Here is a 115,343-nt window from a genome sequence, read left to right on the forward strand (position 1 = left end):
ATATTTCTTTTTTAAGTTCAATAGCCCTTTTTTTATTGGGGTCGTTTAAAGGTAAACGGATTTCCTGATCTTTAGGGCTAAAATCCAAACGGTCATTTCGGTGACGCTGAATGTATGTAATCACATTTGTAATCGGTAAAGAAAATGTTTTTTCCTGACCCTCAGACTGAAATAAATAATAGGTATACAGATCTGCAAAATCACTTTTAGAACTGAATCCAAAAGGGAAATCATTTTCAAATTTCAGGGTTTTATCAAATATCCCGTTTAAAACATTTTTAACCCGCTCATCTTCAAAAAACAGCCTGATTGAAGAATCAATGTCTTTGTTATAATGGGGCTCAACTATTTTACCAACCACCTTCATGTGTTCTATAAACCCATCATTAATATCCAGTTCAATTTCGGTTGCTTTAAGCTTCCAGAGTGGGAATTGTTGAATCAATGTTTTATTATCAGCAATAAGGTTTTTTAGATGGGTTTCAATGCTATCAATGGATTTACTATAGCTTGCTATGCTGTCTTTTTCTTTTTTTAGAATAGCGTTGTTATTTGCAATCCGGGCTTTTAACTTTTTAATTTCTGCGTCATTTGAGTGGTCTTCAATGAATTGTCTTTGTTTATCATCCTTTAACTCTTTCATTGCTTTTAAAGCTTTGTCTTCATTATAATAATCTGTTAACAAGCTTCTTACGTCTTCGGATTTGACATTGGTATGATCTTTAATTTTGTCCTGCCATTCATTATAACGCGCTTTAACTATAAGGTCTAAAGAATCTATTTCCCGCTTTATTTTGGTTAAATTAACAATGCTGTCTTGCTTGCTCTTTTTTTGTAATAAATCTAGTGAGGGTTTTAATGTTTTTAGAGAATCTTGAACAGTTTTAACTAGTAACTTTGATGTTTTTAATTTAGTTTCACGGTCTCCTCGTTTTCCCTGGGACTCGTTATAATCAGCTATTACGATTTTATTTATCTTTATTAGTTCGTAGTTGTTGTACTGTTCTTTTAGCTTTTGAATAGCATGTCGTTTAAATTTAGATCTTGCTCTGGACTTACGTCCTCTGATTGAGTTTTGATTAAACTCATAATATTCTTTAATAATTCTTCCATTTCCAAAAGTTCTTAAATGTGTTAAAAATGAATCGGTTTCTTTGTCCCTGTAATCGGTTAGATCCATATAGTTCTTTTCATCAACTTTTATTAAGTTATACTTCGTTTTAAAGTCACTAAGACACTTGGCCAGTGCTTCCTTTTCTGCTACATTTTGACATTTGAATTCTTTGTCTGTTTTCCATTCATCCAAAGATTTTATTTCAGATTTAGTAATGTAACGTCTTATAAATTTGGCTTTATTTTTAAAATACAGATCGGTGTTCAACCCCTGGATGGTTTTTTTATTTATTATAATTGTATCAAATTTATAATGTAATACACCTGCTACAGGTTCGGTATCATATTGAAAAGCTGTAATTACCAAAGCATTAAAGAACTGGTAGATGTTTCGTATAATATATACCGCTTCTTTCCGGCTTTTTAATTTGTTATTTTCATCCCTTAACTTTTTAAGTTCTTTTTCCTGAGCTATTTTTTCCTGGTCTTGAGACTCTGTGTCGCCTTTATCAACTGCGGGGTCCTTTTTTGATTCTTCTTTGGTTTTAGTACTGTCTTTAGGTGTTACCAATGGCTCAATATTTGACTTTAAAATACTGTACTCTAAATTGGTAGAATCAGGCTCGTTAATTTTAGAGATATTATCTGTTAAATGATTCCTGAATGAGACTTCGGTAAAGGGAAATACTTTAAACTCAATATCTTTACCATCTTCATCTTTTAAAATTTCGTTTTTAGCATTTTTTAAAGTAAATGTGATACTGTTTACGGCTTCTGCAGTAGCATGGATAACAATCATATTTGTTTTTCCATCTTCAGTTACAGAAAAATTATAGGGCTGTATTTGTTTTTGAGCATTAATAATAAATGCATTTATAAGTATAATTACTATAGTGATTTTTAATTTCATGGCTTTAGTGTTGTCGGGTTAGTTTACAATCAAGCAGGCGCTCTTCATTGTTTTCAGTAAACATGAACTGGCCGGTTAATGCTTTGTCAGACAATTGGGTTTGTATGGAAGACACATTTTTTAACTGGGAGAATACAGAATCATCACTTTTTTTAATGTTTCCGGATATTAAGTTGTCTGAGTTAAAATTGCCATTAATACGACTGATATCAATTTCTTCACGGTCTTGTATAAAAAAATTGAATTTTCCCTGATAATCAATAAACCCTGTACAACTTAAGCTTCTTATAAATTCAGGGTCACTATCAGCAACAGGTTTTAAGATGTTTAATTCGCCTGTATAAATACCATTAAGCCCATGATTATTGTCTTTGTTGTTTAGGGCCAGAATAGAAACCAGCAAATTAGTATCTGAAAAAACAATGTTGTTGGCTTGTAAGGTGATGCTGGTAATACTGTCATTTGCTTTCAGGTCAGTAACACTTTCCTGTTTAACAAAACCAAGGTTGGCATAAATTTTATTGTCGTTATCAAATGAAAATATAGCATATTCAAATGAGAGGGTATTGTCATCTAAATTGAATAGTGACAGGGTGTTAGTATACGGGCGGATTGCGTTACTATTACCAGATTGTTGGCTGAATCTAAATTTGATCTTACCCGGAATATTATAAGAGAATTCCCGGACTGTTGCATTGGGCTCTGTGAAACTATCTTTTTGACAGGAGTTATTAAAAGATAAGACAACAAGAACAATAGCAACTTTAAAAAAGTTACTTGTTTTCATGATTTTGGTTGGTTACTATTATTATTCTTTTAAATAAAAATTGAACGCTATCAAACAGAAAACCTGTAAATTGTTCTTTTAGAGAAATTTAAAGTTATGAAAAAAATATTATAGTAGGATATTTTTTTCAAAAAAAGTAAGAATTAAACTATTTTTAAAGCGCTTTCTATAACCTGATAGACCTTATCGAGTTGTTTTTTAGTAATAATATAGGGCGCCTGAATATAAATGGTATTTCCCAGCGGGCGTAAAAACACCCCGTTATCCATAAAAAAGCTAAAGAGCTTGTCTCGCAGATTTCCGTACCGTTGCATGTCAAGGTTTAGATCAAGTGCAAAAATAACTCCGGTTTGCCGTATGGATTTAACCTTTGGGTGATTTTTAATGGTATTCCCAAAATCTTTATGATAGGCTATAATGGATTTGATGTTATTTTGAATGGCTTCTGTTTGCAGCAATTCTATACTGGCTAGAGCAGCTGTACAGGCCAGGGGGTTTGCAGAGTACGTATGCCCGTGAAACAGGCCTTTACTCATATCTTTACTGTAAAACGCATCATAAATAGCTTGACTACAGGTGGTTAGTGCCATGGGGAGCAAACCGCCGGTTAAAGCCTTGCTTAAACACATGATATCCGGTTTGGTTTCCATATGTAGGGATGCAAAATACTTTCCGGTTTTTCCAAAACCTGTCATAACTTCATCGGCAACGGTTATGATGTGATGCGCTTTACAAAGTTTTAAAATAGAATCCAGGCCTTTTGCATCATGCATGCGCATTGAAGCAGCGCCCTGCACTAAAGGTTCATAAACAAAGCCTGCAACTTGATTGTGTTTTATAATATCTTGAAGCTGAGATAAAATATCCTGGAGGTTTTTACCATTAGGAACGGGAATGCGTTTTACATCCAGAAAGAAATCCTCAAAAGGCCCGTTATATACAGAAAGTCCTGAAACACTCATGGCTCCAAAGGTATCCCCATGAAATCCGTCTTCAAAAGCTATAAGCACGTTGCGTTTTTCTCCGCGATTAAAATGGTATTGCAAGGCCATTTTAATACCTATTTCAACGGCTGTTGAACCATTATCACTAAAAAATAGTTTATTCTGGTTTTCCGGAAGTATTTTTATAAGGGCTTCAGATAGTTTTATGGCCGGTTCATGTGTAAACCCGCTAAAAACCACCTGGTCCAGTTCCTGCATCTGTTTCGATACCTGACTTGTAATATACTCATGACAATGCCCGTACATACAGGTGTACCAGGATGCTATGGCGTCAATATAGGTGTTGCCGTCCTCATCAGTGAGTACACAGCCTTTTGCTTTGGTAATGGCTAAGGCATCCGGGTGCGTTTTATGCTGCGTAAGCGGGTGCCAGAGGTGTTTTTTATCACGGTCTTTAAGTGTCATAATCTGTCTTTAAACAATTCGGCATATTCCCGGATTACATTCTGATCAAAATAAGGTTCTTCGTTAATTCTTCCAATCACAGGAACCCTAGTCATTTCATTAATGATGGTTTCGGTAGATTCATGCGCCTCTCCGCTAAAAATAATGCTAACATCAAACCCGGCATGTTTAAGGGTATTAACCGTTAAAAGGGTATGGTTAATACTCCCCAGGTAGTGCCTGGATACTACAATAACCTTATAGTCCGGTTTGATCAGGTCAAAAACGGTGTCTTTGTTATTTAAAGGCACTAGCAGGCCTCCGGCACCTTCAATAACCAAATGGTTGTTTGTTTGAGGTGCTTTAATAGCAGCCATATCTATGGTAATACCGTCAATAGCTGCGGCACCGTGAGGGCTCATAGGTGTTTTTAGAGCATAAGCGTTTGGATGAAATTCAGATCTGGAATTAGAGACCAGGCGCTTTACTTTTTTGGTATCACAGTTATCTAATTCTCCGGCCTGTACAGGTTTCCAATAATCGGCTTCCAGGGCTTCAGTTACAATAGCAGCGGCTACTGTTTTACCCACATCAGTAGAGATTCCCGTTATAAAATAGGTGCTCATTTAAAAATGGTTTGGCAATGGTTACACTGGTGCTTTGACTTTTCAAAAAAAGGAAACAACATATATAAAATATTTTTCTGATCTGGCGGAGCCATTAATATTTGAGTAGAACGGCATTTAGGACAATGAATGTCATTCCCGTTTTTATCTTTTCTGTAGCGTCTTACCGCATTGTATATATCAACGGCCCTTTCTAGGTCATGCTTGTGTACCAATAACTTTACACCGCCAATAGCCTGACTAATTAAGGGATCGGTATCAATGGTTTTTTCATCGGCCAGCATGGTTTTAATGTGTTCTGAATCTAACTTTGATTTTATAATTTGAGCTTCGGTAGAATATTCAAAAACAGCTAAAACAGCAAAATGATCATTCATCTGTTTAAATTTATCAAACAAAGGTAGTCAACAACTGCAAAACTTCCATAATTTCTTTTTCAGTATTGTAAGCATGCAGGCAAAAACGTAAACGCTCCTGCCCTTTAGGTACGGTGGGAGATAATATGGGTTTGACATCAAAACCTGACTCCTGTAAGTGTTTGGCAATAGATTTGACTCTGCTGTTACCCGGTATGATACAGCAGTGAATGGCTGAAAAACTTTCAATAAATATAGGTTTAAGCTTAGTTGAGGAGACCCTGGTTTTAAACAGCTGGATATTGTCCTGAAGTGTTTTTCTGTTTACCGTGTGTATTAAGGCATTGTATGAAGCTTGTATGGTGGCTAAACTATGAGGGGGTAAAGCTGTTGTATAAATAAAACTGCGCGAAAAATTAATAAGGTATTGTTTTAAAGCTTCGCTGCACAATATAGCAGCCCCATGGCAGCCCAAAGCTTTTCCGTAGGTTACAATACGGGCAAAAACAGAGGGTTCTAATCCTAAACTTTGAATAAGGCCCTCACCGCGCTCCCCAAAAACACCTATAGCATGGGCTTCATCAACAACAAGAAAAGCATTATAGGTTTTGCACAGGCTGGAGAGCGCTGCCAAATCCGGGGAATCGCCGTCCATAGAAAATACAGATTCTGTAACTATATATATATGGTCATAAGATGCTGTATCTGATTTAGAATAACGTCTCATTAAACGTTCTAATGCACTTAGGTCATTATGCTTAAACTTATAGGCTTTTGCATGGCACATAGATATCCCATCCCGTATAGAGGCATGACTGTATTCATCATATAAAATAAGATCGCCACGCTGTGGCACACTTGAAAAGAAACCAATATTGGCATCATACCCGGAATTGAATAGTAGTGCAGCATCACTGTTATGAAAACCGGAAAGCATGGCCTCAATAATAGTAAAAAGGTTATGGTTCCCGGAAAGCAATCTGGACCCGGTAGCGCCGTTAAGGAATATATCATGCCCGGTTAAAAACCGGTGACTCTCATTAAAAATGCTTTTGCTTTTAGAAAACCCTAAGTAATCATTGGACGAAAAATCTACCGGTACCTTTTTGGTATGAAGCTCCCGCAAGGCATTATTGGCTTTGCGATGATCTATTTTTTGCTGAAGCTTTGCGGGGAGTTTTTTCATCTAAAAACACATATAGAACTGTTGGTATAGTACCAGGTTAGGAGAAAAAGCAATGCCTTTTTCCAAAAAATCTACTGCAAGGTACAGTTTAGGGTTAAATTACAAAAGTATATTTTAAGTTTTAAACAACTATTAAAAGCCAATCTTATATAGGCTACCCGGGGTATAAATAGGCTAAGTTATTTGGAGCTTAATCATTTTTAAAGCTATTTATAATCCGGAAGAAGTGTTTATTCTTTATAAAAGCCTGTCTTTTACCCCCTCCCTTTTTTTAGACTACAGATAAAACTTACAATCTTAATATAAAACGCTAAAGAATTGGACGAAAATTAAAGATGAAGGTTCATTTTATCGAGTTTTTTGACATTTCGACATTAGTTACCATATGGTAAATATAAAGGGTGTGCTTAGCTATAATTTTGAACGGTAAACTAATGCTGTGTTTAAAGACAGTGTGTTTATAGTTTAAAGAATACGGATTTGCAGTAATTATTATGATAAAAAAGAATATAAAAATTCAGGTTATGGAAGTCACACTATTAAAACGGTTTGTTAACAAGATGTATGAATGTCTGGTTTTTAATGACAAAAAACAAAAGCCTCTTGTAAGGTTTATAATAACGCTTTTAATGTTTGCAGGGAGTTATAATGCCATGTCACAAGATACAAGGCATTATATACCTGCTATGAAAGACCATAGTTCAGCTTTGTCTATAGTTGTATATATGGCAAATTCTGCTGATGTTCCGGCTACGGTAAACTTTTATGATTCTACGGGCGCTGTGGCATTTGGCCCTATAACAGTTCCAGCAGAAGGAGGAGCTAGTGTAAACGTTACAAGTGGCTTACGAGTAACTGCAAGCCATATTGGTAAGACTTCTAAAGGATTAATTGCAGAGTCTGATATTCCAATTAGCTTAAGTACAAGGACGTCTGTGCCTAATCAGCTGGGGCATATCGTATCAAAAGGATCGACAGCTCTGGGAACTACCTTTAGAGGAGCAGGTATGCCGATGTTTCAGCAGACTCCAAATACTAATATAGAGCCTATGATGTCAATGATAGCTTCTGAAGATAATACTGTAATAACGATTACTTATCCTAACGGAATCGTAGAAACATCTCCCAGCCTAAATAGGGGGGAATCTTATTATGTTGGGCTAAATGCAAGTTCAGCAATTAATATATCGCGTATGCATCTTATAATGGGAGCTCTTGTAGAATCAGATAAGCCTATTGCAGTAACAGTAGGAGCAGTATTGGCATCTATTATCGGGGCGCCTAGTGCTCATAGGGATGTATATATAGGAACTGTTAGAGTAGGGTCTTACAATAGCCATGATAGTGGGATTGATTGTGGTTTTGACCAAATAGTACCGGTAGAAAATTTAGGGAAGGAATATGTGTTTAATAGGATAAATGGATCTAACTATTCGGAAGTTCCTATGATTGTTGCGCATTATAATAACACCTCAGTATATATAAACGGAAATGAAACACCGATTATAACACTTGCTGCCGGAGAATGGGTTATGCTTGACGGCGATTATACCAATGATTATTATGCAGGTGGTGCCGGAGCCGGATTGGATGGTCTGATTCCGGATGCTACGGGTTTCTATCCGCCAACCGGGATAGCTCCGCCTAGTGGAGGGTTAGTCGGGGGGCAACGTACCGAATATACCGATAATTTCAATATGTATGTACGTACCTCAACGCCCTGTTATGCCTACCAGTCAATGGCAGGATCTAGAGCTGGTTCAACCCAAGGGTTTTTTTATGTGCCCCCGCTTATTTGTTCGGCACCACGTGTTGCTTATGTGCCTGCTCCAGACATTGGGCCAGGTATATCAATGGATCCTGGAGTTAGTATTCTCACAAGAGCAAGTGCCTCTATAACTATTGGGGGGCAATCTTTAGAAAGTTTGCTGGCTGCAGGGACGGTTTTAAATTATGATACTAATAATCCTAATGGTAATTATATTTTAGGCTTTCCTCAGGATTTTGTAACATATAAATTAACATTTGTGGATATTGCTTCGGCTCAAGCTCTGTATACAGGTGGAGCTAATGGCTATTTAGAGGTTACCAGTACTTCAGACTTATATATGTCAGCTTATGGGTACTCAGGTGGAGCAGGACATGGCGGGTATTACTCTGGTTTTGCACCTACTTTTGAAATTACCAAAAGCTCTGATTGCTTCCCTTCTACCCTGGAAGGGCCCGAAAGTTATGACTATTACCAATGGTATAAAAATGGAATAGCTATTAGCGGTGCCAGAAGCAGAACATATGTGGCTCAAGAAGAGAGTGGTGTTTTTGAATATTATTTAGAAGCCGGGTATACAGGGTGTGATCCTATCAGGTCTGTTGGTGTGTTTAATTTTACAGCTACTAGCGGACCTCTCTTTTTAGAAACAAATATGGTTTACTGTAGTTTAGATTTTAGTGGAGGTAGTCCTCCAACAATACAGGACCTGGAAGATGATATTGGTGTGGAATTACCACTAAGCGTAAACCCCGGAGAGAATCTGCTCAATAACATTAAGTGGTATGCCATCAATCCTGCTGTAACACCTCCGGGGGTAGGTAACCCGGAATTGGCAAAAACGGATGTCTTAACTTCGACAACCACCAGTTATTTTGTAGTGTACTCGCCAGATCCTTTGATAGATCCTTGTTTTAGTGCTGTACCTGTTGAGATTGTTGCAGAAGTAAGTTCACCTACACCAGTACCAACTTATGCAGATACTAATATAAGGAGTGTGACATTTTGTGCAGGAGATGAACCCACTGTAAACGATTTAACAGAGCTAAATTTGGTTAACTATACGGGGCCACCAAATGGGAATATTGTATGGTATGCCAATGATTATGTGTCGGGAAATATAGGAGAGTTACCCATATCCAGCACGTCTTTACTGACCAACAATAGCTTTTATTACGCTGTAAGTAATGATAACAGTGGGGCCTGTGAATATACCAACCGTTTACCTATAAAGGTGTTTGTAGAGGGTGATCTTAGTTTTTCAACAGGCTTGGGAGAAACTGCGGTTTGTGATAATGTAGATGCCACACTTACAGCAGTAGTAAGAAACAATGGAGACGCTTCCTCTATAGTCTTAAATGGAGCCGGAGACCCGAATCATGCGCTTAGCACGGCCTTTGGCCCGGTTGAGTTTGTATGGGAAACAAATACAGGTAGTGGCTGGACGGTTATTCCTGTCTCAACAGGAACTGATGGTGGTACGGTGACTTCTACCAATACAGATATGGCTCTGGCTACCTCTGTGATAGTCTTGGATGGGGAGTATGTGCTGGCCCAAAATACGGCGGCCGGCGCAAGTGCTCCGGCACAGTACCGTGTAAGGGCTAAACTGTCAGGCTGTACCAACGAGATAATATCCACAACCGTAATTAATATTGCAGGCCCTATAACCATAACCACGCAACCAACAGATGACCAGGTGGCCTGTGGAGGAGATATACTGCAGTTGGAAGCTGAAGCAACAGCATCTTTTGGAACACTTAGTTATATTTGGCAACAAAGAGATGATGATACCGTAAATCCGGGCCAGGGAACAGATGATAATTGGATTGTAATAGGCTCCGGAGACCGCCTGTTGGTAACAGCAACTACAGCATTAAACACAAAAGAGTATCGCGCTTTAATCTCTACAGAATACTGTAATGGTACCATACTGGATGCCGATGGTGATAATTATGCCAGAAGTAATGTGGTAAATATAAAAGTAGACGGTCCCATACAAATAGATGAGCAGGCAGGCATTGTGACTACCTGTAGTGGTGTAGACGCTTCTTTTTCTATAACAGCCAGTAAGGGGGCCGCTGTACCGGAAACCGAGTTGGTATATAACTGGGAAGTTGATAAAGGCAGTGGTTTTGAAGCCATTGCTGCCGGTGATGTTTCCGGAGGAGGAATAGACCAGGATAACATAACCATTACCAATATAACCACGGCTAGTCACGGTTTCAAATACCGGGTTAGTGTTACTACAAGAAATATTTCGGGAGGCTCACCTGTATGTGTGGGTGCAGCTACCTCTACAGGAACATTAAACGTAGAAGGCCCCATAACAGTGAACACACAACCATTAGACCAAGTGGTATGTGACGGCGGATTGGCTACTTTTGCTGTCAACGCTTCTGCTACAGTAGGTTCGGTGTCTTATATCTGGGAAGAAACCAGTGACGGCGGTACAACATGGACTGAAATAGGCTCCGGGGCTACCTTACTTTTAAGCAACGTGTCTTCAAGTAAGCATGGTAATATGTTCAGAGCCCTGATAACAACAGGTAGTTGTACAGATACTGCAGTGACTAACGGAGCTATTTATTCTGCTTCGGCAACACTAACAGTAGATGGCCCAATATTTATAAACACACCGCTTGAAAGTATATCGGTTTGTGATGGTGGTCAGGCATCTTTTACAGTAGATGCAGATTCTGGAGTTTCCGGATCTACTTTAAGATATAAATGGTTTGTAAGAAAGAGTGGAGATCCGGGGTTTACAGAAATAACCAATGGCGCAGATACCACAGATGGTAATTTAGATCAGGCTACCATAAACTTAACATCAGCAGTGGTAACAGCTAATGGGAGTGCTGCACAATATCAGGTACAGATCACTACAGATACGTGTACATCGCCGGTAACTTCAACAGCGTTAATTACTATTGAAGGCCCTATAACGACCAATGCCCCAACAGACATAGATACCTGTGCAGGCTCAACAATACAATTTACTGCTGATGCCACTACCCCTGTAGGATCATTATCATATACCTGGTTCCGTTCAACAGACGGAGGAACCACTTTTCCGGACATAGTTGGAACAGGAAGAGTTTTAGTATTAAGTAATGTTATAGACTCGCAAAATGGATCGCAATACCGTTATGTTGCAGAAACAGCAGAATGTAGTGTAACCTCCGGTGCGGCCACCTTAAATATTGAAGGGCCTATTGAAATAGATACCGACCTTGTAGACCAAACCGTATGCTATAATGGTACGGCCGCGGCTTCAGCTTCTTTTACTGTTGCAGCATCAATACCATCAGGAACCTTACAATACAATTGGTACAACTTAACAGATGACCCCACAAAAACAACGTCATTGTCTACAACCAATAGTTTAAGCCTTACGGGTATTACAGATGCAGATGATGGAGATATTTATATTGTAGAAATAACCACAACCGAATGTACCGAGGCTGTAATATCTACAGGACAAATCTTTGTACAGGGGCCTGTTACCGTGACATCACAACCCACAGCTGCACCATCAACCTGTGAGGGTGGTTCGGTTAACTTAACTGCCGGATTCAGTAATGGAGGATCGGGCGGAATAAATATTCAATGGTTTGTAGATAAAGGAAGTGGCTATCAGGTTATAGGAGGGGAAACCTCATCAACAATAACGCTTTCCGGAATTGAAACCTCTGATTCCGGAAACAAGTACAAAGCGGTAGCCACAACACCTGTTTGTGATGGCGTACACGCCGTTGAAACCAATGAGTCTACGCTGTCTGTAGGAGGCGGGGTTGCCATTGACGATTCTTTAACCAATCAAACGGTTTGTGTAGGCATCGGTGCCAGGTTTGCAGTAGACGCTTCTATTGCTGCGGGTAGTGCAACCTATATATGGGAGAAAGAAAGTAGCCCGGGTTCTGATGCTTTTATACCGGTTACCATATCAGAAACATTAGGAGGAGACAATAACGGATTAGGTACTTTAGATACCAATGAACTTAATTTATTGCCTGTAGCCAAAGCAGATATCTCTACGTTTAATGCCTTAGGCTACAGAGTGCGTATTTCTGCAGGAGCTTCCTGTTCCGGTAGTGAAGTTGTTACCAATGGGGTACTCTTTGTTGAAGGCCCTATAGAAGTTGCTGCAGGAAATGAACCTCAAGACATTGCAGTATGTGCAGGGGGCATCGCCATATTTTCTGTACAGGCAGAGGTATTAACAGGTTCAGGAGATCTATCTTATGAATGGGAGGTTGATTTGGCTTCAGACGGTGCTAATGATGGAACATGGATCTCTGTTGCTGTTGGACATACCTATGTGTTGTCCGGACTTACCGATAATCAAAATGGAAATTTATACCGTGTAAAGATTAGTTCAGGAGACGGGTGTGAACCCATTTATTTCCCTGGAAACTATACAGACGGAACTCAAGGAAACGTAGCAGGAAATCATGCTACCCTTACCGTAGAAGGCCCAATAAATATTATAGAAGATATAGAGGACCTGACAGTTTGTGATGATAATTCCGGTAGTGTAACAGCGTCATTTACAGTAAATGCCAATACCGGTTCGGCAACTCCGGCTTACCAGTGGCAGCGTTTTGACCTGACAACCAATATGTGGACAGATGTAATTGCAGGAGAGACCACCGATGGTATGGTAGACCAGGCTACTGTAAATCTGGCTAATATTACTTCGGCCAACAATAATACACAATATCGTGTGCTGATTACAACAGGAGAATGTTTAGAGCCGGCAATCTCAGAGGCAAGATTAAATGTAGAAGGCTTCCTGCAGATCACAGACCCGCTTACAGACCAAAGTGCTTGTTCCGGAGACACGGCCATATTCTCTACTACTGCAACTACAGGGGCAGGAAACCTGTCCTATTTGTGGGAAGAAGAAACAGCTGTCGGTTCCAATAGTTTTATAGCTGTTAGTAATACCCCCTCTTATATAAAATCAAATGTGTTATCATCTGATCATAATAAGCGTATACGTGTAACGATTAGCACAGGAACCGAATGTGCGCCAAACGTACAAACAGCTCTGCTAACGGTAGATGGTCCGATAATCATTACAGACCCTATAGATAGTGCGTCATTATGTGATGACGGTTCCGGTACAGTTACCCATACGTTTACTGTAACCGCAACTACAGGAGCAAGCACAGCAGCGTATGCATGGTATAAAAACGGAACTTTACTTACCGATACAGATACGGCATCGGGAGCAGTGGGCTCTGCAAGTTCCAATACAATTGAAGTGCCGGTAACCTCAGCTGATAACGGTGTAGCATATAAAGTAGAAGTGACCACTAATGCCGGCCTGTGTAGTGCTAAAGAGTCTGTCGCTATCTTAACCGTAGAGGGCCCCATAGCAATAACCAGGCAACCTGTAGATATTGCAGTATGTGCAGGAGGATCGGCAACGCTTGATGTAGAAGCTACTACAGCATCCGGTAACTTGAATTACAGATGGGAGAACAGTACAGATAATGGTGCCAGCTGGAGTATTATTGGGAACAGTAGTATCCTTTTATTAAATGGTATTAATAGTGCCCAAAATGGGGATAAATATCGTGTAGTTATTAGTGAAGGTAGTATTTGCTCTGCAGTAATATCCAATGAAATTACTTTAACGGTTGAAGGGCCTATAGCAATAATTGAAAATCTTAGAAGAGTAGTTGCCTGCGATGGCGAACCGGCAATCTTTGAAATAAATGCCATTACCGGAGGAGCAGGAATTCTGGCTTATCAATGGCAGCAAAGTACAGACGGAATTACATTTACAGATATAGCGGGAGAAACCGGCACTACATATACCAGAGCTGCAGTAACTGCAGATAATGGTTTGATTGTTAGAGTAAAACTAAGTACAGCCCAATGTGAACTTATATCATCACAGGCTTTACTTAATGTAGACGGCCCGATGGCTTTTGTTGCGGAGCCCGATTCTGTAGATACCTGTGAAGGTTTACCGGCTGTATTCTCTGCAGAAGGGATAGCAGACAACGGATTGATAACTTATAGATGGGAAGAAAGTACTGATGGAGGTGCTACATGGAGATTTGTAGCATTTGGGTCCACTTATGCAAAACCCGGAACAACTATAAGTGATAATGGTAATAAGTATCGTGTTTCTATATCTACCGAAGGTTGTAATACACTTGTGTCCAGAGAAGCAGAGCTGACCGTTCAGCCTGTACCGTTTATAGATGGTGATCCGGAAGACACAACAGCAGAAGTAGGAACCAATGTAACTATTAATGCTATTGTGTCAAGTGCAGCACTTTCAGGGTATCAATGGCAGGTTAATGACGGTTCCGGTACAGGTTGGGCAGACCTGAGTAATGACGGGACTTATGTTAATACAAATACGGTAAGCTTAAATATTGTGGCAGCGCCATATGCGTTTAATGGTAATAAATACCGATTAAAAATGGCTATACCGGAATGTAATATAACCCGAATATCAGATGAAGCTACATTGACATTAGATTATGACTGTGATGGTGACGGGATATTAAATATGACAGATCAGGATGACGATAATGACGGTATTGTTGATGTTATTGAAAATTATAACCAGGATCTCTTTGGAGATATAGATAATGACAATATCAGAAACTTTGAAGATGCCGGGTATTGTAACCTGAACACATCAGGGGTTTGTGCTGATGCCGATACTGATAATGACGGATTGATCAACCAATGTGATATTGACTCAGACAATAATGGGGTGCTGGATATTATTGAAGGAGCACCTGTGATTAATCCAAGAGATACAGATAGAGACGGTATCTATGATTTTATAGATACGGATAACGATAATAACGGCATATTAGATGTAGATGAAATAGGAAGTGACCCTAATAATCCGAGAGATACGGATGGAGATGGAACACCGGACTATAATGATGATGATAATGACGGTGATGGCATACCGGATAATTATGAAATATATGGAGATTCTAATAATCCAATGGATACCGATAATGATGGAACTCCGGACTATTTGGATACAGATAGTGATAATGACGGGATTCCTGATGCCTATGAAGTTGGAAGAGAAGATGTACCAGTCAATACAGATGAAGAATTAGAAATAAAATTAGCACAAGATGTTTTAGAAGACTATAGAGACTCTGACAGTGATAATAACGGTATAACTGATACTGCCGAAGCACAGGGGCTAATTGATACGGATGTTTTATCACCAATAGATGTAAATACTATAGTGGATACAGACCGGGACGGTATACCAGATCATTTGGATTTTGATAATGATGGCGATAGCTTATTTGATGCCTGCGAAATTGTTCGTGTTGAAGCAGGGGAAACCTCTTGTGATGGTGTATTTATAGTTGATGCAGTAAGTGCCTCAACAGCATTGAATACAGACGCCACATTTGACGGTGGCGATGACCTGTACGATTATATGGATGATGATGATGATGGCGATGGGTTCTTAACATTAAATGAAGATACCAATGGTAATAATAATTTATTGGATGATGACTGTGATTTAGATCAAATACCAGAATATAGAGATATAGATGACTGTGATGAAAATAAAGAAAAGGTCATCTCAAATGCCTTTTCTCCAAATGGAGATGGTATGCATGATACCCTAGAGATACCATATCTAATTGATTATCCTGATTTTGAAATGGAGATTTTTGATAGGAGAGGTAACCTGATGTATTCTTATAAAGATGATGGTGATGGCAGCACTAAACCAGATTGGTGGAATGGAAGAATAGGCAATGAAAAAGGTAAAAAGGTGGTACCGTCGGCTAATTACTTCTACATTATAAAGTTCAATAAGGATCAAAAAGAACCTAAGACAGGATGGATCTATTTATTGAAATAATAAAGTTATAGAAAACCATAATTATAAGATAGATTATCAATCAATAAAACCCATAAAAGAAATAAGTTGATGAAAAAAAATATAAGCTTAAGATTAGCATTATTTTGTTGGATGTGTTTAGGAATGCATGTTTTAACAGCACAGCAAAACCCTTTATATACACAATATATGTATGCGCCAACAATTATTAATGCAGCAAATGTGGCAGCTGTTGAAAACCCTGAAGCAACATTAATAGCAAGAACACAATGGGTAGGTATAGAAGGGGCTCCCACAACGCTGTCATTTGATTTTAGTACACCGCTTACACAAAGATTAGGAGGAGGTATTACGGTAGTCTATGATGAACTTGGCGCTGTAAAAGAAAGCACCCTAAATGTTAATTTAGGCTATAAGTTTAATATCTCTGATAAAGGCAAATTAGCTTTTGGAATTAAAGGAGGGATTTCTCAGTTAGATGTTAATTCATTGATTTTTTCAGATGATAATCAAGACCCGCTCTTTGGTGATGTAATTTCTAAAGTTTCACCAAACTTTGGACTGGGATTATTTTATTATACTGATAATTTTTATCTTGGATTGGCTGCCCCTAATATATTGAACACAGAGCATTTGGATACCAGTGATGGTATTGCCTCTACTACGGCAGCAGATGTTATTCATTATTACGGTACGGCAGGATTGGTTTTAAGAGTGTCTAGAGAAATGAAACTGAAACCGTCTGTGCAATATCAATTTGGAGAAGAATCAAATTCTTCAATAGATATTTCTTTAAACATGTTGGTTAATAATCAATTTGAATTTGGGTTGTCACACAGACGAGACAATTTTGAAAACCCGGAATCAATTAGTTTTATTGCGGCATTCAATTTAGCTAAAATTTTTAGAGTTGGATTTGCATATGAATATTCATTAAACGGTTATAGAAACTTTAGTTCAGGAACTTATGAGGCTATACTTAAAGCTGGATTTAATTCCACAAGCAGCCCAAGTCCAAGATTTTTTTAACCTGAAAAACTTATAATTTAGCATGAGGAAAACACTGGTTCTATTATATTTATTAGTAATGACCTCGCTTTTTGGTCAGACTAATGACAAAACACTTACTAATACTGTTCACAATATAAACAGTATTAGTAATCAAAGTGCAGTAAACATTAAACATTTACAGAGTAATAGTAAGTATTCAGAATTTGGAGGTTTTGTAAACAGCAATGATAACTCTGTCACTTTTTCTTCTTCCCGAAAGATAAAATCAGAAAGAAGGGGAAACTGGAATAAAAATAATGAGCCCTTATTAAGAGTTTTTAAAGGAACCATAGGGGAGGGAAAAGACATTTCAGAGATATCTGTAATTTCTAAAGATATAAAGGCAAAGTACCATGAATCTAATGCCTGCTATACAAAGGATGGAAAAACGGTGTATTTTACAAGAAATAATTATGATGGAGAATGGTTAAAGCCTAATGCAGAAGGGAAGTCCTTATTACAATTGTACAGGGCCACTGTTACTGAAAGCGGCGATTGGACAGATGTGGTTTCTATGAGTTTTAACAATGATGATTATCAGGTTGGCCATCCTGCTTTGAATGAGACAGAAGATAAGCTGTATTTCATTAGCAATATGCCCGGCTCCATAGGGCAAACAGATATATACTATGTAGACATCATAAATAAAGGAGCAAGTTATGGGATACCCAAAAATCTTGGGCCTCATGTAAATACCCGTGATAAGGAAATGTTTCCTTTAATACATCATAATATTTTAGTATTTGCATCAGATGGCTATACCAATGGCCTGGGAAAACTGGATTTATATTATGTCCAGATTGAAGATGGAAAACCACAGCCGGCAACTCATTTTGAAAATGCTATTAATAGTAAACAAGATGATTTTGCTATGTTTTTTGTTGGAGATGATGCTAGTCAGGGCTATTTTTCGTCATCCAGAGAAGGCGGTAAAGGGAGTGATGATATGTATTTCTTTGAGGATTTGGAGATCAAAGAGTTTAAAAAGGATCCAGATAATAACAAAGAAGAAGGCGCATTGGCATTAAATCAAAATAAAGCGCCTAAAGAAGATATCGGTAAATTGCCAACAACACAAAGCAATCCTGTAGAACCTGTAAAAACAGCTCCTAAATTAGATAAGAAGGATAAAGAAAGAAGAGACCATATTGATATTGAAACGATTCATTTTAGAACTAATGAATATCATGCGGTAAATAACGAAATTGTTAAACTCAATGGTTTGGTGGACTATTTAAAAGCAAATCCGGATATAAAAGTAATCTGTCATGGTTATGCCGATAGCCGTGGTACGGATGATTATAATATAAATTTATCAAAGAAAAGGGCAGAAACAATAAAGCTTTTCCTGTTGAGTAAAGGCATAAATATATCAAGGATAAGAACAGTTGGCCATGGAGAAAATAACATTTTAAACCATTGTGTTAACGGCGTGGATTGTATAGATGAAGAACATGCTATAAACAGGCATGTTGATTTTGAGTTGATTGAGGAATTCAAAACAAACTCTTTTGAAAACAAGACCAATTTTGGTATTAAAAACTAAGAGCTTAGCAGGAAAGTAGAACTGTTTTATAGGCTTATCTACTGAGTGCAATATAACTAACTAAGTATGTAAACCATTAAATATCGGGGATTTCCCCGATATTTTTTTTGGTTAATTTTAAGCCTTATGTATGATAAAAAAGGCTTTCCCTTAAAAATTGTATTTTTAAAGTTCCTAATGCTATGTTATTTGTTATGAAAATATATATGTTGCTCTTAGTATTTTTGATCTCCTGTGCCGGTTTAGCTCAAAATAATTACCTCCTAAAGACAGAAGATGGAAGGCGGGTGTTATTAAAATCTGATTATACCTGGGAGTACGTAGATATGAAACCCCTGATAGACAGTACTGAAGTAGACTTTACTAAACAACCAAAAAATAGTGTTTGTGATCTTCCGCAAAATTTTGTTGAGCCTAAGTTGGATAAAAAGATTCAGTCACAGCTTAAAAAAGGGCGGGCAACCATTGCGCATATTAAAAAGAAAGTGGCTAAAGACCATAACTGTGATGCGGCAGACGTTTTGTTGCTGTCTGCTTCAGAAAAAAAGACAAATGGCGTGTATCATTTTTGTGTTAATGGTACAAAAGTAACGTATAAGCGTAACGGCCATGCTATTGTTAAAAAAGGGAAGTTATTTTAATTTAAATAAACCAATGCTCCGGTTTCTTTAGATGCTTTTTTATCTACCCATCTGTAATTATTAGGTTCAGTAGCATCAAGAATATCAATTTGTAAAAGATCTGAAATTTCAAACCCCATTAAAAACGCTTCTTTATAGTCGTATTTTTCGTAGAGTTCCCAATGTTTATTTCTGTCATACCATAAATTAACTTCAAATATTTTTTCACCATCGCTTAAGGGTTGATGAAAAATGGATACATATTCATAGTTAGATATTGTTTTCCATTGCCCTAACTTGATAGGACCAATTTCAATAGTTGATCTGAATTTTGAATTTTTCAGATCAATATAAACACTTTGATGAAAGGAAAATGCTATACCAAAAGCAATTAAGTAAATTACAGATTTGATGTTATGCCCTATATGGATTGAATTCTCATCATTCCAATTAGCATTATATAATATATAGATTAAAAAGGCTATTGCAGCTGTAAAAAACATTGAAGCAATTAAACGTTGCCACAACGGCCGTTGTTTTTCAGAAACTATTACATGTGCTTTCATACAATAAATATAAATAAAACTGTAATTTTATACCATGTATGCTTTAGTAGATTGTAATAATTTTTATGCCTCTTGCGAACGTGTTTTTAATCCAAATTTACACAATAAACCTGTTGCTATATTAAGTAATAATGACGGATGTATTATATCACGAAGTGATGAGGTTAAGGCTATGGGTTTACCCATGGCAGCTCCTATATTTAAATGGGAAGGGTTTTGTAAAGCCAATAACATTGAAGTATTGTCTTCAAATTACCCGCTATATGGAGATATGAGCCAGCGTGTTATGACCATTTTAGAACAGTTTACGCCAGATGTTGAAGTGTATAGTATAGACGAAGCATTTTTGGAGTTTAGAGGCTTTGAGGATAAAGATTTTACAGATTACGGTAATCAAATACGGCAACGTATTTTAAAATGGACAGGAATTCCAACCTGTGTAGGTATAGCACCAACAAAGGCCTTAAGTAAAGTAGCCAATAAAATAGCCCGTAAATTTCCGGAAGAACTAAAAGGAGTATATGTAATCGATTCAGAAGAAAAGCGCATTAAAGCTTTAAAATGGATAGCTATTGAAGATGTTTGGGGTATTGGCCGGGGTTTGCAAAAACGGTTAAAAGCAAAAGGCTGTAAAAAAGCGTATGATTTTACACAACTTTCTGATGATTGGGTACGTAAAAACTTTTCAATTACAGGATGGAAACTTAAAAAAGATTTAGAAGGGGTCTCTAAAATAAAACTTGACGAAGTAGAAACAAAGCAGGCTATTGCCACTACAAGAAGCTTTGAATATACCTATTCAGATATTGAAAATATAAAAGAACGCATTTCAACTTTTGCTACAAGTTGCGCAGAAAAACTTAGAAAACAAGGCTCAAGTTGTCATATGATTTATGTGATGCTGAGCAGTGACAGGCACAAAAAGGACTTAGAACAGCATAAAGCAAGGCGGGTAGTTAATTTGCATTATCCTACAGATTCTACATTGGTTATTAGCCGGGAAGCCGTTCGTGCCGTTATGGACATTTTTAAACCGGGTATAAAATATAAACGTGCGGGCGTTATTGTTATGGGGTTGGTGCCTACAAATAATTACCAATTGCAAATGTTTGAAAATGAAAACCCCAAACACAAGCCTTTAATGCACACCATTGATCATTTAAATACAAAGTATGCTGATTATAAAGTAAAACTGGGGAATCAAGACTTAAAACGCACCTGGAAAATGCGTCAGGAGCGCCTTTCCCCACGGTATACAACAAATATTAATGATATTATTGTTGTAAAATGATGCTGTTATTCAGTACATAATGAAGAATCTTTAGTAACTTTATACCGAAGCGACTCTTCATTTCACTTAAGAATGACAAAAAATGCTATTACATAAATCTCAAAATCTAACATTTTTCACACCACAGGAAACTACCAATAGTTTTGGGGCTCCCTTTTTTGACACAGGTATTTCTGCAGGGTTTCCTTCACCTGCTGAAGATTTTAAAGAGCAACGTTTGTCTCTGGATAGAGAACTTATTAAAAACAAAGAAGCTACTTTTTTTGCACGTGTTAACGGACAATCTATGATTGGTGCCGGTTTAGATGATAATGACTTATTGGTTATAGATAGAAGTTTAGAACCTGCCAATAATAAAATTGCCGTATGTTTTTTAGACGGTGAATTTACTGTAAAACGCTTAAGGGTAGATGATGAAGGCGTTTGGTTAAAGCCTGAAAATCCTAATTACCCTATAATAAAAGTTACTGATGACAATGATTTTATAATTTGGGGTATTGTGACCAATGTGATAAAAAAAGTATAAGACATAAAAGCACAAAAAAAACGCAAAGTCCAAAGGCTTTGCGTTTTTTTTGATTTCTATAAAGTGAATAAAATACTAATCGGCTAAAACAATAACCTTATTATCTTTCATTTCCAGAGTTCCGGAATTTATCTTTAATAAAGTTTCACCACTGTCTCCTTTAGTGAATTTATCCTGAACATCTTCATCCAATTCAATGTTTCCAGCAATTTTCACAACACCTTCTTTTAATATAGATACAACAGGTGCGTGATTATTTAACATTTGAAATTCACCATTTACTCCGGGAACAGCAACGCTGGTCACTTCTCCACTAAATAAAGTTGCTTCTGGTGATACAATTTCTAAGTACATAAATTTTATTGCTTTAGGCTTTAAGCTTTAGGCTTTAAGCAGTTATTAGGCTTCAGCTAACATTTTTTCTCCAGCTTCAATAGCTTCTTCAATAGTACCTTTAAGGTTGAATGCTGCTTCTGGTAAGTGATCTAATTCACCATCCATAATCATATTAAACCCTTTGATAGTTTCTTTAATATCAACTAATACACCTGGAATACCTGTAAACTGTTCTGCTACATGGAATGGTTGTGATAAGAAACGTTGTACACGTCTTGCTCTACCTACAGCCATCTTATCTTCTTCTGATAATTCTTCCATACCAAGAATAGCGATAATATCCTGTAACTCTTTATAACGTTGTAATAACTCTTTTACGCGTTGTGCACAATTATAGTGATCATCACCTAAAATATCAGCAGTTAAAATTCTTGAAGTAGAATCTAATGGATCTACTGCAGGATAAATACCTAACTCAGCAATTTTACGAGACAATACTGTTGTCGCATCTAAGTGAGCAAAGGTAGTAGCAGGCGCAGGATCTGTTAAATCATCTGCAGGTACGTAAACGGCCTGTACAGATGTAATAGAACCTTTTTTAGTTGAGGTAATACGCTCTTGCATAGCTCCCATCTCTGTGGCTAATGTTGGTTGGTAACCTACGGCAGAAGGCATACGTCCAAGTAATGCAGATACCTCAGAACCAGCTTGTGTAAAACGGAAGATATTATCTACGAAGAAAAGAACGTCTTTCCCTTGTCCGTCACCAGCACCATCACGGAAATACTCAGCAATAGTTAAACCAGATAAGGCTACACGAGCACGTGCTCCAGGAGGCTCATTCATTTGTCCGAATACGAAAGTTGCTTTAGATTCTTTCATTTTTGATTTATCTACTTTTGATAAATCCCATCCTCCTTCTTCCATAGAATGCATGAAATCATCTCCATAACGGATAATTCCTGATTCTAACATCTCTCTTAAAAGGTCATTTCCTTCGCGGGTTCTTTCACCTACACCGGCAAAAACTGATAAACCACCGTGACCTTTTGCAATATTGTTGATCAACTCCTGAATTAATACTGTTTTACCTACACCGGCACCACCAAATAAACCAATTTTACCACCTTTAGCATAAGGCTCAATAAGATCAATGACTTTAATACCTGTAAATAAAACTTCAGTTGAAGTTGATAAATCTTCAAATTTAGGAGCTTGACGGTGAATTGGTAACCCGGCCTCTCCGGCTTTAGGCAAATCTCCAAGACCATCAATAGCGTCTCCAATTACATTAAATAAACGTCCGTAAACATCATCTCCAATTGGCATTTGAATAGGAGCACCTGTAGCAATAACTTCAGTTCCTCTACTTAACCCATCAGAAGAATCCATTGCAATAGTACGTACGGTGTCTTCTCCAATATGAGACTGTACTTCTAGTACTAAAATAGAACCGTCAGGTCTTTTAATTTCTAATGAATCGTAAATTTTTGGAAGTTCTGAACCCGCAGCGAATTCTACATCGATAACCGGTCCTACTATTTGTGCAACTTTTCCTGTAACTTTAGACATTACTTATGTGTTTAATATTATGCGACTTAATTGAGTGAAAACACTTTTTGTTTTCGCGCTGCAAAGATATAGTTTTTATATTAAAATAAAAGCTGTTTTTTCTAGGTTTTTTAGAATAAAAAAACACCCTTAAATTAAGAGTGTTTTTTATTCTATTTTTTCTAGAAATTATTCAGGTGATGGTAACAATGGTAAATAATTAGTTGGGTATTCTCCAATATCTACCAAATTACCTGAAGCTTCAAAGTTTGAACCATAAGCAGCATCAATAGCTTTCATAAATTCGTTTGCAATTAAGGCATACCCTCTGGATGTTAAATGAATACCGTCAAGTGAAAAGGCCCCACCGGTTACTAAGTTTGAAGTCAGGATAAAATTATTTGACGGGAGACCGGTACTCGTCAATTGCGTCAATAAATCATTTGCATCTACAAAGGCTAATCCTGCTTGAGTGGCCGCAGCTTCTATGGTGATATTAAAATCATCAATAGCTTTTTTAATATCGTCTTGCTCTCTTGGTATCAAAACCCATTTGTCTTCCAAAGGAATTGCAGTTCCATAACCGTCAGGGATTAAAGAGGATAGTGGTAACACAAATAAATCATCTTCAGTTGATTGTCTGTAATTAGGAAGCCCTAACCCTGATAAATCAGTTAAATCTTCATCAATTAGAACCATAGTGTTTGTTTCAGAAGCTTCAAACCTAATGGTTCGTGATTCAGCTTCCAGAGCATCGATGAAGCCGTTTGCTAGTGCTAATTGTAAGCCACCATTATACTGAGCATATGCTGTATTAAGCGCTGCCGCCGTAGCTGCATTTAAAGGAACAGGATTATAAGGTACGGTGGTAAAATGGGCAATATCAGTTACGTAAGGGATATTTGCCATAACGCCTTTGGCACCACCTGATGTTAATGTACTAACAAGTGTAGATATTGCAAAATCAAAAGTTGGCTGATCTGTAATAGGATTGGTTCCGTCTCCCCCTGACGTTGCATAACCTAACACATCATTATTTCCAATCCACAATGAAAAGAAGGATGGAGATTGTGCCATAGCTAATTCTATGACGCTGGCGTCAGGAGTTGCTCCGGTCATTCTAATAAAATACGGATTGGCAGCAGTTGGGAAATTGGCAATATTGCCATAACCGGGAGCTAGTAAATGAAAACTTTTAGCTAAAGGGATTCCCATATTATTGAATGGCCCTGTAGGGCTCGGCTTGGCTAAATCTGTTGAATCTTTAACTGTGCCTATGACTGATTCTAAAGGTAAAGGAGGCCCTCCTAGGGTAACCAATCTAGGTGGGGCTATTCTAGTGTTTCCAATAACTAATAGCCCTGAGTCACCATCCATTAAAGGCTGTATAAAATTACCTTCTTCTAAAATAGATAATTTCTGAGATAATATGCTAGGAAATGAATTTTCTTGAGATGCTTTAAATAAAGCTCCATCAGAAAACCCCGCTGTTAAAGAACTCCCTATTGATACATATTTAGAAAAGTCTGCTTCTCCGGCTATTAAATCTGGTAGCTGAGGTGTTTCAACCGGAGGTACAATATCTTCAGGGTCATTACATGCGGTAAAACCTATAAAGATTAATAGTAAGAATATATATTTTGTATTCATGATGTTCTTTTTCATATTATAAGTTATTAATCGTCAAGGATAGATAGTACATAGATCCTATATGCCCGGTGCCAAATGCTGTGAAATATTCATCACCTAATAGATTGGTAGCACCAGCTTTAAATGTTGATTTAATACTAGGAATCCTTAAATTTATTTGCGCATCAACAACATGGAATTCCGGTACTAAACCATTACCAAATGTTGCTTCCCAGAAGTAGTCATCACTAAACCTATAGGCAATATTAAAACCAAAATTTTTAAATAAATCGGTATTGCCAAATGATGCTTTAAATTTATGTTCTGGCGTATTGAAGTTAGTTTGAAAACCTGGATATGTGGCCTGATCAAAGTCAAGTTTTGCATAGGTATAGCTTCCGCTAAGGTCAAAATTGCCAAAGACTTTGGTTGAAAGCCCTATGGAAGCCCCGTAAGATTTAACATCTGCCGGAGAGTTAGTGTATGCACTCCAAACTTGAAAGTCATTATTAGCAAGAGCATTTAAAGCTAACGGGTCAGTATCATCAAGGTCACCGTTATTATTTGGGTCTACAATTCCATAAAATGGAGATGCAACTACTTGTTGAGAAATAAAATCTTTGTATTTGTTGTAATAGGCACTAAAATCTATAGTAACACGGCTAAACTTACCTCTATAGCCAATTTCTCCTGAAGTTACCTGTTCTGGTTTTACTAAATTAGGATTTCCTACACCCGTAACATTCCCGTCATTATCTACTGCAAAAGAATTTTCATAAGCTACACGGCCTGTTTGTGTTACTGTTGGGGGCTGCCCTATGGCTTGTCCATCATTACTAATGTCAAAAGTCCTAACATATCTGTCTAAGTTATCAGGTGCAGCTCCTACCAAAATGGCTCTGCCGGCATCTAAACCAATAAATAGGTCTTGAGTAGTCGGGTTTCTAAAACCTGTTTGTACAGAAGCTCTGAAATTATGGTTTTTGTTTACGGTTAACCCTGCCGATAATCTTGGAGAATAAAAACCATCAAAAAACTCTGATTTATCATACCTGATAGAGCCTGTTAGCTTTAATTCTAAAGCATCATTTAACTCGATATTTTTTTGAATTTGAGTGTATACCCCAAACTCTGAATATTCAATGGGGCTGTCAAAATCTGTATAAATCGTTCCAAAGGAGTTTAATCTGTATTTTCTATAAGATCCGCCCACTTGAATTTCTGCAAAATCAATAAGATGACTAAAATTGTAATTGGCATCAGCATGGTAATATTTAGAGGCGTCCTGAAATTTAGATCCTGAGCTTAAATCCGGATCATTAATACTTTTATTGAATGCGGCCTGATATTCCGGAGTGCCTGGTAAATAACGCCCGGATTCGGCCTGGTCCCTGGCCGCTGCATGGGCTTCGGCTTCCGTAGCGCCTCCTAAAGTAGCTTCCGCATAGGTTTGGATATATTCTCCAAACCATTGCTTATCACCTTTCCAGGCCCTGTTAATATTTATACCGGTAAAAACCATATCATATGAATCTCCGGCTTTATCGGCTACCACATAACCTCTTAGAAAAAAGTTATCGTTTCTTAGTTCTAATTTATGTTGTTCTTGAAAGAAATTAGCAATGTTATAGCGGTTTGTTCCTTGATAAATAGTTGATCCCGTACCAATTTTACCCACATAAGAGATTTCAAAATCATTTTCCCACGGACGGAAATATAAGCCCCAATCTGATTTTACACTTTCAGCATTATAATTGGTTAAATCTCTTTCGTTATACCCTGTTCTACTCACCTCAACATCCGGAATAATTCCTTTTATACTGGCTGGAGCTTCTGTTCTTAGATTTGCTGAAACTTCATCACCATAAACATTAATACCGTCATAATCAAGATCATCTCTTGTTCTGTTAGGGTCAATTTTATCTATTTCACTGGTAGCTGCCCAATCGGTCCCTTTTAAATAACCAAAATTGATTTTAGCAGCAAACTTGTTACTGAACTTATAGGCAGCTCTTATACTTAAGTCTGTGTACCCATTCTTTCCGGCAGATTCTTGCGAGGTAATTCCTTTTTTGATAGAGGTGCTAATTCCTTGATAATCAAATGGATTTTTACTGCGCATAAATAAAATTCCGTTAAAAGCATTTGCCCCATAAAGCGCAGAAGATGCTCCTGGTAATAGCTCAACACTTAAAACATCTGTTTCAGTCATACCAACTAAATTACCAATGGGGAAGTTTAGTGCTGGTGTTGAGTTGTCCATGCCATCAACAAGCTGCATAAAACGATTATTTGCAAAGGTTGCAAAACCTCTGGTGTTAACAGATTTAAAGGTTAAGCTATTAGTATTAACATCAACACCTTTTAAATTTTCTAAGCCATCATAAAAATCTGCTGAAGCTGTGTTTTTGATTTCTTTGAGGCCCAGGCGTTCTACAGTTACGGGCGATTCAAATATACGTTCCGGAGTTCTGGACGCTGAAATCACAACTTCATCTAAAGCTGTTCCTTCTTTAAGAATAAAGCTTATAGTTTGATTGTTTGACGTTACTTGTTCGGTAGCGGTTTCAAACCCCACACTACTGGCTTGAACAGAAAATGGAGGATTTTGGCTATAGGTTAATGTGAAATTACCATCAAAATCTGAGACTGTACCTGTTGAAGTCCCTAGTACAATGATGTTAGCCCCGGGGATTGGTTGACTGTTATCATCAACTACGGTTCCTGAAATTGTTGTTTGTGAATGGCAAAATCCACAAAAAAACAACAACAAAAGTGAGAAAATTGTTTTCATTTAAATAAGTATAGTTTTAGTTTACATAACAAGGTAACACAAAAATTATGAGATACCGTTGATTGATAAAAATATAAAAAATTATGCACGCATAGTATTATTTTAATAAAAAAAATGCGTATTTGTTGTTATATGTATAAAAGTAGGTCTCTAAAATAAAAAGTTCCATATTTAATTAAACATGGAACTTTTCAATATAATTTTGTATAAATGTATACTATTCTACTGTTACAGATTTTGCAAGATTTCTTGGTTGATCCACATTTTTATCCAACATTACAGCAATATGGTATGAAAGTAGTTGTAGTGGTATGGTTGTTAAAAGTGGTGACAAAGATTCTAAAGTCTCAGGAACTTCAATCACATGATCGGCTAATTCCTTAACCTGAGTATCCCCTTCTGTAACTATACCAATAATTTTTCCTTTTCTGGATTTAATCTCTTGAATATTACTAACCACTTTTTCATAATGTCCTTTTCTGGTAGCTATAACCACAATAGGCATGTTTTCATCAATCAATGCGATAGGCCCGTGTTTCATTTCAGCAGCCGGGTAACCTTCTGCATGGATATATGAAATTTCTTTTAATTTAAGGGCGCCTTCAAGTGCTACAGGGAAATTATATCCTCTTCCCAGGTATAGGAAATTACTAACATCTTTATAAACGTCAGAAATGATTTGTATAAGGCTATCAGATTCTAAGGCCTTTTCTACTTTGTTAGGAATCATTTCTAATTCTAAGAGATGCGTTCTATAATCAGAACTACTAATAGTGCCTTTAGCTCTGGCCAACCTAAGGGCAATTAAGGTTAAAACGGTTATTTGAGTGGTGAACGCTTTTGTTGAAGCTACTCCTATTTCTGGTCCGGCATGTGTATAGGCACCTGCATCAGACTCTCTGGCAATTGATGACCCTACCACATTACAAACTCCAAAAACAAAGGCGCCTTTTGATTTGGCAAGCTTTATTGCAGCCAAAGTATCTGCTGTTTCACCGGATTGAGAAATAGCAATGAGCACGTCATCTTCTTTAATTACTGGATTTCGGTATCTAAACTCTGAGGCATATTCCACTTCTACCGGAATTCTTGTTAAGTCCTCAAAAATATACTCAGCAACCAATCCGGCATGCCATGATGTTCCGCAGGCAACAATAATAATACGATTGGCATTGAGGAATTTTTTCATGTTGTCTTCAACACCGGCCATTTTGATGATAGCTTCATTTCTCAGCAACCTACCTCTATATGTATCTGTAATGGCTTTTGGCTGCTCATGAATTTCTTTAAGCATGAAATGATCATAGCCTCCTTTTTCAATTTGCTCTAAATTAATTTGAAGTTTCTGAACATAAGTATCTACTAAAGAATCATCTTTTATTTTTCTAATTTTTATCCCCTTATGAAATCTGATAATAGCCATTTCTTCATCTTCTAAGTAAACGGCATCTCTTGTATATTCTAAAAAGGGAGAAGCGTCACTGGCTATGAAAAATTCATCTTCATTTTCACCAATCCCAATGGCTAATGGACTTCCCAGGCGGGCAACCACAACTTCTTCTGGTTTGTTTTTATCAAAAACGGCAATAGCATAAGCTCCAATAACTTGGTTTAGAGCAATTTGAACAGCTTTTCCAAGTTTAACATTCTCTTGCTTTTTAACGTCTTCAATCAAATTAACCAATACTTCAGTATCAGTGTCTGATTTAAAGGTATATCCTCTGGAGATTAATTCTTGTTTTAAGGATTCATAGTTTTCAATAATACCGTTATGGATAATTACCAGCTCTCCTGAGTTTGAAACGTGCGGATGTGAGTTAATATCATTCGGAACACCATGCGTGGCCCAACGTGTGTGGCCAATACCAACATTACCGTTTTTTGATATTTCTTGTTCAGATAAAGCTTCTAAATCAGTTACTTTGCCTTTTGTTTTAGATACTTTGAGATCAGTACCATCAAATAAGGCTATACCGGCACTATCATAACCCCTGTATTCTAATCTTTTAAGTCCTTCTATAATAATTGGGTAAGCTTCTCTTGGGCCTAAATATCCTACTATTCCACACATAGTTTTTAATTGGGTTAATGGGGTTTGAAATTCAGAACAAATATGTAAAATAAATGTTAATGAATATCAATTATTATGTGAATTTATTGTTTTATACGATGAAATTCATATTCCAACGAAATAAAAACTATTATTATTATCTATAGTGTTTAAATTCAAATAGTTAATATGTTTTTACTTAGGCTCGGTAAAAAATATTTTTAATTTTAGTCTTTTGTCTGCTGGAGCAGCTTCATTACTTCCGTATAATATAGTCCCTCTGGGAGATAAAACTGCTGCTGCAGGTACTGCAGTAACCTCATCACCGCTTTCTAAAATTTCAGCATGATCTGTATAATTTACGTTGGTGGATAATGCTAAACCTATTTTAGTATTAGTAGAATCACTTTGTAAAATATTATTCAAATGTTCTGTTAGGCGTATTTTATATTTTCCTTGGTCATTTCTTTGACCTAGACTAATAACTTTTGAATTAATAAGCGATGTAGTACTTCCGGTTGGATCTATAATATAATCAATTGTAGAAGCATTATTTTTAATATCATAGGCGTAAATACGATCATATTTATGATAATCTGGATCTCCACCGGTTTCAATATCCTCATCTTCGTAGATGGCTAAATGGGCTTCGTTGATTAAGCGTTTCAAGAGAAACCTTTGAGTAATTGGATCTTTAATAGGATCTCCGTTTTCATCAAGTTGCCTGTAGGTGTTTTTAAAACAATCAAGGGCACTAGTATCCACGTTGCCGTCACCATCACAATCTACCATACCGCTAAACAAATCTACTACAGCCATAGAGCCTTGCGTGCCTTTTAAGTACAATGTGGCGTCACCCAGATCTTTATCACCGTCTTCTAATGTGACATCGTAATTATTAATAAAGGTATTTAATCTGTTACCGGCAAAATTAAATGTATAAGTTGACTGTGTTCTTGAATCGGTTGGCCCTTTAGTGTAAGTGATAGTGATGTTAGCATTTGTTGCAGCCAAATTCAATAAAATCATGGTACCATCAGTTGTAATGCTTTCAGCCTTAAAATAAAGTCCTCTGAAATAATTTCTAAAATTATTGGCATTGCTTAAAACGGGGTCTCCTTCTTTATCCAATATGGCGGTCTTCCAAAAGTCATTGTCCAGAGCTTCTCTAAAGGCTGGTTCAGATCTGGTAGTAACAGCATCATCACCTTCTCCGGTAGTTATGACTATAGGGTCATTACTTGGAATGAAATCAATGTCTTCATAAATTGGTGTGATTTCATCTACTATGTGCTCATCAAAACGTATTACGCTAGTACCGTTAAGTGCTGTATTTTCATTACTATTGGCATTAGAATAGTAGTTTTGCACAGTATTTCCACCTCCATTGGGATCAAAATCTCTTAGAAAATAATTGCTTTGATAGATAGTTAATTTAATAGGTAATTCAGGATTTCCGTATAAAGAATCTAATTTATAGGTAGGATTACCGTCATCGTCAATTCCGTTTATTGTACTAAAATAAGGAATGTTTATTATAACCTCATCAATTACCGGGTCTTCTCCAAAATCAGGATTAAATGCTGTAGGTGTTATTTGGGTTATAATACTGGATTTGGTTTGCCCATATGCCGGATCGTTATAAACCCCTAACAAACTTGTGTTTAAAGTGTTTACTTGTAGGGAGTCTAGCTTTTTATTATAAGCAGCGATCGGGAAAATGGTGTCTTTAGTAATAAAGTTAGCATTATCTCCTCCCAATACATCACTTTCTATGACGTTGAATTCTTTATCACAAGCAATACATAATGAAATGATTAGAAGAAAAGCAACGGGAAATTTAAGGGCTTTAATTGTCTTTTTCATATATCTGAAACGAATAATAGTTTAGCTTAAAACGGTATTGTTGAAAAATGTTGTGTAAGCTTCACCAAATTCATCTTTACTTTTATATTCTAAAATAGGTTTTTCTGATGATTTTAAATAAGCGTCTAAATCTTCAGGAATAGTTTCAGAACCAACTATTAATGCATCAGAGTAATCAATAGCAACCTTCATTAAGTTTGAGTATGAGGGCTCTTCTAAAGATTTAATAGCGCCTTCATCAATATTGTCAAACTTGATTTTATTAACCATGTCTTTATTCAACGTGTTATTAAAGCTTTGGTTGTATACGGATGTTACAATTTTACTTTCATTAAATAAAGGTTCGTCTTTGTAATATTCTTTAAGATATAAAGGCAATAAAGAAGCCAGCCATCCGTGAACATGGATAATATCAGGAGCCCAATTTAACTTTTTAACAGTTTCAATAACACCTTTGGCAAAGAAAATAGCACGCTCGTCATTATCATCAAATAATTTCCCGGCCTCATCAGTTAAGGTTGCTTTTCTTTTGAAATATTCATCATTATCAATAAAATAAACCTGAATACGTTCTTTAGGAATTGAAGCAACTTTAATGATAAGGGGCATATCCAAGTCATTTATAACTAAGTTTATACCGGATAATCTTATAACTTCGTGTAACTGATGCCTTCTTTCATTAATATTGCCATACCTTGGCATAAAGATTCTTATTTGCCCGCCTTGTTGATTCACCATTCTTGGAGCTTCAAAAGACATGGAAGAAATTTCGGTTTCAGGTAAATAGGGCACTACTTCAGATGATACATATAATATCCTCTTATCTTTCATATAATAGTTTTTGTTGACTTAAAAATACCTTATTATAAAGGTTCTGCTTTTGATTGTTGAAAATAAAAAACACGCAAAAATACAAAAATTTATGCAAATTGCCTGTAAAATCTTAAGTTTGCACGCGTTAATTTTATATTAAATTGTGGAAGTTTATTCAGAAAAACATCAAATTGCAGTAGCAATTAATGGATTTAAAGCAAAAAAACAAACCATTGGGCTGGTTCCTACTATGGGGGCATTGCATGAAGGTCATTTACAATTGGTTAAAAAAGCACTATCTCAAAATGATAAAGCAGTTGTAAGTATTTTTGTGAATCCTACACAGTTTGATAATAAAAATGATTTAAAAAAGTATCCCAGAACTTTAAATCAGGATGTTACGTTGTTAAAAACCATAAGTCAAGATCGTATTTTGGTTTATGCGCCTACCGTTGAAGATATGTATGGAGGAAAAACCGTTTCAGAAAAGTTTGATTTTGATGGCTTAGAGTTTGAAATGGAAGGTAGATTTAGAGTAGGACATTTTGACGGTGTTGGTACCATAGTCAAACGGTTTTTTGACATTATAAAACCGCATAAAGCTTATTTTGGTGAGAAAGATTTTCAACAATTAGCGATCATTAAAAAACTTGTTGAAAAATACAAAATCCCAGTAAATATAGTAGGTTGCAAAATACATCGTGAAGTAAATGGTTTGGCAATGAGTTCACGAAATACAAGACTGAAGCCAGAATACAAAAAAGCAGCTCCTTTTATTTATGAAATACTAAAATCTGCCAAAGACCAATTTGGCACAAAAAGTGCTGGTAAAGTAATGGAATGGGTTGAAAAAGAGTTTTCTAGACATGATTTGTTGGAGTTGGAATACTTTCTTGTTGCAGATGTTGAAACCTTAAAACCAGTAAAGCGAAAATCAAATAAAAAAATATATAGGGCATTTATTGCTGTATATGCTGGAGATATTAGACTGATTGATAATATCGCATTAAATTAATTATCTTTGCCGCATGCAAATTCAAGTTGTAAAATCTAAGATTCATAGAGTTAAATGCACGGGTGCAGAACTCAATTATATAGGCAGTATTACTATTGACGAAGACTTAATGGACGCTGCTAACATTATACAGGGTGAAAAAGTTCAAATTGTAAATAATGACAATGGCGAACGATTAGAGACCTATTGTATTCCAGGGCCACGTCATAGTGGAGAAATAACCTTAAATGGAGCTGCTGCCAGAAAAGTTTCGGTGGGAGATACATTAATACTAATTACTTATGCTTTTATGGGTGTTGAAGAAGCAAAGGTGTTTAAACCTTCATTGGTCTTTCCTGATGAAGCTACAAACTTATTAAAGTAGGCTTTTGGATAAAAAGTTAAAAAATATAATCAAAATTACACTCCCATTATTACTGGGAGTTTTTTTAGTTTGGTATTCATTATCTAAGGTATCCATTAGCGAGTTGCTGGTATATGCAAAACATGCAGATTATAAGTGGATTGTATTAGGGATGTTTTTAGGTTTTTTAAGTCATTTGTCTCGAGCTTACCGTTGGCGATTTCAATTAGAGCCTATGGGTTATAAAGTGAAATTTGCTAATAGTATGATGGCTGTTTTTGCAACCTATTTAATTAATTACACCATTCCAAGAGCAGGAGAAGTGGCCAGAGCATCAATTCTTACAAATTACGAAGATGTTCCTTTTGAGAAAGGTTTTGGAACCATAGTTGCCGAACGTATAGCAGATATGCTTGTTATGCTGGGAATTATTGCGATTACACTTTTTTTGCAATTTGACTTTATCTATGGTTTTTTAATGGAAAGATTTAACCCAACCAAAATAATAATTGCCATTATTGGTATGGGGCTAATACTATTCCTTTTTACTAGGTTTATAAAAAAAAGCCAATCTAAATTCGCATTAAAACTTAAGTCTTTTATAAATGGTTTAATAGAGGGAGCACTTAGTATCTTTAAAATGAAAAAAAAGTGGGCCTTTATTTTTCATACCCTATTTATTTGGGGTATGTACGTACTGATGTTTTATGTCACCTCGTTTTCTATAAATGAGCTTGAAGGCATTTCTGCAGGAGCCATTTTAATAGGTTTTATCTCTGCAAGTTTTAGCATTGCAGCTACAAATGGAGGAATTGGATCTTATCCTCTGGCTATTTATGCCGCATTTTCAATTTTTGGAATCCCGGAAGAGCCCAGTATTGCTTTTGGCTGGATTATGTGGGCATCACAAACACTAATGATTATTATTTTTGGCGGACTGTCATTAATTTATTTGCCAATTTATAATAGGAAAAAAAAGGCGTAAATTATTTTGTAGCCAAGGTGTTTGTAGCTTGCTAAAACTTTGCTTTTTATCTCTCCGTTTATTTATTACCTTGCCATTATCAAATCATAAAACACTTGTCTGATATGAAGTCTTTATTTTCTGTTTTATTTCTGGTAATAGCCATACATTTTAGTACAGCTCAGATTACATATAAAAGCATTCAATCTGCAAAATTAGGTGAAGAGCGCCAAATTAAAATACAATTACCAAGAGGTTATGAAAAAAATGAAGATAAAACGTATCCCTTATTTATTGTTCTGGATGGCGATTATATGTTTGAAGCTGTTGCTGGTAATGTAGATTACTATTCTTATTGGGAGGACATGCCGGAAGCCATTGTTGTAGGAGTGAATCAATTGGATAAAAGGTATGATGACTGTATGTATTCAGAGCAAAATTCTCTACCAATAGAAGCCGGCGCTAATTTCTTTGAGTTTATAGGCATGGAGTTGGTTCCGTATATAGAGAAGACTTATAGAGCGGGAAGTTTCCGGGTTGCAGTGGGACATGGCGAAACAGCCAATTTTATTAATTATTATTTATTAAAGCCAAACCCATTATTTCAAAGTTATATAGTTATTAGCCCTGAATTAGCGCCCGGTATGATTGATTATGTTCCGGAAGTGCTTGGTAAAGCCCAATCTAAAATATTTTATTATTTAGCAAATACAACCAGTGACAACAAATCATTAATAGGAATGACAAAAGCCCTGAATACTGATATTTCTGCTATTGAAAACGAAAATCTGGTTTATGATTTTGATAGTTTTGATGGGCCTTCTCATTATTCGGTGCCTGCACATGCTATCCCGAGTGCCATTGAAGGGATATTTCAAGTTTTTCAACCTATTTCAAAGAAAGAATACAAGGAAACTATTTTAGAATTAGAGATATCACCGGTAGTATACCTTCAGGAAAAATATCAGGCTATAAGCGATTTGTTTGGAATTGAAAAACAGATTTTAATTAATGATTTTAAAGCTATTTCTGCTGCTATAGAAAAAAGCGAAACCTATGAGTATTATGAAGCGCTAGGTAAAATGGCTAGAAAAGCCTATCCGGATACGTTGTTAGGGGGCTATTATTTAGGACGCTTTTATGAAGAAACCGGAGAACCTAAAAGAGCTATGCGTACCTACCAAACAGCTTATACTTTAAATGAAATTGCAGGTATTACAAAAGATGAAGTTCTTGACCGTGCCGATTTAATTAAACAAGATTTTGGGTATTAATGGCAAAGCTAAAGACAACGTTTTTTTGTCAGAACTGCGGAAATCAATATGCTAAGTGGCAAGGACAATGTAATGCTTGTAAAGCCTGGAATACTATTGTTGAAGAGCTTGTTCAAAAACCTGAAAAGAGTGATTGGAAAACGCCATCATCAACTGTAAAAAGAGCAGCAACACCACTATTAGTTAATGAGATTGACACCTCTAAAGAACCACGTTTAGATACGCATGATTCTGAATTAAATAGAGTTTTAGGGGGAGGTATTGTACCTGGATCCTTAACGCTTTTAGGGGGTGAGCCCGGAATTGGAAAGAGCACATTATTACTTCAAATTTCATTGAAGCTTCCGTATAGAACGCTGTATGTTTCAGGCGAAGAAAGTCAGAAGCAAATAAAAATGCGCGCTGAACGGATTAGTTCAAAAAAGAGCAATTGTTATATTTTAACCGAAACAAAAACTCAAAATATATTTAAACAAATAGAGGTTTTAGAGCCAGATGTTGTTATTATTGACTCCATTCAAACCCTGCATAGTGATTATATTGAATCTTCTTCCGGAAGCATTTCGCAAATAAAAGAATGTACTACAGAGCTTATTAAGTTTGCTAAAGAAACGGCAACCCCGGTATTGTTGATAGGGCATATTACAAAAGACGGACATATTGCAGGACCTAAAATTTTAGAGCATATGGTTGATACGGTCTTGCAGTTTGAAGGCGACCGTAATCATGTATTTAGAATATTAAGAGCGCATAAAAACCGTTTTGGATCTACCAATGAGTTGGGAATTTATGAAATGCAGGGCTCCGGTTTACGTGAAGTTTCCAATCCTTCAGAAATCCTGATCTCTAAAAAAGATGAAGAATTGTCAGGAAATGCCATCGCTGCAACTTTAGAAGGGATGCGTCCGTTAATGATTGAAGTCCAGGCCTTAGTTAGCACTGCAGTTTATGGAACACCACAACGAAGTGCTACAGGGTTTAATGCCAAACGCTTGAATATGCTCCTTGCTGTTTTAGAAAAAAGGGCAGGCTTTAGATTAGGAGCAAAAGATGTTTTTTTAAATATAACAGGGGGGATTACTGTAGATGATCCGGCAATAGACCTGGCAGTTGTAGCCTCCATTTTATCATCAAATGAAGATGTGTCTTTACAAAAAGATTTTTGTTTTGCTGCAGAGGTAGGGCTTTCGGGTGAAATCCGACCTATTCAACGTGTCGAGCAACGTATTATTGAAGCCGAAAAATTGGGATTTTCAACCATTTTTGTGTCTAAATACAATAAAATTTCACTTAAAAATACATCAATTAAGATCCAGTTGATCTCAAAAATTGAAGATCTGGTTGGTTTTATTGTTTAAGAGAGCGTACAAAAAAACTTTCTTAGATTATTTTTGTCAGAAAATTTGAGTAAAAAAATCAATCAAATAGGCTTTTTATCGAATTTTTTTGCTTTTAATCGGAAAAAAACAGCTTTTTTTCTAGGAACTTTCATTTTGATGTGCTAATATTGCCTTGTTAATTAATTGAGAATCACAAAAATTGATTTCTTTTTGTAGCAAACTTCCCTCAAGTTTTTACAGTCCATTGTATTAGAGTGTATTATTCATAGTATAAAAATAGACCCCTTAGCTATTAAAATTTATCTTATGAAAAAATCACTTTTATTTAAAACCCTGTTTTTAGCTGTGTTTTTATTGTCAAATATGACATACGCTCAAGATTCTGATGGAGATGGTGTGCCGGATTCTACTGATATAGATGATGATAATGATGGTATTATTGACTCTTACGAATGTTCTGCAGCCATTAATTTTAATAATGCATCATTGCTGACTGCTACAGATTTAAGTGATGTAGGGGAAGGTGAAAAAGTAATATATTCAAATGCTCTGCTATATCAAAATGAGTATTATGACATTGTTTTAACCATTATTAGCATAAACGGTTCGTATACCGTAGATTGTAATAATGAATTACGCGTAAGTACTTTTAATTCCAGTAATGATGATTATGTTACCTATTCATTTGATTTGGTTGAAGCCGGTAGTGCAACACCTGCAAATCCGGTCGGAACGCCTGCAATTTTATATGATATCATACTGGAATCCAGGGATATAGATACTTCTAATTATAGAGACTTTACAGAAATTTCGGGATTTAATTCCTCAACAGTAACATCAACGATAACTCCCTATTTAAGTGCTACCACTAACCTGGAGCAGGCAGGTTTTGTTAATGGTCCGGATCCAGTAGGCTATACCCTATACAGATTGGACCCTAAAACCGTAGCTCCTAATGATGATTGGGTTTATGAGCCGGATGACGGTGGGACACATGGTGATGACCCGGACTTTTATTTATATATGGAGTTTGATCAGTTTTCACATGTTGATTTGTTATATGGTGCTACAGGAACAACTACTAATACCTGGATAAGGTTAACAAATTTTGGAGTAAGTTCTAAATGTGATTTGGATGACGATTCAATAGCAGATACACTTGATATTGATAGTGATAATGACGGTATCCCTGATAATGTTGAAGCGCAACCCACTATTGGATATATCCCTCCAAGCAATGCAACAGGAGGAAGCATAACAGACGCTAACAACAATGGCCTAGATGACGTTTATGAGTCTGCTATGGGAGGAACAGATTTGAATAATGTTGAAGATACCGATGGTGATGGCTTAAAAGATTATCTGGATGAGGATTCAGATAATGATGGCTATGCTGATATACAGGAAAATGGTATGGCAGATACGTATACCGCAGCTGATGTAGATGGGGATGGATTAAATAATGCGTTTGAAACCAATGGGGTTATGGATGCTTTTTTAGATGTTAATGAAGATATTGAAGATCCAACAGATTTATCAATTCTACCGGACGGTGATAGTGATTTGTTCTCAGGAGGCGACTTGGATTATCGCGATTTATTTAATGTAAACCCACCGCCAATAGCGTCCATAGATTTTGATGGTGTAGATGATTATTTATCAGGAACTTCATTTATAGACGGGTTGGGCAATGTAACCATTATGGCCTGGATAAAAACGGATTCAGGTAATTCAACAGATATGACCATTGCAGGTGAGGATACAGGTTGCAGGCTATGGTTACAAAATGGAAATAAACCTATGTTTACAGTAAAAACGGCAGGAAACTCTGAAGCTAGTTTAGGATGTACCTGTACAGCCATAAATTATGATGAGTGGCATCATATTACTGGTGTGTACTCTAGTGTAACCGGAGATATGTCTCTATATGTTGATGGCGAATTTATCAGTTCTACCAGTGTAGGTGCTTCTGGTGCTGTAATAGAAAACACAGAAGATTCCAATGGTAATTTTGAAGTTGGAAGATTGTCAAGTGACGTATCCAATAAAGAATATTTTAAAGGTGATATAGATGAGGTTCGTGTATTTGATGTGGCTTTAACAGAAGATCAAATACAACAAATGGTCTATCAGGAGATAGAAGATAATTCCGGAAATACCATAGGAGCTATTGTGCCTAAGGATATTAAAGATATAACAACAAGTGCTAATGTGTCTTGGGCTAACTTAATAGCTTACTACCCTATGACCAATATTGTAACAGGTAAAACTTCAGATTATTCAAGTTATGATAATGAACTAAACATTAACTATATAACAACTATTCAGGATCAAACGGCTCCAATGCCTTATGTGGCATCAAATGGAGGCAACTGGACATCAGCGTCTACATGGCAACATGGTGATGTTTGGGATATAGAGGATATTGCAAATAATAAAGATTGGTGTGTAATAAAAATATCAAGTGATGTTACGGTATCTGATACAGTGACAGCGTCAGGTCTAGTTATAGATTCAGGACAAACCCTAACCGTTCAGGGAGATAATTTAGTTGAGAACAGTTGGTATTTAGGGCTCAATGGAACTTTGGATCTTGAGGATGACTCTCAATTAATTCAAACTACAACCAGTGATTTAGTAACCTCTGCAAACGGCAAAATATTAAGAAGACAGGAAGGCCAGTCAAATGCCTTTAGATATAATTATTGGGCATCACCGGTAGGAGTTACAGGAGTAACAAGTCTAATCGATAATAATGCGGCTACCAACAATGCTAATAATACCGCTTTTAATGTGGGTATGATTAAAGATGAATCGGGACTTACCTGTCAATTTACCTCAGGTTATACAGGTAGTGGTAGTATAAGTACATTTTGGTTATTTAAGTTCTTTAATGCATTGACCTATTGGGATTGGAAAAGAATACCAACTTCTTCAGCATTAGCTCCCGGAATAGCTTATACGCAAAAAGGAACCGGGGTTGCCAGTTCAGAACAACAATATATTTTTGAAGGAAAACCTAATAACGGAACTATTTTAATTGATGTAAAAGATGTAGGAGGCCCGGGGTCAGTAGAAAGTGTATCTAAAACAAAATGTCTTTTAGGGAACCCGTATCCTTCGGCTCTTGATATTCATAAATTTATTGATGATAATTCAGGGGTGATAGAAGGTACATTAAACCTTTGGCAACAGTGGGCTGGAAACTCACACAATCTTAGTGAATACAATGGTGGTTATGCCCAGGTAAATAAAACAGGGTCTTGTAGAGCCTATCAGTTTGTTGGATTTTATGGTGGCCATAATGGTTCTCAAGATGGTACAAAAACCCCGACAAAGTACTTGCCTGTAGGGCAAGGCTTTATTACTGAAATAGTGGCTGACGGGCAAGTAGAGTTTAATAATAGTCAGCGTGTGTTCATAAAAGAAGCCGATGCTGATGGCACCTATAATAATGGCTCAGCATTTTTTAAAGCAGGTAATACCAAGTCAAAGAAAAATACAGCAAAGACTACTACCTCAAAAGAAAGTAATTCAAAAGCTACTATGCGAAGGATCAGATTAGAATTTAATGCTGTGTCCGGGCCGGAAACAAGAAGAGAGCTGTTATTAGGGTTTAGTGATTATACGTCTGATGATTTTGATTATGGTTATGATGCCGAGTGTACAGAGTCCAATAATAATGATTTGAACCTAAATTTTGAAGGTAAGAACATGAATATTCAAGCCTATAGTCCAATTACAGAGGACAAAGTAATTCCACTAAACTTTAAGTCATCAGGAGATAATTCGTTTGAAATAAAGATCACGGAATTAGACGGAATTGATGCAGATCAAAAAATCTATATCAAAGATAATTTAACAGGTGACTATTTTGATTTAACCGAAGAAGATGCAGCCTATAGTTTTTCCTCAGAACAAGGAAAATTCAATACAAGGTTAGAACTGGTGTTCCAAAATGAACAACAGTCCTTAAGTACTGAAGAGGCCTTAGTTGACAAAAATTACTTGTACTATCAAAATAAAACAAACACCTTATATGTGAAGAAATTGACCAGTCAGGTAACTAAGCTGTCTTTAGTAAACATGAGAGGACAAATAGCTTTAGAAATGCCCAACGTTCCAATAGATGCTTTAGAAAATGGGATGCAATTCCATAATCTATCAACTGGAGCGTATGTTGTACAGTTAAGAACTGAAGCCAATGAAGTATTGACTAAAAAGATAATAGTGAATTAGGTTAAAAAAACAAAAATCAACTTATGGGTTTTCTGGATAAAGATAAAGCGCATTTTTATTTGTTAAAATTGCTTTTATAAAAACCATAGTCGTTGAAAGAGAAGTAAGTGTTTTGTTTTAACCAATGAGCTGGCTTAACTGTTTGATTATAATTTGCCAAAGCTGTTAACTATGAAAACAAAACTATTATTAAAACTACTAATTCCGGTATTTTTATGCGGTTTTTTTAGAGACTTAAGCGCGCAAACCTGTGGTACGTATACATGGAACCCTCCAAGCTTACCATCAACATGCACCTATACTTATAACGCAACCGGTTGGGTTGATAGTTTAGGAAATCCAATAGCACCGCCAACTACTGTTAACGGCTCCGATTCCGTATGTATACTGGCAGATAACTCAGATTTGATTGCATCATCAGGGTTTAAAGGGACGCTCTATATCGCTTCAGGTGTTACATATTCAGGAGCATTGGCAAGTATTAACGGAGCTACATTATTTATAGAAGGGAATCTCGATTTCCCTGTAAATCCAAGCTTTCAGAATGCTTCTGTCTACATTTATGAAACAGGTTCCATCTCTGTTCCTGGAACTTTTAACCCTTCAGGGTCATCAATAGTTTATAATAAAGGTATGTTTAATATTGGTGATGAATTAAACGTAGGAGGTTCGGCAACATATGTTTCATTCTATGATAGTAGAACAACTGTCCAGGGTGATGCCGGTATTTCCAGTGATTATTCAAACTGTGGTGTTTTAGAAGTTTTTGGTTCCTTGTCTTCGGGTGGGTCAAGTGCATTAATCAATGACTGTTCATTATTAATTCATACTGATATGTCATTGAATGCCGATTATACTAATAATGGCCTTTTTGTTTTAAAAGGAGATTTGTCTTTTGGTACTGCTAAATTTTACAATAATGGTACCATGCTACTGGAAAATATTAGTTTGAGTAATGATGATCTCATTGGAGATGATGAGAACTCCTTACTTATTGTTAGAAGCAATGCTTCACTTACAAGTGGAGCTTCAATAACGGGACATATGTATTATGATGAAGATGATGGCGGTGGTTTTGACACCAGTTGTGCTTCATGTACAGAGGATATTGATGTGCTTCTTGATGTTACAATCCCACCAACTGAAGAGCTTATTTTGGCCGATTGTGGAGCTAATATTATAATAAACCCTGTTTTATTTTCATCGAAGCTTGATTTTGATGGTGTTGATGATTATGTTTCAACACCTGAATTTATTAATGGTTCCAGTAATGTTACATTCATGGCTTGGGTAAAGTCAGATTCGGGAAACAATACCAATATAACTATTGGAGGAGAAGATACGGGATGTAAATTATGGTTGCAGAATGGAAACAGGCCATCATTCACCATAAAAACGGTTGGTAACAGTGAGCAAACTGTGGGGCAATGTGCTTGTTCTGCTATAAATTATAATGAGTGGCATCATATTGCAGGAAGTTTTTCAGGTACTACAGGAATAATGAAGCTTTACGTAGATGGGGAGCTTGTAGAAACCCATGATACCGGTGTTACCGGCACAAATATTGAAAATACGGCAGCTACCAATGGTAATTTTGAGATAGGAAGAACAACAAAGAACGTTGCAAATAGAGAATATTATAAAGGAGATATTGATGAGGTAAGAGTGTTTGATACGGTACTTACCGATGATCAGATACAAAGAATGGTGTATCAGGAGATTCAAAATAATAGCGGTGTTATAAAAGGAAGTGTTATTGATAAAAATATAGTAGATATAGCTACTAACAACACTATTCCCTGGTCAAGTTTGATGGCATATTATCCGATGGCTGATATTATTTCGTATGACAGGACTACAGATTATTCTTTAAATAACCGGGTAACCAAATTACATAATATAACGTCGTTGCAAGAGCAAACAGCACCGATGCCTTATGAAACTGTTAGTAATGGCCTTTGGACAGAAGAAGCAACTTGGAAACGGGGTCAGGTATGGGATATAGAAGATACTGCCAATAATAAAGACTGGAGTATTGTAAAGATAATGAATAACGTAACAGCTTCTCATGAGATTAAAACCCTTGGGTTGTTAATAGAGGATACTAAAACACTAACAGTTCAGGGAGATAATTTGGTGGAGAACAGTTGGTATATAGAACTCAATGGAACTTTAGACCTTGAAGACGACTCGCAATTGGTACAAACTGTTAATAGTGATCTGGTTACCTCAGCAGACGGTAAGTTACGAAGACGACAGGAAGGGCAGGCAAATGCTTATAGATATAATTATTGGTCATCACCAATAGGAGTAACAGGAGCAACAGTATTAATAGATAACAATACCACATCCAATAACACTAATAATACCTCTTATTATGTAGGTATGATAAAGGATGGAGCAGGGTTGTCCTGTCAGTTCACCTCAGATTATACAGGTAACGGTAGCATAAGTACCTTTTGGTTATTTACTTTTTTTAATGCATTGACCTATTGGGATTGGAACCGGATATTAACCACTACTGAATTAAAACCCGGAGTGGCCTATACGCAAAAAGGAACCGGGGTTTCCGGTTTGGAACAACAGTATATTTTTGAAGGAAAGCCTAATAACGGAACTGTTTTAATTGATGTAAAAGATGTAGGAGGGCCAGGCTCGGTAGATAATGTGTCAAAAACAAAGTGTCTTTTAGGGAACCCATATCCTTCTGCTCTTGATGTTCATGAGTTTATTGATGATAATTCAGGGGTGATTGAGGGAACATTAAATCTTTGGCAGCAATGGAGTGGAGATTCCCATTATCTTAATGAATACAATGGCGGTTATGCTCAGGTAAATAAAACAGGGTCTTGTAGAGCCTATCAGTTTGTAGGATTTTATGGAGCACATAACGGAGAACAGGACGGGACAAAAACCCCTACAAAATATCTGCCTGTAGGGCAAGGCTTTTTTGTAGAAGTGGTGGCAGACGGACAAGTAAAGTTTAATAATGGTCAACGTGTTTTTATTAAAGAGACTGATGCCGATGAGACTTATGATAATGGATCAGTATTTTTTAAATCTGGTTCTAAATCAAAAGGAAAGCCGTCAACTCAGGGAGACCATGAAGCTGTGATGCAAAAGATTCGTTTAGAATTTAACTCAATATCCGGGCCTGATACTAGAAGAGAACTATTATTAGGTTTTAGTGATTATACAACAGATGAGTTTGACTATGGCTATGATGCGGAGTCTACAGAATCCAACAATAATGATTTAAATTTAGGCTTGGAGGGAAAAAATATGAATATACAAGCTTATGGTTCTATAACAGCAGACAAAGTTATTCCGTTACATTTCAGATCTTCAGGTGATAACACATTTGAGGTGAGAATCACAGAAAAAGAACATCTGAGTGCTAATCAAAAAGTGTACATCAAAGATAATCTCACAGGAGACTATTTTGACCTTAGCAAAGAAAAGGCATATCAATTTAGCTCAGATCAAGGAAAGTTTAATAACAGGTTTGAAATTGTCTTTCAAAGTGAACAGCAGGCTTTAAGTATGGAAGAATCTGAGGTTGAAGAAAATTTCATGTATTACAAAAACAGCATTAATACGTTGTTTGTAAAAAAACTAAAGAGCCAAGTTACTAAGTTTATGTTGGTAAATATGCGCGGGCAGGTAGCCTTGGAGATGTCTGACGTTCCAACAGAAACTTTAGAAGAAGGTATGCAATTCCATAATTTATCAACCGGGGCATATATTATACAGTTAAGAACGGAGGCTAATGAAGTGCTGACAAAAAAGATAATTGTGAACTAATTATATAAGCAAATATTAAAGACGAAAAAAGACTGTTTGTAAACAGTCTTTTTTCGTCTTTAATATTAACCATTTTAAGGATAATTCCTTAAATTCGCAAACTTATAAGAATTAAGAGTAAATGAGTACTAAATTTCCTGAATATAAAGGACTTGACTTACCAAATGTAGCATCAGAAATCTTGCAATACTGGCAGGAAAACAACATTTTTGAAAAAAGTGTTTCAACAAGAGAAGATGGCAAACCATTTGTGTTTTTTGAAGGGCCCCCGTCAGCAAACGGACTTCCCGGGGTGCATCATGTGTTAGCACGGGCTATAAAAGATATTTTTCCACGTTATAAAACCATGAAAGGGTATCAGGTAAAGCGTAAGGCGGGCTGGGATACTCATGGTTTACCAATAGAACTGGGTGTAGAAAAAGAACTGGGGATTACCAAAGAAGATATTGGTAAAACTATTTCTGTTGAAGACTATAATGCTGCTTGTAGAAAGGCCGTGATGCGTTATACCGATGTTTGGAATGACCTTACTCAAAAAATGGGGTATTGGGTAGATATGGATGATCCGTATATTACCTATGAACCCAAGTATATGGAAAGTGTTTGGTGGTTGCTAAAACAGATTTACAATAAGCGTTTATTATATAAAGGGTATACCATTCAGCCCTATTCACCAAAAGCAGGAACCGGATTAAGTTCACATGAATTAAATCAACCGGGAACCTATCAGGATGTTACAGATACAACAGTGGTTGCTCAGTTTAAAGCTGTTGAGGGGACCCTTCCCGACTTTTTACAAAGTGAAGGAGCTATTCACTTTTTAGCATGGACCACAACACCCTGGACCTTACCCAGTAATACGGCTTTAACCGTTGGGCCAAAAATAGATTATGTATTGGTTGAAACATTTAATCAATATACTTTTAAGCCTGTTAAAGTGATCCTGGCTAAACAATTAGTAAGCTACCAGTTTTCAGGGAAATTCAATCAGGTTGAAGACCAGTCAGAATTAGCCTCTTATAAAGCAGGAGATAAAAAGATCCCTTTTTATGTTATAAAAACGTTTGTGGGGAAAGATTTAGTTGGCATAAAATACGAACAACTATTACAATATGCGTTACCAAATGATAATCCGGAACATGCATTTAGAGTAATTTCGGGAGATTTTGTAACCACAGAAGATGGAACAGGTATAGTACATACAGCTCCAACGTTTGGAGCAGATGATGCTTTAGTAGCAAAACAGGCAACACCAGAGGTGCCGCCAATGTTGGTAAAAGATGCGTATGGAAATTTAGTACCGCTTGTAGATTTACAAGGTAGATTCAGGCCGGAAATGGAAGAATTTGCAGGCAAATATGTAAAGAATGAATATTATGACGATGGTGAGGCGCCGGACCGTTCTGTAGATGTAGAGTTAGCCATAAAACTAAAGGAAGAAAATAAAGCCTTTAAGGTAGAAAAGTATAAGCACAGTTATCCCAACTGCTGGCGTACAGATAAGCCCATTTTATATTACCCGTTAGATTCCTGGTTTATAAAAGTTACAGACGTTAAGGATAGAATGTTTGAACTTAATGAAACCATTAATTGGAAACCAAAAGCAACGGGAACCGGCCGTTTTGGTAATTGGCTGGCCAATGCTAACGATTGGAACCTGTCTCGCTCCAGGTATTGGGGTATTCCTTTGCCAATTTGGAGAACAGAAGATGGTAAAGAAGAGGTTTGTATAGGCTCAGTTGAAGAGTTAAAAAATGAAATGCAAAAGGCTGTTGAAGCCGGGGTTTTAGCTCAGGATATTTTTGCAGATTTTGAAGTGGGCAACAATTCTGATGAAAACTATGCTAAACTGGATTTACATAAAAATATAGTTGATGAGATTGTATTAGTATCTCCAACAGGGCAAAAAATGTTCCGCGAAAGTGATTTGATTGATGTTTGGTTTGATTCCGGTTCTATGCCTTATGCACAATGGCATTATCCGTTTGAAAATAAAGCGTTGATAGATGATAACAAATCCTATCCGGCAGATTTTATTGCAGAAGGTGTAGATCAAACCCGTGGGTGGTTTTATACGCTTCATGCTATTGGGACCATGGTTTTTGATTCTGTAGCTTATAGAAATGTAGTGTCAAACGGACTGGTGCTGGATAAGAACGGACAAAAAATGTCAAAGCGTCTAGGAAATGCTGTAGATCCTTTTGAAACTTTAGGGAATTATGGAGCAGATGCTACACGTTGGTACATGATTTCAAATGCAAATCCATGGGATAACCTAAAGTTTGATATAGATGGGGTAGAGGAAGTAAAACGTAAGTTCTTTGGAACACTTTATAATACCTATTCATTCTTTCAGCTGTATGCCAATCTGGATAATTTTAATTATAGCGAAGCCGATATCCCTCTTGAGGAAAGACCGGAAATTGACCGCTGGATACTTTCAGAATTACATACCTTAATTAAAAAGGTAGATACATATTATGCCGATTATGAGCCTACAAAAGCCACAAGGGCAATTTCTGATTTTACTCAGGATTATTTAAGTAACTGGTTTGTGAGATTAAGCAGAAGGCGTTACTGGAAAGGGGATTATCAGCAAGATAAGATTTCAGCATATCAAACCCTGTATACCTGTATGTTGACTATTGCAAAATTGGGGGCTCCGGTAGCACCGTTCTTTATGGACAGATTGTATTTAGATTTAAATGCAGTGACTCATAAAGAATCTTTTGAGAGCGTTCATTTATCAGATTTTCCTGTTTTTGACAAATCATATGTTGATAAGTCTCTGGAAAATAAGATGGAAAGTGCTCAAATCATATCATCATTAGTATTGTCATTAAGAGCAAAGGAAAAAATAAAAGTAAGACAACCCTTACAAAAAATAATGATTCCTATAAACAGCGAGTCGCAAAAAAATGAGATTTTAGCAGTTTCAGACCTTATAAAATCTGAAGTTAATGTCAAAGAGATTGAAGTTTTAGAAGATGCTTCAGAGATTTTGGTTAAGCAAATAAAACCAAACTTTAAAGTACTCGGACCTCGCTTTGGAAAAGACATGAAGGCTGTAGCTCAGGTAGTTAATAACTTTACTTCTGAGGATATTAAAAATATGGAACAAAATGGTATTTTAGACGTTGAAGTAAACGGAAAAAATATTACTTTAGAGCGGACAGATGTAGAAATCACCTCACAAGATATTGAAGGGTGGTTAGTGGCTAATGAAGGCACTATAACGGTAGCTTTAGACGTTACCATTACAGATGAATTGCGTAAAGAAGGTATAGCCAGAGAGTTAATAAACAGAATTCAGAATTTACGCAAAGATTCAGGTTTTGAAGTCACTGATAAAATTGACGTAAGGCTTCAAAAAGATGAACAGGTTGTAAATGCAGTTGATGCGAATATGACCTATATAAAATCAGAAACGTTAACAAATGAACTTGAAATAATAGATAAATTAGAAGATGGTATAGAAATTGCTTTTGATGATGTAAATACCAAATTATTTATCCAAAAACATTAGTATTATGGGAGATAGTGTAAGATACTCAGATGCTGAGTTAGCAGAATTTAAAGAGTTAATCTCAGAAAAAATAGAAAAAGCACAACATGATTTAGAGCTTATTAAGAGTGCGTATATGAATGATCATAATAATGGTACAGAAGATACATCGCCTACATTTAAAGCTTTTGATGAAGGAAGTGCAGTAATGAGTAAGGAGTCTAATTCACAATTGGCCATCCGCCAGGAGAAGTTTATTCGTGATCTAAAAAATGCCCTTATCCGTATTGAAAACAAAACCTATGGTGTTTGCCGTGTTACAGGCAAATTAATTAACAAAAAACGATTAGAGCTTGTGCCTCATGCTACTTTAAGTATTGAAGCAAAAAACATGCAATAATCTAACAATAAATGATATATTTGAAACGTCTCAGTAATGGGGCGTTTTTCATTTTAGCACTTTTGTCGCCACGAGTTATCAAAAGGTCTTAAATCCAATACATGTCACTAAAAAAATCATTTTTTCTTATTGTGGTCATCTTACTGATTGACCAGGTTAGTAAAGTGTATGTTAAAACACACTTTATGCTTCATGAAAGTGTAGCTATTTTTAGTTGGTTTAAAATCTATTTTATAGAAAATGACGGCATGGCCTGGGGAACAAAACTTAGTGATTTTACCACGTTTATTTCAGATAGATCAGCAAAAGTAATTCTAACTTTATTTAGAGTGGTAGCTATATTTGGTATAGGCTATTGGTTATATGATGCCACAAAAAAGCAGGGTTCAAAAATTTTAATAATAGCCATAGCTTTAATTTTTGCTGGAGCTTTAGGTAATATTATAGATTCTGTATTTTATGGTGTTTTATTTGATGACAGTATCAGTCAGGTAGCTACATTTTTACCTGAAACCGGGGGGTATGATACCTTACTGTATGGCCGTGTGGTAGACATGTTGTACTTTCCGCTTATAGAAGTGGATTTACCCCAATGGGTGCCCTTTTACGGGGGGAAACGTTTTAACTTTTTCGAACCCGTTTTTAACGTAGCAGATATGGCCATAAGTACCGGGTTTATAATGCTTATTGTGTTCAATAAGAAGGCGTTTTCTAAAAGAACAGATATTTAGAAAATATCTGTTCTTATATTATATGGGTGTTAAAACTCATAGATAGAATATGGTGTTATACAATAATCCAATCCAATATCACTTTCAAAGACATCGGTAATCCTATCTTCAGCCTCAAAAAAGGACAAGCCAATTTTAATGGTGGCAGGTTTACATTTGGCTAAAAACCGATCATAAAATCCTTTACCATAACCAACACGGTGTCCTTGTTTATCAAAGGCTAAAAGGGGGATAAAAACCACGTCAATTTGATCATCTGTAATAGCTATACCATCTATAGGTTCAGGAATATGATATTTGTTTTTTTTGATGACGGTATTATCTGTTAGCAGAACATGGGTCATAGCCCCGGTTTTAAAATCACTTTTAGAAATAAGAACGTTTTTGTCCTTTCCGGAAAGGATATTTAAAATATATTCTGTATTAATTTCTTTCTGTTCTTCAATAGCTAAAAAGATGTGATAAAAGGAATGATTCCAAACGGGCAACCTTAAAAGTTGGTTTGAAATGGCTAAACTCAAATCCTCAATTTGATCTTTAGATAAGTCTTTACGTTTGGATTTATATATTTTGCGTAATTCTGATTTATTCATACCACTAGGTTTTGATCTCAACAGAGATGTGAAATAAAGCATCTCCCTGATAGACTATAGGGGATTCGTTTATATTTATAATATAACCGGCATGTCTGGCCCTGACAAAATAATTAAACTTACCATAAGGGTCTGTAATATTGCCCAAAATATCATCTTTTTCTACATGGGAACCAATAGGAGCAACAGCTTTGAACATACCAGAATATTTGGCGCGTAACCACTTACTTTCATTAATAAAAATACATTCTCTTTTGGGTTTAGTAGATTTAAAAACCGTTTTTAGCATGCCTAAATGTTTTAAAATACGTTTTGAACCGTTAACTCCTGAATTGGTAACTATATCATCAATATGAAACGATTTTCCGCCTTCAAAAAGTAATAAAGGCTTGCCTAGTTTAGAGCAGGTGGTTCTAAAGGATTTGGATAAGTTTTTAGAATAGAGCACGAAGGGAGGGCCAAAGGCTTTTGCTAATGCATTTAGATCGGTATGGTCTTTAGTATAACGTAATTGAGGTGCATTAAACCTATCAGAGCCGCCGGTATGAAAATCAATGATTAAATCAGCATGAGGGATGACTTCATGTATGAGCTTGTAGGCTACGCGTGCGGCCAATGAACCGGAAGGGCTACCGGGAAATACACGGTTTAAATCCCTGCCATCAGGAAATTCACGCTTTAGGTTTATAAAACCAAAGACATTGATTACAGGCATACAAATAATAGTGCCTGTTTTAGGCCGGTTAATACCTTTTGCTATAAGTTGTCTGACAATTTCAACGCCGTTGACTTCGTCTCCATGAATTCCGGCAGTAAACAATACCGTAGGCCCGGGCTTTTTTGAACGTTCAATAATAACGGGAACATTTACCGGTGTAGAGGTGTGTAAATTAGCAACATCAAAATTTACTTCTTTACTTTCTCCCGGGAGTACCTGTTCTCCTAAAATATGTAATATCTCAACTTTTGTCTTGGGCATTTATTTTGCGTTTTTTTCAATATATCTAATAATAGATTTGGCAATATTTCTCCCGGTGGCAGTTTCTATACCTTCTAATCCCGGAGTGGAATTGACTTCCAATAATAAGGGCCCTCTTGCAGATTGTAACATATCAACACCACAAACCGGTAGGTTTAAGGCACGTGAGGCATTCATAGCCAGTTTTAGCTCATCATGATTTAACTTGATAATATTTGCCGTACCGCCACGATGCAAATTAGAACGAAATTCTCCTTCTTTCCCCTGGCGTTTCATGGCACCAACCACTTGTCCATCTACAACCAATGCCCTGACATCTGAACCACCGGCTTCTTTAATAAACTCCTGAACAATGACTCTGGCCTGTAACCCGTTAAAAGCTTCTAAAACAGACTCAGCCGCATTTTTTGTTTCAGCTAAAACAACACCTAAACCTTGGGTGCCCTCTAATAGTTTTATAATAACCGGAGTGCCTCCAACATGTTCAATAACTTCTTCTACGTCTCTTGAATAATTGGTGAAAACCGTCTTAGGCATGCCAATCCCCGCTTTACTCAAACGTTGCAAACTTCTAAGCTTGTCTCTGGAGCGTTGAATAGCGTTAGAAGTTGCAATAGTAAATACACCCATCATTTCAAATTGTCTTACCACGGCGCAACCATAAAATGTTACAGAAGCACCAATTCTGGGAACTATGGCATCTACATAATTTAAATAACGGTCTTTATAATAAATGGTAGGCTTTTCTTTTTCAATAATGATATCACACTTAAGGGGATCTATAACCTCTATGCTGTGACCTCTTTTTTCACCTTCTTCAATAAGGCGTTCCGTAGAGTATAACTGCGGATTTCTAGATAGAATGACTATGTTCATTTTTTGGTATGTAATAAAGAAATACGTTCTAAATCTACGTGCTTCATCCGAGTTTAAAGTTAAGTGAATCTTATATGTTTTCCCAAAAAAAATGACTTTAGAGTTGCATTGCTTTTATCTGATCCTCTCAACACAAGATAAATCAGGTTCTGAAAGTTATATGTAATGGGAAATCTTAACATGTTTTATAACATAGAATGGGTTTATAAAAAAATTAAATAATTACCTTTACACTAATGGATACCCCCGATTTAGAGATACAATTAAAAACCCTGCCAAATCAACCCGGAGTTTATCAGTATTACGATAAAGAGGGTACTGTAATTTATGTTGGAAAAGCAAAAAACTTAAAAAAACGGGTAAGCTCATACTTTACTAAAAACCACGATTATGGCAAAACCAAGGTATTAGTAAAAAAAATAGCCAATATAAAACATATTGTAGTTGATACAGAGACAGATGCGTTGCTGTTAGAGAATAACTTAATAAAAAAGTATCAGCCCAGATATAATGTTATGTTGAAAGACGACAAATCATATCCATGGATTTGTATAAAAAAAGAGCGTTTCCCCAGAGTGTTTTCTACACGACGTGTTTTTAAAAATAGCGGAGAGTATTTTGGGCCGTATACCAGTGTTAAAACAGTGCATACATTACTTGATTTGATTAAAGGATTATATGCTCTGCGTACTTGTAATTACGATTTGGCGGAAGAAAAAATTAAAGCAGGAAAATATAAGGTCTGTTTAGAGTATCATTTAGGAAACTGCAAAGGGCCTTGTGAGGGCTATGAAACCGAAGAAGCATACAATGAAAACATAAAGGCTATAAAAGAAATTTTAAAAGGAAACTTCAAGGATTCATTATCACAGTTTAAAGCACAAATGAAGGCCTATGCTGAAAATATGCAGTTTGAAGAAGCGCAAAAGATTAAGGAAAAATTAGAAATTTTAGAAAACTATCAGGCAAAATCAACAATTGTAAATCCAAAGATCAGCAATGTAGATGTATTCTCTATAATGAGTGATGAGAGCTATGGGTATGTGAACTTTTTACAGTTGTCTTATGGTTCAATTATTCGTTCACATACACTGGAGATCAAAAAGAAGCTTGATGAAACGGATGATGTACTTTTAGAATTGGCCATCACAGAAATCCGGCAACGTTTTAACTCTAATTCCAAAGAAGTATATGTGCCTTTTAAAATAGATTTAGGTGAAAAAATAAAAGTGACAGTACCCAAGCTGGGAGATAAGAAACATATTTTGGATCTATCCCTAAGAAATGCAAAGTATTATAGAATGGAGCGTTTCAAGCAAATGAAAATAGTTGACCCGGACAGGCATGCCAATAGAATTATGGCGCAAATGAAAGCCGATTTAAGACTCTCAGAAGAACCAAGACATATTGAGTGTTTTGATAACTCAAATATTCAGGGTACTAATCCGGTAGCAGCATGTGTGGTCTTTAAAAATGGTAAACCCAGTAAAAAGGATTACCGACATTTTAATATTAAAACCGTAGAAGGGCCAGACGATTTTGCTTCAATGGAAGAAGTGGTTTACAGGCGTTATAAACGTTTGGTTGAAGAAGAGCAACCCTTGCCGCAACTTATAATTATTGATGGAGGGAAAGGGCAGTTATCATCAGCGTTAAAGAGCCTTGATATTTTGAATTTAAGAGGTAAAATTGCTATCGTCGGAATTGCCAAACGTTTGGAAGAATTATTTTACCCAAATGACCCAATTCCCTTATATTTAGATAAAAAAAGCGAAACACTAAAGATTATTCAGCAGTTGCGTAATGAAGCGCATCGATTTGGTATAGAACACCACAGAAACAGACGTAGCAAAAATGCATTGAATACAGAGCTGGAAACAATTCAGGGCATTGGAGAAAAAACGGTAGTGGAGCTGTTGAAACATTTTAAATCAGCTAAACGTGTTGCTAATGCCAAATTAGATGAACTGGAAGATGTTGTAGGAGCCTCAAGAGCTGAGAAAGTTTATAATTATTATCATGAGAAGTCACAATCATAAAGATTTGCCTTTTCGATGCAAGGAGAAACCCCATAAACAAAAGGTTTCATGTTTTAATGCCTATGCCAACATAACAAAAGTTTTTAGTTAAAGATACATTGAATTTAAAAATAGCCATATCATTCTTCTTTCTTTTCGTATTACATTCCGTAAATGCGCAAAACAAAATGCAGGACCCTAAACCAAAAGTAGGTTTGGTATTAAGTGGTGGTGGCGCAAAAGGATTAGCGCATATTGGCGTGTTAAAAGTGATTGATAGTTTAGGAGTAAAGATTGATTATGTTGCTGGCACCAGTATGGGAGCTATAATAGGGGGATTATATGCTTCAGGGTACTCAGGAAAGCAATTAGATTCTATATTTCAGGAAGTAGATTTTGATAACATTATTAGTGATAACCTACCAAGGGCATCCAAACCTTTTTCTGAACGAGATAATGCCGAAAAGTATGCTATAAAATTACCATTCAATAATTTTAAAATAAAGCTTCCCTCGGCGCTTTCTAAAGGGTATTACACCTACGGTATGCTGTTAAAACTATTGATTCATGTCAATGCGATAGATAAATTTAGTGAGTTGCCTATACCGTTTTTTTGTATAGCAACAAATATTGAAAACGGCCAACAGGTTATTCTGGATAAAGGGAATTTAACCCAGTCAATAATGGCAAGTAGTGCCCTGCCTTCATTATTTCAGCCCGTGGTAATTAATGATACTATTTTAATTGACGGAGGTGTGGTAAACAACTACCCTGTTAATGAATTGCGTGCCAAGGGTATGGATATTATTATAGGTGTTGATGTACAAGATGGATTGGCTACAAGAGAAGAGCTGGTTTCTGCCCCGGATGTTTTGCTGCAAATTAATAACTTCAGGACCATTAAAGATATGAAGTTAAAGGTTGGAAAAACAGATGTTTACATTAAACCAAATATTACAGATTTTAACGTCGTTTCTTTTAATGAAGGCCGCGAAATTATTGAAAAGGGTAAAGGAGCTGCATATGATAAATTAAGCGTACTTCAAAAATTAGTAAACAAAAAGCCTCCAAATGTGACTTCAAACCTGAGGCCAAAACCTATTGATAGTATTCAAATCAATAAAGTTACAGTAAAAGGGAATGAAAATTATACAAGAGCCTATGTTTTAGGGAAGCTCAAGATAAAAAATAATGAAAAAATAAGTTATACCGATTTTAATAAAGGTATAAATAACCTAGTGGCCACCAACAATTTTGATGCATTAGAGTATGAATTGAAAAGTATAGATGATAAGGAGGAGGGGTATAGCCTTCTGGCAAGTGTAAAAGAAACACAGGTGAATACCTTTTTAAAACTGGGAATTCACTATGATGATCTATACAAAAGCGCTGCCCTTGCAAACCTGACAAAAAAACATTTACTTTTTAATAATGATGTAGCTTCATTGGATATTATACTGGGGGATAATGTGCGGTATAACTTTGAGTATTTAATAGATAAAGGGTTTTATTGGAGTATAGGAATAAAGTCAAGATATAATCAATTTGATAAAAATATTAATGCAGAATTGATTTTGGATGATGCTCAGGTAACCAATACAGGCCTAAAAAAAATAGATGTAAAATTAAGGGATCAAACCAATCAGCTTTATGTGCAAACCTTATTTAGAAGAGATTTTTCTCTGAGTTTGGGCGGTGAACACAAAAGATTAGATATAGATACAGAAACCTTGTCCGGAGATGATGATGAAGATTTTCAGTTTGAGAATACAGATTATTTAAGCCTTTTTGGAAACCTTAAACTGGATACTTATGATAACAAATATTTTCCAAAAAAAGGGGTGTATTTTAATGGAAGTTTAAATTCATATCTGTATTCTTCCAGTGCAGGTAGTGATTTTAAGAATTTTTCAATAGCCAAAGCAGATATAGGTTATGCGTTTAGTATAACAGATAAGTTGGCATTTAATATACAGAATAGCGGAGGATTTAAGTTAGGAGATAAGTCTGATAGTGCATTAGATTTTGCTTTTGGAGGCTATGGAAATGATTTAATCAATAATTTTATTCCTTTTGTTGGGTATGACTTTATCTCTTTGATAGGAAATAGCTATGTAAAAGCGTCAGCTTTGATAGATTATGAGGTTTTAAAAAAACATCATATAACCTTAGAAGGTAATTGGGCAAATATTGATGATAATATTTTTGATACTGGAGAGTGGTTTACCCTCCCGGACTATAGAGGCTATGCGTTGGGTTATGCTATTGAAACTTTTGTAGGACCCATTCAGGTAAAATATAGTTATTCGCCAGAGCAAAAGAACAGCAACTGGTTTTTTAGTATGGGATTCTGGTTTTAGCACCCGGTTTGTTTTAATATAATAAGTTTACGATATTTGTGGTATTATGAAACTCTTCTGGAAAGACTTATTAGCATTTCTTCACTATCTCATTAAGAGAAATCCTGAATGAGTATACTTTTTGTATCTTTATAAGTATTAGTCAATTAGCGTTCTGAATTTGCTTTAGGGTGCTCTTAATTATTAATTTTAAAAATTTCAAAATATGCCTTTTTATCATAAATTAGGGAATATTCCACATAAAAGACATATCCAATTCAGGAAACCAGACGGGAGTTTGTATTATGAACAACTATTTGGAACTATAGGATTTGATGGGATGTCTACAAACAGTTATCATGAACAGCGCCCAACACAAGTAAAAGCCATTAAAAAGCAATACAGTGTTGCTCCCAAAATAGCTGTTTCAAACAATATAAAATCATATAGACTAGAAGGATTTAAAATAAAACCGGAAAAAGATTTTTTAGAAAGCCGGAAAACAGTATTGATCAATAGTGATTGTGCTATTATCTTGGCAGCACCCCAAGCCTCCACACATGATTATTTTTACAAAAATACAGATGCTGATGAATTGATTTTTATTCATAAAGGCACAGGGAAATTAAGAACTATGCTGGGGAATCTAGATTTTAAATATGGTGATTATTTATTAGTGCCACGAGGGATTATTTATAAAATCGACTTTGATACTGAAGACAATCGACTCTTTATTGTAGAGTCAAGACGCCCCATTTACACACCAAAACGTTATAGAAATTGGTTTGGACAATTGTTGGAGCACTCGCCGTTTTGCGAACGGGATATTAGAAGACCAGAAGAATTGGAGACTTATAATGAATCCGGAGATTTTCTTATAAAAGTAAAAAAACAAGATGATATCATAGAAATGGTTTACGCGTCACACCCCTTTGATGTGATTGGGTATGACGGGTATAATTATCCATATGCCTTTTCAATTCATGATTTTGAACCAATTACAGGTCGTATCCATCAACCACCACCGGTGCACCAGACTTTTGAAACAGATGCCTTTGTAGTATGTAGCTTTGTGCCTAGGTTATATGATTATCATCCACAGGCTATTCCGGCACCCTATAATCATAGTAATATTGATTCAGATGAAGTTTTATATTATGTCGACGGGGATTTTATGAGTAGAAATGATATAGAGGCAGGGCATATTTCATTGCACCCGGCAGGGATTCCACATGGTCCGCATCCGGGAGCAACAGAACGCAGTATAGGTGAAACGGAGACAGAAGAATTGGCAGTAATGGTAGATACCTTTAAACCGTTAATGGTTACAGAAGATGCTATAAAAATAACCGATGATAGTTATCATAAATCTTGGTTGGAATAGTACGCTGTTTGAGCTTTATAGCTTATAGACAATTTCAGTGATTACTTTAATTAAGGATAAAAAACAAATTAACAGATAAACTCATCCACATTTAAACAAAATTATCATGAGTAAAGACATAAAATCAGTAAACTACGGTTTAGAAAAAATATTTGAAGGGGCACAAGACTTTTTACCGCTTCTGGGAACAGATTATATAGAACTTTATGTGGGCAATGCTAAGCAAGCAGCTCATTTTTATAAAACAGCATTCGGATTTCAGTCGTTTGCTTACAGGGGACTTGAAACAGGCAGCAAAGAAACTGTTTCTTATGTGCTTAAACAAGACAAAATAAGATTAGTGCTCACCACACCGCTAAATTCTAAAAACCCTATCAATAATCACATTGTTAAGCATGGAGATGGCGTAAAAGTCATTGCACTTTGGGTAGACGATGCCAGAAAGGCCTATGAGGAGACTACAAGTAGAGGCGCAAAATCCTATATGGAGCCATTTGTAGAAAAGGATGAGTATGGAGAAGTGGTGCGAGCCGGAATTTGTACCTATGGAGAAACAGTGCATATGTTTGTAGAACGCAAAAACTATAAGGGCGTATTCCTTCCCGGTTTTGAAGAATGGAATTCAGATTATAATCCGGAGCCATTGGGTTTAAAATTTGTAGACCATATGGTTGGAAATGTAGGTTGGGGAGAGATGAATACCTGGGTAAAATGGTATGAGGATGTTATGGGATTTGAAAACTTTTTATCTTTTGATGATAAGCAAATCCATACAGAATATTCAGCTCTAATGAGTAAAGTAATGAGTAATGGTAACGGGCGTATCAAGTTTCCAATTAATGAGCCGGCAGAGGGCAAGAAAAAATCGCAAATAGAGGAGTATTTAGATTTTTATGAAGGCCCCGGGGTGCAGCATATAGCAGTAGCTACAGATGATATTATTTCAACAATAGAGGGTATGCGCGCAAGAGGAGTAGAGTTTTTAACCACACCTCCGGATACTTATTATGAAGCAGTTCCAAAACGCTTATTAGCCCATGACCACAAATTACGGGAAGATATAGAAACCTTAAAAACCTTAGGCATTATGATTGATGCCGATGAAGAAGGCTATCTGCTTCAAATCTTTACAAGACCGGTTGAAGACAGGCCGACCTTATTTTTTGAAATCATCCAACGTATGGGAGCTCGCGGATTTGGAGCCGGAAATTTTAAGGCCCTTTTTGAATCAATAGAAAGAGAGCAGGCAAGGCGCGGTACGCTTTAATCTAAATAATTAGGAAACACCTTATAGGTGATTTTAAAGATAGTTAGATTAAAGAAGGGCTTTGCTAACACATTATATTTATAAAAAAGCACCATCAATTTGTATGATGGTGCTTTTTATGTAACAAATTAATGTTAAGAACGTCATTTAGAAAGAAGCTGTCTGAAGTTTTTTTATATTTTTGGAACAGTAATTGTAATTCCCTAATTATAGGCAATAAAATCAGACAAAAATTGTTACATTACAATTACCCAATGAAAATGAAAAAAGTACTACTTATATGTCTTGTTATTGTACCCATGCAATTCGTTTTTGGGCAACAGGAACCTGCGTTTGATACCGGAGAATGGTTTAAATTTAAAATGAGCTATAGTAATTGGCTCAAAGCAGGTAATGCCACACTTACTATAAAAGAAGCAAAAATTAGCGATAAGGATGTTTATCATGTAGTAGGCAAAGGCTGGACTACAGGGATGATTAAATGGTTCTTTAAAGTAAAAGACAGATATGAAAGTTATTTTGATAAAGAAACTATTGTACCCTATAAATTTATTAGAAATATTGACGAGGGGGGTTATACCAAGGATATAGAGATTCATTTTGACCAAGAAAAGCACAAGGCTTTTGTAAATAACAAAAAGCATAAAACAAAAAAAACAATAGACACCAAACCCAATATTCAGGATATGGTATCCACATTCTATTATCTGAGAAACAATTTGGATACAGAGACTTTGAAAATAGGGGATGAAGTACAGTTGGATATGTTTTTTGATGAAGAAAATTACGGGTTTAAACTTAAATATCTTGGCGAAGAATCTATTAGAACAGATTTTGGAAAAGTAGAAGCTTTAAAATTTAGACCCTATGTAATGGCCGGGCGTGTTTTTAAAGAAGAAGAAAGTTTAACACTATGGGTTTCAAAAGACAAAAATAAAGTACCTTTGCGCATTAAGGCAGATTTAGCTATAGGCTCTTTAAGAGCAGATTTAGAGGCTTTTAAAGGTCTTAAACATCCTTTCAAAATAGTTGTAGATAATTAAAGGAATTTTGAGCGCTGATATTACCAAAAAAATAAAAGAAAAATACGAAGCTATAGACCAGGATGTTGAAACACATCTAGAAGGTTTATTACACAGTAAACCCATTAATTATTGGGATTATATTCAAACAGATGCCTTACTGAATCTTCAAATCCAACGTACCACTTTTCCAGATGAGAACGTGTTTATCATGTACCATCAAATCTCAGAACTTTTGTTCAAAATGATTTTGAGTGAAATTGAACAGGTGGCAAAGGCTGAACATATTACAACAGAAGTGTTTACAGACAAAATAATGCGGGTAAGCAGGTATTTTGATGTGTTGACCTCGTCGTTCAGTATTATGAAGGATGGTATGGATATAGAGCAGTACAATAAGTTCAGAACAACATTAACCCCGGCAAGCGGTTTTCAAAGTGCACAGTATAGAAAAATTGAATTTGCGTCTACAGAACTTATCAATCTAATAGATAAAAGGTTTAGAGAAACTATAGATAGAAATTCTTCATATGAACATGCCTTTGAGCATTTATATTGGCAAGCTGCAGGAAAGGATTATAAAACGGGGAAAAAGACCTATACTTTAACGGCTTTTGAAGAGCGGTATAAAGAAGAATTTATTAGATTTACCAAATTTTATCAAAATAACAATTTGTGGAGCAAATTTAAAGGACTACCTAAGGCTTCACAAAGCAATGAAAAGCTGATAAAAGCCATGCGGCATTATGATCATACCGTTAATATTAAGTGGGTTATAGCGCATTATAATACTGCAAATCATTATTTAAATATAGGAGGTAATACGGCAGAGGCTACAGGGGGAAGTGAATGGGTAAAATACATGCACCCTAAATATCAAAAACGAATATTTTTTCCAGATTTATGGACAGACCAAGAAATAGAAGCGTGGGGAACAGATGTATAGTGCAAATACTATTAATAGGGGTTGTTTTTTTAACAGCCTGTAAAGACGATGCAAAAGAAGACATACTGGCAGAAGAGATTATAGCTGTTGTTGAAGAGCCAAAAGATATTATTGAATTTGGTTTTAATTTAAACGACTTTGTGGTAAAGCGGGACACCATTAAAAAAGGCGATAGTTTTGGAGAAATATTAGAACGCAATAAAGTGGGGTATCCCCAAATATTTCACATTGCTGAAAAAGCAAAAGACACCTTTGATATAAGACAGCTTCAGATAGGCAAGCCCTATACCCTTTTGTGTTCAAAAGATTCGTTAGAACTTCCGCAGTCGTTTATTTATCAACCCAATTTAGAAGAGTATGTCGTTATAAATTTTAAAGATTCCATACATGCCTATACCAATAGAAAACCAATTACGTATGTAGAAAAAACGGCTACCGGTGTTATAAACAATAATATCTCTTTAACATTGGAAGAGCAAGGGTTGAGCCCAAGACTTGCTTATAAAATGGCCGATGAAATTTATGCGTGGACTATAGATTTCAGGCGCCTTCAAAAAGGCGATCGGTTTAAAGTGATTTATACGGATAAATATATAGATGATACTATTTATACCGGAGTACATAATATAAAAGCGGCCTATTTTGAACATAATAATGAGCCATTTTATGCTTTTGAATTTGAGACTGATTCGGTAAAAGGAATCATTGATTACTTTAACGAAGAAGCAAAAAACCTACGTCGTGCCTTTTTAAAAGCACCGGTAAAATTCAGCAGAGTATCTTCAAGATATAATTTAAAACGCCGAATAGCAGTTTATGGTTATAAGGTAAGACCTCATAAAGGTACTGATTTTGCAGCGCCTATAGGAACACCTATTATGGCTACAGCTAATGGTACGGTTACAAAAGCCAGTTATACCGGCGGCAATGGTAACTATGTGAAAATACGCCATAACGCTACTTACGAAACGCAGTACCTGCACATGAAAAAGCGGAATGTAAAAGTGGGGCAATTTGTTAAACAAGGCGATGTAATAGGCTGGGTAGGTATGACAGGAAATACAGGAGGGCCACATGTTTGCTATCGTTTTTGGGTAAATGGAAGGCAGGTAGATCCGTTTAAACAAAAACTACCAGAAGCAAAACCCATTTCAGATTCGTTAAAACTTGAATATTTAAAATTTATCAAGCCTATAAAAAGTCAGTTAGACAATATCCCGTTTGAGAGTACAGAAATTTTAGATGAGAAAACCTTAGAAGAGACACTAGAAGAAAAGAATAATTTAATTACACTTAACCTTTAATCATGGCATTACCCAGTATTAACCCCACTACCACAAAATCGTGGAAACAATTACAAGAGCATTTTGAAAATGTAAAGGATGTTCAGATGAAAAATTTATTTGCAGAAGACAAAGAGCGAGCAAATAAATTCACAATTAAATGGGATGATTTTTACGTAGACTTTTCAAAAAACAGAATAACGGAAGAAACATTAAAATACTTATTGCAATTAGCTGAAGATGTCAAGTTAAAAGAAGCTATTGAAAGTCAGTTTTCAGGAGAGGTCATTAATCAAACTGAAGGAAGGGCCGTATTACATACAGCATTAAGAGCACCAAAAACAGCCGAATTTAAAGTAGATGGAATTAATGTAATTCCTGAAGTATATCAGGTAAAAGAAAAAATAGAAGGCTTTACCAATGAGGTTATAAATGGAGAAAGAAAGGGGTTTTCGGGCAAAGTATTTACAGATGTTGTAAATATTGGAATTGGTGGCTCAGATCTGGGACCAGCCATGGTTGTGGATTCATTGCAATATTATAAAAACCATTTAACCACACATTTTGTAAGTAATGTTGACGGAGATCATGTTAATGAGGTCATTAAAAAGCTAAATCCGGAAACCACCTTATTTGTAATAGTTTCTAAAACGTTTACAACTCAGGAAACACTATCAAATGCAAATACAATAAAGCAATGGTTCTTAAAATCAGGAACAGAAGAAGCTATAGCAAAACATTTTGTTGCAGTATCAACAAATATTGAAAAAGTAAAAGGTTTTGGTATAGATGAAAACAACATTTTTCCAATGTGGGATTGGGTTGGTGGACGTTTTTCACTTTGGAGTGCGGTAGGTTTAACCATTAGTTTAGCGGTTGGTTATGATCATTTTGACAGTTTACTAAAAGGCGCTAATAAAATGGATGACCATTTTAAAAATGAAGGTTTTGATACCAACATTCCTGTAATATTAGCTTTAATAAGTGTATGGTATAATAACTTTTTTAATGCAGAAAGTGAGGCTATTATTCCGTATTCTCAATACTTAAACCAGTTTGCAACCTATTTGCAACAAGGTATCATGGAAAGTAATGGTAAAAGTGTGGATAGAAACGGAAGTCCTGTTGATTATCAAACAGGAACTATTATTTGGGGAGAGCCCGGAACAAATTCACAACACGCATTTTTTCAGCTTATTCATCAGGGAACTAAGTTAATCCCAGCTGATTTTATTGGGTTTGCCAAGTCATTGCACGGCAATCAAGATCATCAGGATAAATTAACATCCAATTTTCTGGCTCAGACAGAGGCCTTGTTGAATGGTAAAACAATGGAAACAGTGGTTAATGAGGGGACTAAAGAAAATATAGTGCCTTTTAAAATATTTGAAGGAAATAAACCTACCAATACCATTTTTATTAATAAGCTATCTCCAGAGAGCCTGGGGAAATTGATAGCTATGTATGAGCATAAAATATTTGTTCAGGGTATTATCTGGAATATTTTTAGCTATGATCAATTTGGAGTAGAGCTAGGAAAGCAATTAGCAACAGAAATTTTACAGGAATTTAATGGAAGCAAAAAAAACGAACATGATTCATCTACCTCTAATTTATTGAATTTCTATAAGAATTTAAGTTAAAAAAGTAGCAGTTTTTAATTAAAAACTTAAAAAAGGCATCAATATTTAATTATTTGATGCCTTTTTTGTTGATAGTTTGTGTTAAAATTGTTAACATTTACATAATGTTTCATGCTTAATTATGTGTATTTTTGCATCGACTAATTTCAAATAATTAATTATGAAAAAAACTACTCATTTTTTAATGTTAGCTGTAGCAGTTTTGTTTTCTACAGTTTTAATGGCCCAAAGTACAATTACTGGAGTTGTAATTGACGCTGAGCTTGATTCACCACTACCAGGTGCAAATGTTATAGAAAAAGGAACTTCTAATGGAGTGTCTACAGATTTTGATGGTAAGTTTACCTTAACCACTCAGCAGGAATCAGGAGAAATTATCATTTCTTATGTTGGGTATGGTACAGTAGTATTATCATTTAGCGGAGATACAGATTTAGGCAATATTACTGTAGCTCCGGATAACAGTTTAGAAGAGATTGTTATTATAGGAACAGGGGTAATTGATTTAGCTGAAAACAGACAAACTCCGGTAGCCGTTTCTACTATTCAGGGAAAGAGTATTCAACTTAAATCTGCAGGTAACGTTGAGTTTGGTGAAGCCCTTAAAAACACACCATCAATATATGTTTCTAATCAGGCAGGAGGGTTTGGTGATTCTCAAATCTTCTTAAGAGGTTTTGATCAGGTTAACACGGCTTATCTATTAAACGGACAGCCAATAAACGGTATGGAAGATGGAAGAATGTATTGGTCTAACTGGTCTGGGATGTCAGATGTTGCAAATGCGGTACAAATACAACGTGGATTAGGATCTTCAAAATTAGCAATTTCTTCAGTGGGTGGTACAGTTAATATCGTATCAAAAACTACAGATAGACAAGAAGGTGGTTTTGTTAGATTTTTAGCAGGAAATGACAGTTATGCTAAAGGTACTGTAGCGTATAGTACGGGTTTAAAAGAAAGTGGTTGGGCATTTTCAGTTTTAGTTGACCATTGGCAAGCACATAGAAAGTATTCTGAAGGCACAGCAGGTCAAGGACAAAATTATTTATTTTCTGTAGGGTATCAGCCAAATGATACACATGCTTTCAATTTTCTTTTAACAGGAGCTCCACAATGGCATGACCAAAACTTCTCAGATGACTTAGAAAACTATGAGAGATATGGTGAAAAATATAATGGGAACTCGGGGTATTTAGAAGGTTCTCGTTTTACTGAAAGACGTAATTATTATCATAAGCCAGTAGCAAACTTAAACTGGGATTTTAATATCAATGAAGGGCTTGATTTATCTACCGTACTTTATGCATCATGGGGACGTGGTGGAGGAACCGGTGGTTTAGGTCGTGGTCGAGTAAGAAATGATTCTAATGGATTAATTGATTTTGATCAAATTATTGTAAATAATATTGATACAGCAGATAATGGCGTTGGAAACTTTGGAGACTCTTATCTAAGAAGATCCTCTGTAAACAACCACAATTGGTATGGTCTATTATCTAATTTAAATATTGAAACTAATGAAAATTGGTCATTTAATGTTGGAGTAGATGGAAGAACCTATAGAGGAGATCACTTTAGACAAATTGAAGACTTTTTAGGTCTAACAGGTTATAATGATAACTTTAGAACTGACAGGCCAGATGATTATGTTCTAACTGAAAGATTTGATGCTAATCCATGGTCATCATTATTTGATTTTGCAGATGAAGATCAGAGATATGATCGTGATTACTCAGAAAACATCAATTATCTTGGTGGATTTGGGCAAGTAGAATATAAGCAAGATGGTTTTTCTGCATTCTTACAGGGAGCACTTTCAACACAGTCATATCAAAGAGAAGGTAGGCTTTCAGGAGCAGGTGATGGTCTTGGGAAATCTGAAAAAATATCTAAAACAGGATATAACCTTAAAGGTGGTGCTGCTTATAAGATAAGTGAAAAACATGCTATCTTTGCCAATGCCGGAGTTTATTCACGTCAACCATTTTTAGATAATGTATTTGCTAATATCAGATATTCAAATGAGTTGGTAAGCCCAGAAGTTGATAACGAAGAAATTATTGGCTTTGAAGGAGGATATAGATTCCAAAATGATGTATTCAGGTTAAATGTTGATTTGTATAATACAGAATGGGGAAATAGATTTTTATCTGTAAACGGACCAAGATTAGATAATGACGAAACATCAACATATAGAATGACCGATGTTACTCAAGTACACCGAGGTGTAGAGTTTGATTTTGAATACAGACCATTAGCATCCAGATTCAGCTTAAGAGGTTATGGTTCATTGGGTAACTGGAAATATGAAGGCTCAACACCATATACTTTACAAAATGATGACACAGGAGACTTTATTATTGAAGATGGTAATGTAGATTTAACCAATGTTAAAATTGGTAATGCTCCACAAACATCTTTTGGAGCTGGTGTTAGAGGAAATATATGTGACAACTTATCTTTTGATTTTGACTATAATATATATACCGATTTATATGAGTTTGTTGACCCTGAAGATGTTGCTAATGAAGCATTAGAAGGCAGACAATATGAATCTGTAAGATTACCGGCTTATACATTAGCTGATGCAGGTTTAACATATGTATTCAATATTGGTGATAACAGACTTACGTTTAGAGCTAATGTGTTTAATGTATTTAATGAGGCTTATATTAATCAAAGAGATGCATTTGGATATTATTTAGGTATAGGTAGAACTTATAATGCCAGTATGCGTTACAATTTCTAATTTGGAACTTTTTTGAAATATTAAAAACCGCTTCATATAGAAGCGGTTTTTTTATGTTTTTAATTATTACATTTGTCTTTAAAATTTAAAATCATATCTTCATGTATAGCGTTGTAAAAACACTTCATTCTTATTGGGCCTATTTAGTGCTAATAATATTAATCATTGCAGCTGTAAATGCCATTGTAAAAACAGTGGGAGATAAAGAGTACGAAGCCAATGATTTTAGAAAATCTTTATTTACATTAATTGTATCACATATTCAATTATTGATTGGTTTGATCTTATATGTGGTATCACCACGTTTACAACTATTCAGTGAATTAGGTATGGGAGGTGTTATGAAAGATGCTGTAAACAGATTGTATCTTGTAGAACACCCGTTTGTAAACATATTAGCAGTGGCATTAATTACTATTGGGTATTCAAAGCATAAAAAGAAATTGACATCAAAAGCTAAGCTTAAAACCATAGCTATATTCTATACCATAGCCCTGCTCCTGTTTTTATCCAGAATCCCCTGGAGTGACTGGATAGGATAATCTTTATTATTCTGTGATTTCCCTGATCACATAAACATAAACAGGGAAATGGTCACTAAAACCATTACTAAACCCCTCATTTGACCAACTACGATAAGGATAGCCCTTGTACGTACCTTTTTGGTGTATCAGGTATTGTTTATTAAAAATACCGGCCTTATAGAACTGAAAAGAGGCATAGTCTTTTTCTAATAGAGGTTTGGTTACCATAATTTGATCAAACAGGCTCCAGGTGTCCCGGAATGCCGTGGTGCCTAAGCCGTCCTTAAACATATTTGTAAATGGATTGAAAATGCCTTTTAAACCCACCTGGCCTTTATCTTTTTTAGCCTTAAGTGCTTTGGTTACACTCAGATTTGTCGGGTTATCATTTAAGTCGCCCATTATAACTATTTTGGCGTAGGGGTCTATGGCCTGTAAGGAGTCCACCAAATGCTTACTTAGTTTTGCAGCAGCTATACGCTTAGGCCTGCTTCTGGATACTCCACCACGCCTGGAGGGCCAGTGATTTACAAGAATATGAATAAGCTCATCCTCAAGAGTTCCACTGACCAATAACTGATCTCTTGTATAAATACGTTTATGACTTTGATCATCGTAGATTTTAAGCTCATGGGCACTAACATTTAAAGGCGTAAAAACTTCTTTCCGGTATAAAAGGGCCACATCAATGCCTCTTACATCTGGTGATTCCGTATGAACAATACCATAATTTTTTCCAAGCAATAAAGTGTCATTAATAACATCCTCCAGAACGGCATTATTTTCAACTTCACAAACGCCTATAATGCTGGGTGAGTTTTTGGTGGCTTCACTGCCAATATCAGCAATAACCCGGGCCATATTATGTATTTTCTTTTGATAGGCCTCTCCCTGTTTTGCCCTCAATTCCATTATAGGGCTATATTCATCAAACTTGGTAGGATCATTAATGGTGTCAAAAAGGTTTTCCAAATTGTAAAACGCAATCGTATGGATTTTAAATTTTTTTTCTTGTCCAATCAGGTTGAAGAACGCGCATAAAAACAAAAAGCAGAAACAAAGTTTTAGATAATTCATGTTTGTGGTAGTACTAGATTTTAGTTAAAAAAACTGTAGGGCATAGTTCAAAGTTAATATAATATTACAAATGCTATAAATTTTGTTTTCAGGATGTTACTTCTTACATTGTAAGACTCTAAATCTATTATGAAAGGAAAAATACTACTTTTTATTTGTGGAATTTTTTCGTCAATATTGTTTGCTCAACACACTTTAATTAAAGGAAGTGTAAAAGAGTCACAGTCCTTTAAACCTCTTGAAGGCGTTTTGGTACGTATAGAAGGTACTGCTGTAAAACGTGTAACTAACAGTTTTGGCGAATTTATTTTTGAGTCTGATATCCCATTGGGAGAACAAGTCCTTAGCATATCAATGGCGGGCTACACCCCTAGGCGTTACCCGATAATTGTCAATCAGGGTCAAACGGTAAATATTACCGATATGACCTTAGATAGGGAGGCATCAGGTACAGATGATTTGTTTATTATAACGTTAACGGATGATGAACTAAACACGGATACCGGTGGTGCTGATAATATTTCGGGCTTATTGGCATCTTCTCTTGATGTATTTCAAAGAACAGCAGCCTTTGAATTTAGCTCATCCTTTTTCAGGGCTAGAGGAATGGATTCCAGGAATGGATCAGTGCTGATTAACGGCATTGAAATGAATAAGCTCTATAATGGCAGGCCGCAGTGGAGTAATTGGGGCGGGATAAATGATGTGCTTAGGAATCAGGAATTGGCTTTAGGACTGGCACCATCAAATTACAATTTTGGAGGGATGCTGGGCACAACAAATATTAATGTTAGAGCATCGCAAGCCAGGGCAGGAGGGCGCTTAACCTACTCGTCATCCAACAGGAGCTATACCAATCGTATTATGGTAACCTATGCCTCCGGTGTATTAAAGAACAGCTGGGCCTATACTGTGTCTTTGGGAAGACGTTGGGGTAATGAAGGATTTCAGGAGGCTACTACTTACCGTTCAAATTCATTCTTTACTTCAGTAGAGAAGAGGTTTAATGATAAGCACAGTTTAAATATAACCGCTATATATACACCAAATCAAAGAGGAAAATCTTCCCCGAACACACAAGAGGTTTATGATCTGAAACATATCAGATATAATGAATATTGGGGTTGGCAAAATGGAAAAAAACGAAATTCAAGAATAAAAGAGGTTAACGAGCCTATAATAATGTTGAACCATTATTGGGAGGTAAACAAAAAGACATCAATACATACCAATATAGCCTATCAATTTGGAAAATTAGCCAACAGCAGACTGGATTATAATGGTACGGATTTGATCAATGGCATACCACAAGGCGGAGGTTCAAACCCCAGCCCTGCATATTACCAAAAACTCCCAAGTTATTTTGAAAAGTATTTTCCTGATAATTTAGAATTGGTTTATCAGGCACTAAAAGCATTTCAGGCAGATGGTCAAATAGATTGGACCGCCATGTATAAAGCTAATACTGATAATGCGCAAAACGGAGGTAATGCCATTTACGCTTTGTATGAAGACCGGGTAGATGACCGGCAACTTTCGGTTAATACTATTATAACCAAATCAATAAACCAACATGTTCTTTTTAATGGCGCAGTACACTTTAGATCCTTAACATCAGAAAATTTCGCCCGTGTTACGGATCTTTTGGGAGCTTCAACCTATTTGGATATTGATGCTTTTGCTTCTGATATTAATGACGCCCAAAATGATTTACTGAATCCAAACAGATTGGTGGGTGTTGGTGATACGTTTAAATACCACTATAACATTTTTGCCAAAGAATTAAAAACGTATGCGCAAATACAGTGCACTTATAACACTATGGATTTTTATGTATCAGGAACTGTGAGTAGTACCCGGTACCAGCGAGAAGGGATTTATCAAAACGGCGGATTTCCTGATAATTCTTTGGGCAAGGGACAACAATTATCATTTACCGGTTTTGGAGCAAAAGCAGGCATAACATATAGATTAACAGGAAAACATGTGTTTAATTTGAATGCAGGTGTCATTAAAAGAGCACCGTCAATTCAAAATACCTATTCCAATTCCAGGGAGAATCATAATATAGTTCCGGATATATCAGAAGAAAACATCATGTCAGCAGATGCCGCTTATGTCTTCAGATCTCCCAGTGTTAAAGCTAAAGTAACGGGTTACATTACCAAAAGTACCAATGCCAATGAAATAGCATTCTTTTTTGCTGATGGCGTAGGCGGAGATCATGCGGTTTTTGTTCAGGAAATATTGCAGGGTATAGATAAGAAATATTTTGGCGGAGAATTTGGAATTGAGGTGCAGGTAACCCCGTCAATAAAGCTGAAAGGGGTTGCAGCCATGGGACAGTTCATCTATGATAATAATCCTAATTTATATCTTACTACCGAACCCGATGAAGATGCCGTTGCAGCCGGATTTGTAGAAGGTATTAAAGATTTTGGAGAAACTAGGTTAAAAGATTATCGATTGGCAAATGGTCCGCAAAGGGCCTATTCAGCTGGGTTTGAATATCGTGATCCGGAGTTTTGGTGGTTTGGCGCTACCGCAAATGTTTTTTCAGATACTTACTTAGATGTGAGTCCTTTGGCTAGGTCCTCTAATTTTAATACGGATTTTGACGGCAATGTCTTTAGTGATTATGACGAAACATTGGCCAAAGCACTTTTAAAGCAGGAACGCTTTGATGATTATATGGTGGTTAATTTGGTTGGGGGCAAATCCTGGAAAATAGGACAGTATTATGTGAGTTTTTTTGCCAGTATTAACAATGTACTTAATAAAACCTATAGAACCGGAGGTTTTGAACAGGGCAGAACGGCTAACTTCAAAGCGTTGAGAGATGATAAGGCTTTAGAAACCCCGGTATTTGGACCAAAATATTGGTATGGAAGAGGAACAACCTATTTTATGAATCTGAACCTTAGGTTTTAAATAAAAGTATTATGAAAACAATTAAAATTATAGCTCTGATACTTATCGTTTTAGTATCCTGTGTTCAAAATGAGGATTTTGAGTTGCCTGATATTACATTCCATGAACCAGATATTCCGGCTGAATATATAACCACGTTTAAAGCCATTAAAAACTTATATGAACAAGCCGTAAATGATGGAAATACAACAGTAACTATTAAAGGGGATACAGACCTGTATATAGAAGGTTACGTGGTATCCTCAGACCGGTCGGGTAATTTCTTTGAAGAACTGATAGTTCAGAATAAAACGGATAATAATAACCCAGATCATGATCCCAGATTGGGTTTTAAAATAGATATCAATGCCAGCAGTTTATCTGATACCTATCTATTTGGGCAAAAAGTATACATACATATGAACGGATTGACTATTGGAGAAAGCAGTGGCGTACTGACCATTGGAAAAGGAGATGCAGTAACAGTTGATCAGATCCAGGCTTCCGAATATAAGGACATCATACTCAGGAGTCATGACATAGCAGAGATAACCCCAAAAGTTGCCGGCCTGGAAGATTTAACCGAATGGGATGAAAACACCTTAATACGGTTAGAGCACATGCAACTGAACCGTTTTGAATTGGGGGCTACTTTTGCAAGTGAGTCTTTTGATGAATTTGACGGGTTACGATTGTTGGAGCACTGTGATTCCGGAGTTTCAATGCTGCTGCAAACCAGTACCTTTTCAGATTTTAAAACATTGGTTGTCCCCGGGGGCAGGGGAACAGTGACCGGTATTTTTAGCAGGGATTTCCGGGATAATTTTAATGTGCTTATCCTTAACAGTTCTGCAGATTTGAATTTTAATGATGATGAGCGCTGTGATCCTTTGGAATCCAATTGCGGATTGGCCAGTTCTGTAGGTTCCGGGAATTTACTGCATGAAGATTTTGAGGGCCAGAAAAACAACAAACCTATAAGTATTGATGGCTGGACCAATTATATAGAAGCCGGTTCAGAAGCCTGGGAAGGCTATTCTTCAAGCTCATCAAATGCCTCATTAGGAAGGTCGGCCAGGTTTAAACCTGCCAGTTCTGGAGATCATAGTAATATAGGATGGCTTATTACACCGGCTATTGACTTGGAGGCCCAGGATGGTGAAACCCTGCGTTTTAAAACTTCTAACAGCTTGGCCGACAGCAGCTTTATGGAAGTGCTCTATGCCCTGGACTGGGACGGTACCGAAGAAAGCATTACCATGGCTACCTGGAAGGTGCTATCAGCCGCCTATATAGTTAAGGATACCGATTCCTTTGCCCCGTGGTTCAATTCCGGTATTGTAGATCTGTCCTGCGAAACGGGAATCATCCATATAGCCTTTAAATATACCGGTAGCGGACAGGCAAGCTTTGACGGGGTATATGAGTTGGATGATATTTATATAGATTATAAACCCTAATGCAGAATAATGACCCTAAGGTCTGTTGAGGTGTTTTTGATAAAAAGATCATATAAAAAATATCATTTTTAAAGCACCAAAAGGAGACAATCTGACGTTTTGCAGATTTTGGATGTGATAAATTTTCAATGGTTTAGGGCTTCTTATTCTAGTAAAATAAGAACATTGTGTCAATGCCAGGTTTTATAAAGGGTTTTGCCCCCCCCGCTCCCGCCAGTTTGCAACTGGTGGGCGTTAAGAGTAAGCAAATAAAATAAAAGAACCACAATGTAAAAGTTGTGGTTTTTTTATTAGATTAGTTCAGTGCGTAGAAAACTACAAACTTTATAATAAGGCAGGTTTATACTTTGTTTCTTTTACGGTCTAAAGAATGCGATGCCTCAAAGTTTATCTTGAGCAGAGCCGAAAGACTCATGCTTCGCTCTGTCGAAATGACATCCGTTTAACTATTGGATTTTGTGTAAGCTAAATTGTAATATTTAAAATATACTAATAAGTAAAATATATTTAACAATAATTAAAATAAAGATTTTAATTATAACATATACGCTTTCACCCTCCATAAAAAATGCGGACTAACAAGTCCGCATTTTTTATTCTATGTATTAAGCTTTATTACATAGCAACCAAATCGCCACTAACATCTTTAGATGGTAGATTGGATTTCCCCATCAGGTGGATATCTACCTGTCTGGCAGCCTCTCTTCCTTCTGATATGGCCCAAACAATTAAGGATTGCCCGCGGCGCATATCGCCTGCCGTAAAGATATTAGGAACATTGGTTTTGTATTTACCGTACTCGGCTTTGTAATTGGAACGGGCATCTCTTTCAATTCCCAGTTTATCAGCCAATGTACTTTCCGGTCCTGTAAAACCAAGAGCCAATAAGGCTAGATCACAAGGCCATGTTTTTTCTGTACCTTCCACTTCTATAAGTTGCGGACGCTCTCCCGGAACCATTTTCCACTCTACATTAACGGTTTTAAGCGCAGTAAGTTTATTGTTCTCATCCGTAACAAATTCCTTGGTGTTGATTAACCAGTTACGTTCAACACCTTCCTGGTGTGAGGAGGATGTTTTTAACTGTAATGGCCAATACGGCCATGGTGTTGTTGGCGAACGGTGTCCCGGTGGTTTTGGCATGATCTCAAAGTTTACTACTGATTTGGCACCGTGACGGTTAGAGGTTCCAATACAGTCAGAACCGGTATCTCCACCTCCAATAACAATCACATGTTTATCTGTAGCCATGACCTGGTTGTCTACTTTCTTACCAAATACAACTTTGGTCTGCTGGGTTAAAAAATCCATAGCCTGAACCACACCATCGGCATCAATACCTGGTGTTGGTAAGCTTCGCCTTTCTGTGGCACCACCACAAAGCACTACGGAGTCAAAAGCTTTTAATTCTTCAACCTCATAATTAACCCCAACATTAACATTGGTTTTAAAGGTGATGCCCTCGGCTTCTAAAATAGCTAAACGACGGTCAATAATTTCTTTTTCCATTTTGAAATTAGGAATCCCGTAACGCAGTAGGCCTCCAATTTCATCATCACGCTCAAAAACGGTAACGGTATGTCCTGCTCTGTTCAACTGCTGCGCAGCGGCTAAACCTGCCGGTCCGGAGCCTACAACAGCAACGGTTTTTCCGGTTCTTGTTTTTGGTGGTTGTGGTTTGATCCAGCCTTCCTTAAACGCCCGTTCAACAATATTCTTTTCTATATTTTCTATGGATACAGGATCTTCTATAATACCCAATACACATGATTTTTCACAGGGTGCAGGGCATAATCGTCCAGTAAACTCCGGGAAGTTATTGGTTGAATGTAACAACCAGGATGCTTTTTGCCATTCTCCCTGGTGGACCATATGGTTAAAATCCGGGATTAAATTCCCCAGCGGGCACCCACTATGGCAAAACGGGATACCACAATCCATACAGCGTGATCCTTGTTTTTTTAATTCCGATTCACTTAACGGAACTGTAAATTCTTTATAATGTTGCACACGATCCTCTACCGGTGTGTACGATTCATCTTGTCTTTCAAATTCTTTAAATCCGGTTACTTTACCCATGACACTATGCTGTTGTTAATTCTTCTACCATAACTTCTCCTTTTGCTAATCGCTCAAGGGCTTTCTTATATTCTATTGGCATAACTTTTACAAAGTTACCCAGGCTGGTCTCCCAGTCTGCCAATAAATCCTTAGCTCTCTTACTGTTGGTGTAAAGAGCATGTTTTTCTATAGAGGCTTTAAGGTCTGCTGCATCTTCGCTTGTAATGTCCTCAAATTCTATAGTTTCCGTATTACACAAACCGTTTACAAATTTGTTTTCAGGATCATAAACATAGGCAATACCACCACTCATACCGGCTGCAAAATTTCGCCCTGTACTACCAAGTACAATCACTTTACCACCGGTCATATATTCACAACAGTGATCTCCAACACCTTCAACTACAGCGGAAGCTCCTGAGTTTCTAACGGCAAAACGTTCACCGGCAATACCGTTGATATAAGCTTCACCTTCTACAGCTCCGAATAAACAAACATTACCAATAATAATATTGTCTTCTGCAACAAAATCGGCTGCTTCAGGTTTTTTAACGATTAGTTTGGCTCCAGATAAGCCTTTACCTAAATAATCATTGGTATTTCCTTTAACCGTAAAGGTTAATCCGTGTGCTCCAAAAGCTCCGAAACTTTGACCTGCAGACCCTGTAAAATTAATGTTTAAGGTGTCTTCCGGTAGTCCCAGGTGACCATAGATCTTTGAGACCTCGTTACTCACTATGGCACCTACGGTACGGTCTATATTTTTTATAGGATAAGATAGGTTCGTCTTTTCTTTTCTATATAAAGCCCTGTGCGAATCTTTTAGTATAGTAAAGTCTAAAACGTTGTCTAAATTATGATCTTGCGTTTCTGTATTTCTTACTATCAGTTCATTATAAACAGCAGGCCTGTGTAAGATACTGGACAGGTCCAGCCCTTTAGCTTTATAATGTTTGATGGCTCTGTTAGCATTTATTTTATGGGTTTGCCCTACCATTTCGGCTAAGGTTCTAAACCCTAATTGCGCCATGATGCTTCTTAATTCTTCTGCTACATAATAGAAGAAGTTAATAACATGCTCCGGAGTACCCTTAAAGTTTTTACGCAACTCTTTATCTTGAGTGGCTATACCTACAGGACAGGTGTTTAAATGACATTTACGCATCATAATACATCCTGAAGCCACTAAGGGTGCTGTTGCAAATCCAAATTCTTCAGCGCCTAATAAGGCGGCGATGGCAACATCACGACCGGTTTTTAACTGGCCGTCACACTCTACCACAATTCTACTACGTAAATTGTTAAGCACTAAAGTTTGCTGGGCTTCTGATAGTCCAAGTTCCCATGGTAACCCTGCATGTTTTAATGAGGTTAAAGGCGAGGCTCCTGTACCGCCATCGTATCCTGAAATAAGGACCACATCAGCTTTAGCTTTTGCTACTCCTGCTGCAATGGTTCCTACTCCAACTTCTGATACCAGTTTGACATTAACACGGGCATCGCGGTTGGCGTTTTTCAGATCAAAGATCAATTGAGCCAAATCCTCAATAGAGTAAATATCGTGATGTGGAGGCGGAGAGATCAGCCCTACAAAAGGTGTTGAGTTACGTGCTGAGGCAATCCATGGTAATACTTTCTCACCGGGTAATTGTCCTCCTTCTCCAGGTTTAGCCCCCTGTGCCATTTTGATCTGGATTTCCTGGGCATTGGTTAAATAATGGGAGGTTACCCCAAATCTACCTGAAGCTACTTGCTTAATAGCAGAATTACGGCTATCTCCATTAATATCTTTTTGAAAACGCTTTCTGTCTTCACCACCTTCGCCAGAATTGGATTTACCGCCAATACGGTTCATCGCAATGGCTAAGTTTTCATGGGCCTCACGTGATATGGATCCGTAAGACATGGCTCCGGTTTTAAAACGCTTTACTATTTCTGTCCAGGGTTCTACCTCTTCCAATGGAATAGGATCTAAGTTATCAAACTCAAATAAACCACGGATGGTCATTAAATTTTCAGACTGCTCATTAATAGCTTTGGAATAGACATCATAGCTCTTTTGATCACTCAATCTAACCGCCTGTTGCAGTTTAGCAACTGTAGTGGGATTAAACAGGTGACGTTCTCCGTTACGTCTCCATCGGTAATCACCACCAATATTCAGTCCTAATTTTCTATTGACCTTATTATCCGGATAGGCTTGTTTATAGCGTTCGTTTATTTCGCGTTCAATTTCATATAAGCCAATACCTTCAATTCTGGAAGCGGTATACGGGAAATATTTTTCAACAAACTGAGAGTTGAAACCAACTATTTCAAAAATCTGTGAACCTCTGTAAGAATGTAAGGTAGAGATTCCTATTTTATTCATAACCTTTAAGATGCCTTTTCCAATAGCTTTGTTGAAATTATCAACAGCTTTTTGTTCATCCATTCCGGTAATGAAGCCTTCTTTTACCTGCATTCTGATAATCTCATTAACCATATAAGGGTTAATGGCGCTGGCACCATAGCCAAATAATGTGGCAAAATGATGTGGCTCACGTGGTTCAGCTGATTCAATAATAATATCAAAATAAGAACGCTTACGTAAACGGTTTAATTGGTGGTTTACATAAGAACAAGCCAATAAAGCGGGAATAGGAGCAAACTCCTGGTTTACGCCGCGATCTGAAAGAATAATAATATTTGTTTTTCTTTCTAGAGCTTTTTCAACTTGTTTGATAATATCATCCAATGCTTCTTCCAGACCATTTAACCCTTGTGCTTTAGGATAAAGTATCTGGATGGTTTCAGCTTTAAAGCTTTCAATTTGAATGGTTCTTATTTTTTCTAAATCCGCATTAGAGATCACCGGGTTTTGAATCCTTAATTTTCGGCACTGTCTTTCGGTAATGCTGAAAATATTTCGGTCTTTACCCAGGTTCAGGCTAATGTCTGTTACAATTTCTTCTCGAATACCATCTAATGGCGGATTGGTAACCTGTGCAAATAATTGTTTGAAGTAATTGGAGATTAATTGCGGCCGGTCTGATAAAACAGCTAAAGGTGTATCAATTCCCATAGAGCCTAAAGCTTCTTTACCAACAATGGCCATAGGGGTAATAACCTCCTGAATATCTTCAAGCGTATAATTGAATAAACGTTGACGCGTTTTTATGTCGATAGTTTCTATCGGGCAGGTCTCATTAGTATAAGGGACGTCTCTAAGGTGCAGACGTGTTTTGTCTAACCATTCTTTATACGGTCTTTCAGAAACAATTTTAGTTTTTATTTCCTCATCTTCAATAATTCGACCTTTATTCATGTCTACCAGGAACATTTTTCCCGGTTCTAATCTACCATGCTCTTTAACATCTTCAGGGTCAACATTAACCACTCCAATCTCTGATGACATGATCAACTTACCACTTTTGGTAACGGTATATCTTGATGGTCTTAAACCATTTCTGTCTAATAAAGCACCAATATAATCCCCGTCAGTAAATGGTACGGACGCCGGGCCATCCCAAGGTTCCATAATGCAACCATTGTATTCATAGAAGGCCTTTTTGTCATCAGACATGGTTTTATGTTTTTCCCAGGCTTCAGGAATCATCATCATCATAATTTCCGGTAAGGATCTGTCGGTATGGGTTAATAGCTCAACCACCATATCCATAGACGCTGAATCTGATTTTCCCGGTAAAATAATAGGGAATAATTTATCTATTTGCGGACCAAAGACCTCACTTCTCATAATCTCTTCGCGCACACGCATTCTACTTACATTACCACGTAAGGTGTTGATCTCTCCATTTTGACACATAAAACGGAACGGTTGTGCCAGTTCCCAGGTAGGCATCGTGTTTGTGGAGAAACGCTGGTGTACCAGGGCCAAACGTGTAACCAGATCTATTTGTTGTAGATCAGTATAATACGGCCCGATATCTTCAGGCATGATGATACCTTTATATATTATAGTAGTTGTAGATAAACTTGGAACATAAAAATACCCGCTTTCAGAGATCTTGGATGTCCTAATGGTATGTTCTGTGATCTTACGGGCAGCATATAATTTAGCTTTAAAGGTAGCTTCGTCAATAGCCTCGGTCTTTCCAATAAATAGTTGTTCTATATTTGGCTCTGAGGCTAATGCTATTTCTCCCAGTTGAGAAGAATCAACAGGAACTTCACGCCATCCTAAAATAGATAAGCCCTGTGCTTTAACTTCGTTTTCAAACGTGGTTTTACAAAATTGGTATTGATTTTCTGTCTTAGGTAAAAATACCATTCCAACAGCATATTCTCTTTGCTCAGGAAGTGTAAAATCACAAACGCGCTTAAAGTAATCATGTGGGATGTCAATTAATAAGCCAGCACCATCACCAGTTTTTCCATCAGCACTTACACCACCACGGTGTTCTAATTTTACCAGGATTTCCAGAGCGTCATGGATGATCTGATTTGTTTTCTCTCCTTTAAGATTACAAATAAAACCAGCACCACAATTTTCATGTTCAAATTCGGGTAAATAAAGTCCTTGTTTCTTCAGCATAATCAACAAATATTGGTTTAAAAATTTGAGTTGAAGCGCTAAGATACGCCCTAGCGCTTGAATTACAATAAGGGGTATTTCATTATTTCGATTTTACAAGAGAACCCGTAATAAAAATAATTATATATCAATATTACACGTGTTTTTTAACAAATATTCAAACCATATATATAAGTGAAAATGCAGATATGTGAATTTCTGATAACATTTTCTTTCAATCTTAAAAATTATAGCATAAAAACATAGAAAATACTGACGATAATTCAAATTGCTATGTTGTTGAAAAATCAAAAAAATAAATATTATTGACAATACCCTCAAAAAAATAGGGGTAAAATTTAAATATTGATAAAAATGAGCCAAACACCCCTATTTTTTATGGGGGTTAAAAATTTTTAATATAGTTTTGATTCGAGCTTAAGGAAATGGATCTAATAAAAAATAACCTAAAAACAACTATAACAACCCTTTAGATTTGATTAATAAAACAACTTAAATGAAAACAATTATGAAAAAATTATTTACACTGTCAATGCTTTTTGTAGCAACGGCATTATTTGCACAAGAGGAAACAGAAAAAAAATTGACACTTAGTGGTTCTGTTGATGCTTACTATCAAACGTATTTAACAGCACCTGATAATGTTGAGCAATCTTTTGGAACTTCTTTTGCAGACCAAACCGGATTTTCTTTAGGTATGGCAAATATTATTGTGTCTTATGAAGGCGAAAAAACGGGTGCTGTAGCTGATTTAGCATTTGGTTCCAGAGGTATTGGAGCTGTAGGTGGTGATTATGATATTAGTCCTTTTAATGATGTAATCCCTGGTGATAGAGAATTTTATGTAAATCAATTATATGCTTACTGGAATGTATCTGAAAGCACAACGCTAACTTTAGGACGTTTTAATACATTCTTAGGGTATGAGGTGATTTCTCCGGTAGCTAACTTTAACTATAGTACGTCTTATTTATTCTCTAACGGACCATTTTCTCATGTGGGATTAAAAGCAGATTTTGCTTTATCTGATGATTTTAGCTTAATGCTTGCTGTAATGAATCCAACAGATGTTAATAATAACTTAACCGGAGGTTATGCTTTTGGAGCACAATTAGGTTATGCAGGTCAGTTCTTAAACCTTTACTATGATGATGAAGAGGTCTTAGGATTTGAAATAGACTATACCGGTGGTTTTGATTTAACAGATTCTTTCTTCTTAGGAATTAACGGTGCATACCAAACCAGTAATGATGCCGGTTTTTATGGAGCGGCATTATACCCACAACTTGCGGCATCTGATGCGTTTAGCGTAGGTTTAAGAGGGGAGTACTTTTCATTACATGCAAAAAATGTTGACGATTTACCAAGTGTATTAGCGCTTACGTTAACTGGTAGCTATGCTGTAGAGAATTTAACAATCAAGCCAGAGGTAAGATTAGATTCTTGGAGCAATAGTATGCCTTACATTAAAGATTCTCAAGGAACTCTGTCTGATAACTTAGCGGCATTCACTTTAGCTGCGATCTATTCATTCTAAGAACAATATATAATGAGCATAAAGCCGGGGGGCTTTATGCTCTTAATAACTAACCCTGATTATTTTTCTACTTTTGAAATCTAACGATTAAAACTAAAGAGTATTATGAAAAAAATTGAAGCAATTATTAGAAAATCCAAATATCGTGTTGTTAAAGAAGCACTTCACGAGGTAGGTGTGAACTTTTTCTCTTACTGGGATGTTACCGGTTTAGGGAATGAGAAAGAAGGACATGTTTACAGAGGAGTATCATACAGTACAAGTGATATTCAACGTAGACATTTATCAATCGTTGTAAATGATGATTTTGAAGAGGTTACTATTAAAGCTATTCTAGGTTCTGCCGGAACCGGTGAAGTTGGTGATGGTAAAATATTTGTATCAGACATCAATGAATGTTATAGAATAAGAACAGGAGAAAAAGGTGGTGACACTTTAAAATAAAAACATTTTAAAAATAATTTAAATTATGGAAGGATTATTTACAGCTAATAACGTATGGATGATGATCTGTACGGCACTCGTTTTCTTTATGCATACAGGTTTTGCATTTTTAGAGATCGGGTTAACAAGACAAAAAAATACAATTAACATTTTATTTAAAAATATATTCATTATTACCGTTGGATTACTGTTGTATTACATAGCAGGATTCAATTTAATGTATCCTGGTTTTGAAGAAGGTTCTGCAGGGATCCTTGATTTTGCCGGGTTTGGTATTGCTGCTCCTGAAGGAGGTATGACACCAGAATATGCTGATGGTGGTTATACCTGGTGGACAGATTTCTTATTCCAGGGTATGTTTGCTGCTACAGCGGCTACCATTGTTTCCGGAGCTGTTGCTGAGCGTATGAAAATAGGACCATTTATGATCTTTACAGTACTTTATGTAGGATTGGTTTACCCAATTGCTGGTTCATGGAAATGGGGTGGTGGATTCTTAGATCAGCTAGGATTTTATGATTTTGCCGGATCTACTTTAGTGCATTCTGTTGGTGGATGGGCGGCTTTAGTAGCGGTATATTTATTAGGCTCTCGAATCGGGAAGTTTAAAGAAGGAAAGCCTCAGGCAATTCCTGGTCACAATATACCATTAGCTACAGCCGGTGTTTTAATCCTTTGGTTAGGATGGTTTGGATTTAACGGAGGTTCTGTACTTTCTGCTGATCCTGAATTAACCTCATTAACTTTAGTTACAACATGTTTAGCCGCTGCCGCAGGTGGTGTAGTTGCCGCTTTGGTATCTTTCTTAAAATTTAAGAATTTAGATTTAACCATGTTCTTAAATGGTATTTTAGGAGGTTTAGTTGGTATTACTGCCGGTGCAGATGTTATGACACCTGAGAGTGCTATTTTAATTGGTGCTATTGCTGGTGTGCTTATTGTATTTGCTGTAAGTTGTGTAGATGCTATTAAACTTGATGATCCGGTTGGTGCTATTGCTGTACACTTAATTTGTGGTATTTGGGGTACGCTTGCTGTGGGGATATTTTCTACTAACCCAGAGCACACTTTTATAGCGCAATTAATTGGTGTAGCTTGTTATGCTGGGTTCTGTCTTGTATCTGCATTCCTTATTATTTTTGTGCTTAAGAAAACAGTTGGAATTAGAGTGTCTGAAAGAGAAGAGCTGGAAGGTTTAGACGGACATGAACACGGAATGAGTGCTTATTCTGATTTCAGAATGAATGAGCATTAATAAATAGTTAACTGCTTATATATTATTATAAAGTTTAATTTTATAAAAGGAAGCCTTGCAAATTGCAAGGCTTCCTTTTTTTTGGAATACTGTTTCAGAAAACAAAATACCTGAATGATTTATAAATAGTCTTACTGTGTGAGGTGATGGATAAATTTTGGGTAACGGAATTTTGGTTTTTTGACTATCAAATTAAGATAATCAAAATATACCTCTGAAATAGACATGCCTTGATAAGATTATTTCAAAATGTTTTTGCTGCTCGTATGATTGATGGTTATAATGCTAAGTTATTGTGTAAATACAGCTTTTGGCTTGAGGTTTTACTGTCTTAATGCGAAGTATGAGCGAAGTGCTATCTCAAAAGGATAGGCTTCAAAGGTTTTCAGAAAGAATAGATGTAGGCTTTATGGTGTTTAATAGCGCAAGCCTGATTGATTTCCAGGTTGTATTATTGGTAGATTTTAAGAAAAACAAAGCCCTCATGGTTATGAGGGCTTTTGTATAGATAAACTTTTGACGATTTAAATTATGCTGAATTTCTACTGGCATTGATATTACCAAATAGAGAACGGGTCACAATTTTTTCGAAAATCATTCTTTCTTCATTATCGGCAGGAACTCCGGCCTTATTCAGTTCCTGAACCTTTTTAAGAGCGTACTGCTGTATGGTCAATAATGGTAAAACAATAGATTCTCTAACTTGAATAGAGGCTTTTCCCGAAGGTTCGTTTTCCATCAATTCCTGGTACCCTGTTAGTTTTAAAAGCAGTCTTTGGGTGGTTTGATATTCTTTGTAAATAATATTCCAGAATTCACCAAACTCTTCGTCTTTTGACATGTACTTTGTCAGATCAAAGAATGATTTGGTTAAAGACATCATACTGTTTTCTAGTAAGGTTTTAAAGAACTTAGAGTTTTTATAAAGCTGCTCTACTTTATCAAACTCCCCACGGTCTTCATATTGTTTTAATGCGGTACCTACACCATAAAAACCAGGCACGTTCTGCTTTAACTGGCTCCATGACCCTACAAAAGGAATGGCTCTTAGGTCTGAAAACACTAATTTGTCAGACTTACCACGTTTAGAAGGCCTGCTTCCAATATTTGTTTTAGCGTAGTATTTTAAGGTACTCATACGTTCTAAATAAGGAATGAACATAGGGTGACTCTTAAAATCTTTATACGTTTGGTAGCTGGTTTCCGCCAATTCATTCATGACAGTTCTATCTTCATCAGATAAACGATTCTTTTCGCCATCAATTCTATTTTTAATACCAGAACTAATTAATTGTTCTAAATTATATTGAGAAGAGTCATTTGTTCCAAAGTTAGAACTTACTGTTTGCCCCTGAATAGTTATTTGTACTTCTTTATCTTCTATGGTTGGGCCTAAAGACGAGTAGAAGTTATGTGTTTTTCCACCTCCACGTGCTGGTGGTCCGCCACGTCCGTCAAAAAATATGGCTGTGATATCATATTTTCTGGACATTTCTGTAAGCAACTCTTTGGCTTTGTAAATACCCCAGTTAGCCATTAGGTAACCACCATCTTTTGTACCGTCAGAGAAGCCAAGCATGATATGTTGTTTGCTGCCTCTGGCTCTCAGGTGCGCCATATATTCCGGGTTTTGGTACAATTGCTCCATAACACCAGGGGCATTTTCCAAATCAGGAATGGTTTCAAAGAGAGGCGCTACATCTACAGTCAAATGATCTTTAAATGCTACTATTTTGAGCATAGAAAATAATTGCATCACATTAAGTGCTGTTTGGTTGTTACTAATTATATATCGGTTTGCACCACGCTCACCATTACTCTCCTGAATGTCCTTGATAATAGCTATAGTCTTTAAGGTGTTTCTAACCATTTCATCCTCGAACACTTCTAAATCCTCAATAGAATCACTCGCTTTTGATAAGATGTCAATCTGTTCACTTTCAGACAGGTCATGATAATTAGCAGGGAAAGAAGAATTTCCTGATGCTATTAAATGATCTATTACCGTGGTAAAAACATTATGGTGAATTCTACTGTCTTGTCTAATATCTAAAGTTGCAAACCTATAATCAAAAAGATGTACTCTATTTATAAGGTTATTAACTTCATTCACATAAAGTGACTGGTGTTGTTCAACAATAATATTTCTAATATCTAAAAGCTCTTTTCTCAGCTCTTTTGCACTAATGGCTTTCTTACTTTTTAAATTAATGCTATACTCATACATTAAGGTTTCTAAGCGAATTATACGCTCCTCAACACCTCTAAAAGTCAGTTTTTTTCTTAGATCCTTAAGATCTTCGTAATATTTTTTAAGAATAGACTTTTTTAGTCTTTTAGCAACTTTAAGCGTAGTCTCCGGTTTTACAAAAGGGTTCCCATCTCGGTCTCCACCCGGCCAGAATCCAATATTAATAATATCATTGTGCTTTTTGCCATCATCATAGATGTTAGCCTGGATATAGTTGTAAATGTCTCCAAAGGTTTTATAAAACACATTTTCTAAATACCATATTAAGCTTTTAGCCTCCTGGTATGGTGTTGGTTTTTTATGTTTGAAGAAAGGGGTTTTTCCTAATTGTCCAAATAAATTATTTATTTCAGAAAGGTTGTTGTCTTTTATTGCTTGAGTTAAATTTGTAATAATACCTAATACGGAACCGGGGTAGAACTGTGTTGGGTGCGCTGTTAATACAATACGCACTTTAAATTCCTCAAGATATTGTTTTAACTCCTCAAGTTTTCCTTCAGAAATAGTTGACTCTTTTAAATATCTAAGTGTTCCAACACCGTCCATATTGTTTACAACGGGGAAAGCGGCATCTTCAATGGCATCAAACAAAACAACCTGTCTTTCTATATATTGAATAAACCTGAAAAGTAAGTTGATCTGGCTTTGTTCATTTCTGCGGGCCTGATACTTTTCAAAGAACGTTTTAACAATAGTAGTTGGCGTGTCACCATTGGCAAACCCTTTTTTGCAAGTCTCGTGAAACAAAGGAAGTAATACTCCTGTTTTTGTTACGGCATCAAAAGGTAAGGTCATGAATATACTATTGTATATCTGATATTTTGATAAAACACTCTGATTGAATCTGGTTAATTTTGGCTCTACTGGCATGGTATCGATCTATAAAAATTAAGCATAAAAGTAGTGAAGAAAGACCGAAACACACAGTCTTTTCAAAGTTTTGTCAATTTTTGTTGTTTGCTGAATTCTATTTGTGAATAATTAAAAAAAAAGGCAACTATGCTCTTATTTTTATAATGGCAGTACACTGAAAAATCAGATTTGACAAAAAGAGAATATTATAAAAAGTTTGGTATAAAATAAAGAAATGTGACTTTTAAAGTATGATATTTATCATGTTCTGAGCTGGATGGCCACGTTATATTTGCCGATTAATAACTTAGGTATGAAAAAAGCACATTCATTTCATATTCCTGTGATGGGGATAGGGTTTACAATAGATACTCCTCTGAAAGTGGCGCAATACGGCATGGATTCTGTGGTTTCATTGGTTGATGATATATTACTGGAGAAGCTAAGAAAAATGTACAGTGAGAAATTTGAGATTCCTTACCATGAAATTACAGATAAAATAGAAGATTTTAGAGCAAAACGAATCACCTCTTATTTGAATTTAATCAGTGATCTGGCTGATAAGAAGTTTGAATCCTTAAAAGACATGACGGCAAAAAAAGGCGATGAGCTTTTGGCTTATATTCATATGCTTCCGGATAATTCAAAGCTTAAATCTGAATTTAAAAAACTCACATCAAAAGGGTTTAATTTTTCTGAAATCAAATCATGGGCTACCAGGAATTTGGTTATGGGTTCTATTGATGTTAATATCATGACCAAGGTAGATAAAGATAATTACAGGAAAGATGAAAAATTATCGGTTGAATATAATGATGCTCATGCCGCTTTAAGAGGCTTTGCTCATAGTAAATTAAATTCTTCTGTAGTACTGTCTGCGGGAATGAACCCAAGGCTGTATAGTTATATGGGGCAGTTTGACGATTTCTTTCCGGATGAAAACGGAAATTTTAAAAAGCGCATTATTTTAAAAGTAAGTGATTATAGGTCAGCTTTAATACAAGGTAAGTTTTTGGCAAAAAAAGGACTTTGGGTTTCTGAATATAGAATAGAATCCGGGCTAAATTGTGGCGGGCATGCTTTTGCAACAGATGGGTATTTATTAGGACCGGTTTTGGCAGAATTTAAAGAAAAGCGTCAGGAGCTTCAGGAAGCTATTCAAAAGGTATTGCATCAAGAACTTGAAAACCAAAATAGAGTAGTGCCCGGTGAGGCATTGCGCATCCAAATAACCGCACAAGGAGGTGTGGGAACAGAAGAAGAGCACGCTTTTTTATTAGATCATTATAATTTAGATTCTGTAGGTTGGGGCAGTCCGTTTTTATTAGTTCCTGAAGCTACTACTGTTGATGCTGATACCCTGAGTAAATTAGCAAAAGCTCAGGAGAAAGATTTGTATTTAAGTGATATTTCTCCTTTGGGGGTGCCTTTTAATAATTTAAAGAATAACACTAAAGACCAGGAAAAGCAAACGTTAATTGATAAGAACAGGCCCGGGAGCTCATGCCCTAAAAAGTTTGTTGCTATGAACAAGGAATTCAAAGAAACCGGTATTTGTACGGCATCAAGAGAATATCAATATTTAAAGATCAAGGCACTTGATGATCAGGATCTGGATTCGGAAGAGTATCAAAAAGAATTTGACAAGATCACTGAAAAATCCTGTACCTGTGTAGGTCTTGGTACCTCTGCATTATTGAAGTATGACCTGGAAACCAAAGTAGAAGGCGAGGGCGTTTCAATATGTCCGGGGCCTAATATGGCCTACTATTCAAAGGTGATGAGTCTTGAAAATATTACGGATCATATTTATGGAAGAGATAATATGGTATCAAAAAAAGACCGGCCTAATGTATTTATTAAAGAGCTAAACATTTACATTGATTTTTTAAAAAATAAATTAGAGGACGCTAGAACGTCTATGAATAAAAAGGAGGAAAAATACCTGAAAACATTTACAGCAAATATGAAAAGCGGTGTAGCCTATTATCAGGGGTTGTTTCAGGACGTTAAAAGCAACTTTCAGGATATAAAAACAGCTGTTCAAATGGAGCTTGAAAGGAATGAGGCTATATTAGACCAAATTCAATTAGATATTCATAATTTAACAGTTAAGGCCTGATCAGGGCTGTTTTGCTGAAAAGGCTTATCTCTTTTTACTAATTATTTAAGTCTTTGCTTAACAAAAGTTTAATGATTTGATAAAAAAACTGATGGTCTTATATTCATAGGTTTTTTTTATCCAATTTGCATTTTATTGAAGTTTTTAATTAGGATATTTGTAACTTTATTGTTGGTCAACTTAGGCCAATGGTAACATTTAGTAATTATTCTCAAAGATTAAAATGGATTTAGTAAAAGAAATACAACGCCTTAAAAAGAAGAAAAATGCTGTAATTCTTGCGCACTATTATCAAATAGGTGAGATACAGGATATTGCTGATTATGTAGGAGATAGTTTAGGGCTTTCCCAAAAAGCTGCCGAAACAGATGCCGATATTATTGTATTTGCAGGCGTGCATTTTATGGCAGAAACAGCTAAAATTTTAAATCCTTCAAAAACAGTTGTGCTACCAGATTTAAATGCGGGGTGTTCATTAGCAGATTCTTGTCCCCCGGAAGCCTTTGAAAAATTCACAAAGGCACACCCGGATCATGTCGTAATTACTTATGTGAATTGTTCAGCTGAAATTAAAGCCCTAAGTGATATAGTTTGTACGTCATCAAACGCCTTAAAAATTGTAGAGTCTATTCCAAAGGAGACCCCTATTATTTTTGCACCAGATAAAAACCTGGGGCGTTATATTATCAATGAAACCGGCAGAGATATGCTGTTGTGGGATGGAAGCTGTGTGGTTCATGAGGCTTTTTCTATGGAAAAATTGATTCAGCTGCATAAAAAATACCCGGATTATAAAATTATAGCCCACCCGGAATCTGAAACCCATATTTTAGATACTGCCACCTATATAGGATCTACCTCTGGTATGATAAACTATGTAAAAGAGCATCAGGATCAAAAATTTATTGTAGCAACAGAAGCCGGTATTTTGCATAAAATGCAACTTGAGATGCCTAATACCGAATTGGTGCCGGCTCCAGCTAAAGAAGATAATACTTGTGCTTGTAGTGAGTGTCATTTTATGAAAATGAACACCATGCAAAAATTGTATGACTGCCTTAAGGACGAGTCGCCACAAATAGAAGTTGACCCGGCTATAATTGATCGGGCCCTGTTACCTATAGAACGTATGTTGGAGTTGTCAAAATAATAAGATGACTGCTGATTATTTAGTTATAGGTTCAGGAGTTGCAGGTTTAACATTTGCTGTTAAAATAGCAGAAAAATTCCCGACAAGACAAATTGTAATAGTTACCAAGGCTAACGAGGATGAATCCAATACCAAGTACGCTCAGGGAGGCGTGGCGGTGGTATTAAATAAAGAGGAAGATTCCTTTAAAAAGCATATAAAGGATACGTTGATTGCCGGCGACGGACTCTGTGACGAAGGCGTTGTAAAGATGGTGATCAAAGAAGGCCCGGATCGTTTGGAAGAACTGCTGCTTTGGGGAGCAAATTTTGATGTCAATGATGCCGGTAAGTTTGATTTGGGAAAAGAAGGCGGGCATTCAGAATACAGAATAGTACACCATAAAGATATAACCGGTTTTGAAATAGAACGGGCCCTATTGGCTAAGGCCCATCAATTATCAAATATTACTATTCTATCACATCATTTTGCTATTGATTTAGTTACAAATCACCACATAAAAAATGCTAACCCTGAAGAGTTAATTTGCTATGGGGCTTATATTTTCAATCAGAAGCAGGAAGAAATATTCACCATTAAGGCCAACAATACCCTATTGGCTTCAGGGGGAATAGGTCGTGTTTATGGCCACACAACCAATCCTGTAGTAGCCACAGGAGATGGCATTGCCATGGCTTACAGGGCTAAAGCCCGGATAAAGGACATGGAGTTTGTTCAGTTTCACCCTACGGCTTTATATGATCATAATGAAGGATCTGCATTTTTAATCTCAGAAGCCGTAAGAGGATTTGGAGCTTATCTTAGAAATGAGAACGGACACAGGTTTATGCCGGATTATGATGACAGGGCAGAACTGGCATCACGAGATATAGTTTCACAATGTATTGATAACGAACTGAAGAAATCAGGAGATACCCATGTTTATCTGGATTGTACGCATTTAGATATGGACGAATTTATCAGGCATTTCCCGAATATTTATGATAAATGTTTAGACTATCATATAGATATTAAAACCGATTGGATTCCTGTAGTTCCGGCTTCACATTATTTGTGTGGTGGGGTAACAGTAGATAAAGTAGGGAAAACAACTATTGACAATTTATATGCTTGTGGAGAATGTACCAGAACCGGTTTACATGGCGCCAACAGGCTGGCATCTAACTCATTACTGGAGGCTCTGGTGTATGCGCATAACATATATAAGCATCTGGCAGATAGTGATAATGTGTCCTGTAAGGTTGCTATTCCTGATTGGAATGATGAAGGAACAATTAGCCCTAAAGAACATGTACTGATTCAACATAACCTAAAACAAGTACAGGCTATAATGCGTGATTATGTAGGTATTGTAAGAAGTAATAAGCGTTTAAAAAGGGCTGTTAAGCGGTTGGATGTTATCTATAATGAAGTTGAAGACCTCTATAAAGAATCTAAAGTAAGCACACCGCTTTGTGAACTGCGGAATATGATAAATGTATCCCACTTAATTATTTGGCAGTCTTTAGAACGCAAAGAAAATAAAGGCGGCTATTATAATATAGATAACTTATAAATCATTAACTATCAGTCTTAAGGTAGTGAAGCTTGGGGTGTTCTTTGGGGCTTATTTTTAATGATCTGGTGAAACTGTTAAAAAAACAAAGGAGATTGTCTAAAGAATATCTTAAACCTTTGCCATTCTGAATGTAATACAGAATTACAAAATGTTTGTGTTGTCAATAGTTTAAAGAAACTGAAATAAGTTCAGCTTGACATACAGATATTTTAAACAACCTCCTTCAAATATTAGGGGCAAAAAAGGTGCTATTTTCCAAGCATAAGTAGTTCGTTGCAAACAATTTCAGTAATGTACCTTTTATTGCCGTCTTTATCATCATAGCTTCTGGAGGTCAGCTTGCCTTCAATAGCAATTTCTTTTCCCTTACCGACGTATTTTTCTATGATTTGAGCGGTCTTCCCCCAGGCAATCACATTGTGCCATTGCGTATCCGTTACTTTTTCACCATTACTATTGGTGTAACTTTCATTAGTAGCAATATTAAATTTTGCTAAGGTTTTTCCCGATTCAAGATTGATGATTTCAGGATCATTTCCAAGGTTACCAATCAACTGTACTTTGTTTCTAAGCGTGTTCATAATTTTAAATTTTGTGTTAAACAATTGATACTATCGAGTTCTTATGTTTCGACAAGGCAAAGATCAGTTAGCATCCAAATGATATTCGGTTATTACTTAATTAAAATCGTTTGTAAATGTTTGTAGTCGTTTGTAAACGAATAATATTTAAGAAAAGTTAATAGATGTTGTAATAAGTAATGGGATTTTATTTGGTGTTTTAGAAAAAGACTAAACTCTTTTAAATAACTCCCTTTTCTCGGGCAATTTCAATTAACCTGCCGTCATTATTTCGTTCAACATTAAAAACCTCTTTTAAAATGCGTTTGCGCCGTGCTACACCACTTTCAGATAAATTGATCAGTTTAGGTAGGTCTTTAGCTTTAGTGCCTTTAGATAAATAATATAAAATTAAGCGGTCTGACTGGTCTAGTATAAAGTCGTTTTTTATGCAACGTCTCATAAACTGAAGTATGGCCTTGCTGTAATAAGGCGATTCGTGTAATACCGTTTCAATGGCCAGGATAAGTTCTTTAAAGTCAATATCGGTATGCACCAAAATACTTTCCGGGTTAAAAGTTCTTATAATGGTATTAACCCGGTAATTATCACACTGGTTAGTAAGTACTATGAATTTGGTTTTAGGTGAGCATTGTCTTACTTCTACGGCCAGGTCATCTGCAAAGTAAGGCTTATTAAGGCCTGATGGGGGTAAATTAATATTTAAGAGTACTAGGTCAATGGCCTTATTTAAATGTGGTTTTTTAATGAGCTGAAGGGCTTCTTCGCAGCTTTTAGCCAAAAATATTTTAAAATCTAATCCTTTGGAAGAACTGTTGATCTTATGAAAGGCACTTTTAAGGGAGAATGAGATTAAAGGTTGATTTTCAAGGATAAGGACATTAAGAGGTTTGTTCATGGTTGAGGGGTTTAAAGTAGATTAAAGCTTAGTCAGTCTGAATTTGCAGCTGAAATAGGAACGACTCAAAAAGATGTGTCCATATTGGAATCCGGAAACAGAAAATTTATACCATTTAAGTATATTGAATACTTAATACATAAAGGTTTTGATATTAACACCCTTTTTGGGGATTCAGAAACCATAAAAAAGACACCCGACAACACACAGCCAAACAAGGTTTTCACACTTCGAACAGATACCGTTATCAATAACGCACAAGCCATACCCCTTTATGATATAGAGGCTGTTGCAGGATTAGTACCTCTGTTTAATGATACGGAAACAAAAACACCTATAGATTTTATCAAAATTCCCTACCTGCCAAAATGTGACGGGGCCATAAAAGTTACCGGAGATAGTATGTACCCCTTGCTTAAAAGTGGTGATATAATCATGTATAAACAAATTTATGATATAGGAAACGATATCTTTTGGGGAGAAATGTACCTGCTGTCCGTATCTACAGAAGACGAAGAATACATAACCGTAAAATATATACAACGTAGTGAGAAAGGCGAGAACTGGGTGAAACTGGTATCTCAAAACCAGCACCACCAGGACCGGCATATATCCCGGGACAGGATAAAGGCACTTGCTTTGGTAAAAGCCTCAATACGAATTAATTCTATGAGTTAAAAAGCATATTGGCTTCCGGTATATACTAATATAGTATAGCCTGTGAATTAAAACTCAAAGCTTAGTTGCTATATTATGGTCAAGAATTTAATTTTACTTATTATTAAACAAGATTTAATTATAAGTAAAATTATTACACACTGCTAGTTTGCAAACCCTGAGTACCGGTTTTACTTCTTAAAAATAGTATAGACCGGGAAATGGTCGCTATAACCGCCTTTGTATTTTTTGCCAACATAGGTTCTGAACGGGGCGCCTTTAAAAGGGCCTTTAAACAGTTTTAAAAAGTCCTCATCAAAAATATTAGCTTTAAAAAATTCAAATTGATCTTTTGAGCTCTTAAAAAAATTGGTGGACACAATAATCTGATCAAACAAAAACCATTGCCTCCTATGTTTTACGGTCCCCCTGTTATAAGCTCTAAGAGTTTCAAAAGGATTAAAAAGGCTACGGGCTTCTACCAATTGCTGAATGCTTTGGCTGTGGGGGTCGTCATTAAAATCACCAATAACAATAATTTTAGCATCGTCGTTGTCCTGCCGTAAACCCTCAATGATTTCAGATACTTTATTAGATGAAGACATACGTTTATGTTCGGTTTCTTTAGCACCTTCGCGCCTGGAGGACCAGTGGTTAACAATCACATGAACATGCTCACCATCCAATAGCCCGGAAACCAGTAGAATATCACGGGTATAATCAGTAGAACCATCGTCATCAGTTAAATAAATACTAAAGGTTTCAGAGTGCAATACCTCAAAGGCCCGTTCATTGTACAGTAAGGCCACATCAATACCGCGTTCATCTAAAGAATCATAGTGCACATAGTTGTAGTGCAAATCGTCAAGATGTTTTGAATCCAGTAAATCGTCAAGCACCCGCTTGTTTTCAACTTCAGCCAGACCAACCAACGCAGGATGTTTTCCGGTTTCGCGACGCCCGATATTAGAAATGGTAAAACCCAGTTTTCTTAATTTATTATCATAGCGTTTCTGCGTCCAGTTTTTAACCGAGCCCGGCAGAAAATCATTGTCATGAGTGTGTTTGCTGTCTTTTAGATCAAATAAATTTTCGACATTATAAAATGCAACGGTCTGCATATTGTGACGGATGGGGATATCTTCAAAAGGTATTATCATAAGCCAAAAATAGGTTTAAAATTATAAAAATTAAAATGGGTACAATTATGTAACTTTGCACATATTTATTTATATGATTGAAAAGAAAGAGGTTGCTTTAGAAAAAGCTGTTTTAATAGGGATAATTACTAAAGACCAGGACGAAATAAAATCTAAAGAGTATTTAGATGAGCTGGAATTTTTAACGTTCACAGCCGGTGGTTACGCCGTAAAGCGTTTTACCCAAAAAATGGATATGCCCAACCCTAAAACGTTTATCGGCTCAGGGAAGATGGAAGATGTGCGTCATTATATAGAAGCACATGATATAAGTACGGCCATTTTTGATGATGAATTATCAGCGGCACAAGAACGTAATATCAGTAAGATACTTAATGTAAAAGTATTAGACAGAACCAATTTGATCCTGGATATTTTTGCACAGCGCGCACAAACCAGTTATGCCAGAACACAGGTAGAACTAGCACAATGCGAGTACCTGCTGCCCAGGTTACGAGGCATGTGGACACACCTTGAGCGTCAAAAAGGGGGTATTGGAATGCGTGGACCCGGGGAAACAGAGATTGAAACCGATAGGCGTATAGTACGAGATAAAATAGCCCTTTTAAAATCACGTATAAAAACCATTGACAAGCAAATGGCAGTACAACGCGGTAATCGTGGTAAAATGGTTCGAGTAGCTTTGGTGGGGTATACCAATGTAGGGAAATCTACTTTAATGAATGTTATTAGTAAGAGTGAGGTATTTGCGGAAAATAAGCTCTTTGCTACGTTGGATACTACGGTTAGAAAAGTAGTTATCCAGAATTTGCCCTTCTTATTATCAGATACCGTAGGGTTTATAAGAAAGTTGCCTACACAGTTGGTGGATAGTTTTAAAAGTACCCTGGATGAAGTAAGAGAAGCCGATTTGCTGCTTCATGTTGTGGATATTTCGCATCCAAATTTTGAAGAGCATATTGAGTCTGTAAATAAGATTTTAGGCGAAATAAAAAGTGGCGATAAACCAACCATCATGGTTTTTAATAAGATTGATGCTTATACTGCTGAACCTTTTGACGAGGAAGACCTGGAAACCGAGCGTACCCAAAAGCATTACGCTTTAGACGAGTGGAAAAGTACCTGGATGAGTAAAGTGGGGAACAATGCATTGTTTATATCGGCGATCAATAAACAAAACCTGGAAGATTTTAAAAAGCGTGTATATGCTGAGGTGAGGGAAATACACGTCACACGCTTTCCCTACAATCATTTTTTATACCCCGATTACGAAGAAGGGCAATAAGCAGTTTTAATTTGTTATAATGGTTGGTAGAATTTCAAATATATTTAGAAATAAATGGGTGAAAGGGCTATTGACCATAACTGCAGTTGCCCTGTTGTTTTTTTTAGGTTTGTATTTTAGCATTTACCTTGGGCTTTTTGGGAAGTTACCTACGGCTCAAGAGTTGAAATCCATAAAACAGGAAGCAGCTACTCAGGTTCTGGATAGAAATGGCCATTTAATAGGAAAGTATTATATCTATGATAGGCAGCCAGCACACTTTGAAGATTTTCCAAAACATCTTATTGACGCACTTATTGCTACTGAAGATGCCCGGTTTTATGAGCATGACGGTATAGATAATGTCAGCTTATTACGGGTATTTGTTAAAAGCATTATTTTACGGGATAAATCGGCAGGAGGCGGTAGTACCATAACACTTCAATTGGCTAAAAATCTATTTGGGAGAAAACAGCATGTTATGTTTAGTACGGTGGTCAATAAAGTTAAAGAGTCTATAATAGCCACCAGAATAGAAGCTATTTACACCAAAAATGACATTTTAACTCTTTATCTGAATACCGTGCCCTTTTCAGATAATACTTATGGTATTGAGAGTGCTTCCAGGAAGTTTTTTAATAAACCGGTAACGGCGCTTACAACAGCCGAAGCAGCCACTTTGGTAGGAACGCTTAAGGCTAATAGTTATTTTAATCCAAGAACGCATTTAGAACGTAGCCAAAGCAGACGTAATGTGGTATTGAACCAAATGCTTAAGTACGGGTATTTGGAACAAGAGGTTTTAGATAGCCTGATTGGTACAGCGTTAGTTTTAGATTATCGCTCTTTCCATCATGATCTTGGGGTAGCTCCTTATTTTCGAGAAGCTGTTAAAAAAGAATTAACGGCTATATTAGATACTATTAAAACTCCGGAAGGCGAGCCATACAACCTGTATAAAGACGGATTAATGATCCATACTACTTTAGATTATAAGATGCAGCAAATGGCTGAAGAGGCCATGAAAGCACACCTTAGTACATTGCAAAGAGATTATGAGGCTTCTTATGGAAAACAGGCTCCCTGGTTAAGAAATAAAGCTCTTATTGACAGGGCTTTTAAAAACCTGCCCAAGTATAAGTTATATAAAGAACAGGGGTTAACCCATGCCCAAATTGAAGATTCATTATCCGTAAAACAGGATATGGAATTATTTGACTGGAGGGGAGATACTATTCAGAATGTGAGTGTTAAAGACAGCTTAAAATACTATTTAAAGTTTTTGAATACAGGAATGTTGTCTGTAGATCCGCTAAGCGGGGCCGTTAGAACCTATATTGGAGGGATTGATTACAGATATTTTAAATATGACCACGTTTCACAGAGTGAAAGGCAGGTGGGGTCTACATTCAAACCTTTTGTGTATACAGCGGCCATTGAAAATGGCATGCCCCCATGTACTTATTTTTCCTTATCTGAAGTTACTTATACCAATTATGATGATTGGACCCCAGGGAATTCCGGGAGTAAAGAAGAAGACCCATATATGAACTACACTTTGGAAAAAGCACTTAGTCATTCCGTGAATACTATTGCTGTTAAAGTTTTAAATAAGGTTGGTATTGCTGAGGTTTTAGAACAGGTGAATAAATTAGGGATTTCAAAAGGATTGCCAAATGAACCGTCTTTGGCTTTAGGTGTTGCTGAAATAAACTTAAAAAAACTTGTGGAGGCCTATACAAGTTATGTAAATAGTGGGAAGCCGGTAAAGCCATATTACATTACTAAAATTGAAGATAGAAACGGCAATGTGATTGCCGGTTTTGATCCACAACCGGCTCAGGAAGTAGCCTTTGGAGAGTATACCAAGCAGGTTATGGTAGAACTTATGAAATCTACGGTAAATTCCGGAACGGCATCAAGATTGCGAAGCACATATAAGTTAAAAAATGATATTGCCGGAAAAACGGGGACAACGCAAGATAATAAGGATGGTTGGTTTGTTGGGATAACTCCTAAATTGGTTACGGTTGCCTGGGTAGGGAATGATAATCATGCTATTGGGTTTAAAACCACAGCAATGGGGCAGGGGGCCAACTCTGCTTTACCCATTTTTGCCAAATTTTATCAGAAATTAAATGCAGACTCTGAGTTTAATACCATTACAAAAGCAAGATTTAAAAAGGCCTCTCCGGAAGTTTTAGAGGATTTGAATTGTGAGCCTGAAAAGCGCGACTCATTTTTAAAACGATTATTTCAAGGTAAGACCAGGAAGAAAAAATTTAAGGGAACAAATTAAAGGGGAGATAGGTGTAATTGCTTCAAAAAATCCCAGAGATAAAAATAAAAAATGCGCTATCCATAAGATGCGCATTTTTTATAGGATTTGTATCTTCTAGGTTTAAAATTTATAGCTTAAACCAATGGTATAATAAGTTTGTAATTTATTATCTACATCATCAAAATCTGTCGCTGTTGGCGGATCCAGGGCTAAAGCATAATTCAAAGCCTCCTGTTTGTTACTTCTTAAACCAAAGTCAAAACCAACACCAATCATTTTCCATAAGGTATAACTGAATGAGTTTGTCCAGGTCCAGTTTGAAAAATTACTGCTCTTGTAACTTTGAAAGGCAGATAGGTTTGTTTTAAAGTTTATAGCTCCAATAGTTTTAGCATAGTCTGCCATGATTTTAGCTCCTAAAGAAGATTCAAAAACAGTATCTGCTTTACTAAACACAAAATTGTAGTTAAGAGGGTGTACTACTACCACTAAATCCTGAATGGGTGTCCAGGTAAGACCTATACCTGCATCTAAATACCCAGGATCATTAAAGTTGTCTAGTATGGTGGTTCTGTATTCCATTAACCCTGAAACTGCTAATGTTTTTGTTATATTTCTACCATATAAAGATGAAATATTAAAGACATCGGTTGTTGGGTTAAAACCGGAATCGTCTGTAGGGTCATCCCGGTTATCAAGCTTTACCCAGTTTAAATTTGTAGTTAACGCATTTCTCCAAAAGTATTTAGGCTGAATTAAATTGGCAATAGCATTTAATGTAAAGCCTATATTTCCTGAAGTGTTATTAGGGGCTCCCTGGGCATACCAGTTATTAAAGTTTGAAAGGCTACCACCAATAGTACCAAAAGCACGGATCCTCCATCCCGGAAGGGCGTCTATTTTAGTTTGGATAGCTTTGACTTCAGCTGTAGCAGCATCCGCTTCAGCTTGTTTTTCTGCTTTTTGGGCTTCTAATTCTTCTTTTGTTTGGGCATGTATTGAAACCATTCCTGCCAAAAACATCAATAATAATAGCGTTTTTTTCATTTGTATAGTTTTTAATAAAAAGGGGTGCAAATATAAGTTAATTTTAAGTTGAAAGAATAATCCACGTAAACATTTAAGTGATTATTTATATGACCCGATTATGTGTTTTGATCAGGTTTAATACAATACGTTTATTTCTTTTTGTAAAGCGGTACAGAAGAACAGGCTTCTCCATACATAATTGACCTGGCTATCGGTTTTAATTTGTTGGTGAGCATGATATAGGCATTTTGGGGTACAGGCTTGTTAGAACAGCCTTTAACTATTACGGGGCTGTCTTTGTAAGCTGAAACATCAAGGGTATTTATAATATCCTGATAGATGGAGGTTTCAAGGTTTTCAAGGCTCCCTATAACCGTTTTTTTTGCAAATGGCTCAAGGTGGATACTTAACAGCATAAAAGCCCATCCCGGGATTATGGCCTCAGAACTACAGGTTAAAGCAATATAACAATCTTTATATTGGCTCCAATCAAATGCTGCAACCTGATCTCTAAACGCTTTTTCACGAAGTACAAGCCCTTCGTATAACCAGTCTTTTATATCAAACAGAAGACGCCTTCCTTCCGGATAATAATCTTCCAGGTCAATAGTGATCAGTTTGCTGTTCGCTACGCGATTTATAATACTGTCGGGCATGTTATGGTCTTTCCAATTAGCAAAATTTATATGCGTATTAAAGCATACCAAGCTCTAACTTGGCTTCTTCACTCATCAGTTCCTGAGTCCAGGGTGGATCAAATGTAATTTCTACCTCGGCATCTTTTACATCGTTAAGTGATTTTACTTTTTCCTCTACTTCCAAAGGTAGTGTTTCTGCTACCGGACAGTTTGGGGTGGTTAAGGTCATTAAGATCTTTACATCATAATCTTCATTTACAAAAACATCATAGATCAATCCTAATTCGTATATATCTACTGGAATTTCAGGATCATAAATGGTTTTAAGGACGTTTACTATTTTTTCGCCTAATTGGGCTGTATCTATTATTTCACTCATTCTTTTACAGTTTATTTTTTTAAATGTTTGTTGTTTAGCCTTATTTAGCAAGACTTATAACTAACAGAAACTAGCTAAGTTGTGTTTGATAGGCAATAGCATACATTTTTAACTGCTTTACCATACTCACTAAACCATTGGCACGTGTTGGTGACAAATGTTCTTTTAAGCCAATTTGATCTATAAAATCAGTTTCAGCATGAATGATATCTCTTGGGTGTTGGTTTGAAAACGCCCGGATTAAAATAGCAATTATGCCTTTGGTAATAATGGCATCACTATCGGCTGTAAACACTATTTTATCATCATGCATTTCGGCATGTACCCATACTTTACTTTGGCAACCTTTAATAATATTGTTATCCGTTTTATATTGGTCGTCTATTAAGGGTAAATCTTTCCCCAGATCAATCATATATTGATAACGTTCTTCCCAATCTTCAAACATTGAGAATTCGTCTATTATTTCATTTTGGATATCTTCAATACTCACAATCACAAATTTTTATGCAAAAATACAATAACAAATGTTGCTATTCAATCTTTTAGGGAGAGATAACACTAAAAGTTTCAGATTAGTTGCGTGCCAGAACCCGATCTTCTCAGCAGTTTATTTTATATAATGCCGATAAAAGAAGAGAGGCTGGAATCATGAAGTTATAGGGGCAAAGCACTACATATTATTTAACATATGGTAATTTATAAGTGCTGTAGTTACTATTATATTTACAATAAATGATGGATCCTGTAATGAATGGCTAAAATTATAGCAATAACCAATTTAAAAGGAGGTGTTGGAAAAACAACTACAGCAATAAATTTATCGGCCAGTTTAGGGGTGTTGGAGCAGAGAGTACTATTGATTGATGCTGATCCTCAATCTAACACAACAATGGGGTTGGGCATGGAGAATATAGAATATGGGCTTTATCAATGGCTTGCAAACTTATGTAAGCACCAACAGTGTATTTATGGTAATGAAAGCCTGTATTTTGATGTTATACCTACTACCATAGATTTATCAAAGCTTGAAGTTGATCATAAAAATAACTTGAGGGATTCTTATTATTTAATTAAGGAAAAATTGAGTTCAATAGAACAAAACTATGATTACATTATTATAGACAGTCCCCCGTCATTAGGCAGTATTCTTTTAAATATTCTTGCTGCATGTCATTCTGTTCTTGTTACAGTACAATGTGAGTATTTTGCATTTCAGGGTTTAAATAAATTATTTACAGTTTTAAAAAGTATTCAAAAAGATATAAACCCGGAAATAGACATAGAAGGTATTTTAATTACCCTGTACAATAAATCTATACGAGAGCATAAACATATTTTTGAAACTATTTTTGAGCATTTTGAACAACTGACTTTAAAGACGAAAATACCTCAAAATATAAAATTGGCCGAAGCTGCAGCTTTTGGAAAACCTATAATTGAATATGATGCCAATTCTTCCGGGGCCATCAGTTACTTAAATTTAGCTAATGAAATATATGTAAATAACACCATGATAGTAAAAGAGGCTTATTCTGCAACTAATAAGACATTTTTAAAAGTTATAGAAGAGGATATTATTGAAGACTTAGATTTTATATTAAATATAGATAAAAGGCTTAATGCAAATAATAGGGGCATACAAACAAAAAATTATGATGGTTTAATTAATCTTTCCAAAAATGAAGTTAAAATAAAACTAGGTCAGGTGTATAATGATATGAATAGTGATGTTTGGATGTATAGGATCAGCAAGAAATTTAGTTTTCTTAAAAAGAACTTTCTTTATGTTCATTTTGAGAATAATAAAGTAGTTTCTTTTAGTTTAAAAAAATTTAAAGTGAGCTAAAAATTGTTTGAGAACAGTTATTTCTATTTCATGTTTTCAGCCATAGATAAAATGTCTTTTACCAATGAGGCTATTGCCTTAGGCGGATTACCATGATCAAAACTAGGAGTTTCAAAGGTTTTATTATTTAATATGATTTTCAATTTTGATATTGCTGCACCGTCAAATTGAAAATCCTTACTTGGAGCAACTAAGTTTGGAATGGTATCCAAATCAATAGCTTGCAAGTTTTTTAGAAGTTTGTTCCAATCTGAGGCTTCATGTTTTTTAAATGGACTGACCTTACCTCGTTTTTGTGATACGGAAACACCTTCTTTTTTTACAATGATTTTTTGATAGCTCCCCCGGGAAGAAGAAGTGTAGTCTATGATAATTGACTCGTATGGAGCCATTGTTTTTGTAGCAGACAGTAATACCTTCTTTTTGTTGTACAATGAAAACCCATTATCTGTAAAGAGTATTAAATTGGCTTTTTCAAAAGCCTTGAGAAGCTTTTTTTCAATAGCGTTTTCCGTTTCATTACAATGCATTTGGGTAGAGCTTAAAGCTCCAAATTCTAGTTTGTTATTTTTTAACGAAAATGGCCCAAAAAAACGGTTGCAGCCGGAAAAACCAGATACTTGTTGGGTATTGTTGTTAAAATCTATATCCAATTTAAAGGATGATATGTCTTCACCTTTCAAACGGTCAATATGGTATGTGCCATTGAGTTCTTTTAATAGGGTAGTATCTTTTTGTTGTTCTAACATTAACTGAAAATCTGTAGGTCCCCAGCAACAACGTAATACCATCATACTGAAAACCAATAATGTATACTTCATCCGGATGTATTTTGCTTAGAGTTAGGTAGGTACAAAAATAACGCCAAAGATCTAAGACAGCATCATTTTAGCTTTCTTAACGCCTTCTATTAAAGCATCAATTTCAGCCTTGGTATTATAAAATGCAAATGAAGCTCTAACGGTTCCTGGAATTTTATAAAAGTCCATGATAGGCTGTGCACAGTGGTGCCCTGTTCTAACCGCAATGCCTAATTTGTCTAAAATGGTGCCAACATCATAAGGATGAATACCTTCTAAATTAAATGAGATTACAGCAGTTTTCTCTTTTGTTGTTCCGTAGATCTTTAAGCCTTCAATCTGTAATAGTTTTTCTGTGGCATATTCCAGGAGTTCATTTTCATAGCTGGCAATATGGTCAAAACCAATACCATTCATGTAATCTATGGCTGCTCCAAAAGTAATGCCTCCGGCAATATTTGGTGTTCCGGCTTCAAACTTATGTGGTAACTCTGCATATGTGGTTTTTTCAAAGGTTACTTCGGCAATCATTTCTCCTCCACCCTGGTAAGGGGGTAGTTTTTTTAGCCATTCTTCTTTGCCATATAACATACCAACACCTGTAGGTCCACACATTTTATGAGCTGAGGCTACATAAAAATCTACATCTAGTTTTTGCACATCCGGTTTTATATGTGGGCTTGACTGTGCCCCGTCAATTAAAACAGCAGCTCCTGCCTTATGTGCGTTTTCAATAATGTATTCAATAGGGTTAATAGTTCCTAAAGCATTTGAGATATGATTTACAAAGACCAGTTTTGTTTTTTCTGAGAGTAATTCATCAAAAACACTCATGATAAGGGTGCCGTCTTCATCCATTGGAATGACTTTTAGTACGGCGCCTGTTTGCTCACACAACATCTGCCAGGGTACTATATTGGAATGGTGTTCCAGTGCTGAAACTATGATCTCATCCTCCTTTTTTAACAATGATGAAAAGCCGTTTGCTATTAGGTTGATACCATGTGTAGTTCCTGAAGTAAAAATGATTTCATGTGAAAATTTAGCATTAAAATGCTTCTGTATTTTTTGACGAGCTTGTTCATATAAGTCCGTAGCTTCCTGGCTCAACGTGTGTACACCACGATGAATATTAGCATTGTAGTTAGAGTAATATTCTACAAGGGTATTAATAACCTGCTGTGGGGTTTGTGATGTTGCAGCATTATCAAAATACATTAAGGGTTTTCCATTTACTTTTCTGGAAAGAATGGGGAAGTCTTTTCTTATGTCTTCTACGTTGAACATAGTTTTTATGTCTGGTGCCAGTAATAGTCTTTTAGACTCCGCTCAAGATAAACTCTTATTCTTTTTTATAAAAAAGATATGGCGGATAACGGGAAGTATCTTTAAATAATTTTAAAGATCAAATCCAATATCTACTCCTAATTTATTGGCAATAAGTTTGTTTATACGGTATTTAACTTCCGGGATTTTAACTGAACTCAATACATTATTACTAAAGGCATACATTAAAAGAGCCTTGGCCTCTTTTTTAGGAATACCCCTGGTTTGCATATAAAATAAGGCACTTTCATCAAGTTGGCCAATGGTACAACCATGTGAACATTTTACATCATCAGCAAAAATTTCCAATTGAGGTTTGGTGTTTATAGATGCTTTATCACTAATTAAAATGTTGTTGTTTGCCTGAAAGGCATTTGTTTTTTGTGCTTCTTTTTCAACAATGATCTTTCCATTGAAAACACCGGTTGCTCTGTCTCCAAATATACCTTTATAATCCTGGTGGCTCTCGCAATTAGGTTCAACATGGTGGACTAAAGTATTGTGGTCTACATGTTGTTTGTCTCCTAAAATTGTAACACCTTTTAAAATGGAGTCTATACGTTCTCCTTCCTGATAGAAATTAAGGTTATTTCGAGTCAATTTACCTCCAAAGGCAAATGTATGTACTGAAGCTACACTTTCTCTTTGTTGTTTGATAAAGGTATTATCTATCAATGATGCGTTAGACGAATCGTTTTGAATTTTATAATAATCTACAATAGCACGCTTTCTGGTGAAAATCTCAGTGACACTATTTGTTAAAACGGGATTGTCTGTTAGGCTTTGATGGCGTTCAATGATTTGAACATGGCTGTTTTCTTCTGCAACAATCAGGTTTCTGGGTTGCAACAGATTTGCAGTTTCATTCCCTGTTGAAAAATGTAAAATCTGGATAGGTTTATCTGCGATTTTGTTTTTAGGGATATGAACAAAAGCACCTTCACTGGAGAATGCCGTATTTAACGATGGTAAACTGTCTTTTGAGGCGGCCTTATTAAAATAATTTTCTATAACCAGACGATACTTTGGCTTTGTTAATGCTGCCGACATTAAACAAACATCAATACCATCATGAGTGGTTTCTGAAAGATGAGAGGAATATTTACCATCTATGAATATGATCTTATAAGTATCAATATCATGGATAAAGTATTTCTTAACGTCTTTATACTCTAAAGCATTTTCTTGCTTTGGAAAAACACTGTAATCCTCTTTTAAGATTGAATTTAAGGCTGTGTATTTCCATGCTTCTTCTTTTTTAGAAGGAAATCCTTTTTCTTCAAATACTTTTATAGCCTCAGATCTTACACCATGTACATAGCTATCTACATCTACTCTGTTTTCAAATGCTAAAAATGATGATACTAATTTTTCTTTTAAATCCATATTCTAAGTCTTCAGTTGTTCGGTTTTCAGTATATAATCAAAAAACTATGTACTGTTAACCGGACAGGCTACTATTTAAGCGTTTACTTCTTCTTTAATCCAGTCGTAACCCTTTTCTTCCAGTTCATGGGCAAGTTCTTTAGTACCTGATTTTACAATTTTACCATTGTGTAAAACATGAACAAAATCCGGAACAATATGGTCTAATAAACGTTGGTAGTGTGTAATTACTACAACCGCATTATCTTCACTCTTTAATTTGTTAACGCCATTGGCAACAATACGAAGTGCATCAATATCTAAACCAGAATCTGTTTCATCAAGAATGGCTAGTTTAGGCTCTAACATGGCCATTTGAAAGATCTCATTACGTTTTTTCTCTCCTCCTGAGAATCCTTCATTTAAAGAACGTGATAAAAATTTACGATCTATTTCCAATAATTCAGATTTTTCGCGGATGAGCTTTAACATATCTTTAGCAGGCATGTCTTCTAAACCTTTTGCTTTTCTGGATTCGTTAATAGCTGTTTTCATAAAGTTTGTTACAGAAACTCCGGGAATTTCAACCGGGTATTGAAATGATAAAAATATACCTTTATGAGCGCGTTCATCTGCAGCTAATTCTTCAATATCTTCACCTTCAAATTCTATAGTACCTTCTGTAACTTCGTATTCTTCTTTTCCAGCTATTACGGATGAAAGTGTACTTTTTCCAGAACCGTTAGGTCCCATGATAGCATGAACTTCTCCCGGTTTTACTTCAAGGTTAATGCCTTTCAGGATACTTTTATCTTCAACACTGGCGTGTAAATTTTCAATTTTTAACATAACTATTCTTTTCCTAGTTTTATGATATTGTTCTTTTCTGGACTTGGTTTTGAAATATTCAATATTTCTTTGATTTCAACCCGAAACGGCCAACCTTCTTCATTTTTTGGCTTGGGTATTATCTTTCCCCGTATTTCTACAGGTACCATATCTGTTGTTTCTTTTTTATATGATTGCACTTGTTTGTCAAGCTCGTGCATTTTTTCATCTATTATAACACCATAAATTTCTGTAGGTGTTTGTAAAACAGCTGCATCAGCGTAATAGATAAAGTCACCTTTTAATATGGTTAAATTATCATCTTTACAGCTTGTAAAGGCAATAAGTGTGCATACTATAAAAATTACTTTTTTCATTTTAACCAACACTTCCTTCTAAACTTATTTCTAATAATTTTTGGGCTTCAACAGCAAATTCCATAGGGAGCTTATTTAAAACTTCTTTACTAAAGCCATTTACAATTAAAGCTATGGCTTTTTCTGTATCAATACCACGTTGGTTACAATAGAAAATCTGGTCTTCACCAATTTTACTTGTGGTAGCCTCATGTTCTATTTTTGCAGATTTGTTTTTAGCTTCTATGTATGGAAATGTATGTGCTCCACATGCATTACCCATTAATAAACTGTCACATTGCGAAAAATTACGTGCATTTTCTGCTCTGGAATTAATTTGAACTAATCCGCGATAACTATTTTGCGATTTTCCTGCTGAAATACCTTTTGAAATGATCGTTGATTTTGTGTTTTTACCCAAATGAATCATTTTGGTACCGGTATCGGCTTGCTGGTAGTTGTTGGTTACGGCAATGGAGTAAAACTCACCTACTGAGTTGTCTCCTTTTAGGATACAAGAGGGGTATTTCCAGGTCACTGCCGATCCTGTTTCAACCTGTGTCCATGATATTTTTGCATTTTTTTCACACAGGCCGCGTTTGGTTACAAAGTTGTAAACACCTCCTTTGCCCTCGGCATTTCCGGGAAACCAGTTTTGAACGGTTGAATATTTTATTTCTGCATCGTCTAAAGCAATAAGCTCTACAACAGCCGCATGTAATTGATTTTCATCTCTACTTGGTGCTGTACAACCTTCCAGATAACTTACATAACTGCCTTCATCAGCAATAACCAAAGTTCTTTCAAATTGACCGGTGCCGGCCTGATTAATTCTAAAATAGGTTGATAATTCCATGGGGCATTTTACACCTTTTGGAATATAACAAAACGATCCGTCACTAAATACCGCAGAGTTTAGAGCTGCATAAAAATTATCCTTTTGAGGAACCACAGTACCAATATGCTTTTTTACAAGTTCCGGATGCTCTTGAATAGCTTCAGAAATACTCATAAATATAATACCTTGTTCTGCCAAGGTTTTCTTGAATGTAGTTGCTACAGAAACCGAGTCTACAACAACATCCATAGCAACACCGGCCAGTTTCTTTTGCTCATCAAGAGAGATTCCTAATTTGTCAAAAGTGGCTAATAATTCCGGGTCAACTTCATCAATACTGTCGTATTTTGGTTTGCTATTTGGTGCCGAGTAATATGAAATACCTTGAAAGTCAGGTTTTTCATAGTGTACATTTGCCCATTCCGGTTCGGTCATTTCTTTCCAAACGCGAAAGGCTTCAAGCCTCCAGTCTGTCATCCATTGTGGCTCTTCTTTCTTTTTAGAAATAGCACGTACAATATCTTCATTTAAGCCATTAGGAAATGTATCTGATTCTATATCGGTATAAAAACCATATTCGTATTCTTTGGTTTTTAGTTCTTCCCGAAGATCATCTTCTGTATATTTAGACATAATGTTTTCTTAAGATTATAGCGAAAATGATTCTCCGCAACCACAGGTTCTGTTTGCGTTAGGATTATTAAAAACAAATCCTGTTCCGTTTAGCCCGCCTGAATATTCTAAAGTTGTGCCAATGAGGTATAGAAAGCTTTTTTTGTCTACAATGATTTTAACATCGTTATCTTCAAAAACCTTATCGCCTTCCAGTTGTTCTTTATCAAATTTCAAATCATAAGATAGTCCGGAGCAACCCCCACTTTTTACACCCACACGAACATAGTCAGTTAAAGCATTATAACCATCTTCGGTCATTAGCTCAACCACCTTTTTCTTAGCTGTTTCAGAGACTTTTATCATGTTCTTTTTTTTAAAATTTAGTTGTGAATTAATACAATTTTATTAAGACAGCTTCTAAATAGAGGACAAATATACAATATAAGTCAGGGATTATCACATAACCTAACATTATATTAATATATGGTTTTATAGTTTTTTGTTATTGATTATTAAAAGGCTGATTATTGACAAATTATCAATAAAAGTGAACTGATATTTGTGTTCTTTTTTTATAAATGGTTCTTAAAAAGCAGGTTTCAAAAATGAAACGTAGTAAAAACAAAATTAGCTTCTTATTTTTGCAGCATGATAGAAGATAAAAATCAACAGAGAACACAGTTAAGTGATTTAGGTGAATTTGGATTAATTGATCATCTTACCAAAAATTTTAAAATCAAACAATCGTCAACAATTAAAGGTATTGGTGATGATGCGGCGGTTTTAAATTTTGCTAATAAAAAAGTTGTTGTAACTACAGACTTGCTTGTTGAAGGCGTGCATTTTGACTTAAGTTATGTGCCTTTAAAGCATTTAGGTTACAAAGCTGTAATTGTTAATTTATCTGATGTGTTTGCCATGAATGCCAGAGCCACTCAAATTACGGTCTCTATTGCTGTGTCAAACCGATTTCCGTTAGAAGCGTTAGAAGATTTATATGCCGGAATTGAAACCGCTTCAAGTCTATACAATGTGGATGTAATTGGAGGCGACACAACGTCATCTACAACAGGGTTGTTGATTTCGGTTACTGCCATAGGCGAAGTAGATAAGGATGATGAGGTTTATAGAAGCGGAGCTAAACCTAACGACTTGCTTGTTGTAAGCGGAGATTTGGGAGCAGCATATATGGGACTGCAGGTCTTAGAGCGGGAAAAGGAAGTTTATAAGGTGAACCCTAACAATCAACCAGATTTGGAGCCTTATACCTATATAGTTGAAAGACAGTTAAAGCCCGAAGCCAGAAAAGATATTGTGACCTTGCTGTCCGATTTAAAAGTTAAGCCTTCTTCTATGATTGATGTTAGTGACGGTCTGTCTTCAGAGATTATGCATTTATGTAAGCAAAGTGAGGTAGGATGTGATTTGTATGAAGAAAAAATACCTTTGGACCCCCAGGTTATTGCAACGTGTGAAGAGTTTAATGTTGATAGCACAACAGTAGCCTTAAATGGTGGTGAAGATTATGAACTGTTATTCACAATTTCGCAAGATGATTTTCCAAAAATAAAAGGAAATCCTAATTTAACCGTAATAGGTTATATGAAAGAAGCAAATGCAGGTATGCATTTAGTTACTCGTGCTGATACACAAATTCCAATAAAAGCGCAAGGTTGGAAGAGTTTTAATGACTAAAAAAAAGTAAGTTAGGATTGACAGGTTGCTTTTTTACCTTAACACTGCACTTTCTGTAATGTATACGCTCTAAAACGTCGTTAATTTCTTTGAATTTTGGAGTTAGGCTTATTAGTGTGCCATTACCACTTGTAGTTAATTCTTTTTTGCAGTTTTTACAGGTATACTCTTTAACATGATAGGTAACATTTCTTGTTACTATAAAGTCATGCCCAAACACCTTGCAATGGATGTTTTTCATTTTGCCATATATCTTAATTAGTTACTAACTTAGTAGAGAGGCCTTTAAAATATAAAAAAGAATAAAAATATTGTTGATAAGTGGTTAGCAAATCGACGAACTGAATGTTTTCTTCTTTAAACGTTCAATTCTTGAGGTGTAAATACGTTCTAAAATAGCATTGATTTCTTTGAACTTTGGAGTTAGTTCAATAAGTTGCCCATTACTATTTGTGGTTAATTCTTTTTTACAATGTTTACAGGTATACTCTTTAACATGATAGGTAACTTTTTTACTTACTTCATAATCATGACCAAAAAGATTGCAATACACTTTTGGGATTAAAGCGGGTTTATTGGTAGTTTTTCTCATACTCTTTAAGATTTGGGAATTCTAAAATTATGAAAATTATATAAATAAATCGCTAAAAAGTTAATTATTTTCGATGAAATACATTATTACTTGTAGTAATTCTCCTCTATTTTCTATAAAGCTCATGTGTCCATCAGGAAATTCAACAACTTTTACCTTTGTGTTTTTGGTTTGTTCTATTAAGTTTTGGTAATCAAGTACCGGATCTTTTTTACCTAAAATCATCATTTTTTTGAAAGGAGTAAAATGCAATAAGGCCTCACGGTCTTCTCTGATTTTCATGCCTTCCAGTGCTGCAATAATACCTTGTAAGGGGGTTTGCTGGGCAGTTTTGATGAGTTGTTTGATTTGGTCTTTAAATAAGGTTCTGTTTTTTGGTCTAAATAAGTTGTTTATAGCAATTCTTATGAATGCCTTATGATTTTGTTTTACAGCTATAATAGCACGGTCCCTGTTTTTTCTTTTTTCGGGTGAATCGGCACTGGCAGTAGAATTTACTAAACATAGGCCCTTTAAGGCGTCCGGATTTTTTTCAGCCAAAGCCAGTGCAACATAGCCTCCCATGGAGTGACCAATAACGGTAAAGCGTCTAATTCGTAAATGTTTTATAACAGCCTGAACAACGTCGGCCATAAGCTCTATAGTGTGGATATAGCCTAAACAATCCGTATTACCATGACCTAACAGGTCTATGCAAATAACTCTGTTTTTTTTTGACAATATAGGAATAAAAGTATCCCAAATGGTAGAACTTTCTATAAACCCGTGAAGAAAAACTATGGTGTTTCCTTTCCCTGAATCTGTATAAAAAATATTGGCACCTTTATACGTAATATTCATGCTAATCATATATCTTGTACAAAGATAAAACCATACTATGAATAAAACCAAGGAAACCTTTGTATTTGGTTTTGCTTTATTTGCCGGTTTTTTTGGAGCTGGAAATTTAATTTTGCCTCCTTTGTTGGGTTTTAATTCCGGACCGGATTGGTGGATGGTGGCTTTGGGATTTGTAATTTCAGCAGGAGTAATTCCTTTGTTAGCCATTTATGCACATGCTAATTTGCAGGGTACTATGTTTGATTTTGGATTAAAAGTATCTAAGTGGTTTAGTATGGTGTTTTGCTTTTTTATGTATGTCATAACCATAGCATTACCTTGCCCCAGAACTGCAGCTGTTGCGCATGAAATAGCTATAGCCCCGTTTTTTGGTACAAGCTCATTACTTACCAGTATAGTCTATTTTATTTTGGCTTTTTTATTTGTGGTAAACAGAAATCAGGTGTTGGGGTTTATAGGCAAGTATTTAACGCCAATTATTGTCTTAATCCTGCTGACCATAATTGTTATAGGTCTTATAAACCCAGTTGCACAAATGAATCCTTCAAAATTTGAGATGCCTGTAATTAGTGGGTTACTTGAGGGGTATCAAACTTATGATGCTATGGCTGGTATGATTATGGGAGGTGTGGTACTGGTTTCTATTAATAATTCTAATTATGAGATGTCTTACCAGGAGAAGAAGCATATGATAATTAAATCCGGATTGATTGCCATTTTTGGGCTATTCATTATTTATACCGGACTAATTGCAACGGGAGCTTCATATAATACGCAATTTAGAGAAAATATTTCAAGAACAGAACTTCTTGCCGGCCTTGCTTCCATAACTTTGGGAGGTCCCGGTTCTGCCTTTTTAAGCATTTTAGTAGCCCTGGCTTGTTTTACAACTGCAGTGGCTATTATAGTGAGTATTGCAGATTTTTTTAAAGCCTATTTTAATGCGTCCCAAAAGGCTTATGTGGTTACTGCAATTGTGTGCTGTGTTGTTGGGGTTGTTGTTGGGCAAATGAATGTAAAGTATATTATTAATATAGCTTTGCCTGTTTTAATGTTTATTTACCCTTTGTGTATAGTGCTCATTTTTTTAAATAGTATTCCCAAGCGGTTTGCATCAAAAATGGTATTTAGATGGGTGGTTTTTGTAGCTTTTGTTTTTAGCATTCCGGACTTTTTAGGGTTTATAGTAGTTAATAAAAACCTGGATGCTCTCAAAACTGTTATCCCGCTAGCACATCAAAATTTGGGTTGGGTATTACCCGCTATATTTACTTTTTTAATGGTTAATAGCTATAAAGTTTTTGTAAATAGAATTAAGCCTTTACTCTTTTAATAGCAGCAAAAGCTTTGTCTACATAGTCGTCTTCAACTAAGATGGTAAACTCATTTGTAGTGGATATGACTTCATATAGTACAATACCTTCCCAGGCTAGGCGCTTAAAGAAATGGTAATATAATCCGGCAATTTTAGAATTGTCTTGAGGTAAATTAATACTTATGGCTGACAAGCCATCCTGTATAGCCAGAAAACTTTCATGTTGTAACTGGGTTTTAATAAAATCACTTAAACTACTGGATATTATAATGTTGCTTTCATGAATCCCTCTGGTAAAGGTGTAAAATAGTTTAGATTCTAAGTTTATGCGTTCCAGGATTTTGGCATGATTATCTATAAGCGTATCAGAGTTTCTTACTGTAAAATCGGTTAAGTTTGAGCGTACGGTTATATCTCCTAAATTTTGAATAGCTCTTTTCATTTTAACCGAATTGGATAAAGTGGTTGGTGGACTATACCTTCGTAATGCCATCATAATGGCACCTGGTTTTACGTCCTTTTTGAGCATTTTACTAATCGGTTCGGTCAATTCAACAGCAAGTGCGCTAAAATTTATAATATTTCTTGATAGCGCTTCCTCAAGATATGGCTGTGTTATTAAAATATCTTCAACGCAATTAGATACTGTTTTCATGAGCTAAGCAATTTTTAATGTTAACTATTTAACATTATGTGCAAAAATAAACTTTTTTTTTAATAAATAATAATTGTTTTCCGTTTGTGTTATAATTTTGCCGTTCAAATAAATGAAAATGAAAGTATTAAAGTTTGGAGGCACCTCTGTAGGCTCTGTTGAAAACATGAGTAATGTTAAAACTATTATTAATGATGGTAAAAAGAAAATAGTTGTACTTTCAGCAATGTCAGGGACCACAAATCATTTGGTAGCAATTGCTCAAGATGTTAAAAATGGTTATGCTAATGAAGCGGTTGATAAAATTAATAGACTTCATGAAACTTATTTTGTGACTATTGATAATCTTTTGCAAAATGAGCCATTAAATAATTTGGTTAAAACCTATGTGTCAGGAATTTTCAATTTTTTAGTAGAATGTACATATAAAAGCCATTCAGAGTCTTTGGAGAATCAAATTGTAGCTCAGGGCGAATTGCTGTCTACTTTTATGTTTAATAGTTTTTTAAATCAGGAAGGTATAAAATCAGCGCTTTTACCTGCGTTGGATTTTATGAAGATTGATGAATTCAAGGAGCCGGATATTGATTATATAAGGAAAAACTTAAAAACGGTTTTAGAACATACTGAAGATTCAGATATTTATATTACCCAGGGATTTATTTGTTTAGATAATTTTGGAGAGATTTCAAACTTACAACGTGGAGGTAGTGACTACACTGCAACAATTATAGGTGCGGCATTAAAAGCAGAAGAGGTTCAAATATGGACCGATATTGATGGGATGCACAACAATGATCCGCGTCATGTTGATAATACCAATCCTATTTCAAATTTATCGTTTGATGAAGCGGCAGAGTTAGCCTATTTTGGAGCTAAGATTTTACACCCCCAAACTGTTACGCCTGTTAGGTTAGATAATATACCTGTTAGACTTAAAAACACTATGGATCCTGAAGCTCATGGAACATTGATTTCCAGCAAGACTTCAGCAGACGGTATAAAAGCTATAGCGGCTAAAGATGGTATAACTGCAATAAAAATTAAGTCGGCAAGAATGCTTCAGGCCCACGGGTTTTTGAAAAAGGTTTTTGAGATTTTTGAAATGTATCAAACGTCTATTGATATGATTACAACTTCAGAGGTAGCCGTGTCATTAACTATTGATGACGATAGAAACCTGGATAAGATACTTCCGGAATTAGAAAAAATAGCATTGATTGAGGTTGATAAAAACCAAAGTATAGTTTGTTTGGTAGGCCATTCTATTGTTGACCATCAGGATACTTATAAATTATTCCAAATATTACAAGATGTAAAAATTAGAATGATTTCTTATGGAGGGAGCAAGAATAATATTTCTCTGTTAATTGACTCAAAAGATAAAATCAATACGCTGCAAAAACTAAACGATTATTTATTTGAATTAGTCACTCTATAAATTACAATATTTTAGATTTGTCAGCAAAAAGGAGCGTTAATTAACGCTCCTTTGTCTTTTATTATGAATTCATAATATCCTCAATTTCGTCAGCTTCAATCGGAATGTTTTTCATAAGGTTAAACGGTGCACTCGATTCCTGGATCACCACATCATCTTCTAACCTGATTCCAAAACCTTCATCCGGTATGTAAATTCCCGGTTCAACAGTAAACACCATGTTGGCCTGCATAGGCTCGGTCAAAATACCATAATCGTGAGTATCTAAACCCATATGATGAGAGGTTCCGTGCATAAAATACTTTTTATATGCCGGCCATTCCGGGTTTTCATTCTGTACATCAGCTTTATCCAGTAACCCTAATCCCATAAGCTCACCAGTCATAATCTTTCCAACTTCAACATGATATTCAGCCCAATCCGTTCCGGGAGTTAGCATGTTTGTAGCTTGATTTTTAACCCTGTTAACGGCATTGTAAACCGCTTTTTGTCTATCTGTAAACCTGCCAGAAACAGGAACGCTTCGGGTCATGTCACTGGAATAATTAGCATATTCAGCACCAATGTCCATTAAAATAAGTTCACCGGCGTTACATTGTTGGTTATTTTCTATATAGTGTAGAACATTAGCATTGTTTCCTGAGGCTACAATGGGGGTATATGCAAATTTCTTAGAGCGGTTTCGTAAAAACTCATGCATAAATTCTGCTTCAATTTCATATTCCCAAACACCGGGTTTTATAAAATTCAGAATTCTGCGGAACCCTTTTTCGGTGATATCACATGCTTTTTGTATTAAATCAATTTCAATGTCTTCTTTTACAGAACGTAGCCTTTGTAATATAGGGTTGCTTTT

The 115,343-nt window shown here is 36.0% G+C and carries 82 protein-coding genes (2 of these 82 running past the window's edge); 42 read left to right on the forward strand and 40 right to left on the reverse strand.

Going from position 1 to position 115,343, the window contains the following annotated elements; translation table 11 throughout:
• The 6 genes from VOI54_RS05475 to VOI54_RS05500 all read right to left on the reverse strand — a co-directional run.
• A protein-coding gene (locus VOI54_RS05475) for a hypothetical protein (RefSeq protein ID WP_326281711.1) crosses the window boundary here: on the reverse strand, positions 1-2,023 show its 5' portion. The gene continues 797 nt to the left of window position 1, outside the view; only the first 2,023 of its 2,820 coding nucleotides appear in the window; it begins with the start codon at positions 2,021-2,023; the stop codon falls past the left edge of the window.
• A 4-nt stretch (positions 2,024-2,027) separates the two neighbouring features.
• The gene (locus tag VOI54_RS05480) at positions 2,028-2,810 is read right to left on the reverse strand and encodes a hypothetical protein (RefSeq protein ID WP_326281712.1); all 783 of its coding nucleotides are present in this window, start codon (positions 2,808-2,810) and stop codon (positions 2,028-2,030) included.
• 143 nt (positions 2,811-2,953) lie between these two features.
• Complete coding sequence (gene bioA, locus VOI54_RS05485) at positions 2,954-4,219, reverse strand: adenosylmethionine--8-amino-7-oxononanoate transaminase (RefSeq protein ID WP_326281713.1); 1,266 nt, start codon at positions 4,217-4,219, stop codon at positions 2,954-2,956.
• Positions 4,216-4,824 (reverse strand): dethiobiotin synthase, encoded by a 609-nt coding sequence (gene bioD / locus VOI54_RS05490; protein WP_326281714.1) that lies wholly within the window; start codon positions 4,822-4,824, stop codon positions 4,216-4,218. The genes bioA and bioD overlap by 4 nt, the downstream gene beginning before the upstream one ends.
• Complete coding sequence (locus VOI54_RS05495; RefSeq protein WP_326281715.1) at positions 4,821-5,201, reverse strand: putative signal transducing protein; 381 nt, start codon at positions 5,199-5,201, stop codon at positions 4,821-4,823. Before VOI54_RS05495 ends, bioD begins: the two co-directional genes overlap by 4 nt.
• Positions 5,202-5,214: 13 nt before the next feature.
• On the reverse strand, positions 5,215-6,366 hold the full coding sequence (locus VOI54_RS05500; RefSeq protein ID WP_326281716.1) for an aminotransferase class I/II-fold pyridoxal phosphate-dependent enzyme: 1,152 nt from the start codon (positions 6,364-6,366) through the stop codon (positions 5,215-5,217).
• 524 nt (positions 6,367-6,890) lie between these two features.
• Between VOI54_RS05500 and VOI54_RS05505 the strand changes: the two genes are divergently transcribed.
• The 4 genes from VOI54_RS05505 (at position 6,891) to VOI54_RS05520 (ending at position 19,229) form a co-directional block, all read left to right on the forward strand.
• The gene (locus VOI54_RS05505; RefSeq protein ID WP_326281717.1) at positions 6,891-16,013 is read left to right on the forward strand and encodes a DUF8696 domain-containing protein; all 9,123 of its coding nucleotides are present in this window, start codon (positions 6,891-6,893) and stop codon (positions 16,011-16,013) included.
• Between the two features lie 69 nt (positions 16,014-16,082).
• Positions 16,083-17,021, forward strand: a complete 939-nt coding sequence (locus VOI54_RS05510; RefSeq protein WP_326281718.1) for a PorP/SprF family type IX secretion system membrane protein — start codon at positions 16,083-16,085, stop codon at positions 17,019-17,021.
• Positions 17,022-17,043: 22 nt separating this feature from the next.
• Entirely contained in the window at positions 17,044-18,588 is a 1,545-nt protein-coding gene (locus VOI54_RS05515; RefSeq protein ID WP_326281719.1) for an OmpA family protein, read from the forward strand.
• Positions 18,589-18,782: 194 nt separating this feature from the next.
• Positions 18,783-19,229 carry a DUF3157 family protein gene (locus tag VOI54_RS05520; protein ID WP_326281720.1) on the forward strand — a complete coding sequence of 149 codons (447 nt, stop codon included), beginning with the start codon at positions 18,783-18,785 and terminating at the stop codon, positions 19,227-19,229.
• On the opposite strand, the gene VOI54_RS05525 is transcribed toward VOI54_RS05520, so the two are convergent.
• Positions 19,226-19,774, reverse strand: coding sequence for a hypothetical protein (locus tag VOI54_RS05525; protein WP_326281721.1), 549 nt, complete (start codon positions 19,772-19,774; stop codon positions 19,226-19,228). The two genes, VOI54_RS05520 and VOI54_RS05525, sit on opposite strands and share 4 nt — an antisense overlap.
• 34 nt (positions 19,775-19,808) lie before the next feature.
• Between VOI54_RS05525 and VOI54_RS05530 the strand changes: the two genes are divergently transcribed.
• Together VOI54_RS05530 and VOI54_RS05535 are read left to right on the forward strand one after the other, a co-directional pair.
• Positions 19,809-21,065 (forward strand): Y-family DNA polymerase, encoded by a 1,257-nt coding sequence (locus VOI54_RS05530; RefSeq protein WP_326281722.1) that lies wholly within the window; start codon positions 19,809-19,811, stop codon positions 21,063-21,065.
• A gap of 82 nt (positions 21,066-21,147) precedes the next feature.
• Positions 21,148-21,591: a LexA family protein gene (locus VOI54_RS05535; RefSeq protein ID WP_326281723.1), complete on the forward strand. Its 444-nt coding sequence runs from the start codon at positions 21,148-21,150 to the stop codon at positions 21,589-21,591.
• Between the two features lie 75 nt (positions 21,592-21,666).
• Here VOI54_RS05535 and VOI54_RS05540 read toward each other — a convergent pair whose 3' ends face one another.
• The 7 genes from VOI54_RS05540 to VOI54_RS05570 all read right to left on the reverse strand — a co-directional run bounded on the left by VOI54_RS05540 (position 21,667) and on the right by VOI54_RS05570 (position 32,648).
• Positions 21,667-21,945, reverse strand: a complete 279-nt coding sequence (locus VOI54_RS05540) for a F0F1 ATP synthase subunit delta/epsilon (RefSeq protein ID WP_326281724.1) — start codon at positions 21,943-21,945, stop codon at positions 21,667-21,669.
• Positions 21,946-21,990: 45 nt separating this feature from the next.
• A complete protein-coding gene (gene atpD, locus VOI54_RS05545; RefSeq protein ID WP_326281725.1) occupies positions 21,991-23,499 on the reverse strand; it encodes a F0F1 ATP synthase subunit beta in 1,509 nt (502 codons plus the stop codon).
• Positions 23,500-23,667: 168 nt separating this feature from the next.
• Complete coding sequence (locus VOI54_RS05550) at positions 23,668-25,143, reverse strand: SGNH/GDSL hydrolase family protein (protein WP_326281726.1); 1,476 nt, start codon at positions 25,141-25,143, stop codon at positions 23,668-23,670.
• Position 25,144: 1 nt separating this feature from the next.
• Complete coding sequence (locus VOI54_RS05555) at positions 25,145-27,901, reverse strand: TonB-dependent receptor (protein WP_326281727.1); 2,757 nt, start codon at positions 27,899-27,901, stop codon at positions 25,145-25,147.
• A 217-nt stretch (positions 27,902-28,118) separates the two neighbouring features.
• Positions 28,119-29,972: a glutamine--fructose-6-phosphate transaminase (isomerizing) gene (gene glmS / locus VOI54_RS05560; RefSeq protein ID WP_326281728.1), complete on the reverse strand. Its 1,854-nt coding sequence runs from the start codon at positions 29,970-29,972 to the stop codon at positions 28,119-28,121.
• 174 nt (positions 29,973-30,146) lie between these two features.
• On the reverse strand, positions 30,147-31,817 hold the full coding sequence (bamH, locus tag VOI54_RS05565; RefSeq protein ID WP_326281729.1) for a BamH family beta-barrel-assembly machinery protein: 1,671 nt from the start codon (positions 31,815-31,817) through the stop codon (positions 30,147-30,149).
• Between the two features lie 21 nt (positions 31,818-31,838).
• Positions 31,839-32,648 (reverse strand): glycogen/starch synthase, encoded by an 810-nt coding sequence (locus tag VOI54_RS05570; protein WP_326281730.1) that lies wholly within the window; start codon positions 32,646-32,648, stop codon positions 31,839-31,841.
• Positions 32,649-32,793: 145 nt separating this feature from the next.
• Between VOI54_RS05570 and panC the strand changes: the two genes are divergently transcribed.
• The 10 genes from panC to VOI54_RS05620 all read left to right on the forward strand — a co-directional run bounded on the left by panC (position 32,794) and on the right by VOI54_RS05620 (position 50,245).
• On the forward strand, positions 32,794-33,645 hold the full coding sequence (gene panC, locus VOI54_RS05575; protein ID WP_326281731.1) for a pantoate--beta-alanine ligase: 852 nt from the start codon (positions 32,794-32,796) through the stop codon (positions 33,643-33,645).
• A 13-nt stretch (positions 33,646-33,658) separates the two neighbouring features.
• A complete protein-coding gene (panD, locus tag VOI54_RS05580; protein WP_326281732.1) occupies positions 33,659-34,009 on the forward strand; it encodes an aspartate 1-decarboxylase in 351 nt (116 codons plus the stop codon).
• Positions 34,010-34,013: 4 nt separating this feature from the next.
• Positions 34,014-34,973, forward strand: a complete 960-nt coding sequence (locus tag VOI54_RS05585) for a lysylphosphatidylglycerol synthase transmembrane domain-containing protein (RefSeq protein WP_326281733.1) — start codon at positions 34,014-34,016, stop codon at positions 34,971-34,973.
• 104 nt (positions 34,974-35,077) lie between these two features.
• Positions 35,078-36,226: an alpha/beta hydrolase gene (locus VOI54_RS05590; RefSeq protein ID WP_326281734.1), complete on the forward strand. Its 1,149-nt coding sequence runs from the start codon at positions 35,078-35,080 to the stop codon at positions 36,224-36,226.
• The gene (gene radA, locus VOI54_RS05595; RefSeq protein ID WP_326281735.1) at positions 36,226-37,584 is read left to right on the forward strand and encodes a DNA repair protein RadA; all 1,359 of its coding nucleotides are present in this window, start codon (positions 36,226-36,228) and stop codon (positions 37,582-37,584) included. Before VOI54_RS05590 ends, radA begins: the two co-directional genes overlap by 1 nt.
• 288 nt (positions 37,585-37,872) lie before the next feature.
• Positions 37,873-41,805, forward strand: coding sequence for a DUF8693 domain-containing protein (locus VOI54_RS05600; protein WP_326281736.1), 3,933 nt, complete (start codon positions 37,873-37,875; stop codon positions 41,803-41,805).
• Positions 41,806-41,976: 171 nt separating this feature from the next.
• Entirely contained in the window at positions 41,977-45,609 is a 3,633-nt protein-coding gene (locus VOI54_RS05605) for a DUF8693 domain-containing protein (RefSeq protein WP_326281737.1), read from the forward strand.
• A 121-nt stretch (positions 45,610-45,730) separates the two neighbouring features.
• Positions 45,731-49,135, forward strand: a complete 3,405-nt coding sequence (gene ileS, locus VOI54_RS05610) for an isoleucine--tRNA ligase (RefSeq protein WP_326281738.1) — start codon at positions 45,731-45,733, stop codon at positions 49,133-49,135.
• 4 nt (positions 49,136-49,139) lie between these two features.
• Positions 49,140-49,514 carry a TraR/DksA family transcriptional regulator gene (locus VOI54_RS05615; protein ID WP_326281739.1) on the forward strand — a complete coding sequence of 125 codons (375 nt, stop codon included), beginning with the start codon at positions 49,140-49,142 and terminating at the stop codon, positions 49,512-49,514.
• Between the two features lie 101 nt (positions 49,515-49,615).
• Complete coding sequence (locus VOI54_RS05620; protein ID WP_326281740.1) at positions 49,616-50,245, forward strand: lipoprotein signal peptidase; 630 nt, start codon at positions 49,616-49,618, stop codon at positions 50,243-50,245.
• 29 nt (positions 50,246-50,274) lie between these two features.
• Here VOI54_RS05620 and VOI54_RS05625 read toward each other — a convergent pair whose 3' ends face one another.
• Genes VOI54_RS05625 through rimK form a run of 3 tightly spaced genes read right to left on the reverse strand, consistent with a single transcriptional unit; the run spans position 50,275 to position 52,693 of the window.
• The gene (locus tag VOI54_RS05625) at positions 50,275-50,838 is read right to left on the reverse strand and encodes a 5-formyltetrahydrofolate cyclo-ligase (RefSeq protein ID WP_326281741.1); all 564 of its coding nucleotides are present in this window, start codon (positions 50,836-50,838) and stop codon (positions 50,275-50,277) included.
• A gap of 4 nt (positions 50,839-50,842) precedes the next feature.
• Positions 50,843-51,817 (reverse strand): succinylglutamate desuccinylase/aspartoacylase family protein, encoded by a 975-nt coding sequence (locus VOI54_RS05630; RefSeq protein WP_326281742.1) that lies wholly within the window; start codon positions 51,815-51,817, stop codon positions 50,843-50,845.
• The gene (gene rimK, locus VOI54_RS05635; protein ID WP_326281743.1) at positions 51,818-52,693 is read right to left on the reverse strand and encodes a 30S ribosomal protein S6--L-glutamate ligase; all 876 of its coding nucleotides are present in this window, start codon (positions 52,691-52,693) and stop codon (positions 51,818-51,820) included.
• A gap of 236 nt (positions 52,694-52,929) precedes the next feature.
• Between rimK and uvrC the strand changes: the two genes are divergently transcribed.
• The 10 genes from uvrC (at position 52,930) to VOI54_RS05685 (ending at position 67,889) form a co-directional block, all read left to right on the forward strand.
• A complete protein-coding gene (gene uvrC, locus VOI54_RS05640; protein ID WP_326281744.1) occupies positions 52,930-54,732 on the forward strand; it encodes an excinuclease ABC subunit UvrC in 1,803 nt (600 codons plus the stop codon).
• A gap of 167 nt (positions 54,733-54,899) precedes the next feature.
• Positions 54,900-57,071, forward strand: a complete 2,172-nt coding sequence (locus tag VOI54_RS05645; protein WP_326281745.1) for a patatin-like phospholipase family protein — start codon at positions 54,900-54,902, stop codon at positions 57,069-57,071.
• A gap of 205 nt (positions 57,072-57,276) precedes the next feature.
• Entirely contained in the window at positions 57,277-58,434 is a 1,158-nt protein-coding gene (locus VOI54_RS05650; RefSeq protein WP_326281746.1) for a homogentisate 1,2-dioxygenase, read from the forward strand.
• Between the two features lie 106 nt (positions 58,435-58,540).
• A complete protein-coding gene (hppD, locus tag VOI54_RS05655; protein WP_326281747.1) occupies positions 58,541-59,701 on the forward strand; it encodes a 4-hydroxyphenylpyruvate dioxygenase in 1,161 nt (386 codons plus the stop codon).
• Between the two features lie 260 nt (positions 59,702-59,961).
• Positions 59,962-60,744, forward strand: a complete 783-nt coding sequence (locus VOI54_RS05660; protein ID WP_326281748.1) for a DUF3108 domain-containing protein — start codon at positions 59,962-59,964, stop codon at positions 60,742-60,744.
• A 7-nt stretch (positions 60,745-60,751) separates the two neighbouring features.
• Positions 60,752-61,669, forward strand: a complete 918-nt coding sequence (locus tag VOI54_RS05665; RefSeq protein WP_326281749.1) for a tryptophan 2,3-dioxygenase family protein — start codon at positions 60,752-60,754, stop codon at positions 61,667-61,669.
• Positions 61,627-62,973, forward strand: a complete 1,347-nt coding sequence (locus VOI54_RS05670; RefSeq protein WP_326281750.1) for a peptidoglycan DD-metalloendopeptidase family protein — start codon at positions 61,627-61,629, stop codon at positions 62,971-62,973. The genes VOI54_RS05665 and VOI54_RS05670 overlap by 43 nt, the downstream gene beginning before the upstream one ends.
• Before the next feature lie 2 nt (positions 62,974-62,975).
• Complete coding sequence (gene pgi / locus VOI54_RS05675; protein ID WP_326281751.1) at positions 62,976-64,595, forward strand: glucose-6-phosphate isomerase; 1,620 nt, start codon at positions 62,976-62,978, stop codon at positions 64,593-64,595.
• 160 nt (positions 64,596-64,755) lie between these two features.
• Complete coding sequence (locus VOI54_RS05680; protein ID WP_326281752.1) at positions 64,756-67,347, forward strand: TonB-dependent receptor; 2,592 nt, start codon at positions 64,756-64,758, stop codon at positions 67,345-67,347.
• A gap of 101 nt (positions 67,348-67,448) precedes the next feature.
• Complete coding sequence (locus tag VOI54_RS05685) at positions 67,449-67,889, forward strand: hypothetical protein (RefSeq protein WP_326281753.1); 441 nt, start codon at positions 67,449-67,451, stop codon at positions 67,887-67,889.
• Between the two features lie 6 nt (positions 67,890-67,895).
• Here VOI54_RS05685 and VOI54_RS05690 read toward each other — a convergent pair whose 3' ends face one another.
• Entirely contained in the window at positions 67,896-68,948 is a 1,053-nt protein-coding gene (locus VOI54_RS05690; protein ID WP_326281754.1) for an endonuclease/exonuclease/phosphatase family protein, read from the reverse strand.
• Positions 68,949-69,077: 129 nt separating this feature from the next.
• On the opposite strand from VOI54_RS05690, the gene VOI54_RS05695 reads away from it, so the two are divergent.
• Positions 69,078-71,879, forward strand: coding sequence for a carboxypeptidase-like regulatory domain-containing protein (locus VOI54_RS05695; RefSeq protein WP_326281755.1), 2,802 nt, complete (start codon positions 69,078-69,080; stop codon positions 71,877-71,879).
• A gap of 11 nt (positions 71,880-71,890) precedes the next feature.
• Entirely contained in the window at positions 71,891-73,318 is a 1,428-nt protein-coding gene (locus tag VOI54_RS05700) for a DUF5689 domain-containing protein (protein WP_326281756.1), read from the forward strand.
• A 615-nt stretch (positions 73,319-73,933) separates the two neighbouring features.
• Here the strand turns inward: VOI54_RS05700 and VOI54_RS05705 are convergent.
• Both VOI54_RS05705 and gltB read right to left on the reverse strand, forming a co-directional pair.
• Complete coding sequence (locus tag VOI54_RS05705) at positions 73,934-75,397, reverse strand: glutamate synthase subunit beta (protein ID WP_326281757.1); 1,464 nt, start codon at positions 75,395-75,397, stop codon at positions 73,934-73,936.
• Between the two features lie 4 nt (positions 75,398-75,401).
• Positions 75,402-79,916, reverse strand: a complete 4,515-nt coding sequence (gene gltB, locus VOI54_RS05710; protein WP_326281758.1) for a glutamate synthase large subunit — start codon at positions 79,914-79,916, stop codon at positions 75,402-75,404.
• A 508-nt stretch (positions 79,917-80,424) separates the two neighbouring features.
• On the opposite strand from gltB, the gene VOI54_RS05715 reads away from it, so the two are divergent.
• The 4 genes from VOI54_RS05715 (at position 80,425) to VOI54_RS05730 (ending at position 83,660) form a co-directional block, all read left to right on the forward strand.
• Entirely contained in the window at positions 80,425-81,453 is a 1,029-nt protein-coding gene (locus VOI54_RS05715; RefSeq protein WP_326281759.1) for an outer membrane beta-barrel protein, read from the forward strand.
• A gap of 105 nt (positions 81,454-81,558) precedes the next feature.
• Positions 81,559-81,897, forward strand: a complete 339-nt coding sequence (locus VOI54_RS05720; RefSeq protein WP_326281760.1) for a P-II family nitrogen regulator — start codon at positions 81,559-81,561, stop codon at positions 81,895-81,897.
• Positions 81,898-81,922: 25 nt separating this feature from the next.
• Positions 81,923-83,152, forward strand: coding sequence for an ammonium transporter (locus VOI54_RS05725; RefSeq protein ID WP_326281761.1), 1,230 nt, complete (start codon positions 81,923-81,925; stop codon positions 83,150-83,152).
• Positions 83,153-83,495: 343 nt separating this feature from the next.
• On the forward strand, positions 83,496-83,660 hold the full coding sequence (locus VOI54_RS05730; RefSeq protein ID WP_326281762.1) for a hypothetical protein: 165 nt from the start codon (positions 83,496-83,498) through the stop codon (positions 83,658-83,660).
• A 21-nt stretch (positions 83,661-83,681) separates the two neighbouring features.
• Here VOI54_RS05730 and VOI54_RS05735 read toward each other — a convergent pair whose 3' ends face one another.
• A complete protein-coding gene (locus tag VOI54_RS05735) occupies positions 83,682-86,273 on the reverse strand; it encodes a phosphoenolpyruvate carboxylase (RefSeq protein WP_326281763.1) in 2,592 nt (863 codons plus the stop codon).
• 295 nt (positions 86,274-86,568) lie between these two features.
• Here VOI54_RS05735 and VOI54_RS05740 point away from each other — a divergent pair, with 295 nt between their 5' ends.
• From VOI54_RS05740 to nadB, 3 genes are all read left to right on the forward strand, one after another.
• Positions 86,569-88,377 carry a hypothetical protein gene (locus VOI54_RS05740; protein ID WP_326281764.1) on the forward strand — a complete coding sequence of 603 codons (1,809 nt, stop codon included), beginning with the start codon at positions 86,569-86,571 and terminating at the stop codon, positions 88,375-88,377.
• Between the two features lie 223 nt (positions 88,378-88,600).
• On the forward strand, positions 88,601-89,527 hold the full coding sequence (gene nadA, locus VOI54_RS05745; RefSeq protein ID WP_326281765.1) for a quinolinate synthase NadA: 927 nt from the start codon (positions 88,601-88,603) through the stop codon (positions 89,525-89,527).
• A gap of 4 nt (positions 89,528-89,531) precedes the next feature.
• Entirely contained in the window at positions 89,532-91,082 is a 1,551-nt protein-coding gene (gene nadB / locus VOI54_RS05750; protein ID WP_326281766.1) for an L-aspartate oxidase, read from the forward strand.
• A gap of 251 nt (positions 91,083-91,333) precedes the next feature.
• On the opposite strand, the gene VOI54_RS05755 is transcribed toward nadB, so the two are convergent.
• The gene (locus tag VOI54_RS05755; RefSeq protein ID WP_326281767.1) at positions 91,334-91,666 is read right to left on the reverse strand and encodes a single-stranded DNA-binding protein; all 333 of its coding nucleotides are present in this window, start codon (positions 91,664-91,666) and stop codon (positions 91,334-91,336) included.
• A gap of 220 nt (positions 91,667-91,886) precedes the next feature.
• The gene (locus tag VOI54_RS05760) at positions 91,887-92,564 is read right to left on the reverse strand and encodes a response regulator (protein WP_326281768.1); all 678 of its coding nucleotides are present in this window, start codon (positions 92,562-92,564) and stop codon (positions 91,887-91,889) included.
• Positions 92,565-92,639: 75 nt separating this feature from the next.
• Here VOI54_RS05760 and VOI54_RS05765 point away from each other — a divergent pair, with 75 nt between their 5' ends.
• Complete coding sequence (locus VOI54_RS05765) at positions 92,640-93,242, forward strand: S24 family peptidase (protein ID WP_326281769.1); 603 nt, start codon at positions 92,640-92,642, stop codon at positions 93,240-93,242.
• A gap of 170 nt (positions 93,243-93,412) precedes the next feature.
• On the opposite strand, the gene VOI54_RS05770 is transcribed toward VOI54_RS05765, so the two are convergent.
• Positions 93,413-94,381 (reverse strand): endonuclease/exonuclease/phosphatase family protein, encoded by a 969-nt coding sequence (locus VOI54_RS05770; protein ID WP_326281770.1) that lies wholly within the window; start codon positions 94,379-94,381, stop codon positions 93,413-93,415.
• A gap of 73 nt (positions 94,382-94,454) precedes the next feature.
• On the opposite strand from VOI54_RS05770, the gene hflX reads away from it, so the two are divergent.
• Positions 94,455-95,666: a GTPase HflX gene (hflX, locus tag VOI54_RS05775; protein ID WP_326281771.1), complete on the forward strand. Its 1,212-nt coding sequence runs from the start codon at positions 94,455-94,457 to the stop codon at positions 95,664-95,666.
• A gap of 19 nt (positions 95,667-95,685) precedes the next feature.
• Positions 95,686-97,944, forward strand: a complete 2,259-nt coding sequence (locus VOI54_RS05780; RefSeq protein WP_326281772.1) for a transglycosylase domain-containing protein — start codon at positions 95,686-95,688, stop codon at positions 97,942-97,944.
• A 102-nt stretch (positions 97,945-98,046) separates the two neighbouring features.
• On the opposite strand, the gene VOI54_RS05785 is transcribed toward VOI54_RS05780, so the two are convergent.
• The 4 genes from VOI54_RS05785 to VOI54_RS05800 all read right to left on the reverse strand — a co-directional run bounded on the left by VOI54_RS05785 (position 98,047) and on the right by VOI54_RS05800 (position 100,465).
• The gene (locus VOI54_RS05785; protein ID WP_326281773.1) at positions 98,047-98,973 is read right to left on the reverse strand and encodes a DUF3078 domain-containing protein; all 927 of its coding nucleotides are present in this window, start codon (positions 98,971-98,973) and stop codon (positions 98,047-98,049) included.
• Positions 98,974-99,104: 131 nt separating this feature from the next.
• Entirely contained in the window at positions 99,105-99,611 is a 507-nt protein-coding gene (locus VOI54_RS05790; RefSeq protein WP_326281774.1) for a DUF2480 family protein, read from the reverse strand.
• Between the two features lie 37 nt (positions 99,612-99,648).
• Positions 99,649-99,972 carry an SUF system Fe-S cluster assembly protein gene (locus VOI54_RS05795; RefSeq protein ID WP_326281775.1) on the reverse strand — a complete coding sequence of 108 codons (324 nt, stop codon included), beginning with the start codon at positions 99,970-99,972 and terminating at the stop codon, positions 99,649-99,651.
• 70 nt (positions 99,973-100,042) lie between these two features.
• Positions 100,043-100,465, reverse strand: a complete 423-nt coding sequence (locus VOI54_RS05800) for a SufE family protein (protein WP_326281776.1) — start codon at positions 100,463-100,465, stop codon at positions 100,043-100,045.
• Positions 100,466-100,726: 261 nt separating this feature from the next.
• On the opposite strand from VOI54_RS05800, the gene VOI54_RS05805 reads away from it, so the two are divergent.
• Positions 100,727-101,821: an AAA family ATPase gene (locus VOI54_RS05805; RefSeq protein ID WP_326281777.1), complete on the forward strand. Its 1,095-nt coding sequence runs from the start codon at positions 100,727-100,729 to the stop codon at positions 101,819-101,821.
• Between the two features lie 23 nt (positions 101,822-101,844).
• Here the strand turns inward: VOI54_RS05805 and VOI54_RS05810 are convergent, their stop codons facing one another.
• The 7 genes from VOI54_RS05810 to VOI54_RS05840 form a co-directional block, all read right to left on the reverse strand.
• Positions 101,845-102,642, reverse strand: coding sequence for an META domain-containing protein (locus VOI54_RS05810; RefSeq protein ID WP_326281778.1), 798 nt, complete (start codon positions 102,640-102,642; stop codon positions 101,845-101,847).
• 51 nt (positions 102,643-102,693) lie between these two features.
• The gene (locus VOI54_RS05815) at positions 102,694-103,908 is read right to left on the reverse strand and encodes an aminotransferase class V-fold PLP-dependent enzyme (protein WP_326281779.1); all 1,215 of its coding nucleotides are present in this window, start codon (positions 103,906-103,908) and stop codon (positions 102,694-102,696) included.
• A gap of 111 nt (positions 103,909-104,019) precedes the next feature.
• The gene (gene sufD, locus VOI54_RS05820) at positions 104,020-105,333 is read right to left on the reverse strand and encodes a Fe-S cluster assembly protein SufD (RefSeq protein ID WP_326281780.1); all 1,314 of its coding nucleotides are present in this window, start codon (positions 105,331-105,333) and stop codon (positions 104,020-104,022) included.
• Positions 105,334-105,408: 75 nt separating this feature from the next.
• Complete coding sequence (sufC, locus tag VOI54_RS05825; RefSeq protein WP_326281781.1) at positions 105,409-106,161, reverse strand: Fe-S cluster assembly ATPase SufC; 753 nt, start codon at positions 106,159-106,161, stop codon at positions 105,409-105,411.
• Between the two features lie 2 nt (positions 106,162-106,163).
• Positions 106,164-106,517 (reverse strand): hypothetical protein, encoded by a 354-nt coding sequence (locus VOI54_RS05830; protein WP_326281782.1) that lies wholly within the window; start codon positions 106,515-106,517, stop codon positions 106,164-106,166.
• 1 nt (position 106,518) lies between these two features.
• Entirely contained in the window at positions 106,519-107,967 is a 1,449-nt protein-coding gene (gene sufB, locus VOI54_RS05835; protein ID WP_326281783.1) for a Fe-S cluster assembly protein SufB, read from the reverse strand.
• Between the two features lie 15 nt (positions 107,968-107,982).
• Complete coding sequence (locus VOI54_RS05840) at positions 107,983-108,312, reverse strand: HesB/IscA family protein (RefSeq protein WP_326281784.1); 330 nt, start codon at positions 108,310-108,312, stop codon at positions 107,983-107,985.
• Between the two features lie 285 nt (positions 108,313-108,597).
• On the opposite strand from VOI54_RS05840, the gene thiL reads away from it, so the two are divergent.
• The gene (gene thiL, locus VOI54_RS05845; RefSeq protein WP_326281785.1) at positions 108,598-109,644 is read left to right on the forward strand and encodes a thiamine-phosphate kinase; all 1,047 of its coding nucleotides are present in this window, start codon (positions 108,598-108,600) and stop codon (positions 109,642-109,644) included.
• Here the strand turns inward: thiL and VOI54_RS05850 are convergent.
• The 3 genes from VOI54_RS05850 to VOI54_RS05860 all read right to left on the reverse strand — a co-directional run bounded on the left by VOI54_RS05850 (position 109,634) and on the right by VOI54_RS05860 (position 111,076).
• Positions 109,634-109,885: a DUF1660 family phage protein gene (locus VOI54_RS05850; RefSeq protein WP_326281786.1), complete on the reverse strand. Its 252-nt coding sequence runs from the start codon at positions 109,883-109,885 to the stop codon at positions 109,634-109,636. The two genes, thiL and VOI54_RS05850, sit on opposite strands and share 11 nt — an antisense overlap.
• Before the next feature lie 84 nt (positions 109,886-109,969).
• On the reverse strand, positions 109,970-110,236 hold the full coding sequence (locus tag VOI54_RS05855) for a DUF1660 family phage protein (RefSeq protein ID WP_326281787.1): 267 nt from the start codon (positions 110,234-110,236) through the stop codon (positions 109,970-109,972).
• A gap of 60 nt (positions 110,237-110,296) precedes the next feature.
• Positions 110,297-111,076, reverse strand: coding sequence for an alpha/beta fold hydrolase (locus VOI54_RS05860; protein WP_326281788.1), 780 nt, complete (start codon positions 111,074-111,076; stop codon positions 110,297-110,299).
• A gap of 37 nt (positions 111,077-111,113) precedes the next feature.
• Between VOI54_RS05860 and brnQ the strand changes: the two genes are divergently transcribed.
• Positions 111,114-112,409, forward strand: coding sequence for a branched-chain amino acid transport system II carrier protein (gene brnQ, locus VOI54_RS05865; protein ID WP_326281789.1), 1,296 nt, complete (start codon positions 111,114-111,116; stop codon positions 112,407-112,409).
• Here the strand turns inward: brnQ and VOI54_RS05870 are convergent.
• Positions 112,390-113,046 (reverse strand): hypothetical protein, encoded by a 657-nt coding sequence (locus VOI54_RS05870; protein WP_326281790.1) that lies wholly within the window; start codon positions 113,044-113,046, stop codon positions 112,390-112,392. The genes brnQ and VOI54_RS05870 overlap by 20 nt on opposite strands.
• 118 nt (positions 113,047-113,164) lie before the next feature.
• Between VOI54_RS05870 and VOI54_RS05875 the strand changes: the two genes are divergently transcribed.
• On the forward strand, positions 113,165-114,487 hold the full coding sequence (locus tag VOI54_RS05875; RefSeq protein ID WP_326281791.1) for an aspartate kinase: 1,323 nt from the start codon (positions 113,165-113,167) through the stop codon (positions 114,485-114,487).
• 61 nt (positions 114,488-114,548) lie between these two features.
• Here the strand turns inward: VOI54_RS05875 and VOI54_RS05880 are convergent, their stop codons facing one another.
• Positions 114,549-115,343, reverse strand: partial view of an aminopeptidase P N-terminal domain-containing protein gene (locus VOI54_RS05880; protein ID WP_326281792.1) — the 3' portion only. The gene runs 498 nt beyond the window's last position; only the last 795 of its 1,293 coding nucleotides appear in the window; its start codon lies beyond the right edge, outside the window — the gene reads right to left on this strand; the stop codon is at positions 114,549-114,551.

The sequence above is a fragment of the Alterotamlana spongicola genome, assembly GCF_035818475.1.
In the GTDB taxonomy this organism is placed as follows: Bacteria; Bacteroidota; Bacteroidia; order Flavobacteriales; family Flavobacteriaceae; genus Cognatitamlana.

Bases quoted from the DNA above. Each gene is read 5' to 3' on its own strand.
- VOI54_RS05515 (WP_326281719.1), top strand. From the start codon at position 17,044: ATGAGGAAAACACTGGTTCTATTATATTTATTAGTAATGACCTCGCTT.
- nadA (WP_326281765.1), top strand. From the start codon at position 88,601: ATGGATTTAGTAAAAGAAATACAACGCCTTAAAAAGAAGAAAAATGCT.
- VOI54_RS05735 (WP_326281763.1), bottom strand. From the start codon at position 86,273: ATGCCAGTAGAGCCAAAATTAACCAGATTCAATCAGAGTGTTTTATCA.
- VOI54_RS05525 (WP_326281721.1), bottom strand. From the start codon at position 19,774: ATGAAAGCACATGTAATAGTTTCTGAAAAACAACGGCCGTTGTGGCAA.
- VOI54_RS05785 (WP_326281773.1), bottom strand. From the start codon at position 98,973: ATGAAAAAAACGCTATTATTATTGATGTTTTTGGCAGGAATGGTTTCA.
- radA (WP_326281735.1), top strand. From the start codon at position 36,226: ATGGCAAAGCTAAAGACAACGTTTTTTTGTCAGAACTGCGGAAATCAA.
- VOI54_RS05620 (WP_326281740.1), top strand. From the start codon at position 49,616: ATGTCACTAAAAAAATCATTTTTTCTTATTGTGGTCATCTTACTGATT.
- VOI54_RS05550 (WP_326281726.1), bottom strand. From the start codon at position 25,143: ATGAAAAAGAACATCATGAATACAAAATATATATTCTTACTATTAATC.
- VOI54_RS05740 (WP_326281764.1), top strand. From the start codon at position 86,569: ATGAAAAAAGCACATTCATTTCATATTCCTGTGATGGGGATAGGGTTT.
- VOI54_RS05690 (WP_326281754.1), bottom strand. From the start codon at position 68,948: ATGAATTATCTAAAACTTTGTTTCTGCTTTTTGTTTTTATGCGCGTTC.
- sufD (WP_326281780.1), bottom strand. From the start codon at position 105,333: ATGGATTTAAAAGAAAAATTAGTATCATCATTTTTAGCATTTGAAAAC.
- VOI54_RS05870 (WP_326281790.1), bottom strand. From the start codon at position 113,046: ATGAAAACAGTATCTAATTGCGTTGAAGATATTTTAATAACACAGCCA.
- VOI54_RS05795 (WP_326281775.1), bottom strand. From the start codon at position 99,972: ATGAGTGAAATAATAGATACAGCCCAATTAGGCGAAAAAATAGTAAAC.
- VOI54_RS05520 (WP_326281720.1), top strand. From the start codon at position 18,783: ATGAAAATATATATGTTGCTCTTAGTATTTTTGATCTCCTGTGCCGGT.
- VOI54_RS05480 (WP_326281712.1), bottom strand. From the start codon at position 2,810: ATGAAAACAAGTAACTTTTTTAAAGTTGCTATTGTTCTTGTTGTCTTA.
- VOI54_RS05840 (WP_326281784.1), bottom strand. From the start codon at position 108,312: ATGATAAAAGTCTCTGAAACAGCTAAGAAAAAGGTGGTTGAGCTAATG.
- VOI54_RS05650 (WP_326281746.1), top strand. From the start codon at position 57,277: ATGCCTTTTTATCATAAATTAGGGAATATTCCACATAAAAGACATATC.
- VOI54_RS05645 (WP_326281745.1), top strand. From the start codon at position 54,900: ATGCAGGACCCTAAACCAAAAGTAGGTTTGGTATTAAGTGGTGGTGGC.
- VOI54_RS05500 (WP_326281716.1), bottom strand. From the start codon at position 6,366: ATGAAAAAACTCCCCGCAAAGCTTCAGCAAAAAATAGATCATCGCAAA.
- bioD (WP_326281714.1), bottom strand. From the start codon at position 4,824: ATGAGCACCTATTTTATAACGGGAATCTCTACTGATGTGGGTAAAACA.
- rimK (WP_326281743.1), bottom strand. From the start codon at position 52,693: ATGAACATAGTCATTCTATCTAGAAATCCGCAGTTATACTCTACGGAA.
- VOI54_RS05600 (WP_326281736.1), top strand. From the start codon at position 37,873: ATGAAAAAATCACTTTTATTTAAAACCCTGTTTTTAGCTGTGTTTTTA.
- VOI54_RS05855 (WP_326281787.1), bottom strand. From the start codon at position 110,236: ATGAGAAAAACTACCAATAAACCCGCTTTAATCCCAAAAGTGTATTGC.
- VOI54_RS05810 (WP_326281778.1), bottom strand. From the start codon at position 102,642: ATGAAGTATACATTATTGGTTTTCAGTATGATGGTATTACGTTGTTGC.
- VOI54_RS05770 (WP_326281770.1), bottom strand. From the start codon at position 94,381: ATGATAATACCTTTTGAAGATATCCCCATCCGTCACAATATGCAGACC.
- VOI54_RS05660 (WP_326281748.1), top strand. From the start codon at position 59,962: ATGAAAAAAGTACTACTTATATGTCTTGTTATTGTACCCATGCAATTC.
- VOI54_RS05535 (WP_326281723.1), top strand. From the start codon at position 21,148: ATGCTATTACATAAATCTCAAAATCTAACATTTTTCACACCACAGGAA.
- VOI54_RS05625 (WP_326281741.1), bottom strand. From the start codon at position 50,838: ATGAATAAATCAGAATTACGCAAAATATATAAATCCAAACGTAAAGAC.
- VOI54_RS05755 (WP_326281767.1), bottom strand. From the start codon at position 91,666: ATGAACACGCTTAGAAACAAAGTACAGTTGATTGGTAACCTTGGAAAT.
- VOI54_RS05805 (WP_326281777.1), top strand. From the start codon at position 100,727: ATGGCTAAAATTATAGCAATAACCAATTTAAAAGGAGGTGTTGGAAAA.
- sufB (WP_326281783.1), bottom strand. From the start codon at position 107,967: ATGTCTAAATATACAGAAGATGATCTTCGGGAAGAACTAAAAACCAAA.
- bioA (WP_326281713.1), bottom strand. From the start codon at position 4,219: ATGACACTTAAAGACCGTGATAAAAAACACCTCTGGCACCCGCTTACG.
- VOI54_RS05720 (WP_326281760.1), top strand. From the start codon at position 81,559: ATGAAAAAAATTGAAGCAATTATTAGAAAATCCAAATATCGTGTTGTT.
- VOI54_RS05670 (WP_326281750.1), top strand. From the start codon at position 61,627: ATGGACAGACCAAGAAATAGAAGCGTGGGGAACAGATGTATAGTGCAA.
- bamH (WP_326281729.1), bottom strand. From the start codon at position 31,817: ATGAAAAAGACAATTAAAGCCCTTAAATTTCCCGTTGCTTTTCTTCTA.
- VOI54_RS05705 (WP_326281757.1), bottom strand. From the start codon at position 75,397: ATGGGTAAAGTAACCGGATTTAAAGAATTTGAAAGACAAGATGAATCG.
- VOI54_RS05815 (WP_326281779.1), bottom strand. From the start codon at position 103,908: ATGTTCAACGTAGAAGACATAAGAAAAGACTTCCCCATTCTTTCCAGA.
- VOI54_RS05730 (WP_326281762.1), top strand. From the start codon at position 83,496: ATGAGCGAAGTGCTATCTCAAAAGGATAGGCTTCAAAGGTTTTCAGAA.
- VOI54_RS05510 (WP_326281718.1), top strand. From the start codon at position 16,083: ATGAAAAAAAATATAAGCTTAAGATTAGCATTATTTTGTTGGATGTGT.
- VOI54_RS05555 (WP_326281727.1), bottom strand. From the start codon at position 27,901: ATGAAAACAATTTTCTCACTTTTGTTGTTGTTTTTTTGTGGATTTTGC.
- VOI54_RS05540 (WP_326281724.1), bottom strand. From the start codon at position 21,945: ATGTACTTAGAAATTGTATCACCAGAAGCAACTTTATTTAGTGGAGAA.
- VOI54_RS05685 (WP_326281753.1), top strand. From the start codon at position 67,449: ATGTATAGCGTTGTAAAAACACTTCATTCTTATTGGGCCTATTTAGTG.
- ileS (WP_326281738.1), top strand. From the start codon at position 45,731: ATGAGTACTAAATTTCCTGAATATAAAGGACTTGACTTACCAAATGTA.
- atpD (WP_326281725.1), bottom strand. From the start codon at position 23,499: ATGTCTAAAGTTACAGGAAAAGTTGCACAAATAGTAGGACCGGTTATC.
- VOI54_RS05715 (WP_326281759.1), top strand. From the start codon at position 80,425: ATGAAAAAATTATTTACACTGTCAATGCTTTTTGTAGCAACGGCATTA.
- VOI54_RS05695 (WP_326281755.1), top strand. From the start codon at position 69,078: ATGAAAGGAAAAATACTACTTTTTATTTGTGGAATTTTTTCGTCAATA.
- uvrC (WP_326281744.1), top strand. From the start codon at position 52,930: ATGGATACCCCCGATTTAGAGATACAATTAAAAACCCTGCCAAATCAA.
- panD (WP_326281732.1), top strand. From the start codon at position 33,659: ATGCAAATTCAAGTTGTAAAATCTAAGATTCATAGAGTTAAATGCACG.
- VOI54_RS05875 (WP_326281791.1), top strand. From the start codon at position 113,165: ATGAAAGTATTAAAGTTTGGAGGCACCTCTGTAGGCTCTGTTGAAAAC.
- VOI54_RS05780 (WP_326281772.1), top strand. From the start codon at position 95,686: ATGGTTGGTAGAATTTCAAATATATTTAGAAATAAATGGGTGAAAGGG.
- nadB (WP_326281766.1), top strand. From the start codon at position 89,532: ATGACTGCTGATTATTTAGTTATAGGTTCAGGAGTTGCAGGTTTAACA.
- VOI54_RS05680 (WP_326281752.1), top strand. From the start codon at position 64,756: ATGAAAAAAACTACTCATTTTTTAATGTTAGCTGTAGCAGTTTTGTTT.
- VOI54_RS05615 (WP_326281739.1), top strand. From the start codon at position 49,140: ATGGGAGATAGTGTAAGATACTCAGATGCTGAGTTAGCAGAATTTAAA.
- VOI54_RS05605 (WP_326281737.1), top strand. From the start codon at position 41,977: ATGAAAACAAAACTATTATTAAAACTACTAATTCCGGTATTTTTATGC.
- VOI54_RS05860 (WP_326281788.1), bottom strand. From the start codon at position 111,076: ATGAATATTACGTATAAAGGTGCCAATATTTTTTATACAGATTCAGGG.
- brnQ (WP_326281789.1), top strand. From the start codon at position 111,114: ATGAATAAAACCAAGGAAACCTTTGTATTTGGTTTTGCTTTATTTGCC.
- thiL (WP_326281785.1), top strand. From the start codon at position 108,598: ATGATAGAAGATAAAAATCAACAGAGAACACAGTTAAGTGATTTAGGT.
- VOI54_RS05850 (WP_326281786.1), bottom strand. From the start codon at position 109,885: ATGAAAAACATCCATTGCAAGGTGTTTGGGCATGACTTTATAGTAACA.
- VOI54_RS05495 (WP_326281715.1), bottom strand. From the start codon at position 5,201: ATGAATGATCATTTTGCTGTTTTAGCTGTTTTTGAATATTCTACCGAA.
- pgi (WP_326281751.1), top strand. From the start codon at position 62,976: ATGGCATTACCCAGTATTAACCCCACTACCACAAAATCGTGGAAACAA.
- VOI54_RS05505 (WP_326281717.1), top strand. From the start codon at position 6,891: ATGGAAGTCACACTATTAAAACGGTTTGTTAACAAGATGTATGAATGT.
- VOI54_RS05725 (WP_326281761.1), top strand. From the start codon at position 81,923: ATGGAAGGATTATTTACAGCTAATAACGTATGGATGATGATCTGTACG.
- VOI54_RS05700 (WP_326281756.1), top strand. From the start codon at position 71,891: ATGAAAACAATTAAAATTATAGCTCTGATACTTATCGTTTTAGTATCC.
- VOI54_RS05530 (WP_326281722.1), top strand. From the start codon at position 19,809: ATGTATGCTTTAGTAGATTGTAATAATTTTTATGCCTCTTGCGAACGT.
- VOI54_RS05830 (WP_326281782.1), bottom strand. From the start codon at position 106,517: ATGAAAAAAGTAATTTTTATAGTATGCACACTTATTGCCTTTACAAGC.
- VOI54_RS05570 (WP_326281730.1), bottom strand. From the start codon at position 32,648: ATGAAAGATAAGAGGATATTATATGTATCATCTGAAGTAGTGCCCTAT.
- sufC (WP_326281781.1), bottom strand. From the start codon at position 106,161: ATGTTAAAAATTGAAAATTTACACGCCAGTGTTGAAGATAAAAGTATC.
- glmS (WP_326281728.1), bottom strand. From the start codon at position 29,972: ATGTGTGGAATAGTAGGATATTTAGGCCCAAGAGAAGCTTACCCAATT.
- VOI54_RS05790 (WP_326281774.1), bottom strand. From the start codon at position 99,611: ATGCCCGACAGTATTATAAATCGCGTAGCGAACAGCAAACTGATCACT.
- VOI54_RS05630 (WP_326281742.1), bottom strand. From the start codon at position 51,817: ATGCCCAAGACAAAAGTTGAGATATTACATATTTTAGGAGAACAGGTA.
- gltB (WP_326281758.1), bottom strand. From the start codon at position 79,916: ATGCTGAAGAAACAAGGACTTTATTTACCCGAATTTGAACATGAAAAT.
- VOI54_RS05590 (WP_326281734.1), top strand. From the start codon at position 35,078: ATGAAGTCTTTATTTTCTGTTTTATTTCTGGTAATAGCCATACATTTT.
- hflX (WP_326281771.1), top strand. From the start codon at position 94,455: ATGATTGAAAAGAAAGAGGTTGCTTTAGAAAAAGCTGTTTTAATAGGG.
- VOI54_RS05760 (WP_326281768.1), bottom strand. From the start codon at position 92,564: ATGAACAAACCTCTTAATGTCCTTATCCTTGAAAATCAACCTTTAATC.
- hppD (WP_326281747.1), top strand. From the start codon at position 58,541: ATGAGTAAAGACATAAAATCAGTAAACTACGGTTTAGAAAAAATATTT.